Below are 115,343 nucleotides of genomic sequence, written 5' to 3'. Positions count from 1 at the left end.
TTGCTGGTATTGAAGAATGCCAGTGTGCTCGATGTGAAACGCGGTAAGTTCATCAAAGGAAAAGATGTGGTCATTGCTGATGGTAAAATCATCAGCGTCAGTGCTTCCGGAAAAATATGGAAAGCCGCAAAAGTAATGGACCTTACCGGGAAGTTCATTATTCCAGGTCTCATTGATGCGCATGTTCATCTAACCGCCAACAGGAAAAACAACATGGAAAACACTTACCGTCATCTGGAATACCTGTTAGCTCATGGCATTACTGCCGTCAGGGATGCCGGGGGTGACGGTGCTGCCCTGCATGAAGCCCAGTTGGAAATCAGGGCTGGGAAAAGGAAAGGGCCTGATGTTTACTTTTCTTCATTTATGGCGGGCGACTGGTATTACAACAGGGACATGCACATCCGGAACGAGCCATATACGCCATGGGAGCAGCTGGTGGTTCCAGGTACAAACCTGGATAGTGCCATGTCTGCGGCGAAAGCCTGCGGCGCCACGGGGCTTAAACTCTACCATTCTTTCAACAAGCATTTCCTGCCAAAGGTCGTCCAGGCCGCGAAAGCCCAGGACCTGAAAGTATGGGGACACCTGATGATGTATCCGGCAACACCACTGGAAGTCGTTGATGCAGGTGTGGAAGTGGTGTCACATGTGTATATGCTGGAAAACCTGACCACCGACAGCCTGTTTTTTAAAAGGAAAACGCCCCAGGCCTATAAAGACAGTGTCATCGCTGCATTGGACATTGATGCTTTTTGTAAAATAATGAAAAAGAAAAATGCAATCCTGGATGCCACACTTTGTGTGTCTGAAGACCGCAATCCCTGGATTTTTCCATTGCTGAAGCGGATACATGAACAGGGAGTGGCCATTGCCGCAGGAACGGATCAGATTGTTGACACTGACCGTGCTTATCCCCGTTTACTGGACGAGCTGAGCTACTTTGTTGAGAAATGCGGTTTCAGCAATGCAGATGCATTACGGGCAGCAACAATGGTCGGCGCAAGGGTCATCGGACAGGAAAAACATATAGGGGTTATTGAACCTGGTAAAAGTGCAAATCTGCTGGTACTGGAGGGGAACCCACTCCTGGATATCCATGCGCTGAAGAAAATTAACGCCGTTCTTAAGTTTTAAGCTTTTGTCCTGTTTTTGCTGTCTGCTTTGAAATGAGATGATAGATGTCTATGAAGTCTTCCCTACGCTCGTACTTTGTCATTTGAACTCCTATCTTTGCCGCATCTCAAACGTTCATGTTTCAAAAGCTAAGAGCACATATCGAACACCTGGTACCCCTCAGCGATGAGGAGTTTGAATTTGTGCGTGGTCATTTTATGATCAAAAAGTTTAAAAAACATCAGTTCCTGATTCAGGAGGGTGAAAGCGTCAAATATTCTTATTATGTGGTTTCCGGACTTCTGAAGCTTGTTTATACACAGGAGTCCGGAAAGCAACACATCATTTCTTTTGCGATGGAAGACTGGTGGGAAAGTGATTTTCTGGCTTACCTCACAAAAAGCAAAGCGACGATGTCGCTGGAATGTATTGAAGATACCGAAGTGCTCTGCCTCACATTGGAAGACTACGAAAAACTATGTTCTGGTCTGCAGAAGATGGAACATTTCTTTCTTAAAAAGGCACACTTCGGCAATATCGGAGCACAGCGGCGCATCATGTCGTTGCTGACTTCAAGTGCGAAGGGGCGGTACGACCAATTGCTGAAATCTTCTCCCGCACTGATCCAGCGTGTGCCCAAGACCCATCTGGCTGCTTATCTTGGGGTGTCCCGTGAGACGCTGAGCAGGCTGTCTTCCTGAGCAGATACCCGCCGGACTATTTCTCTTTACCAACTTCGTAACTTCCAAATCATGTGCTAAAACATGGATTCCAGTGTGACATTCCTCAATTGAAAATTGTGAGGTTTTTCACATTAAAAATCCTTTTGCAGCCTGCAACTTTGCTGTCGACAATTAACAGTAATTCGATGAGGCCGGAAAGGACAGCCAAAGTAGCCGCCGATGAAAGCCTCGTCAGCAAAAAAAACAACATGGAAAAAAGAATCATCAACCCCTGGCAGTGGCAGGATCAACGCAGTTACGTGCAGGCTGTTGAAGTCAGACAAGTGGAAAGCACACTCTATTGCGCCGGACAGGCGGCAGTGGAAGCCGATGGCACATCGAGTACCGGCAACATGAAAACACAGCTGCAACTTGCCATCCAAAACCTGGAACAGGTCATCACTGAAGCAGGTTACGAGTGTAAAAACATTGTCCGCCTGAATATCCTGACTACTTCCTCCACTGAACTTTTTACCTGCTTTGACTTGCTCCAGGAATGGGTAGCCCGACATGGCATCCAGCAAGCCAGTACCGTATGCGAAGTCACCGGGCTGTTTGAAACCTTAAAGGTGGAACTGGAAGCAACCGCAGTCAGATAAACAAATAATGATCACATTTTATCAAAGGTCTGGCGTTGCGTCAGGCCTTTATTTTTTATAATATTTTGTGTTAACTATTCTGCTTTTCGGTATTTTATCTATTTCTTTGTGAATACCAGGGGACCTATTCATCAATTCATGCCAAAATTAAACTTCAGCAGTATTAATTTTAATTCTCTTAGGAAGGGAACTAAATTTTGGCCTGAGCTGATTGGGAGTACAGCTGTATTCCCATTGGAGAGCAGGATTTTCCATTCTATTGCAATTGGCCTGATCTTCCTGGGCTGCGTTTATGTCCCTTATAACCTGTATGCCGGCTTATATGTTGGTTCTCTTTCTGCTGCAGTTTTAAGCCTGATCTTTTCCTATCAATACTACAATTCCAGATTTCTGGGCAAAACACACAGCAGCACCATCTTTGCTTTGGCGGGAGTGCTGATCTTCGGTGTTAATTATTTCACCAATTCAGGCATTCATGGCGCTACAGATCTCATCTGGCCGGCTTATCTGCTATTGGTGCTGTCCATCTCACCCTACCATCAGCACCTCAGGTGGCTGCTGATGTATGTGGGTGTGTTCCTGATCTTACACCTGGTGGAGTACTACCATCCTGAGTTGATTCAATACCCTTTCAGTGTAGGTAGAGGACAGTTCATTGACCGTGTGACGGCATTTCCAATCCCTGCTCTTGCGGTATTTATCATCATCCGGTACATCAGGAGAAGTTACGATGTGGAACGCAAAGCTACCGAAGAAAAAACACTGGCGGTACAGGTCAGCAAGGAACAGGTGCAGGTGCAGAAAGATCTGCTGGAGCAGAGCAATATCGAGAAAAATAAACTGATGTCCATCATCTCCCACGACCTGCGTACGCCTCTGATGAACATCAAAGGATATCTGGAGCTGCTCAATGAAGATGTGTTGGACAGCGCCGACCGTCCCTTTCTGGAAAAGGAATTGCTCAAGTCGACGAATAATGCCGTAGAAATGCTTTCTAACCTGTTACATTGGTCGAAATCCCAGATGGAAGGGCCTGCAGTACATCTTGTGGACGTAAACCTGCTTTCGGTGTTGAGGAGCACCCTGGAGATGGAAAAAACCCATGCACTAAAGAAAGACATCAGCCTGAGTTATACCATCCCTGATGACCTTAAGTTACTGGCAGATGTAGACATGCTGCAGCTGGTAGTGCGTAACCTGATCAGCAATGCCGTGAAGTTTACCCCACAATGCGGGCAGATTCATGTGGATGCAAAGCTGCTGGCTGAAGAATGTAAGATTACGGTGAGCGACAACGGAAATGGCATTCCTCTGGACAAATGGGATAAGATTTTCTCCATCAAAGCAGAGCCTGCCTTCGGTACCAACAACGAAAAAGGGGTGGGCCTGGGACTGGTATTGTGCAAGGAGTACATCGAGCGACAAGGCGGGCGGATCAGCTTTGAAAGTAAACCGGGTTTGGGATCCCGTTTTTATATTCACCTGCCGCTGAAATCAGAATTGATATTAAAATCAGAACTGTCATAATTTCACGATATATCGTCGGTGATGGTTGTCGTTTCGTTTTTAATTTATTGTATTTCAGTTGAATATGTTTGGGGCGGATTTTGAGCATCATCATCGCTTTCATCAGCTGAAAACTGATCGCAGCTGTAATACTTTTCAAATGACCTCTTGATCATGACCAAACTTAGGAACGCCACGGTAAGCGTTTTTTGTACGATACTACTGATTGCCTGCGGATGCGCTGCCAAGGCACAATTAGACTATAAAAATGCGCTGCCCGAGCTGCTGAACAGGTATGCCAAATCAGGAAGTGATGTTGCAGGGGTACGCCTGGCATTGACGATCAGCAATTTTTACCTCTACAACAAAAGCTACAACCGCTATGTCGACTCTGCGTTATACTATTCCAGGGCCGCAGAGAACGTGAGTAAAATGATTGGCTATCAGAAAGGAAGGGAAGATGCAGAGGTGCTGAGGGCTACTGCGCTACTGTTCCAGAAGAAATATACCGCGGTCAGGGAAATGGCTGCGGGGGCTTCAGGAGCACTGTACTGCCGGTTATATCTGCTGATGGGCAAACATTTTCTGGAGAAAGACGGTGGGGTAGCCTCAGATCTGAATTTTGCCGATTCCTGCCTGACAGCAGCCCAGTCTTATGCCAGCAGCCACCGTATGCCGGTATTGTTTTTAAACAGTAAACTCTACAGTTATCATTTGCTGGTAGAAAGGGGAACCGACCTGCGTACTGCTGATCAGCTTTTCACAAAGCTGGTCAGCCTCTGCAAGGCGCAGCGTCAACCTGCCATTGAAGCCCGTTTGTGGTTTACCAGGGCCAGCGTTGTAGGGCCCGCCGAAGCAGAAACTGCGGAGTGTTTTCTGAAAGGCGCCATGCTTGCCGCAACAGCCAAAGACACCTCACTCGCGATCTGGGCAAGGAAAGAAATTGCCGATGTGAACCTGCGGCGTGGTAAGTTTGATCTTGCCGCGGCACAGCTACAACAGGTGTTACAGCAGTATACCCGGGCAGGATACAAAAACCTGCAGTTTACCTACAACCTTTTGTCGGCGGTACTGACCCATCAGGCGAGATTTGAAAAAGCGATGCAATATGGCATTGCCGCGGTAGCCCATGCGGAGTCTACAGGCACCGACCTGAGTCTTAATTTTATGCAATACAGTCTTGCTCAATTGTGTGCTTCCATGGGGCAAAGAGAAGAAAGTATGGCCTGGTATCGCAAATGCCTGGAAAACTCAGCGCATGAACCTCACTATCCATATGGCATCTACCGTACCGTATCCCGGGAGCTGATCGATTCCGGAAAGGCTGCACTGGTACTGAAAAAACTGGAAGCGACGATGAGAGTCCATCCCCCGGATGCCTCCAACTATCTGTTTGTCCTCATGCTGAAGGGCGATTGTTACGCGGCGCTGAACCGGCCGGAGCTGGCAGAAAGGAACTACATGGAGATGATTGAGCTTACGAAACCACAAGGGAAGGAAGATTTCGGGAGTTACTGGATCTATCAGTCTGTAGCGGCCTTTTTTGTCCAGCAAAAGGAGTATAAAAAAGCCGATTATTACCTTTCAAAAGTGCTTTCCGCGCCACGGGAGATGATCTCCACCACGGCACTTGCCTCGGCTTACCAGTTTAAGTTCAAAACCGATTCCGCTGCGGGCAACTACCTCGAAGCCATTAAACATTTCCAGGCTGCTAAAGGAATCACCGATTCTGTCTTTAACCACTTGCGCCTAAAACAAACGGAAGAACTGCAGATCCAATTTAAGACAGCAGAAAAGGATAAGGAAAATCTGGTGCTCCGCAACAGGAATACGCTCCAGCGCAGTGACCTTGAGAAGGAGCTGCTGCAGAAAAAACTCATCGGCACAGGGCTGTTTGCATCGGTCATGATTACCGGCCTGATGATTTACCTTTATCGCGCAAAACAACGCAGTAATAACGACCTTCAAAACCAACAGAAGGAGATCAACGACCAGAACCAGCAGCTCAATGTCTTGCTGGGCGAGAAGGAATGGCTGATCAAAGAAATCCATCACCGGGTGAAAAATAACCTGCAGATTATCTCCAGTTTATTGAATACCCAATCTGCTTACCTCCATACAAGCGAAGCCCGCACTGCCATCCGGGACAGCCAGAACAGGATGCAGGCCATCTCTATCGTACACCATAAACTATACCAGTCCAACGACCTTTCGACCGTTAACTTTCAGGCTTATATTGAAGAGCTGGTGCACAGCATCTGCGACTCCTTCCATTCCGATAAGGGCATTCAGTTCGACTTCAACCTGGTGGAAGCCCATCTGAACACCACCGTCACGGTGCCGATCGGGCTGATGTTGAATGAGGCGATTACCAACAGCATCAAATATGCCTTTGCGGATACGGAGTTGCCACGCATCGCGATTGCCATGGTGGAAACAGAAGACGATCAGTATGAACTCAGCATCAGGGATAATGGTAAAGGGCTGCCGGAAAATTTTGATGTTGATGGCTGCAGCTCACTGGGCATCAATCTGATGGTGGGACTCAGCTCGCAGATCCAGGGTAGGTTCAGCATCTGTTCAGACCAGGGAACAGTTATCCGTATTGTTTTTCCGAAATTGATGGGCTAAACTTATTAAAGTTGATTTCTTTTTTTGCAATGCTTTGAATCTTCCAATGCTTTGAATCTTCCAAGGTTTTGGATCTTCTAATGATTTGAATCTCGTAAGGTATGGTTTGATTTTCGTTATTTCTGATGTCCTGATGTTATTAAATTTGTCTGTCAACTGATCCAACCAATGGCATCTTATTGCTGTTGTAAGCTAAATCATCATTTATGAGAAAACACTTACTCCTGTTATCCTTTTTTATTTCCTTATTATTTTCAATTGATAACCGCTCGTACGGCCAGGCCGGCGACACCAGCAAGCGGGTATTTCAACTGGGCCAGGTAAATATCCTTGGACTAAGGGATTCCTTACGTGCCAACCGGCTGAATACGACCCAGCTGAACCTGCACAACCGCTATGATGTTTCCCATGCACTGAATTTACTGCCGGGCATCACCCTGACATCAGTAGGGCCCAGGAATGAATCTGCGGTCAATGTACGGGGTTTTGACCTGCGACAAGTGCCGGTTTATTTGGATGGGGTCCCTTTATATGTTCCCTACGATGGTTACGTAGACCTTGCACGTTACAATACTTTTAACCTGTCCGAGATCCTTGTCGCAAAGGGTTATTCCTCCATGCTGTTTGGCCCGAATGCCGAAGGCGGCGCAATTAACCTGGTGAGCCGTAAGCCTGGCAATCTTTTTGAGCTGAACGCGACGGCAGGTTACCTCAGTGGCGGCTACCTACTCAATACCAATATCGGTGGGAATGCGGGTAAATTCTATTACCAGCTTTCTGCATCGCAGCTCAGCAGGGATTTTTTTCCTTTATCTGATGACTTCTCCGCGGTTGCGAATGAAGATGGTGGCCGTCGCAACAATTCGGCAAGTAAAGACCTCGACCTGAGTGGAAAGGTTGGTTTTACACCTACTGCCGCCCAGGAGTACGCGATCGGTTACAACTACCACCATGGCAGTAAAGGGAATCCTGTCTATGCCGGTACGGATGAGCAGAACAACCTCTTCAGAAACCCGCGCTACTGGAAGTGGCCCAAATGGGACACACAGGGGATATATGCGCTGAGCAACAACAAGATCAACGAAACGAATGTCATCAAAACCCGTTGGTACTACGATCGGTTTGTAAATCAACTGGACAGCTATGACAACAGCGATTATAATGCAATGACCAGGGGATATGCTTTCACCAGTCATTACGACGATTATACCCTGGGAAGCAGTATTGTTTTTGAAAATACCGACATCACCAACAACAGCTTTAGCATCGCCGGTCATTTCAAACAGGATGTGCACCGCGAAAACAATGTCGGTGAACCGGTAAGGCGCAGTGCAGATCACAACCTGTATTTTGCAATCGAAGATACTTATCACCTTACTGCAGCTTTAAAAGTGAACGGAGGAGTGTCTTACAACAACAGGAAAAGCACCCAGGCGCAGCAATACACCAACAACACGATCTCTGAGCTTCCCGCGAACAGCAACGACGCCTGGAACCTGCAGGGTTTGCTGCAGTATGACCTGAGCACAAACCATACACTGAGCTTTTCAGTGGCAAGTAAAACCAGGTTTGCCACCATCAAAGACCGCTATTCCTACCGTTTTGGAACCGCCATCCCGAATCCGGACCTGAAGGCCGAGCGTGCGCTGAATTACGACCTGAGTTATCATTCCCTGGTTGATGGAAAATTATCACTGGACGTTTCCGGCTTTTACAGCAAGCTGAACAATACCATTCAGATGGTGAACAACGTGCGTATCGACCCGGTAACCAACGTAAACCAGTCGCAGATCCAGAATGTAGGTAAAGCGGAATACTACGGTGCCGAGTTTGCAGTTGCTTATCCTGTGCTGCCGCAACTTTACGCCAACGCCAATTACACGTATATGGTCAGGAGCAACCTTTCCACAGCGGCAGTACGTTTTACCGATGTGCCTAAACACAAGGTTTTTGGATCTATAAAATATACCCCCATTTCGAAGGTTTACTTGATGGCTTCTGAGGAATACAATTCCAAACGTTACAGTACCAGTTATGGAACGGTTTCGGGCGCATTTTACCTGACCAATGTGAAAGCCAACGTCCAGCTTCCAAAAGGATTTACAGTGGAAGGGGGAGTCAACAATGTCTTTGACCGCAACTACACCCTGGTGGAGGGATATCCTGAGATGGGAAGGAATTTCTTTGCAAACCTGATCTTCAATTACTAATTTTAACAGAAGCGGTGAACTAGATGGCAGCAGCGAGAAACATCATATTTTTACTTTTCATTGGAGGACTGCTATCGTGGGTTGCCTGCGATGAGGTGCCTCTGGGGGAGTATATTTTTCGCTATCCTGCTCATTTCGGCAACCGCATCCAGGTGCCGGCCAATAACCCGACGACAAAACAGGGAGTATACCTTGGTCGCCGCCTTTTTTATGAAAGCCGGCTTTCCGCAAACAATACCATCTCCTGTGGCAGTTGTCATATGCAGGAAAAGGCATTCACAGATGGCAGGAAACTCAGCATTGGTGTCGATGGTCTTCCCACCGACCGCAATGCGATGTCGATTGCCAACCTGCTGTGGACAAGGAAATTCTTTTGGGACGGCCGTTCCGGTTCATTGGAAGATCAGGCAGTGTTCCCAATGACGAACCCTCACGAAATGGGACAGTCGCTGGTAGCCTCAGCTGCCAAATTGCAGGCTACGGAAGATTACCCCCCTCTGTTTAAAATCGTATTTGGGGAGGAGAAGGTGACAGGCCCGCGGATCGCTATGGCATTAGCACAGTTTGAACGCTCCCTGATTTCTTCAAATTCCCGGTACGACAATTACCTGCAGCACTCCGACACCCTTACCACAGCAGAGCGGAATGGGATGGTCTTGTTCAACACCGCTCCGGATCCTGGGCGCGGCCTGCGGGGTGCAAATTGCGCACATTGTCACGGTGGCCCGAAAAACTACCTGGAGCTTTTTCATAACAACGGACTGGATCTGGTGTCAAAAGACCCGGGAAGGGCCAGCCTTACCGGTCTGGACACAGACCGCGGGAGGTTCAAAGTGCCTACCTTGAGAAATATAGCCCTTACTGCTCCTTACATGCATGACGGCCGGTTTGACTCCCTGGAGGAAGTGGTGGAACACTACAGTGAGCACATTGAGCAGTCGGACGCCCTGAGCAGCTTTTTGCAAAATGAATCCAACGTCAAAGGAGCACATTCGTTAAGGCTGAGTGTGCAGGAGAAGAAGGAACTGATTGCTTTTCTGCATACCTTTACGGATACATCATTTATCAATAACCCAGAATTCTCTAATCCTTTCCTGACGACAAGAAAACTAAAATAATATGAAAAAACTTTTGCTTTTAGCCCTGATATGGTGTGTTCAGATGGGTAGCCCTTCGGCGCTGCTCCATGCACAGACTGGTAATGAGCCCCTTGTCAAGATTTCGGGGGAGGTCGGTGCTGCACTAAGCCTGGGTATAAAGGACCTGAAGGCATTTAAACAAATAGAAGTCAGAAGGAAAGACCGGGATGGTAAAGATCATTTGTATTCAGGCGTGAGCTTGTCGCTGTTGTTGTCAAATTCCGGTGTCACATTGGGAAAGGACCTTCGTGGAGAAAACCTGACGAAGTTCATGCTGGCAGAGGCCAGCGATGGTTACCAGGTGATCTTTGCCCTGGCCGAGCTGGATCCGGAGTTTACAGACCGGCAGGTCATCCTTGCCCATCAGGTAGATGGGCAGCCTTTGCCTGCTGCAGATGGCCCTTTCCGGATCATTGTAGAAGGGGAGAAAAAACCTGCAAGGTGCATTAAACAGGTCACCAGTCTTAGGATTGAATTTGCCAAATAAGCGAGAATGATGAAGTTTATCAAATTCAGGGTAGGGTTGATGGTGCTGTTTTTCGTTGTCGCCAATATGCACAGCGGATCTGCGCAGGCGCTCCGCATTGCTGTGGCTGCCAATGCGCAGGGACTGATCAAAAAGCTGCAGGCGGATTTTAGGAAGCGCACAGGAATAGAAACGGAGGCGATCATCGGTGCTTCAGGCAAGCTGACCGCGCAGATGATGAACGGTGCTCCCTTTGATGTTTTTCTGTCTGCAGACACGCAATTTCCGGAGCAGCTGTTTGCGGCAGGTCTGGGTTTAAAAAAGCCGGTGGTGTATGCGATAGGCAGTCTCATTGTTTGTGGCAATACCTCAGCTGACATCAGGAACTGGCGACAGCTCATCAGGGGAACACAATTCCAAAAAGTGGCCGTCGCGAATCCTAAAACGGCACCTTATGGAAAAGCTGCAGAAGAAAGCCTGCGTTATTACCAACTGTTGGACGGGCTGCGGCCGAAGCTGGTTTATGGTGAAAGCATCTCCCAGGTGAATACTTACCTGCAAACTGGGGTGGTAACTATTGGCTTCACCACGGAGGCTTTTCTCTATGAGAATATCGATAAGTCGCACCTGAAATGGACGAGGGTAGAACTGAAGAGTTACACGCCAATTGCACAGGCAGCCATTCTGCTGAGCTACGCAAAAAAGGGAAAGCTCAAAGAGGCTACTGCATTTGTCGACTACCTTGGCTCTGCCGCGGCAAGAAAAATCATCGGCAGCAGCGGATATCGTTTACCTTTGATCAAGAAATAACCATATGGACCTGGAACCGATATGGCTCAGTCTAAAGCTGGCTGCGCTGACCACCTTTCTGCTGTTACTGATCGGGATTCCCATTGCCTACTGGTTGTCGCGCAAACAATCTCTGTTCAGGATCATTGTAGAAGCGTTCATTACCATGCCGCTGGTGCTGCCTCCTTCTGTACTTGGATTTTACCTGTTGCTGGCCTTTAGTCCGAATAATGCTTTAGGGAAATGGCTACAGGAGTACCTGAGTCTTCAGCTGGTCTTTTCTTTTGAAGGTTTGGTCTTTGCCTCACTGATTTACAGCCTTCCGTTCATGATCAGCCCCCTCAGGTCGGCATTTGCCCAACTGCCGCGTTCAATTGCAGAGGCTTCATATACTATGGGTAAGTCGCGCCTGCAGACCTTCTTTTACATCCTCTTGCCCAATATCAAATACTCCATTTTCACCGCTGCGGTACTTACCTTCGCACATACGCTCGGAGAATTTGGTGTGGTACTGATGATCGGTGGGAATATCCCTGGTGTTACTAAAGTGGCTTCCATTGCCATTTACGATTCTGTGGAAACGATGGACTACGCCTCTGCCAACGATTATGCTTTCCTGCTCTTTGCCATTACTTTCACCATTGTGCTCGCTGTCTTTGTATTGAACAGAAAAGCCATCAAAAGCCCCTTTGAATGATAGAGATCAATGTCACCAAACGCATAAAAACTTACCGGGGTACTGAAGCACTCCAGGTAAATGCCACCTTTCCATCCAGGGGCATTACCCGCATTGCAGGGCCCTCCGGTGTGGGCAAGACGACGTTATTGAAAATCATCGCCGGACTGGTACTACCGGAGCATGGAAATATCCGTGTGGATGGGGTCTCCTGGTTTGATGCTGCAACTAAATATTCCAGAAGCATTCAGGAACGTCAGGTGGGATTTGTTTTTCAGGACTACGCCTTGTTTCCGAATATGACCGTGGAGGAGCACCTGCGTTATGGGACCAGGGATGAGGAGTATATCGAACAGCTGTTGTCGATTGGCGAGATGGAACCTTTCCGTAAAAATCAACCGCAGCGCTTGTCGGGCGGACAACAGCAACGTCTTGCCATCCTGCGTGCACTGTCTACAAAACCGGCTGTGCTGCTGATGGATGAGCCTTTTTCAGCATTGGATGAAGCACTTAAACAGCGCATGATGGTTCGCTTAAAGGATTTGTTTGCCGCACAGCAGACCACTGTCTTACTAGTTACGCACTACCAGCATGAGGTGCAGGAATTTGGCAGTTGCGAATTCAGGCTTGGTCATGAGGATGGCTGAAAGAGCAGCGGATTTGATGGCGGGTTTCACTGAAAAAGCTATCTTTAGGGCATGGGAAAAGAAATTATCATCGAAGGCAGCCACATTCATGACATCGTTTCATTTTATGAGGAAGTCAACCGTGTGTTTGTGGTAGAGGACGATTGGAAAATAGGTAACAGTCTTGACGCATTTAATGATTTGCTTTACCGTGCCACAGGCGATATGAAGGGTGGTGAGTCTGCACGGCTCTTATGGAATGATATGGAACAGAGTAGGGAAGCTTTGGGGTATGCTGCCACCAAAGCTTATTATCTGGAGAAGTTGGGCCCAGATTCTGTTTACAATAAAAAGCATTTTGAAGAGAAATTAGCGGCGTTGGAGAGCGGCGACGGGCAGACCTATTTTGATGTCATCCTGGAGATTATTGCCGAACATCCGCGTATTGAGCTGATGCAGTAATTGCAATTTTATACCCTAATTGCTACTTCTAAGCGCCAGCTAACCCTGCATACCCGTGGCAGATGTCCGTTTCAGCCTTCAATTTGTCCATTTTGAAATCCCGTAACCGGAAGGTTTTGATATTTTAGGATACCTTTGTCTCATGTATAAAACCTATCAGATCAAATGGTGTATCATTGTAGTAGGTATCCTTACTATTAGCACACTCCTGCTGCGTCCCGATGTACCAAGAAATGTAGTCTGGTGGCAGTATCTGAACTATTCGTTCCGGCTTTTCATCATCGTGTTTACCTCCTGGATGATTCACGGTTACTTCCTTACCCATCAATTTGAAAAACTCAAAAGTTACGGGAAGTATATTTTAAGTAACCTGCTGTCGATGGTGGCCACATTTGCTTTAGGGTATCTGATCTACTTATTACTGCCTCCAAATATACTTGGTGGAAAGGAAATTGGCTTCTCTACCTTTGCTGTCGCCAGGATGCACCTTACAGGATCCTTTTTCCTGAGCCTCATCTGTTACGTAGTTATTTACAGCACACATACCAATTCGGCCTTGCAGAATTCGAAACTTGAAAACGAGATGCTCGGACAGGAGCACCTTCGTGCACAGCTGATCTCTTTGCAACAACAGATCAGTCCGCATTTTCTCTTCAACTCCCTGAGCACACTCAAGACTATCGCTACCGATCAGCCCACTAAAAACTATGTGATACAGCTGGCAAGTGTTTACCGTTACGTGTTGAACTTTAACCAGCACTACCTGACACCCCTTAGGGAGGAAATCAGTTTCATCCGTTCTTACCTGTACATCATGAATGAAAGGTTTGAGGAAGCACTACAGGTAGACCTCCAGATTTCTGAGGATTATATGGAGATGAAAGTCCCCCCATTATCGTTGCAGCTGCTGATTGAAAATGCCATCAAACACAACATGATCTCTCCCGAGCAGCCGTTGCAGATTACCATCATGACAGATGATACTCCTGCTTTAACGGTAAAGAATAATTTTCAGCCTAAAAAAGTTGCGGAAGAAGGCACAGGGATTGGTTTGAAAAATATCATGGAGCGATATAAACTGTTATCAGGTAAAACCGTTAGTATTGTACAGGACAATGGAGAATTTTCAGTTACCTTGCCCTTACTTCAAAAATGAGAGTAGTAATAATAGAAGACGAAACGAAAACTGCCAGGGAGCTGAAAGGCATGTTGCAGGATCTGGATAGTGAGATACAGGTAGAAGTCATTCTGGCGTCTGTCGCTTCGGCCATTTCCTGGTTTAAAGAAAATGCAGCACCCGAACTTATCTTTTCGGACATTCAGCTGGGTGACGGGCTGAGCTTCGAGGTTTTCAAGGAGGTGCAGACAGAATCCCCTGTGATCTTCTGCACCGCATTCGATGAATATGCCATTCGTGCCTTCGAATCAAACAGTATTGACTACCTACTGAAGCCGTTGGAGGAGGAAAAACTACAGAAAAGCCTGGAGAAATATACCCGCTTTAAAGAGCATTTGGTGAGTGACAGCTTGCGTAAAGCCAACATGAACAAGGTCTTGACACAAATGGATGTGACCTACAAGCAAAATATCCTCGTCCATTACAAGGAAAAAATCCTGCCGATCCGGGTTGCTGACATTCAGTTTGTATATGGATCAAATGGGGTGGTGCAGATTTGTACCTCTGACAGGAGAAGTTATCCAATTCATTATACCATTGAGCAGATGGAGTCTATGTTGAACCCCGGACAGTTTTTTCGTGCCAACAGGAAGTTCATTGTCAACCGGGAGGCCATCCAGAATATCGAACATTATTTCAACCGCAAGCTCTTTGTGAGCACCAGCTGCGAGACTCCTGAGAAAATTGTGGTCAGCAAGATGAAGTCGCAGCCTTTTCTGAAATGGATGGAACAATAGCGCTCAATGCCTATATTCGCTATTTATGAGAGTTATTACGATTTGCATTTTCATGTTATTGGTTGCGATAACTGCATTTGGCCAGGAAGGGTCCAGTCAGCATCAGTCAAAACCGTTTGCGTTGGGGGTGGTGGAGGAACTTGAGTCGAAGGTGCTTTCAGAGCGGCGGATATTGAATATTTATCTGCCAGAGGGATATCATGCGAACGACACTACGAAGTATCCGGTAGTTTATTTGCTGGATGGTTCGGCAGATGAGGATTTTATCCACGTGGCAGGTCTCTATCAGTTCAACAACTTCCCCTGGATCAATAGGGTGCCGAAATCTATCGTTGTAGGCATCGCCAATATCGATAGGAAAAGAGATTTTACTTATCCTACTCATGTAGAGGCAGATAAAAAGAGATATAACACTGCCGGTAAGTCGGCAGCGTTTATCAGTTTCATTGAGAAAGAATTACAACCTTACATCGCTGGCAGGTTTAGGGTGAATGCTTCGAAGACCATTATAGGGCAGTCGCTTGGTGGTCTTCTGGCTACGGAAATCCTGTTGAAGAAACCCCGATTGTTCAACCAGTACATCATCATCAGTCCAAGTTTATGGTGGGACAATGGATCGCTGCTCAGCGTCAATACTGAGCTTTTTAAGCCCGGGTTTGAACAACAGACCAGGATTTACATTGGCGTAGGCAAGGAGGGGCTTGCACCTTCTGAGGCTCCTCGTGTAATGGAGGTGGATGCCAACCTGCTTGCGGAAAAAATCAGGACCAAAAAAGGTAAGAATGTTGAGGTGTACTTCGATTACCTGCCGGATGAAAATCATGCTACCGTTACGCATCAGGCGATATTTAATGCATTGAGGTTGTTAAACCCAGTTCCGACACCCCGATAACTTTCAGGATTAGATCTGCGGAATCAGCCAATCTCTGAAGGATTCAACAGTAGGAAACAACCAGTCCGGATGCAATGCTTCCAACTCCTTTGCATTGGTCGTAGAAGCCCAGGCTGCTGCAGCGATAGGCACGCCAACTGTTCTGCAGGCGGTAATATCGCTCGGTGCGTCACCAACATAGATGGTATATTTTGGATCTGCATTCAGACGCTTTAATATGCGCTCAATCCCTTTTACCTTGCTTGGCCCTTCAGGGGAACCGGTCTCCAGATATTCAAAATATTCGGACAAACCGAATTGTTCAAGGGAGATCATGGTGCTGCGGATGCCTTTACCTGTAACCATCGCCAATTGAACGCCTTCAGCGTTCAGTAGTTCCAGTAACTCAGTGATGCCTGGAAAAGCCGACCCACACATCTCATGCAGCTTCTGATAAAAGCTGAGGTAAGCCTCAACTCCTTCTTTTTCATGTGTTGGAATCAGCTGACGGATGGTTCCTTCTTCTGAAGGTCCAAATGTGGCAATGATTTGATCGGCACTGATTTCAGCCCCTAACAAAGGTTCTATACTTTTTTTGAAGGCCGCAATACAGAGTGGAAGGGTATCGGCAATGGTGCCATCCAGGTCAAAAATGATGGTTTTTATATGCATGGTTGCTAATTTATAAAATCAATTGTTGTTAAAGATGGCTTTACCACCTTTTTTCTTCTTTGATTTCCCATGCAATTCTTTTGTTGATGTCTGTTTTTGCATTTCGGAATACGAAGATGGTCGTGCCATATTCCCTGGAAAATCTGTTTGTTATTGATCCGGCAATGAAACCGGCATTGAAAATTGACGCTGTCTTTTGCAGCTCGTCATGGCTGTCCCCGCTCGTCTTTACACGGATGAGGTTGACGTAAGGATGGCTAAGATCGATCCAATTGATATAATCCGCATTGAATGATACTGCCTTGATTCCTTGTCTTGTGTAATAATTGATGGCACCCGCCTGACCATAATTGTCGCACAGCACCATGGTGTGTTCCCGGGCAGGAATCCTGGAATATACCGAATCGACTTTACGCGTCAGCTCTTTCCATCCGAGCATATCGGCGAAGTCCTGCGGCAGTTCGTGATCCTTTCCATCTTCCCAGCGAAGGAATCCCAGCTCCTTATATCTTTTTTGTTTCCTGAGTATCTCTTCCGGACTTTTATTGGGGAAGAAATATCGGTACATCGGAATGAAAAGTAGGATAGGAATAACAATAGCTACAGGTCTCAGGTATCTTCTCCATCCGGTCTGAAGGAGCTGCTCCATGTAAACAGCACCAAAGGAGATGTAAATCGGGTAGAGTCCGATGACATAGTAATCTTTGGCTTTAAAATAGATAAATATGGAAAGGGTGATGAGGAAACTCCAAAGATATAGTCTGTATGCTGCAAACGCGGGATAGCGCAGCAAAGCGTACCAGCCGGCAATGATGATAATGGCCGCGCCCAGGAAGAAAAACAGTTGAGCAACCAGGAAATCCCCAATTTTAACATTGATGAGTTGTGTTTCAGAGAGCTCTTTCATATGGTGTATCACAGGGAAGTTATTCTGATACTGCCAGATCAGGTTTGGAAAAATCAGGATCAGTCCCAGGAACAGTGCCAGATAGAAAGACCGCTGTTTAAATACCCTGCGCTGAGGACTCATCAGGATGGCGGGCAGGAAGCCGAGCAGCAGGAACACGATATTGTACTTATTCAGAAAACCTATGGCGAAAACAAGAGCGGCTACCAACAGCCATTTTTTCTTTTCTGTACCGATATAAAGGACCATCACGTAGTAAAATGTGGTCCAGCAAAGGACGTCCAGGGCATTGGGCTGATAAAGGATATTCAAACGCAGCAGCACAGAAAATAATACACCCGTTGCCCCCAGTATGCAGGCGAAGAGGTCGCCCTTCAGGAAGGTAATGGTCTTCCAGACGATCATGATGGTCAGCGCGCCAAAAACTGCAGGAAAAAACCTGATCCAGAATACGGAATTTCCTAAGAGCTTTATGATGAACGAAATCCAGGAAGTCACAGGAGGGACTGACGTATATCCCCAGGCCAGGTGATTTGCCTGGTCGAGGTGTAGGTATTCATCTCTTTGCAGCTCATACTGCGGACTGATCAGAAGGTATTGTAACAGGAATTTCAGGAGAATGAAAGCGATCAGGATAGTCGTCCTTTTTGTCATTGGCTGTACCGTTGGTTACTGGTGAATATTTTGTTATATAGGGGATACTGGCATCACAAAATCCAGTGGCGCGCGACAGAATCAAACTTAATCATTTTTTCTCTTTCCCAATCTGATGGCTTACATTTATGGTTGGAAAAACAATGATGAGATCTAAAAAAAGTATGGTGTGGTTTGTCCTGGCGACGCCAATTTTCCTATGTGGCTGTTTCAGTGATACACCCAAAGTTGCAAAACCCCAGGCCAGATATACTGCCATTAAAAATCTGGATACCGCAAGGTTATCCGTTGACATCGTACCAAGCACCTTTAAAGGCGTGCTGCAGATCAATTATGATCAGACCTATAAAGATTCCGGTGATGTACAGGGTATTGTAAAGGGGGATACCCTCATTGGCGATTACAGTTATAAACACTATAAACTCAAGCTTTGGAAAAGAAAACCCATTGCATTATTGAAAAAAGGGGATACGCTAATGATGGGTGAGGGGATCATCAAAAATACCTTCGGCAGGATTTATTTCGACCAGACGGTGCCAATCAGTTATTCCAGTTCCAGCTTTGTGTTTGTTAAGCAGTAGCCGTTTGATTTCATTCGTTGCTTCTTATTTCACCCGTTGCTGATTTTACCCAATGCTGTTTTTCATTTATTAAAGTACATTAATTTTATCGCGGATACCATGCTGTAATTTTGTATCAACAAACGAATTGTAGAAACAAAAAACAAAGACATGATGACATCAGTTGAAGAAATGATCGGGCAATATGTAAATGCCTGGAACGGAAATAGTGAAGCGGAATTTCAAAGGGAATTTTCAAAATGCTGGTCTGCGGAGGCAACTTATACAGATCCTGATTTTGAAAACATCACAGGTGTGGAGGGCATTTGTGGGCTTGCAAAAGGTTCCCTGGAAGCTTATCCCATCCGTAAGTTTTCCATCGCGATTGCTCCGGAGCACCACCACCACGTAGGGCGCTATACCTGGAAAGTGGACTTGCCTGATAACAGCCGTGAAGGTTTTGATTATTTTGAGTTTAATGACGAACTTAAAATCACGAAGCTGGTGAGCTTTTTCTTGCCACTCTGATGTAACCCTTATAAAGAAACTACCATGTACGACCTGATCCTACGCAACTTTGCCATGCACATTCTGCTTCATGAAGATGAACAGCGACAGGTTCTGGCCGGACTGCAACACCGAGAGGTGAAGAAGAATGAGGTTTTACTTCAGGCAGATGAGGTTTGCAGGAACGTTTATTTTGTAAATCAAGGCTGCCTGAGGCTGTTCCACACCGATCGGGAAGCGCAGGAACACAACATCCTGTTTTGCCCGGAGGGATGGTGGGCTGGAGCGTCGCATCACGTGAATAAAATGCATCACAGTATAAAAGGATCACCAAAGTAAAGGCATCAGATTTATCTTTCTGATGCCTTTATACATTTCAATGTATGTCAAATGCTTGCTGATACTGCTCGTTTTTTCCTTGAATCGGTTATTGTAAAATTTCTTTCAGGAACAACAGTGTATGCGACCAGGCTCTTTTAGCCATGATTTCATTGTAGTCCGCCGATGCTGGATCTGTAAATGTATGTTTAGAATGTGCATAAGTAATGACTTGCCAATCTGCATTGCCCTCGTTCATTTCTTTTACCAGATTTGACATGACTTCAGGCGTAACGCTTTGGTCGTCAGCAGGATTTTCTACCAATATTTTAGGTCTTAAGGGCCCATTCGGCCGGTCTGCATCTTTCGCAAGACTACCATGGATGGAAACTACTCCCTGTACCGGGAAGTTCGCCCTTGCAGTTTCCAGCGCACCGGCACCTCCAAAACAGTAACCGATCACCGCCAGCTTCTGCTCGTTGGCGCCTGCTTTTTTCAATTCTCCCAAAGCGAGCTCAATCCTTTTCTGGTAAGCCTTATAGTCCTTTTTGTAGCTGCCCGAAAGTTTTGCCGCGGCAGCATTATCGGCCGGAGTATTTCCTTCGCCATAGATGTCGGCAATGAAACAGATATAGCCTTGTTTTTCAAGTGCGAGCGCCGCATCTTCTGCTTCCTTGTCAATACCCTTCCATGCGGGAAGAATCAATACTCCGGGAAGCTTCTTACCTGCATTTTTGGTGACCAGACCGCTTAGTTTCTGGCTGCCATCCACATAACTGACCTTCTTTAAGGTCTGAGCCATTCCGGAAATTGATGTACACAGCACTGCTGCTGTCAAAATGATTAAACTTTTCATGTTATAAATGATATCGTTTGAAAATGGTTGATGCACTAAATACAATTGAGAGACAGAGTAGTTTGCCTGAGAAATGAAAAACTTCACATCAGCATTGTTCATAATTCAGGATTCTTTTCTAAGATAAAGAGAAAGTTCGGGATCTTGAAAAGTCTCAAAGGGCTTGGCCTTACTAAGTGTCAGGAAGTTTTTTTCATTTGATGGCGATGGTATTTTCTTTTCCAGAATTTAAACCAGCTTTTATTCTTTGGATAGCTGCGGTGTGAGGTTGCATTATTGCAGACAACAGCAACCAGAAATAAGATCAGTACACCAGAAAGGACAGGGCTCAACACATAAAAGTAGCCTAGCGACTGGATTTTTGCAGATCCAATATTGGCAATGAGCGCGGTGGCACCTCCCGGAGGATGTAAGGTTTTGGTTACCTGCATTGCGACAATAGATAACGAAACGGAGATTGCAGAACTGAGCCATAGTTCTGAAGGGATCAGCTTGTGTATCGTAACACCGATGATTGCGCAGACTACATGGCCGCCAATAAGGTTGCGGGGTTGCGCCAGAGGACTGTTGATCGCCCCGTAGATCAGCACGGATGAAGCGCCAAAGGAGCCGATCATAAACAGGTTGTCATAAGCATTGAAGTATTTGCTGTTGATGAACCCAATGATGCCAATTCCCAGGAATGAACCGATAAATGTCCATAAATGCTCCTTGAAGTCGATGAGTGTTTCCTGGTAGATGATGTATTTTGCTCTTCTTACGTGATGTCTGATTCTCTTTCGCATAATCCGGTGGCGAAAATAATAAAAAAATGGTATTGGTCGATTTATGAGCCTCTTTATTGGAATATTGGAACTGCAACCTTATTTTTGCCTAAGGGAAATGGTGTCCTTCCAATTTAACCGCTTTTAGAAGCTGATGGCGCCTGCAATGATACTATTGGCAATGAAGCCAGTAGAAATAAACTGCTGCAGGTGAAAAAAAATAATATTTTGAAATATCTCGTTCGCTGGACACTCATGCTGTTCCCTGTTTCTGTTGCCATCGGCACGGTTGTCGCACTGTTTATGTGGCTGCTGAGCTGGGCTACTCATTTTCGCTTTCAGCATACCTGGTTATTGTATCTGTTACCCCTTTCGGGCATTCTCATTCATTTCATCTATCAATCCGTGGGTAAGTCTTCTGAAAAAGGCAACAACCTGATCATTGAAGAAATCCATCAACCTGGGGGAGGTGTTCCGATACAGATGGCACCTATAGTATTGATGACTACCATTGTGACACATCTATTCGGTGGTTCTGCAGGACGAGAGGGTACTGCTGTACAAATTGGGGGGAGCATTGCAGGTTTGTTCGGACGCTGGTTTAAGCTAAATGAAGCTGACACCAAGGTCATCCTGACTGCTGGTATTGCCGCGGGCTTTGGAGCGGTCTTTGGTACGCCACTTACCGGCGCTATCTTTGCCATCGAGGTGCTTACCATAGGTAGGATGAAATACGATGCTTTGTTACCCGCATTGATCGCCAGTTTCATAGGCGACCTGTCAGTGACACTTTGTGGCATTCATCATACTGCCTACCACATCGACCCCATCATCACGAACAGCAACTTCCTGTCTGCCTACTATCCTGTGAACGTAGTACTGATCATGAAAATTACCTTCTCAGCAGTATGTTTCGGCCTGTCTAGTTATCTTTTTGTTTTTTTGATCCATCAGATTAAAGCCTTTTCCATAAAAATGATCAGAGTCCAATGGTTGATTCCTGTCTTTGGGGCTGCGGTTCTCATCTTAATGACTTCCCTGCTGGGAAAACCAGATTACCTGGGACTTGGAGTGGAAAGTGAATACCCGGGTGCTGTTACCATTCCTGCTGCCTTTCAGATCGGGGGAGCCGATACCTGGAGCTGGCTTTGGAAAAATATTTTTACAGCTGTCACACTGGGAACTGGATTTAAAGGGGGGGAAGTGACACCATTATTTTATATGGGTGCTACCCTGGGCAATGTGTTGTCGGTCGTTTTGCACGCGCCGGTAAGCCTTTTTGCGGCTTTGGGATTCATTGCTGTTTTTTCCGGAGCAACCAAAACACCTTTTGCCTGCACCCTGATGGGGGCTGAACTTTTTGGCATCCAATATCTTTTGTTCTTTGCACTGGCTTGTTTTATTGCGTACTGGTGTAGTGGTCGTCCCGGAATCTACTCGGCGCAAAAAACAGGTGTTACTAAAATTAAACTCGGTCCATGAGAGACGAAACGGCAATCATCAGCTATGTAAACAAATTTGTAAAACTCAGTCCGCCAGAGGCTGAAGCGCTCCTTTCTGCCTTTCAGAAAGTAGTTGTCAAAAAGAGACAGTCAATCATTCAGCCTGATTTCCCTGCCCCTTACCGGTATTATGTTTTGGAAGGTGCCATGCGTGCCTATGTTGCCGCAGAGAATGGGCAGGAACATACCATTTCTTTTGCTATTGAAGACTGGTGGATTACGGATTACAACAGCTACTTATACCAGCAGCCTGCCACGATGTTTGTTACTGCCCTGGAGGATACAATTGCCCTACGTCTGTCTCATGTTAAAGAGCAGGAACTAAAGGCGCAGAATCCTAAATTCGAGACCTTCTTCCGGATCATTGCAGAGCGCGGACTGGCCTATCAACAACGGAGAATCATTATTAACCTCACCAAAACTGCTGAAGCACGTTATGGAGATTTTCTTGATAAATATCCTTTGCTGGCCCAGCGTGTTCCTCAATATACGCTGGCCTCATTTTTAGGAATGACTACTGAATACCTCTCCAAGTTGAGAAAACGTATGGGAAGTAAAAAGACCTGAGAACAGGTGAAAGGAGCCTCGTGATAAAACAATGACCGGCAAATTTTTATTGAACTAGATTAACCTGTTTTCTTAAACCAGTTCATCAGCAGTGAACCTTTTGTCGCAGATATTTGTACTGTTCAGCAAGCAATTAAGCAAGCAGGTACGCTGTCTGCGTGCTGAGCAACAGAAAGAAAAAATAAAATGAATCAAAAAATGAGTAATTCAAATCAAAATACCTTAACACCGGCAGTGCTTTGGATCATGGCGATCTCATCCGGCCTGATTGTAGCCAATAACTATTATAATCAACCCCTGCTTTCCCTCATCGCAAATGATTTGCACATCTCCGCTGCCAGTGCAGGGAAGATCGCGATGATGACCCAGGTCGGCTATGCTGCAGGGCTATTCACGATCGTTCCATTAGGCGACCTTGTAAGACGAAAACGACTCATCATGATTCAATTCGCTTTTATACTGCTATCGCTAATCGGGATGGCCATGAGCAGATCCATCTGGCAGCTTTATACTTTTAGCTTCCTGATTGGGTTGACTTCGGTCATTCCGCAATTGTTAGTCCCAATGGCCGCCAGCTTGTCCACACCTGAAAAACGTACACAGTCCATCGGGTTTGTAATGAGTGGTCTGCTGATTGGTATTTTAGGATCAAGAGTGCTCAGTGGCATTGTCGGGGAATTATACGGATGGCGAACGATGTTTTACATTGCTGCGGTGATTATTCTGGTGCTCTGGGGAATGATTGCATGGAAGCTCCCAGAGGTATATCCTGAATATAAAGGTACCTACCTGAAGCTGATGAAGTCTGTAGTTTATTATGCCAGGACAGAGCCCGTGCTGCAGGCTGCTTCCTTCCGTGGTGCCTTTGCTTTTGCCGCATTCAGTGCATTCTGGACCTCACTGGTATACCATCTTGAACAGCCTCCATTTTTTGCGGGTAGCAGCGTTGCAGGCTCCTTCGGTGTCATCGGGATGGCCGGCGCACTGGCAGCAGCGCTGGTCGGAAGAATCGCGAAGATAGTTCCTTATTTCCGGCTGACGCTGTATCTCATCCTTGCTTTTATTGCATCTTGGCTCATCTTCTATGGCATCGGCAACACCTATATCGGACTGATCCTGGGGGTTATCGTAATGGATGCAGCCATGCAGGCACTACACATCATGAACCAATCCTCCATATTTACACTCCATCCTGAAGCAAACAACAGGTTGAATACCGTATATATGACTTCCTATTTTGTTGGAGGTGCCCTTGGTACCTATCTGACGGCAATCGCCTGGCAGCAGTGGCTCTGGAATGGTGTCCTGATGGTTGGCTTTGGCTTCAGCTTTTTAACACTGGCTGTGCATTTCCTGTACAAACGCAAATCCGCAGGTCTGAAAACTGCTTAATGAAATAAATTAACCGGTGGCAGGACAATGGGTTATGCTGCCGGTTTTCCCCTTATTTTTACCAGACTCTGTTTGAAAGGGCTGATCGGTTGATGAGATGAGATGTTTTTCAACGCTTTTTTCCAGATGGTTAGCTCCCCTGTCGGTAGATCAGTAATGTTTTTGTCTGAAATAGTCTCACTTTGATAAAGTGTTTCTTCCACTATATTTTTCCTGGGTGTAACCTTCTCCTTTTGGGCTGACAACAACTTTTCCATATCAGCCAATCTGGCTTTCAGTTCATTTACTTCCTGCTGCAAGGCATCATTTCCTAAGCTTTCGACAGCTGAAGAAGTTGGCTTACCATTATTTTTCGATAGTTGCTTTTTGCTTGTCGTTTTTTGATCGGAGCCCTCTTTTATAGCTGTTTTTTTGTTTCCTTTCTGTTTATATGTTAAAGCCTTATTATCTTCAGAGACTATAGACACCGCCTTTTTCCCTTTGCTTTTCTTAGTGATCGGAGGATATTCATCGTCCACGAATGCAAAACGTGCTTTTTTAAAATTTTCAGGTCTATCCTTAAACTCTCCTGGGTTGATGCTGAAGTTACAGATCATTGCCGGGCAGAAAGACTTGCTGTTTAAAGATACCTGCAGGTTAGACCATTGTTTGTGGAAATGTAGTGCCATGCTGGTCACACAATAGCAGCCTTCCGGAACATCATACGACCATTCCATTGCAGTAGATTTTTGGTCAGACCAGTCTACGGAGAAGGTTTTTGTCTGCTCTGCAGTCATCTTACATTCGTCTTTTGTTTTTAGGGAAGCGATGTATACGGAGACAATGATGGTGCATTGATCGGCCTCTGTAGGAAATTTAAGGGCTTTTTTGATTTCGAACTCAGGAATGCTTATGGTCAGTTTCCCTTCCTGAAGATTAACCTGTGGCAATACATGTAGATTTTCTTTCAATGGGGAGGACTCATTGAGCTCAAATCCTTCCAATGGCTTAAAGCTCTCAGGTAGGAAATGAAAGTTCCCGGTGGCTTTATCCCGGTGTTTGAGCAGGATTGCGGTCATTGCCTTGGTCATCCGGTTGACCATGGCCCCGTCATGAATAAAATGAATCGGGTACATCCATTTGCGAAGGATGGCGCTGAACCTGCTGCCCAGACCGAATACGGTAGAAACATTTTTAGTCGCAATGCTTTGCTTGATGTCGAATACGCGCTGTTTAACTACCTGGATATCCCTCCAGGAGCTAAATGTTACCGGACCTACTGCTCCGGTAATGACTTTACCTTTTACAATTCCCATATAAGATCAGTATTAACGATGTATAATCTCTAGGGCAAATATAAGCACTCGAGATAATAAATCAATAGCAAATAGACTATAAATTAATGGTGAGTCCACGTATTCTTGGGAATACCTGCTCTTGACCTGCAGTAAATGTGGACTCAACGTGGACTTATATTATCGTTTGTACAGTTCTTGTCTAGTCCTGAACTAGCTATACAGAGTTAAGTCGTTTTTATTCTTTGAGTTCTTGCTCCCACCAATGGCTGCTTGGCAGGATGCTGTCGAGCACCACCTTTTCGCCAATCTCAGGAGTGGTAACGGGAAGGTTCAGTGCTTTGGCTTCTTTCAGTACGCGGCGGATGGACTCGTCCCACGCATGGGTAGCGAGAGAAAATTTACCCCAATGCACGGGAAGCAATAACTTTGCCTTCAGCTCTTTGGCCGCTTTTGCAGTTTCTTCAGGCATCATATGAATGTTTGCCCAGAAAAGATTGTACTGGCCGTCTTCGAGGACGGCGAGGTCAAATGGTCCATATTGCTCACCAATCTTCGCGAAGTGATGGTCGTACCCGGAATCTCCGCCCAGGAAGAGTTTGTAATCTTTGGACTGAAAAACAAAAGACGACCATAACGTTTTATTGCGCACTAATCCTCTCCCGGAAAAATGACGGCCCGGAGTAGCGGTGAAAATGGTTTCACTGTCGACAGCGTAACTCTCCCACCAATCCAGCTCCTTGATTTTATCAGCGGCAATTCCCCAGTGTTCCAGATGAGCGCCCACCCCCAGGGAGGTGACAATAATGCCTACTTTGTCTTTCAGCTTTTTGATGGTTTCATAATCCAGGTGATCATAATGATCATGAGTGATCACCAGCACATCTATTGCCGGCATATCTTCCACATGATAACTGTCTGCACCGTTGAAAGCTTTTGTTCCTGCATAACTAACAGGAGAGGTTCTTCCGCTGAATACAGGATCGACCAGGACGTTGCGTCCGTTGATCTGGATCAGGTAAGAGGAATGGCCAAACCAGGTCAGCTCCGGTTTTGCTGATGGTGTCACTTTGAGGTCACGCTTCACAGATGGCAAGACATAATCGGGCGTTTTGCGCTCGTGTTTGCCGAAAAGGAAATCCACCATCACCGAGTAAAAGGTTCCGCCACCTGTAAACGTAGGGGTGGGCGACTGGTTCTGAAATGCGCCATCTTTATATTGAGGCGACTTTTTGATGCGCTCCAGTCTCGCACCCGAAGGGGCAGTTCCAAAAGAGGCTTGTTGCAGGAATAGATAGGTAACTGCTGCGATGATACCAATGGTGATGAATAGGATGATCATTGTTTTTTTGAGTAATCTTTTTAGTTTCATTTAGACCTGTGGATAGGAAACGATGCAAAACTAATTTTATTTGAAACAGTATGGTTTGTTGTAGAGTCCAAATTCGATTTTAATGGGTTTCCTGACATGTTTGTGATGGTTAGACGCAAACACGAATAAACGAAATTTACTGGCATTTATCTTGTACAATGCAGCAGATAGTGATTTGTATCAAACTAAATTGCTCGTTCTCTTACCTTGGTAGCTGATGTAAGTATAACTGTGAAGATAAGTAGACTGTTCGGCTCAGTTGGCCCTGAATGACAACCATCAACTAAAGCATGAAATTGCAAAATATAATGAAATTAAACCTGATCATCTTTTCTTTTTTTATAGTGCCGTTCTTTGCATATGCACAGCCTTTCACGTTCAGGTCAGAAGCTACGGCCAAACCGATCGAGTTTACGATGAGCTGGGTAGGCCATGGGAAAGCAGCTTTTGTACGGTACAAAGGCAAAACAGCCGTCATCCCGCTTCAGCTGAAGTCGAGCGTGCTGGATACCACGGACCGCGAGAGTGGACAGCAGGATGTTCATCATTTCAAATGGAAAGAGGTCTACAATGGAAAAGTCACCGGAGAATATGGCCTGAGTATTTGTTACCGCGCAGTTGAAGATATCTATTACATCAGGGGCAGCGACCATAAAAAGACGGAGTTCAAAATTGTTGAGGAAAGTGTTCCATTTGACGGTAAAAACCAGGCCTTGCTGCATCAGGCGATGTTCAGCTTTAATGTTGTGGAGGATGATCTACTCAGCATCAGATACGGCGATGGTGCCATTGTCAAAAAGGAACTGACTCCGCTTCCTGATGGCGGTGTCCGGCAGACGCTGGTTGCGGACTACAATTTTGATGGTTTCGACGACATCTCTTTTTCTTCTCCTGATTTTGGACAGGGCGTATACCGTTTATTTGATATTTTTCTTTTTGACCCGTTCAGCAAAAGATTTCGTCCTTTAAGCTTACCTGCGAATGGCAAAAGACTTTGCGACGGTTTGTGTAATGTGGAAATTGATGCAAAAAAGAAAATACTGACTTCCTCCTGCCGGGGTGGGGCGGGTTGGCATAAGGATTATTATCAGTTTGATAAATCAGGGAAACTGGTCTGGCTGAAGTCAGAGCGTAAAAGCAGCTGATCCTGTCATTGTTTACCTCATTTTTGAATTCAACATTCCTCATTTTTAAATTGAACATTAATGAAACCAATTGAAATTATGAAAATAAGACCGTTATTCATCCTGCTGTTCCTGGTAACGGCGCTCGGATTTTCCTGTCAGCAGGTGTCAGCGCAGGGGCGCAGTACCTACAGGATGTTCGATTGGGAGCTGACCAAAATCCTGATGACCGTTACAATTGACGGAAATCAGATTGAAGTTTCCGGTTATCATGTCATGGGGCAACCTTATCAGATTGAAAAAGCTTTGTTGCCTACTTCTGCACCAGACCTCTTTTATTTTGATGGAAGTGTGATGCATCTGGTTACAAGCGAAAGTAAGGCGCCTTTCAGGTTGGTGTATTTAGATAGGAGTTCAAAAAAACTAGAGTTGTATGGGGATACTGCGTTCGCGGATCAACGGGCTGTGGAGCAGTTCATCTCCAACAGGAAAAATCTGATCACCAGCTTCGCATATCTGCTGACTTCCGACCTGGAGCTGAAAGAAGCCCAGGCTTTTCCGGCTCTGAAAACCATCAGCAAAGCAGATCAGGAAAGGTATCGCAGGGTCGACAAAAAGCGTTATCAGGAACTCAGCTCGTTAGATCTCAATGGCTTGTCTACTGATCAAAAGGTCGTAATGATGGTTAAGCAAACGAATTTAATCTACCGCAATTGCCTGCTCATTGGTTATCGGCCTCCGATTGATCAGTCGGAATTTTCATTTTTAAAGCAGTTGACTTATCAGGAACCATAATCTTACTTGTAGGAGCAGGGAATATTAGGGTCTGTAAGCTTATCAGCCTGGAAGCTGTAATCGGTATCACATAGAAAAAAATAGCAGAGAATTCCATTCTTATTTCTATTTTTGTGTTGATCAATACAAAAATAGAAATTCAGATGAGAGGCAGGCCCAGTGCTTATGATGATCAAGAGGTAATACAAAAAGCTCAGGAGGTATTCTGGACCAAAGGGTTTACTGCGGCTTCATTGGAAGATGTGCTCAAAGCGATGGGTATGGGCAGTGGCAGCTTTTACAACGCGTTCAAAGGTGGCAAAAAGGAAGTTTTTAGAAAAGCCATCTTGCAGCGTCGAGCAGCTTTTCAGGAATTTAAAAAAAGGCTTCAGCACGCTGAACAGCCGATGGAACTGATCAGGGATTTCTTTCGGAGCATGGCCGTGGCAGACCTGGAGACACATAAAAAAGGTTGCATCATTGTCAATACGGTTGTTGAAATGGCATCATTGGATGAAGCGCTTGAACAGGAAGCGGTAACTGTTTTAAAGGAAGTAGAGGAAATGTATACTGCGGCAATTACAAAGGCCCAGAAAGAAGGTACAATAAAAAATCAAACTGATCCGGTGGTGCTTGGACGTTACCTGATTACGCTTTGGAATGGATTAAACGTGACCCGCAGGATGTATCCTGATGCAAAGGTCCTTCGTCAGCAGATTGACATGCAGCTGGAAATCATCAGCTGATTTTTTTTATCCTATTTTGTAGTGATCAGTACAAAAATAAAATAGACTTTATGGATTTACAATTGAAATTAAAAACCGCTTTCATAAGTGGTTCTACGCAGGGTATTGGTTTTGCTATTGCAAAGCAGCTTTTGATGGAAGGGGCGAAAGTGATCATCAATGGAAGGACAGCAGAGAAGGTGAGCGCTGCGGTGGAGCAGCTGCGGGATGAGTTGCCGGGAGCAGATGTAACAGGGATTGCTGCCGACTTTGGTGATGTGACACAGGTAGACCGGTTGTTGAGCGGATTGCCAGAAATTGATATCCTCATCAATAATGTCGGGATTTTTGAGCTGAAACCCTTTGCCGAATTGAAGGACGAAGAATGGATGCGGATATTCGAGGTCAATGTCATGAGTGGCGTACGCCTTTCCAGGGTGTTGCTGCCAAAGATGCTGGAAAGAAACTCTGGCAGGATCATATTTATCAGCAGTGAGGCAGGCATCAATATCCCGGAAAACATGATCCATTATGGAATGACAAAAACGGCAATGATTGCAGTGAGCAGGGGACTTTCTCAGATGACTAAAAATACATCAGTAACGGTGAATGCCATTCTTGGCGGGCCGACTTATTCCGACGGGGTGGCAGCCACGGTAAACCAGATTGCTGAGGCGCAGCAGATTAGTCCGGAACAACTCAAAGCTCACCTGATGAAAACTTTAAATCCCGGATCCCTGTTGCAGCGTTTCATTGAGAGCCCGGAGATTGCAAATCTGGCGGTATACCTTTCCAGTCCGCTGGCCATCGCCACCAATGGCGCCGCAGTCCGCGCAGATGGTGGGGTACTCCAGACGATATAAATACTCGTTTTATTTGATACTTTGGCGTACTGAGCAGGTTATTGTTATAAATTAGCAGCGCATTGTTATAAATTAGCGCTGCTAAAGTATCAAAATGAAAAGCTACCTGTTTTTGTTTCTCGCCATCATCTGTGAACTCACCGGCACCACCTTTATCAAAAAGTCCGAAGGTTTTACAAAGTTAGGTCCAAGTATCATTGTGGTGTTGGCGATGGTCGCTGCATTTTATTTTTTGAGCATTGCCACAAAGACGATTCCGATTGGGGTAGCGTACGCAATATGGTCGGGGGTAGGGATTGTTTTTATTACGGCAATAGGAGCGCTTGTTTTCAAACAGGTCCCCGATGTATACGCCATCATTGGCCTGTCGTTGATTGTTGCCGGTGTGCTGGTGATCAATCTCTTGTCAAAAACAGGAGGGCATTGATTTCTCAACTTGCCAGCTGAAACTCAACTTTGTCGAGCAGGCACTGGATGTCGAACGGCTTGGGCAGAAAATCATTTGGATGACATGACTTTCTCAATAACCGCTGTGGATCGTGACTTGCGGAAATCATGATGATCGGCAATTTTGCGGTTAGCTCCTGGTGTTTTAGGTTATTGCAGATGTCCCTGCCGTCCACATCTCCAAGCATGACGTCTAAAATGATCAGATCAGGAGTAAATTCATCGATATTGCTTGCTACATCGCGGCCGTTGTCAAGGCCTTTTACGATATATCCCTCCATCTCTAACAGCCATGTGATGACCTCACGGATCTCCCGGTTGTCATCCACCACAAGTATTTTTTTCATATCAATCGCATTCATAGGTATCTGTACAACTGTCTGGCCAGTAAATAGTTTTGGCTTTCTTACAAAATTTTAACTTTTGTGTTGAATGATGACAATTGTTTAATTTATGGCTTGTGCGATATTCGCAGGACGCGCAGGTCAGTGGTTCATAATATTCTACTGCTTTTCGGCATTGCCGCTGATGTATAGCTCTTTCTGTTTATTGATGTTGAATTTGAAAAGTTCCTCAGTGGTGACCAGCTTTCTGGTGCAGGTCTCTACATCGACACCACCTTCCGTCCACAGATAGGGGCGGAAGCTGTAGGATTTGTTGCCGTCGAGATAAGCGATGAATTTATCCCAGGTAGACCACCTCAGTCCCTTGTAAAATTGTGCAAGGTCTCCATTGAAACAAAACTGAAGAAATTCAGTGTACCCTAATCCCATAGACTCCCATTTCAGGCTATTTGGCGCAAGGTAGTAGACTGCCTTGGTATCCTCCCCGAAGGCGCCATAATTGATGGCGAAGAATCCACCTGCAGCATCATCAGCAACCAGCAGGTATGCAGGGAGATCACCAAATTCCATAATGGTTTTGCCCTTGTTCCATTCCGAAACCGTACGCGTCAGTCGCGGGTTTCCACAACCCAGTATCCTGATCCAGCCACCATCAATCATAATTCCGCCGCTGTTGTAAATGACCGCACCAAGGGTGGAGTAGGTGGATACCTGTGTGTTGTATAAGGTTGTTCTGGCTGCAGCAGGATCATAGATGAGCACCTCAACTTTATTCTTTGCGGAGTCGATCCATTCGAGTACCAATGGCCATGCAGGGTCTGTTTTGTTCACTAACTCGTCCAATGACTGCATTTTATTCTGTGCGGAGGCGTTCAGTGAAAGAAAGGTGATCAGTAGTACTGACAGGCTTTTGAAGGTACTTTTCATGAATGAGAATTATCTTTTTTCAAAGATAGAATGATAAATGGAATTTTATTCTCTACAACTGTTTTTTAAACTCACTCGGGCTGACACCGTATTTAGTTTTAAATACTGTAGAAAAATACGTTGCTGAAGCAAAACCGACCATGTAAGTGATTTCCGAGATGTTGTACCTTTCATTCATCAGCAGGTATTTGGCCTTTTTGAGCCTTCTGCTGAGGATATATTCGGAGATGGTGCATCCCATCAGGGCCTTGATCTTGCGATAAAGCTGTACCCTGGAGAGGCCGAGCTCTTTAGCGATCTTATCTACGTTCAGGTCTTCGTTGGAAAGGTTGTTTTCAATGAAACCAGCAAAGTCGTTAACGAACTTTTTGTCAATAGACCTGGAGATCGGGATCTTACGTTCCGTTTGAAATTCACTGGAGTAGTGTTCTTTGAGGACCAACCGGTTTCGGATCAGTGTTTTTACATTTTCCATCAGGAACTCCGCATGGAAAGGTTTGGTGAGGTAGGCATCTGCCATGTTTTTGATGCCTTCTACCTGCTGCTCCAGGCTTCCCTTGGCTGTAAGCAGGATGATCGGAATGTGGGAAGTCCGGATGTCGCTTTTCAATTGATTGCAGAGTTCATTTCCGGATAACAAAGGAAGGACCACATCGGAAATGATGAGGTCAGGTACATGTTCATAAGCCTCCTGTATGCCAATCTTACCGTTATCAGCAGTAAAGACCTCATAGTCCGGGGAAAACTTGTCGACCAGGTATTGCAGCAGCTCAGGATTGTCTTCCACGATGAGTAGCGATTGCTCCTTTACATAAGAGAAGGGGCTTTTGGGAACTTCTGTTTCCGCTTTACTCAGGTCGTCCGTACTGAAGTTGACCTGGTTGAAGAGTGGGACATAAACAGAAGGACTGGATGTTTTTTCATTTTCCAGCAGGTGCTGGTCGCCCAGCGGGAGCATGATGGTGAAGGTACTGCCTTCCCATTTTTTGCTGTTCAGGAGGATATCACCTTTGTGCAGTTGCATCAGCTCTTTGGAGAGGCACAGGCCCAGACCTGAGCCCTGTGCTGCGCCACGTTCCACCTGGTAAAAGAGGTTGAAAATGTTTGTGGTTTCATCTGGTTCCATACCGATGCCATTGTCTTTGACGTGGATATAGAGCGTATTTTCCGCTTCATGTTTGTCGATCGTAATGTGGATAAAGCCATGCTCGGCAGTGAATTTCAGGGCATTGGAGATCAGGTTGAAGAACACCTTGTCCATCAGGTTCATGTCAAACCAGGCCATCAGTTCGCGTTCTTTATGGAGCAGGCGAAGGTCGATGTTTTTCTTGGCCGAGATCGGCATGAACAGCTCCAGGGAGTCTTTGATGAAGCTGATCAGGTTGTTCTCTGAGGCATTCAGCTGGAGTTTATGGTGTTCAATCTTGCGGTAATCAATCAGTTGGTTAACCAGTCGCAGGAGCCTGATGGAGTTTTTATGGATCAGTCGCAGGTTTTTTCCTGCTTTGGCCTGAAGACTTTCGTTGGCAAGTAGGTCATCCAGAGGGGAAAGGATCAGCGTAAGCGGTGTCCTGAACTCATGTGAGATGTTGGTGAAGAAATTAAGCTTGGCTTCCGTCGCTTCCTTTGCTTCCGCGGAGATGGCGATGAGCTGGTTTTTCTGATTCAGTATTTCTTCATTTTTCTGCTCCAGGCTTTTGTTGATCTTTTTGTTTTCAGTCAGCGAGTGGTAGGCCAGTCCGCCGAAGATGACGGTCAGCACCAGGGCAACCACAAGGATGTTGAAGATAAAGCGCTGGTTGTTGTACAGTTCTTCCATTTCTTCGAGCAGTGTCTGCTGGCGTTCAATGTCTTTCTGTTGCGTTTTGATCCTTTCCCACTGCATGTTCATCAACCGGACATTACTGCTGTCGATGACCAGTGAAGGCAGGATGAGTTCTTTGCTGAACGGAATTTTGTCCATGATTTTTATGGCTGTGGTAATGGCTTCTTTACCACCTGTAGGGTACAGCATACTTGCATCGATGAGCCCATTGGAAATCATCTGCAGTCCGCCGCCCGCGCCGGGGGTGGCATCGATGCCTATAAATTTAGCCTGACTGGCGATACCGAGTTTTTTGAATACCGACTGGGCGGCGAAGGCCATGTTGTCATTATGAGCAAAAACCACATCGATGTCGTTGAGCTGGTCTGAGATTTTTGACAATTGTCTTTCCGCATTCGGTTTCATCCAGTCGCCGTACACCTGGCTTTTGATTTTCAGGTTGGGGAACTTCTTTAGTCCGTCGTTGAAGCCCTTATTTCTTTCAATGGTGGGTGACGATCCCGGGAGGCCCATGACCTCCAGGATGTTTGCCGGTCCGCTGATGGTATTGCCGAGATACTGGCTGGCCATATAACCAATCTGGTAGTTGTCGGCCCCCACATAACAGGTATACAGGTTAGAAGTCGTCTTCCTGTCGATCACAATGACGGGGATACCATCACTATAGGTTTGCTCGACAATTTCGGTGAGGGGTTTCGCTTCATTCGGCGAGATGATGAGCAGGTCAATGCCCTGGTCAAGCATTTCTTTCACCTGCTTGATCTGTGTATTGCTGTTGTTGTCGGCATCCGCATAAACCAGCTTTGCCCCCGGGTGCAGGGAGAGTTCCATTTTCATTTCATCAAGCATGGTTTTTCTCCATAGATCGGAACCTACACATTGAGAGAAGCCAATAAGGTAGGCATGTTTCTCTTGTTTTTGGTTACAGCTGAAGCTGAGCAATGCAGTGATGAAAAGGAGGAGATATCTTGAAGGTAAGTTCATGACCAGCTTGAAAAAATTTGGTTAGCAGTGATAAACTTAGCTAAATCCTGTACAGGATCAAAATGCGGGAGGGCGGCCGGCATTAAATGCAGGCTGATTCATGTAACGAGGTTTAACAATAGCAGATACAATACTGAATATATCCGCTCACGATGGTGTAGTATTTTGAGTTATCTTATTGTTTTTCAGTATGTTGATTTGTTTTTGATTTTGCTTAAAATTTAATGTTTATGATACATTTTTTTAAGCCCGGAGCGGGAACTGGCGGTACTTTAGCTTCAATCAAATATAAATTCAATGGGAAAATTTTCTGTCTTCACCTGGGCAATTGTTGTGGCTCTGGGAGGTTTTTTATTCGGCTTTGACACTGCCGTAATTTCCGGTGCCGAACGCTCTATACAATTATTCTGGAACCTGGATGTCTTTCAGCATGGGCTGACCATCTCCATCGCGTTGATTGGGACAGTGATTGGATCGCTGCTCGGGTCGGGGCCTTCCGACAGGTTCGGACGTAAGAATACCTTATACTTTATTGCACTTGCTTTCCTGCTTTCTGCATTAGGAACCGCAATGGCTTCCAGCTGGCCAAGTTTCCTTGCATTCCGCTTTCTTGGCGGACTGGGGGTAGGGGTTTCCAGTGTGACTGCACCGATATACATCTCGGAAATCTCACCGGCCGACCGACGTGGGCGGCTGGTGGCGCTCTTCCAATTTAATGTAGTGCTGGGAATCCTGATTTCCTATCTTTCGAATTACCTGATCAGTCAGACCGGCGAATCCTCATGGCGCTGGATGCTGGGTGTGCAGGCTGTACCTTCAGTAATCTTCCTGGTGCTCATTTATACCATCCCCGAAAGCCCACGCTGGCTGATCCTGAAAAAGGGCGCCATCGACCAGGCGCGTAAGGTTTTACAGATCATCAATCCACTGAACGTCGAAGAGGAGCTGGCACAGATCCAGAAATCAGCCATCGTTAAAGGCAATTCAGGCGGCGGAACCCTGGAGGATGCCGCGGCAGAAAAAGCTGCAGGCCACCTTTTTTCTTCGAGATACAGGAAACCGGTGATGCTGGCGGTGCTGTTTGCTTTTTTCAACCAGGTATCCGGTATCAATGCGATCATCTATTATGCACCAAGGATTTTTGAAATGGCCGGACTGGGTGCACATTCGTCATTGCTTTCGACGGTAGGCATCGGCTCTGTCAATTTTATCTTTACGCTGCTGGCCATCAATTTCATCGACCGTGTAGGGCGGAAGGTGCTGATGAAGATCGGTACGGTAGGGCTCATCGCCTCACTGCTGCTGGTGTCTTTTGCCTTTTATACCAATAACCTGAGTGGATTTATCATTCCCCTCTGCCTGATGTTGTTCATTGCCTTTTTCGCCTTCTCGCAGGGTGCGGTGATCTGGGTGTTCATCTCAGAGATTTTTCCTAACCAGGTACGTGCACAGGGGCAGACGCTGGGCAGCTCCGTACACTGGGTGATGGCAACGCTGATTGCTTTTTCTTTCCCTTACTTCGCCGAGAAACTGGGTGGGGGGCATACCTTTTTATTTTTCGCAGCCATGATGGTGCTGCAGCTGATTTTTGTATGGCGCATGATGCCGGAAACGAAAGGGCGTTCTCTGGAACAGCTGGAGGAGGGGCTGTAATTCTACCAATTTCCCGCCTGCCAGCTCTCCATATGCGAGCGGGCAACAGGGACGATCATCTTCAACTTCTGCCTTCAGTGATGAGGGAGAAGTGAATGTAAAACCAAATATAAACTTAAACATATGAACAAAATTTTAATCTTTTGCAGCCTGCTGCTTTTCCTGTCTGTTACAGGATACGGACAGTCCAGGCCAATCTCGGGAAAGGTGACCGACCAGCAGATGTTGCCGCTGGAATCAGTGACGGTGACGGTGGTGGAGACTGGTAAGTCGACACAAACCAATAAAGAAGGCAATTATAGTATTGCCGGAATTACAGGGCAGACCTTGCGCTTTGCTTACGCTGGTGCAGCCCTGAAAAGTCTGGCTATTCCCTCTGGAAATACGCTCAATGTACAGCTGGAGACGACCACAGACCTCAGCGAAGTGGTAGTGACCGGGTATCAGCAGGAACGTAAAAAAGACCTCACCGGAGCCGTGTCGGTCGTAAGTGTGAAAGACATTAAAGATATCCCTGCAGGTAACCCGATCCGTGCGCTGCAAGGCCGTATTCCAGGCGTATTCATCACCGCTGGCGGTGCACCGGACGGCGGTGCAAGTGTACGCATCAGGGGGATTGGAACACTTGGTAATAACGATCCGCTGTATGTGATCGACGGAATCCCTACCAAAAGAGGGCTACAGGAATTGAATCAGAATGATATTGAGTCAATACAAGTATTGAAAGATGCCTCATCGGCCACGATCTACGGATCCCGTGCGGCCAATGGGGTCATCATTGTGACCACCAAAAAAGCGAAATCGGGTTACAGCAGGGTCGATTTTGATGCTTCTTCATCGCTCCAGTATTACAATACCAAGCTGAAGACACTCGACGCTGAAGGGCGTGGCCGTGCTTACTGGCAGGCCGCCGTAAACGATGGCGCGAACCCCAATCAAAATCAGATATATCAGTACGATTGGAACAATGACTTTAACAATCCCTTATTAAATCAGGTAATCATCCCTGAATATATTGATGGTGCGAAAACAATGAGGTCGGCAAATACCAATTGGTTTGATGAGATCTCGCAAACTTCCCTGCTCCAGAGTTACAACCTGAGCATTGCCAATGGCAATGAAAAAGGAAACAGCCTCTTCTCTTTGAGTTACTTTGACAACAAGGGCATCATTAAGGAAACCAGGGATAAAAAGATTACTGGCAGGATCAATTCCGCCTATCATCTGCTCAATGGCAAACTGACGATTGGCGAAAACTTGTCGGGCACCTACAAAAAAGATGTGCTGATCCCTACAGGAGACATCACCAATCTTTCCCTGATCGTATTTCCAATTGTACCGATCTATACGGTTGATGGTGGCTGGGGAGGACCGGCAGCAGGTATGGCCGACCGTCAGAACCCGATGCGGCTTATTGGGGACAACAAGCAGAATTACAACAATTTCTGGAGGGTATTTGGTAATGTGTACGCCGACCTGGAGATCATCCCAAGTCTGAAATTCAGGACCAGTTACGGGATTGATTACAACGGGAACTATGCAAGGACATTGCGCAAATCCTATACTTCAGGTTTCCTGTCTGACCCATCCAATGCTGTCAATACCAACAGCAACTATGAGGGCAACAGAATTTGGCAGAATACGCTGACCTATGCGCTGAAGAAAGAAAAACATCAGTTTGATTTCCTTGCCGGTCATGAGCAGATTGACATTATTTATCAGGGACATAGCGGCTTCCGCCAGGGGCTTGCACTTGAAAACATGGACTATGCCTACCTTGACGCAGGTTCTACGAATAAGGACAACGGCGGAAATGGAACCAGCAGTGCGCTACTGTCCTATTTTGCCAAAGCCAACTATTCTTATAATGACAGATATCTTTTCTCCGCCACCGTACGTCGCGATGGTTCCTCCAGATTTGGGAAAGAAAACCAGTTTGGGGTCTTTCCGGCCTTCTCCCTCGGATGGAGATTAAGCGAAGAGGATTTTATCAAAAAGAACGTTCCGTTTGTATCTGACCTGAAGCTGCGTTACGGCTGGGGACAGAACGGAAATCAGGAGATTGCCAACAATGCAACCTATACCCTATATTCGGCAGTCTATGGTACAAACGCCATCGGTAACTTTGATGGTGGAACAGCTTACGACATTGATGGTAAAGATACCGGTCAACTGCCCTCGGGTTTTGCATTGATCCAACAAGGGAATCCAACCCTGAAATGGGAAGCGACAACACAATCAAATTTCGGACTTGATTTTGGGCTCTTTGATCAATCGATCTCCGGATCACTGGATTACTTCGTGAAGAAAACTTCAGATATATTGATCAAACCTGCCTACCTGGCTGTCATTGGCGAGGGAGGTGACAGGTATGCAAATGGTGCCTCCATGCAGAATAAAGGACTGGAGTTGCTGTTGTCATGGACAAAAGAGGTCAGTCCGGATTTTTCCCTTACGCTAACCGGCAATGTGTCTACCTACAGGAATAAAATCACTGAGCTGCCTGAAGAAATCCTGACTTCATATGCTGGAAATGGAACGGATAAAAATATATTGGGCAGACCGATCGGCTCTTTCTTTGGTTACGTGGCTGATGGGATCTTCAACTCTGTGGACGAAGTGAATGCACATGCTGCCCAGCCGGGTAAGGCTCCCGGAAGGATCAGGTATAAAGACCTGAATAAGGATGGGGTGATCGATCCGCTGGACCGGGATTATATCGGTGGCGGTGACCCTAAATACATCTATGGACTGAATACCTCTATGCGTTACAAAAACTTTGACTTTTCGTTTTTCCTGCAGGGTGTGCAAGGGGTGGATGTAAGTAACAGTTATAAAGGATTGACCGACTTCTCCTCACTACAGCCTGGGGCAAACTGGGGAGTAAGGACGCTGGATGCCTGGACACCTTCAAATACAGGTTCCTCAATTCCGGCACTGACGCTGGTAGACCGCAACAATGAAGGGCGCTTTTCTACCTACTACCTTGAGAATGGATCTTACCTGAAGCTGCGCAACATCCAGCTGGGCTACAACCTGCAGAATGTCTTTAAAAAGGTTCAGCAGGCAAGGGTTTTTGTTCAGGCAAGTAACCTGTTTACCATCAAGGGGAAAAGTTATACCGCAACAGATCCGGAAAATCCCGGCAATGGTTACCCGATTCCAGTGATCAGCACACTGGGCTTTAGTGTTTCATTTTAATCAGACATCAGATATGAAAAGATATTTATTAATGGGCGCATTCTTCTGCATGATGACGGCCTCCTGTTCCAAAGTCTTGGATGAGAAACCGCAGGGCGTGGTTTCTTCGGAAGACCTCAACACACCCGAAAACGTCGACAAGATGGTTATTGCCGCCTATTCATCGTTAGGTAACGACTATTGGGCGGCGCCTTACAGCAACATGTGGGCTTACGGTAGCATCCGCAGTGGTGATGCCTACAAAGGTGGTGATGGCCCCGGGGATGTGGGTGATTTTAATGCTTATGAGACCTTTGCCCTGAATAGGGTAGACATTGGCAATGCGGATGTGACCTGGTTCAGGTTATACCTGGCCATTGGCCGTGCAAATGACGCGTTAGCGCGTGTAAACGCTATGAGTGATGATTTTGCACAGAAGACCACCCGTCAGGCGGAACTTCGTTTCCTTCGTGGTCACTTTTATTTTCTGTTGAAAATTCTGTTTAAATATGTGCCTTACATCGACGAGACCATTCCAAAAACGGAATATGACAAGGTTTCCAATGTGGCGCTGACGGATGCGGCGTTGTGGGATAAAATTGCCGGCGACTTCCGTTTCGCTGCCGATAACCTGCCGGCAGATCAGCCACAGAAAGGTCGCGCTGCCAAATTTGCTGCCAAGGCTTACCTGGCAAAAGTGCTGTTGTACCAGGCCTATGTACAGGATGAAAGTAATAATGTCACCAACATGGATCAGGCGAAGCTCACTGAAGTGAACACCCTTTGTGATGAGGTCATTACATCCGGGAAATATGCACTGAGTGCAGACTATGCAAACAACTTCCTCTCACAGTTTGAAAATGGGCTGGAATCGGTATTTGCCATCCAATATTCCATCAATGACGGCACGCCAAATGGACGTGCCGATAATGGCCATTCGCTGAATTATCCAATGAATGTGGAATATGGCTGCTGCGGTTTTCATACGCCAAGCCAGAATCTGGTAAATGCTTTCAAAACAGCCAACACAGGTCTGCCAATGTTTAATACATTCAATGATGTGAATACTGCTGCAGGGGATAACTTCCAGACGAACACTTTTGACCCCCGCCTGGACCACTCTGTAGCCATCCCCGGACATCCTTACAAATACAAACAAGGTTTTCTGTTCCAGGTTTCCTGGACACGTGCTCCGCAGATTTATGGTCGTTTTATGAGCCTGAAAGAAACTGTGGCGCCAGACGACCCATCATTCAAGAAATTCCCGCCATTTATGTCGAGTTCCAAGAATTGGGCGATCATCCGGTATGCTGATGTGTTGCTGTTTAAGGCGGAGGCATTAATTGAATTGGGAAGACATACGGAAGCTTTACCACTTATCAATTCATTGAGGACCCGTGCTTCGAACAGTGTTTCTCTTTTGAAACAAGCTGATGGAAGGAGCAGTTCCAATTACCTGATCTCCACTTATCAGCCTGGAGTGAATTGTACCTGGACACCGGAATTTGCAAGGGAGGCCATGCGTTATGAGCGCAGGATGGAGTTTGCGATGGAGGGGTACCGCTTTTTTGATCTGGTACGCTGGGGCATTGCTGCGGAATACCTGAATGCCTATTTTACCGTGGAAAAAAACCGGGCTTCCCATCTAAAGGACGCATTCTTTAAGAAGAACCGCGATGAGTACCTTCCGATACCTCTAAACCAAATCAACTTTAGCAAGGGTTTGTATCAGCAGAATCACGGCTGGTAATCGACAAAGCTTTTCGTTTTTTATAGACGCTCTATTGATTATTTTATTCAGCTCCCGGGATTCCCGGGAGCTGTTTTTTTGCCTGATTCTTTATACATCTGATCACTTTATCGGTGATACATCTGGTTGGTGAATAGCGATTATGTCTGATGGCTACTGACTGCTGAGTTCGATCCTGCCGCCGTTTTTGAAAAGATCATGAGGTACGAAATAGCCGTCATTCTTTTTGCCATCGACTTTGATACCGGTTAGTTTACGTCCTTTTCCTGGTTTTTTAATGGTGATGTACTTGCCATTGCTGGTTCTCCATTTCACCTCTTCAAATAGCGGAAGGCTGACGATATATTCGGGATCCGTTGCAGAGAAAGGATAGAGGCCGAGGGCACTGAAAACGTACCAGGACGACATCTCTCCGGCATCGTCCATCCCGCAAAGCGCCAGGCCTTCGTCGCCGATACCATATAATGTATTCAATATCGTATCCAGGATTTTCTGCGATTTCTCAGGTTTGTTGATGAAGTAATAGGAGAATGGCGCTTCATGGTCTGGCTGATTGCCGTGGCAGTATTGGCCGATCATGGTTTCCACATTCCTGGCGATGTAGTTGGGGTTCCAGGGCAGGGTAAACAGGGAGTCCAGTTTGGATTCAAAGCCTTTTGCTCCACCATAGAGTTCTACCAGCCCCGGCATGTCATGAGGTGCGAAGAAGGATACCTGCCATGCGTTGGCCTCGCGGTACATGTATTCATAGTAAGGGAACTCCGGGTTGAAAGGTTTGATCCAGTCGCCATTGGCCAATTTTCCTCTCATAAACCTGGTGGAAGGATCGAACATGTTTTTATAATTTTTGGATCGCGCCATGAGGATCCGGTAGTTGGCGGTGTCTCCAAGTTTTTTTGCAATTTGAGCAAGGGAGTAGTCGTCATATGAATATTCCAGTGTTTTTGACACGCCGGCGCTGGCGACCGTTTCTACCTTCGGATTCGGGACATCTGCATCAGAGATGAAACCTTTCTCAATATACTCTGCGATGTGAGGACGTGCGCCACCAGAAACATTGGCGTTTTTCAGGAGGATCTGGTAGGTGCCTTTGATGTCAAACTGATCGATCCCACGCAGGTAAGCACCGGCAATGGACGACTGACCATGGTCGCCATGGAAAAAGGTAGGAATGAAACCCGTTTTGTCGCCAACGTCTTTCATGGATTTAATGACGTCCAGTGTGACCTGCGGCGAGATGAGCCCAAGGAGCACATCTTTATTACGGTAGGTATCCCACAACGAGGGCTCCGTGTAATAATTGAAATCTGCCTTTACCACCTGGTGTTTGGCATCCGTATACTCGCCGTTCACATCGCTGCGCAGGGCGGGCCATAGGAAGGATCGGTACAGGCAGGAGTAGAACATTTGCATTTGTTTCTGACTGCCACCTTTCACCTGTATGGACGAAAGGAGTGTTTCCCACTGTTGGTTACCCTCTTTTCGGATCTGGTCAAAGGATTTGTTGCCGATTTCCTTTTCCAGGTTCTGACGTGCATTTTCAACGCTGACAAAAGAAATACCTATTTTCAGTGCAACAGGATTTTTACTTCCATTGGCGAGGTGAACAATGGCATGACCACTACGTTTTCCCACTTCGCTGATGTCCAGCTTCTCAATTTTATCGTTGAGGGTGGCATAGAAGTATATTTTTTCACCTGTTTGCTGGTATCCCTGAATGGCAGAGTTGCCCACCTGTTCAATGTTCCAGTTTGAAATCCTGTTGTTTGCTTTGGCAAGGTCGAACAGGATCCTGCGGTTTTCATGGTTTTTGTATTCATATTGATGGAATCCGCAGCGCAGGGTGGAGGTAAGGCTGACGTTTACATTGTAGTCGTCGAGGTAAACCTGGTAAAATGCCGGTGCCGCGCTTTCCTTCTGATGTGAAAATTTAGATCCGAACTTGTTGCCGCTGACACTGCCGGAAATTGGTAATATTGGCAGGTTGCATAAATTCCAGTGTCCTTTATTGGTATGCGTGAAACCATAGATGGTATCATCTTCATACTCATATCCTGCCCCTGATCCGTATTCTGTGATCGGGCTCAGTTGCACCATGGCATTGGGTAAGGAGCTGCCGGGAAAGGTGAGTCCGGCCCATGACCGCCAGCCTTCAGGGAGTTCATAACCCAGGATCTTTGGGTCGGTAAGCGGTGCGGTGCCAATAAAGGTATTGACGTACTTTGTGTAAGTTGTGGTCTGGCTTTTAACTGCTGTGGAGGAGAGCAGGCTCGCCGTCAGCAGGTAAAAAAGGGTTCTTTTGTAGGTTCTCATTCTCGTTAATTCGATTTAGTGTGAACTCAAATATATAAAAAAATATCCCTGCAGTTGTTGACTGCAAGGAATGACGTTGAGGTTTAAGTTAAAGCGGATATCTGTCTTTTTGTTGTTCTATTTCAAATACTTATGGTTACTTTAAGGTTTTTGAAGCTTATGGTTCGCGTTAGACGTTTAGTATTGCTTTTTAGTTTGTTGTTGCCTGTGGCTGCTTATAGTCAGAAGGCTTATGAGACCATTCCTTATGCTGCGCGGTTTAATGGTCAGCAAATCAAGCTGACTTTTGCAGACGGATATATTGGTGCATCAGAAGTAATGGTTACGAAGGCTGGTAGGAAAAAGAAAGATTTGTTTATTGCCGATCAGGGGTTTGTCGGAAAAGACCGGCAGTTGAAATTCAGTGCTTACAAAACTTCTTCAGCGGCCGCTGGAGATACGTTTGTATTGACTGACATAGAAGAGTTTTATGATGAGCTGCCAAAAGTAATCCGCTGCTGCTATAAAAAGGGAGGAAAACGCTATTCCATCAGGTTTATCAAACAATAAGTCAGCGGTACAGCTGACTTAATATTTATTGCAGTAGAGTGGACCAGGATTGATTTTTGTTTATGGGTATCGCTACAGTTGATGTCGCCAGACATTTGAGCGCTGCAATTCCGGAGCTCAGGGAAAACATAGATCGCCTATCATTTCAACTACCTTTCAGATGAAGACCTCAACAGGTTCTTCAGGATAACCATTTGTCCGAGGTGATAGTGGATGTGCTCTACACTGCCCTGAAGATTTTTGTAAGCCGTTGAATAACCTGGAAGGATAGGATTTTGCAGTTTAGCTCCATCAAAGTTGCGGATGGCATCGGCGAGCTCCCGGGCAGAAGAGATGTTGTCGTCCTTCATCTGCTCCCAGCTTGTTTCATTCTGTGGTGCCGGGACATCAAAGCCATTGGTGTCCGGAATAGTCACTTTGATTCCGGCGATGCGCTGAACCATGATCCTGTTCCAGTAGGTGAGGTGCTGCAGTAAGGCGGCAATGGTATTGACGGAGGCGGCGGTTACTGTAGTGGCTTCGACCAGAGTGACGTCCTGAAGTACGGAACTAACGTCGGTTCCTGTCCAGTTGTTGCCTTCGTGAACATCTGTGATGTGCTGGGCGATGAGTGCTGTAATTTCCATAAGACATTAACAGCCATGGTCGTTACAAAGTTTCATTTAAGTCCTTAAAATAGTGTCGGTTCTCTCGAATGTGAACTGAACAGACTGAACACAATAATTTTTAAACTAATTTATTATTATAGCTGTTTATTTAATTGAACTATTAATTTTATGTTATGAGCGTAGCACATCAGACAACAGATCACCAGCAGATTAAAGACTGGACAGTGGAACGTGGCGGTGTTCCTGCAAAAGTAAAAGACGCAAGCCAGGCAGGTGGCGCCCTATTGAGAATTCATTTCCCAAAACATAGTGAGCATAAGAATGAGCTGGAGGAAATTGACTGGGATGATTTCTTTACAGAATTTGAGAAGGATGAACTGGAGTTTCTTTACCAGAATAAAAAAGGCGACGGTGCGCAAAGCACTTTTCATAAATTCGTAGAGCGCCGATAATTTTTTGCCGTCAATTTCGCGAATTGCATTAAATTGCAACGTGAAATTAAAGTCTCTCCTATTTGTCATCATTTTCTTTCTTGGGGTCACAGCACGTGGCCAGATGGAGCTGCGGTCTGAAGGTAATTTTTTGTCTGCAATTCAGATGCTCAAAGTCATTGTTACGACGGATGACCTTACAGTTTTCGCATTGGCAGCGGATGGTAAAGTGTATTACAAGCGACAGCAGGAGTCAGACTTCATGCTGAAATCGCTGAGCGGTTCGCTGACGCTGATCAGGTAATCTGCGATGTTGAAACGATTTAGTGTATATTTTTTTATCTTAGTCGCTTCACACAGAATTTGAAATCAATTATGAAAAAGCTTTTTTTTCTAGCCGTTCTCCCTTCGATTTTAACGTACAATGCCTTTAGTCAGGGAACTCCCCCAAAGGCGAAGAAACAAACCGGTTTAACCCAATACGTAGACCCCCTTATCGGTTCTGGTTTCCACGGACACGTGTTTGTGGGGGCCAATGTGCCGTTTGGTGCGGTGCAGTTGGGGCCAGAGAACATCTCTGAAGGCTGGGACTGGTGTTCGGGATACCATATTTCGGACAATACCATCATTGGATTCCCTCACACTCACCTGAGTGGCACGGGGATAGGTGACCTCGGTGATGTAAGTTTTATGCCGACTACAGGGCCTGTTAAGGTAAATAAAGGAACAGCAGAAAATCCTGAAAGCGGTTTTCTTTCCACATTTGACAGGAGCACTGAGGTTGCCAAACCAGGCTATTATAAAGTAAGCCTGCAACGCTATGACATTGATGTAGAGCTCACCACCAGTAGACGTGTGGGAATGCACAAGTATACCTTTCCGGCATCCAACCAGTCGAACATCATCATCGACCTTCAGGAGGGCATCGGATGGGATGCGCCTGTAGAAACTTACATTGAGAAAGTCGACAAAAATACCATTACCGGATATCGTTTTTCCAAAGGCTGGGCGGTAGATCAGCGGATTTACTTTAAGGCTATATTTTCCAAAGACATCAGGGACTTTGCGGTTTATGACAGCACCGCACTGAAGCCGGGTACCAGTCTGAAGGCCACCAGGGTAAAAGGCGTGCTGAGCTTTGCCACGAAAAAAGGGGAAGTAGTTTATGCTAAAGTGGGCATATCGCCGGTGAGCATTGCCAATGCTGCGCTGAACATCAAAACAGAAGTCCCGGGATGGGATTTTGAGCAGGTAGTGAAAGCCGCTGATGCCTCATGGAACAAGGAACTGGGAAAGATCACGATCAAGGCAGATTCATTGAGCCAGATGAAAAAATTCTATACCGCAATGTACCATACCATGATTGCGCCGTCGACCTTTGACGATGTAAATGGTGAATATTGGGGAACGGATAAAAAAGTACATCAGAATGAAGGTTTTAACAATGTGACCACCTTTTCTCTGTGGGATACCTACAGGGCGAACAACCCATTGTCGACCATCATCCACCCGGAACATACCAACGACATGATCAGCTCCATGCTGGCCATTTATAAACAACAGGGAAGTTTGCCGGTATGGCACCTGATGGCGAATGAAACCAACTGTATGGTGGGTTACAGTGCCGTGCCCGTGATTGCCGATGCCATCCTGAAAGGATACAAAGGGTTTGATGTGGATTTGGCTTATGAGGCGATGAAAACCACGGCCATGCAGGATGTCAGGGGAACGAAATTTGTGAAGTCGCTGGGATACATTCCTGCCGACAGCACCGCTGAGTCGGTGTCTATGGGACTGGAATATGCAATTGCCGACTGGAGCCTGGCGCAGGTAGCAAAGAAAATGGGTAAGTCTGATGACTATGCTTATTTCAGCAAAAGGGGCCAATATTACAGGAATTACTACGATAAGAAAGCTGGTTTTATGCGCGGCCGCTTGTCTGAAAACACCTGGAGGACGCCTTACACACCTTTCATCTCGATCCATGAACATGGCGATTTTACAGAAGGAAATGCCTGGCAATATACCTTCCTTGTGCCTCAGGACGTAGAAGGACTGGCAGAGATGCTGGGTGGTGAGCAGGCCTTTAACAACAAGCTGGATTCCTTGTTCATTGCAAAAGGCGACATGGGTGATAAGGCTTCAAACGACATCTCCGGGTTGATCGGACAATATGCGCATGGCAATGAGCCGAGTCACCATGTGACCTATATGTATGCATACACCGGGCAGCCCTGGAAAACTGCGGAGAAAGTCAGGTTTATCCTCGATGACTTCTATACCGACAAACCGGACGGCATCATCGGGAATGAAGATGTAGGTCAGATGTCAGCATGGTACGTGTTGTCTGCTGTGGGTTTCTACCCTGTAAACCCTGCAAACGGACAGTATGTATTTGGTAGCCCTGTAGTGAACGAGGCCACGCTGAAAGTTGCGGGCAATAAAAGCTTTCATATCGTTGTGAAAAATAATGGGCCTCAGAACAAATACATCAATGGCATGACGCTGAATGGGGTGACGCACAATAAAACGTACATCTCCCACCAGAACATTACCAAGGGTGGAACCCTTGTAATTACGATGGGCAGTAAACCCGGAACAGTATGGGGTGTAGGTGCCGAGAATAAGGCGGTGTCTGTGATAAAATAGTTTTTTAGCGACCTGAAAAACAAAAAACCCCGCTGCAGCTACGCTGCAGCGGGGTTTTTTGTTGTATTGTCTTTGAGGTGAGCTTTTCCACAGGCGAATCTATTGCTCCAGCAGCACCTCGATCTGAGCGGAGAGTTTATGCTCCATTTCAGCACCTTCAAAGCCGATGGTACGGAACTGCATGAGTCCCTGACCGTCAATCACGGCGATGGTGGGGATGATGTTGAAGCCGATCTTTTCGCCGATATTTGGGTCATTGTTAAAATATAGGGGGAAGGTATATTTTGTGTTTTTTGCTGCCCAGCCCTGAGCGTCCTTGATGGTGTTGCGTGCGCCGCTGTTGACGACCATGAACATCACCTTCGGGTTGCTTTTATACTGGTCATAGACTTTTTGCAGGTACGGCATTTCTTCCATGCAGGGGATACACCAAGTAGCCCAGAAGTCAATGATGACAATTTTTCCTTGCATCATCTCTTTGCTGACGGGCTTTCCATGAAGATCGGTGAAGGCGTTGAGCACCAATCCTTGTTTGTTCATGAGCTGTTTTTTCAGCGCAGCTTTCAACTGATTTTTCCGGAGTGTTTCCAGCCCTTTAATTTTGGTGTTGAACTCCTCTTCGGAAGGATTAAACTTCAGGAAGCTAACCTTTGCTGTTTGAATCGCAACGGTATCTGATGGGTCGCGGAGCAGCAATTGCCATAATGTCTCGTAAGATTGTTTTGGGTTTTCCGTTTGTGCATAAACGGAAGCGGCATTCATCAGGCCTGCCTTGCTGTAACCTGCTGCAGTCGCATCTGCAGCGTATTTTAGTGCATTTGCCTTATCTTTTTTGTAAAGGTAGTTGAGTGCGATGAGTGACAGTAGCTCTGATTTGGCTTCGGCGATGGTTGCCGTCCTTACGCTGTCCGGAACATAAGAAGGGATATGTCCGAATTCAGGGAAGTAACGGATGATCCCTACCGGCCAGCGGTCCGTCATGCCAAGTGCGGTATTGGCATAAGCGATGGCGCTGTCGGGCGCCAGCTTGTTGGCGGTAAGAAGGGAGGCGATCTCCAGGATGTTTTTCGGTGTCTGGGGGCCATCTTCCTGCAATCTTTTTCTGGCATGGAGCAGTGCTTTTGTGGCGTTGCCCTCAGCAGCATAATATTGAAAGAGGAGGTCGTGGATGGCTGTAGAGCCTTCTTCTCCCGCTTCATCACCAGCTTTGAGCAGAGCCTCCAGCGGAGTGATGCGGGCGGCGGTATCAGGAAGTTTAAGGATTGCCGAGGTCCGGTAATCTTTGGCGAGGTCGGAATTTGGAAAACGCTGCAGCACCACCTTGCGGATGGAATCGAGCCTGGAGTTTTCGCCGATCATCAGAAAGCCCATGGTGACTTTATTCAGGTTGCTGACCACAGATGGATTTTCTTCAAAGCGAGCGTGAATGATCTGCAGCGCCTCATTGCGGTATTTTGTTTTTTCCTGAGGGGTTTTCGCAATGCCCATCAGGATGGCCTTCTCACGCAGACGGGCTTCATAGTTGTCCGGAAAGGCAATGAGCTCTTTGTGGATGAGCCCGAGTTGTCGCTGGGGAAGATCGGCAGCTTTACCCAATTGTGAGGGCAGGCTGTAGGACTCATGAAGATAACTGTCTTTTACACGTTTATTGCCATCATACACAGCAAAGGAATAATGCTGATGGGCGGCAGGCTGGTCTATGTTATTACCGCTGTTAATGGTAAATGAGGCAAAAGTAGCATAACGTTGCAGGATGAAGGAGGCTACCCAGTTGTTGCCTTTTTTTTGCATCTGCAGCTGCGTTGGCAGCTCGTAAAAACGTGAAAAACTAAAGTTGACATACGGCTGCGGGGCATCACTGTTGATTTTCGCCCCCTCTGCATCTGGATGATAGGTGATGGTGAGGAGCTGTCCGCGTTGTGGATGCGAAGGCTGTATGTCGACGACCTGTGCTTGCAACTGCTGGAAAGCAGTTGCAAGGCAGATCAGGAGGAGATATCTTTTGATCATGGTGTTGTAATTTGACTGTAACCTTCATTTTGAACCAGCTTGCCATTGGTCCTCATGGCATCCGCCGGAATGGGCATCAGGATGGCGGTAGACTTCCATGCGGCCTTCAGTGGCTGCAGGATGTCATCAGCACGGGTTTTGCCATTGTCGCCAGTCACGCTTTTCCACCGTTTAAGGTCATACCAGCGATGGCCCCATTCAGTAAACAGCTCTACGCGCCGTTCCTGCTCTACGGTAAGCATTCCTGCGGCGACATTCGCCGGTACCGGCAGTGCTGCCGCTGTAGGGTTTGCTCTTTTGTGAATTACATCGAGGTCTTCCATTCCGAGGGCAAGTTTATTCTGCTGGATCCTGGCTTCCCCACGGATCAGGTAGGCTTCGGCAAAGCGCAACACCATGGAATACTCCGTAACGCCTGCCGGATTTGTCCTTACCTTGTACTTGTAGGGATAGGTATGGGTCAGCGGAGGTGTTGCCGTGGTGGTATAAACACCTGTCCAGTTGGCTTTGCGCAGGTCGCCCGGCTCGAAGGCCTCAACGAGGCCACCCGTCCCTTTGGTAAGCCGGTAGTAGGCCACAGGTGCGGTGATGCTCGCCGGTGTCATGGTGAAGCCTTCCCAGGTGTTCCTGCTTCCGCCGGTATTGACCGCTTGCAGCTGCCAGATGGCTTCGCGGCTGTTGGCCAGGAAGGTTTTGTTCATGTCATTTCCCTGTAGCAGCTCGTAGTTGCTATTGCTGATGACTTCGCTGGCCTCGATTTCTGCCTGTGCGTAGTTTCCTGTGTAGAGGTAGGTACGGGCAAGCAGCAGTGTCGCTGCACCTTTGGTCGGTCGTGTTCTTCCACTCTCCGGATAGTTGACGCTCAGGAGCGACTTCGCCTCCGTAAGGTCTGCAATGATTGCCTGATAAACCTGCTCCTTTGGTGTTCTTGGTAGATTGGTGTTGGTCTGTACATCTGTATTCAGGATCAGCGGTACGTCGCCAAAGGTGTTGACGAGGTAGAAATAAAGAAAGGCGCGCAGGAATTTTGCTTCACCGAGCAGTTGGTTTTTTACGGCAGGGCTAAGGGTCGTCGAGGCGGTAACTCCTTCAATGACGGCCGTCGCACGGTAGTTGTATTGGTAGGGTTCTGCCCATAGCGCGTTGACAAACCTGTTTGAGGGTAGCACACGGTTGTTTTTGAACTCTTCCCATTCCGCAGTGGAGCTGAGGGCATACGTGAATTCGTCGGCGTTCATGCCGCCCATAAACATGGTGACGATGTTGGCATACTGGTAGTTAAATCCGTTCATGTCTGAATAGATGCCGACCATGGCTGCGGTAGCCGTTTTATCGTTGATAAAGACCGTCCCGGAGGCCAGTTCTGTCCTTGGGTCATCCACTTCGACGAATTTTTTGCATGCGCTGGTGCAGGTGATCAGACCCGCTATAATGATGTATGTAAATGCTTTCATGATGTTAAATTTCAGGGGTTAGAATGAAAATTGCAGGCCGGCGGTGTAGGTCGTAAGTTGTGGTAGTGCTGTACCCTTGGTCTCTGGGTCGAAGCCTTTATACCCGGTGATGGTAAAGAGGTTCTGCCCCTGGACGAATACTGTCAGGTTGCTGATTTTCAGGTTTTTTGTTGCTGCTCCTAAATTGTATCGTAATGAAAGGTTTTTTAAACGTATGAAAGAAGCATCACCCCAGTTGGCCGTCGACAGTCGCCATTGGCTATAGGCGGCATACGCATCGGAGCCCGCATCGGCGGTTGCTCCCGGGATGCTGGCTGTTTGTCCAGGTGTGGTCCATCGCTCCAGCGCACTTACATCTTTATTTCCGAAGAAGCCGTAGGGCGTCGACTGGTAGCCATAGTTGAGCAAGGGACCTTCCTGTTTCACAAACTGAAGGAAGAAGTCGAGGCTCCAGTTTTTATAGCTGAAGCTGTTTTGCATACCCCCATAAAATTTGGGCGTCACTGTGCCTAGGATGATTTGGTCATTTTCTTCATCTATGCTGCCATCATTGTTCTGATCGGCGAAGGTAGCATAGCCATTCTCTGGATCCACCCCAGTAGAGACGTAACCCAGGGTAACGTTAATTGGCTGTCCGATGAAGTATGTTCTGGCGTAGGAAGAGTTTTCCAGTCCGGGATACTTCAATAATTTATTCCTGGCAATGGTCAGGTTGAAGGAGGTGTTCCATTTAAAGCGCTCAGTATTGATGTTGCTCGTGGTCAGCTCCAGCTCAAAACCTTTATTTTCAAGTTCTGCCGGAAGGTTGGCGATGTAGGACTCAAAGCCCGACTGTGAGGACAACACATAGTTGACCAGCATGTTGCCCGATTTGTTGCGGTAATAACTGGCATTCAGGAGGATCCTGTCTTTGAAAAAGCCCAGTTCTGCGGCCACTTCAAACTTACGGTTCACTTCCCACTGGTAGTTCTGATTCGGGAACCTGCTTGGGTATAGTGTTCCAGACCCCGCATAAGGGAAACTGGTAGGCGACCAGCTGTCGTAATAATTGTAGTCGCCGATCTGGTCATTACCCACAGTCCCATAACTGGCCCTGAACTTTCCGAAGCTGAGGACGCTGGGATGATCTTTCAGGAAGGATTCATTGCTGAAGATCCAGGCGGCACCAAGGGCACCAAAGTTCCCGAATTTCTTTCCTGGACCGAACCGTGAGGATCCATCACGCCTGAAGGTACCATTCAGGATGTATTTTTCATCCCAGTTGTAGGTTGCACGACCAAAAACAGAGGTGTATTTGTAGTCGGTATAGTTATAACTCCTCGATTCCAGTGTGACTGCAGCATGAGGATTGTTCAGTTGCTCATCACTCGCAAAATCGATTCCTGTAGTGGCCGCACCTTCGGTGATGGCGGATTGCAAGGTAGCTCCCGCAAGCAGGCTTAAGGTACCCTTTCCGATTTTGCGGCTATAGTCCAGCTGCGGTTCCACGATGTAGTTGTTCCTTTCATTGTTCCCATAGAGGCCGCTGCTGGTGGTGTAGGTATTCGGATTGAAGGAGCGTTCCGGCAAAGTCTGGGTCTGGTTCATGGAGATGCGGTTGTATCCAAGGCTCAGCTGGGCATTCAGGCCCTCCAGGATGTTGTACTTGGCCAGCACATTTCCCGTCAGGTTTTTGTTTGAGGATTCATAACCACGTTCAAACAGCGCCATGGGGTTTTGCGAGTTGCCGAACCAATAGAAACTTCCGTCAGGTGCATAGACCGGGAAGTTTGGCGGTAGGTTGAAGTATTGCGATAAGTCGCTGATGAAAGATTTGTTCAGATCAGATACATATTTTACAGATGCATTGATGTTGAACTTACGGTCTACCGACTGGTGGTTGACATTCAGGTTGATGGCACCACGTTTATAATCCTGCGTGCCAGGTGTTACTGTGCCATCCGTACGGTAAGTACCGCTGAAGAGGAAGTTGGTTTGTTCAGATCCACCGGATAAAGACAGCTGTGCTTCAGTCATCGCTGCGGTGCCGCCCATCAGTTTATCCTGCCAGTTGTTGTCCAGCTGCTGGTCCCATTCCAGGAGGTCCGGTGCCGATTCCAGTGTTGGTGTAACCCCGTCGTTTGCATAAGCCTCTCGACGCAGGGCGAGGTATTGTTCGGTGTTGAGCATGTTGACCTTATGGCTGACAAAAGAGGCGCCGCTATATACTTTACCGTCAACGCTGGTTTTTCCGCTTTTTCCTTTTTTTGTAGTGATGAGGATAACTCCGTTGGCACCCCGTGATCCATAAATTGCCGTCGCATCAGCATCCTTCAGCACGTCAATGCGTTCGATATCAGCAGGATTGATGCTGTTCAATGGGCTCGTATTGCCGTTTGCGCCCGTAAACTGGTTCAATGGAGTGGAAATGAAGGGCACACCATCAACAATGTACAACGGGTCTTGTCCGCCAAGGATGGAGTTGATCCCACGCAGGTGAACACTGTAGGCCGCGCCGGGATATCCGGAGGTACCGGTAACATCCAAACCGGCCACGCGACCCTGCAGTGCAGCAATGGGATCGGAGATGGTCTGGCTGGAGATGTCTTTTGAGGTAATGGAAGATACTGCCCCTGTGTTGTTTCTTTTGGTGGTGGTGCCGTAACCGATGACTACAACGGCATCGAGCGTACCTACATCAGGCTTGAGGCTGATGTTGATGTTTTGTTTCGATGCAGCTTTATATTCCTGTGTTTCATAACCCACATAGCTGAACAGCAGGTATACGGTGTTATCGGCGACAGAGATAGAAAAGCGTCCCTCCCCGTCGGTGGTTACCCCATTGTTTTGTCCTTTGACTTTCACGGATACGCCTGGCATGGGCAGGTTTTTCTCATCCCGGACTACACCGGTTATGGTTTCCTGGAGTACTGCCTGTTGTGTTGCCGTGGAAGGCGTCTCAAAGAGTATGATGCTGTTGTTGAGTTGTTTGTAGCTGATGCCAGTTCCTTTGAGCAGCTCATCAAGGGTTTCTTTTACAGACCTTTGGCGGCCGTTTATTTTGAGGTTTCTGAAGGCAGAGATCAGCTCATTGCGGTAGGCAAACCTAAAGTCGGTCTGTTGTTCAATCTGGCTGAAAGCATTGCGTAGTGTCCCATTGTTGACGCTGACAGATACATTCACTTCGCTCAGCGTCTGTGCAACACCCGAAGCGGCCATGAGGCTGCTGGCCGCGAAAATAATGAACATTAACATGATCGCGTTTACTTTCATAAAAAATCTTAGTTTTTTGATAAACGGAGAATAAAATACCGGCACGCACCGGCTTGCATAGCGCGTAAAAATGTAATACATTGCGTAGGGTTTAGGTTTGAATCAAAGAAAAATTTAAGACCCATTGGCGAGCTCCGGCTGCAACCGGAGTTCGCTTTTTTTATGGTCTTTCATGGATCAGTAGGGCGGAGAGGCTTTATTTTTCATCTGGTTGTTTTGGTTTAGGTGGTGGATTAACATCCCGGTCCGTTGATGGTGATCAGGTTGTCTTTTAATTGGAGTTCAGCTCCTGTAATTGCGGCGATCACATGGATCACCTGCTGGATGTCGTTGCGGTTTAAGAAAGCAGCGGTAAAGCGACAGGATTTTACCTGCTCATTTTCAAACTTCACTTTCAGGTGGTATCGTGTTTCGATGAGGACGGCAGCTTCAGCGAGACTGATGTCGTCCATGATCAGGTCTTCATTTTTCCAGTTGACGACCGCTGTGGCATCTACATGTTCAACAGGCAGCTGCTTTGCTGCCGGCCGCCAGGAAATCTGCTGGTCGGGCAGCAGGATGGCGAGCATCCGTGGACCTTCTTCTACCTTTACCTTTCCACGGGTTACGGTAACCGTAACAGCGGTGTCGGCACGGTATGCGCGAATGTTGAATGTCGTTCCCAGTACGGTGGTCCTGATTTTTCCGGTATGGATGATAAAAGGTTTTGTAGCATCATGACTGATGTCAAAATAGGCCTCACCCTCAAGTGTGACCTCCCTGGTACCGCCATTGAAGGACTCCGGGAAGTCCAGTTTACTGTTGCTGTTCAGGTGCACTGAGCTGCCATCGGGCAGTTTGATCCATTTATGTTCCTGCGGTTTTTGTGTTGCAAGCTGGGCTGTGGTGGTGCGTACTTTCGTCGCCGGAAGCGGGTGACGGGAAGAGATCAGCCAGTAGCTGACGCCAGCTATCAGCATGATGCTGGCAGCAATACTTAATTTTCTCCATAAGCGGACGGGAGCCGCCGGTTTAAGGTGGATGTCCTGCTGAATGCGGAGAAAGATCTTTTCTTCATCCACAAAGAGGTCCTTAGGACTGGCCTGCTCAAAGTCGGGCATGGCGGCAATCGCTGCAGCTTCCCATTCCTCCTGGTAAATACCTTTTTCAATCAGATTTTTCACCTCTTCGATCTGCGCTTTGCTGCACCTGTTGAGGATAAAATCTACAAATAATTGTTTGACGGACTGTTCCAAAATTTGCCTTGTTTCCTAATATTACAATTCAGAAGACCGGTACATTTACTCCCTAATGAAATAAATCTTTATTGATGGCAAATAAAAAAAGGGAGAGGAGCAGCGCACCGTGTCGGTCCATGAAATCCTTAATCGCTTTGATGGCTTTCACCATCTGGCTGTTTACGGTGTTGTCGCTGATGCCCAGTACTTTTGCAGCCTCCTTATAGGAGTACCCCTGGTCGCGGCACAATTCATAGATCTGCCTGCGTTTTGGCGGGAGCTGATTGATGGCCATTCTGATCAGCTGACCGGTTTGCTTCCGCTGTGTATATTGCAAGCCGTTTTCGGACTGGTGTATGGCATTGCTGAAGATTTCCTCAGAGATGCTGCTTTCCCGGGATGCCCTTTTGATGATGTTCAGTGCATGATTTCTGGCAATGGTGAAGAGGTAGGGGCCGAGCTGTCTTTCAGATTCGATAGATGGGGCCAGTTCCCAGAGTTTTACGAAGGTTTCCTGTGCTACATCTTCAGCCAGGTCCGGAGATTTTACAATTCCCAGGGCATAGGCATATATTTTCCTGATATACAAAGCGTAAAGTTCAGAAAAGGCCGACTGGTCCTGTGTTTTAAGTTTTTCTAAAAGTAATTTTTCCCCACCTTGCATCTGCATATTCTACGAAAAACAGTAGATTTTAAAAGAACCCCCGCAGATTCTATACATTCCAAGGGAAATTTAGGCATTTTTATGATAATAAATGCATATTATATGATATACGCTGGTGATGCATTACTTACCTTACATCAATGTGACTTGATTTTGAGGCCGCTATCTTTGTGGTATAACTAAGAAAGGAAATATATGTCACAGTTTGTTTTGCACAAAGGAAATACCAGGGGTCATGCCAATCATGGTTGGCTGGATGCCCATCATTCGTTCAGCTTTGCCGGATATTACCATCCGGAGCGCATGAATTTTGGTGTGCTGAGGGTGTTAAATGATGACCGCATCGATGGTGGAAAGGGCTTTGGCGCACATCCGCACGATAACATGGAGATCATCACGATCCCATTAGAGGGCGCATTGGCACATAAGGACAGCTTGGGTACTGCATCCGTAATACAACATGGCGATATTCAGGTGATGAGTGCTGGCACTGGTGTAAGCCATAGCGAGTTCAATGCAAATGAAGACCGTGCGGTGAAGTTATTGCAGATCTGGTTGTTCCCGAACAAGAAAAATGTTTCACCACGTTATGATCAGCTGACATTGAATGTAGATGAGCGTCACAATCACTTCCAACAGATCTTATCGCCAAATGCGGATGATGCCGGGGTGTGGATCCATCAGGATGCCTGGTTTTCGTTGGGAAAATTTGATAAAGACTTTGAAAGCACTTATCAGATCAAAAAAGCAGGGAATGGGGTGTATGCCTTTGTGATCAGCGGAGAAGTGACGATCGACGGACAAATATTAGGTCAACGCGATGCCTTAGGTATATGGGAAACGGACAGCATCAGCTTTAAGGCAAATACCGCAGATGCGGAAGTCCTGTTGATGGACGTCCCTATGAGTTTGTAACAATGACGAGTTTATAAATTGAAAATGAAGGTAACCATATTATATATAGGTCGTGATCCTGAGATCACCGTGGTCATGCAGCGGTTGTTGAACACCAGGGAAGAATGGACAGGCCTTACAGTATGTACCGATGCGGAGGCTGTGGCCATCTGTGAAGCGCAGCCGCTGGATCTGGTGCTGCTGGGAAACGGGATTACTGAAGATGAAGAGCATGAACTCCGTAAAGCATTGACTAACTTAAGGCCGGGGCTGAAGATCATTCAGCATTATGGCGGTGGCAGTGGTTTGCTTTACGGAGAAATTGCCGGAGCCTTACAGTAGACCGCGTTTGATCAGCATCGGTTTGATGTCCGGTTGATGTCCGCGGAAATCGGAAAACATCTTTCCATAATCTTCCGTATTTCCTTTGGAGAGGATCATATCGCGGAAACGTTGTCCATTGGCTCTGGAAAGGCCGCCATTTTCCTGAAACCAGGAGTAGGCGTCATTTTCCAGCATGGAGGTCCAGGTGTAGGCATAATAACCCGCCGCGTAACCATTGCTCCAGATGTGCAGGAAGTAGCTTGAACGGTAACGTGGAGGCACCTCCATCAGGTCCAGGCTGGTCTTTTTCAACGCTTCTTTTTCAAATTTATCCACGTCCTGCAGCGGTGCTGTGGGAGGGAGGGTATGCCATTGCATGTCGAGGTCTGCAGCAGCGAGGGCCTCTGTAAATTCATAGCCCTGGTTAAAGGAACTTGCTTTTTTGATTTTATCAAGTAGTGCCTGCGGCATAGGTTTACCTGTCTGGTAATGCACCGCATAATTTTTGAGCACTTTGGGGTCTGAGGCCCAATGTTCGTTGAACTGAGAGGGGAACTCTACGAAATCGCGGGCTACATTGGTGCCGGACAAGCTTGCATATTGCTGGTTGGCAAACAGGCCGTGCAGACCATGTCCGAACTCATGGAACATGGTAATGACATCATCAAAACTGATGAGGGCAGGCGCTCCTGCCTTAGGCTTGCTGAAGTTGCACACATTGTAGATCACGGGTTTTGTTTTGGCTAGTTTAGACTGGGACACCAGCTCACTCATCCATGCACCTCCATTTTTATTGTCGCGTTTATAGAAGTCGCCGTAAAATAAACCAATCTGACTGCCGTCTTTATCGAACACATCAAATACACGCACATCTTCGTGATAAACAGGAAGGTCTTTTCTTTCTTTGAAGGTGATGCCATAGAGTTGGGTCGCTGCGTAGAACACGCCATTCTCCAAAACTTTGTTCAGCTCGAAATAGGGTTTTACCTCATTCTCATCCAGGTCAAATTTAGATTTTCGCAGTTGCTCGGCATAGTAGTTCCAGTCCCATGGCTGTAGTTTAAAGCCACCTTTATGTTGATCGATCACTGCCTGGATGTCTCTCGCTTCAGCTTTGGCCTTTGCAGTGGCTGCGGGAACGAGCTTCTTAAAGAATTCAGCAACCGCCTCCGGCGTTTTTGCCATCTGGTCCTGGAGTTTCCATGCCGCATAATTTTTGAATCCCATCAGCTGTGCCTGTTGTGCACGGATCTGGGCGATCCGGGAGATATTTTTACGGGTATCGTTGGCGTCCCCTTTTTCTGCCCTGTTCCATGAAGCTTCGAACAGTTTCTGACGCGCATCCCTGTCGGCCATCTGCTGTAGTGGCGGTTGCTGTGTCGTGTTGGCAAGGTCTTTCCCTGCCGCGAGCAGCTGGTTGCTGAACTTGGTGCTGAGTGTAGACTCTTCCTTGTTGAGGGCTTTCAGTTTTTCCTTATCTGCTTCCGATAACTTGGCACCAGCCAATTCAAAGCGCTGGTAATAGTAGTCCAGCAGGCGTTGTGATTCCGGATCAAGCATGAGCTGTGCCGATTGTTGGTGCAGCTGTTCCACGCGTTTAAATAACTTGGTGTTGAGGTAAATGGCGTCTGTGGTTGCAGTCAGCTCCGGTGCCACTTCCTCCTGTACTTTCTGAAGCTCGTCATTGGTATTGGCGCCGGTGAGCAGGTTGAATACCATGTTTACACGTTTTAACAACTGCCCGCTTTGCTCAATGGCCAGAATGGTATTGTCGAAAGTAGGTGCTGCGGTATCATCAGCGATTTTTTGTATTTCGGCGAGCTGCTGTTTCATGCCTTCGTTGATCGCCGGCAGGAAGTCGCCATTTTTGATCTTGTCAAATGCAGGCGCCTGAAAAGGCAGGTCACTCATTTTCAGGAAGGGGTTGGATGCCGATAGTGTTGTGTTTTTGTCGGTAGACTTATTGTTGCTGTTGCAGGCGCTGATCACTGTGATCACTGCAAACAGGCCGATGTAGGATGTTCTTTTCATTTCATCTTTTTGTTATCGTATAAAAGTAGTTTAAATAGTTCCGCTTTTCAAATTTGGTATACCGGGAGGGGAAGGAGATAAATTGTAATTTTTTGCAGAATCAATAAGCGTTTTTTTTACGCTTAATTATTTTTTTGTATACTTACCGGGTATGCTTCAAACCGGGCTGATATCCTGAGGATAGAGACGGGAACCCTGAGGTTTATGGTAACCAAATTTAAATCTAAGAATAGTGACTACTTATTTTCATCACCTCAGCCGTTGTTGCGCGGCGGTCCTGTTATTTACCGTTCAGGCGAATGCCCAGCAGATCAACATTCCAATTGAGACCAATCACAATGCACTGGTATTGCAGGCCGATGCCAAAATGAACCTGCACAGCATTTACTTCGGTAAGAAACTAGCGAATGCTTCAGATTACGAACAGGTAGGAGGAGTGTATAAACAGGGGGACGATTATACAGGGATGCAGGATGCCGCCTACAGTGCGTCGGGTTCCAGGAACCTGTTTGAGCCGGCAATCAGTGTGACCCATGCCGATGGCAACAATTCCCTGGACCTGCGTTATGTTAAACATGAAGTCAGCAAAGTAGACGACAATGTGAGTCTGCTGAAGGTAACACTCAAAGATCCCGTATATGCAATTGAAGTCACGCTTTTTTACAAGTCTTTTTATAAAGAGGATGTGATGGAGCAGTGGTGTAGCATCAGGCATACCGAAAAGGGAAATGTCACTTTACATAAGTTTGCCTCGGCCAACCTGTTCATCAAGGGAGGGAGTTTCTGGCTCAACCAATACCATGGTGATTGGGCAAAGGAAATGCAGCCTGAGGAATCCAGGCTCACACATGGTATCAAAACACTCGATACCAAGCTGGGTACACGTGCCAATTTGTTTCAGCCATCGGTGTTTATGGTTTCCATGGACCGTCCGGCAACAGAAAATGAAGGTACCGTATTGTATGGTGCTTTGGAATACAGTGGTAATTTCCGCACAGACCTCGAGCTGGACCACCAGGACAACCTGAGGATTACATCGGGCATCAATAATTATGCATCTACCTATACCCTTAAGTCCGGTGAGCTCTTTACGACACCAGCTTTTTTATATACACTTTCCTCGAATGGGAAAGGTGTTGCCAGCAGGAACCTGCACAATTGGGCACGGAACTATAAACTGCTGGATGGAAAAGGAAACAGGCTGACCCTGCTGAACAACTGGGAGGCTACTTACTTCGACTTTGATGAAAATAAGTTGTCGGCCCTACTGAAAGACACCAAAAAACTGGGCGTGGACATGTTCCTGCTCGATGATGGCTGGTTTGCCAATAAATACCCAAGGAATGGCGATGTTGCCGGTCTGGGAGATTGGGAAGAGAACAAAAAGAAACTGCCTAATGGGATTGCTGCACTGGTCAAAGAGGCCAGTAGTAATGGCGTGAAGTTCGGCATCTGGATTGAACCAGAGATGGTAAACCCGAAGAGCGAACTTTATGAAAAACATCCGGAATGGGTGGTTCGTGAGCCTAAAAGAGAAGAACATTATTTCAGGAACCAGCTCGTGCTTGACCTGGCAAATCCGGCAGTACAGGACTTTGTGTATGGCGTAGTGGATGACCTTTTTACAAAAAATCCAGCGCTGGCCTACATTAAATGGGATTGTAATGCTGTGATTTACAATGCCCACTCTGCATACCTTAAAAACCAGTCGCACTTCTATATTGATTACATGCGTGGTTTGTATAAGGTGTTGGAGCGCATTCGTGCCAAATATCCAAAAGTGCCGATGATGTTATGTTCCGGTGGCGGTGGCCGTGTAGACTATGGGGCGCTGCAGTATTTCACGGAATTCTGGCCGAGCGACAATACAGATCCGCTGGAACGCATCTTCTTACAATGGGAGTATTCTTATTTTTACCCTGCGATTTCGAGTTCAAACCATGTGACCGACTGGGGCAAGCAGCCGATTAAATTCAGGACTGATGTGGCGATGATGGGTAAACTAGGTTTTGACATTGTCGTAAGCCATCTTGCGGAGAAAGACCTTAAATTTTGCCAGGATGCCATCCAGGTGTACAATGGTCTGAAGACGATAGTATGGCAGGGCGACCAGTACCGTCTTTCCAATCCGCGTAGCAGTGATGTGGCATCGATGCTGTATATGAATGCTGAAAAGTCCTCTGGTGTGATTTTTAACTATCTTGTGAACAACCGCTATGGGACGGGCAGCAAGCTGCCGATCCGCATGAATGGGCTGGATGCAGGAAAGAAATACCGCATTACGGAGATCAATCTATATCCAGGGACAAGCTCCACCATTGATGGCAATAAGACCTACAGTGGCGATTTCCTGATGCAGGTGGGCTTTAATCCCGATGTAAACTCCGGAAGGGCCAGCGTGCTCCTGAAAATTGAAGAAGTAAAATAAACACAGTTAATTATGAAAAGGTATCCATTTCATTTCGGATTGATGACCATTGCCGGCCTGTTTTCCATTCATGTGGCGCAGGCTAAGGTGGTGCTGCCTTCCGTTTTTTCAAATAATATGGTGCTCCAGCAGAAGAGCGATGCTGCAATATGGGGCAAGGCTGATGCCGGAAAGACCGTTACGGTGAGCACGACCTGGAATAGTAAAACCGCTACAGCCGTTGCTGACGCACAGGGGAACTGGAAGCTGAAAGTAGCCACTCCAGCGTATGGTGGTCCTTATCAGATTACCATCTCTGATGGCGAGGCCCTTATGCTCAAAAATGTGCTGATCGGTGAGGTGTGGGTCTGCTCCGGTCAGTCGAACATGGAGATGCCCCTTTCAGGGTGGGGTAAGATCAACAACTATGAAAAGGAGATTGCTGATGCCAATTATCCGAACATCAGGTTGCTACAGGCGGTAAAGGTGACGAGCAATGTGCCGCTGGAAGATGCAAAGGTGGAAAACGGAGGATGGCAGGAATGTAGTCCTAAGTATGTCGAAGGTTTTTCTTCCACTGCTTATTTCTTCGCACGGGAGGTATACGAAAAAACACATATTCCGATTGGACTGATCCATACCTCCTGGGGAGGAACGATTGCTGAGGCCTGGACAAGTGCAGGTTCACTCAACACCCTGCCGGATTTTGTGGATGGTGTTCGGCAGATAGAGGCGAAAGCTAAAAATCCTGCTGCGGGTTCTTATGAAGAAAAATATGCGGCGTGGGAGCAGCTTGTGGCATCGAAAGACCTGGGTTATCAAAGTGCCGGGACATGGAAGCGTATGACCTTGCCTGCCCTTTGGGAAGAGGCAGGGCTGAGTGATTTTGATGGGGTAGTCTATTTTCAAAAGAAAATTATCCTGCCTGCATCCTGGACCGGTGCCGATCTGAAATTAAGTCTCGGAAAGATTGATGACGACGACATCACTTATGTGAATGATGTAGAGGTAGGAAAAACGGTTGGATACGACCAATCCAGGAATTATATCATTCCTGGAAAGTTGCTGAAGGTGGGAGAGAATGTGATTACTGTGCGTGTGTTTGACGGCGCTGGTGGCGGCGGGTTGTATGGTGAGGCAAAAGACCTTTTTCTGAGTAGATCGGGTGGCGAGCAGATGACGCTTGCCGGTGAATGGAACTATCGCGTCGGACTGGACCTTAAGACCATCGCGTCGAGGCCCCTTGCCGAGGATGGTCCGAACCGTCCTACGGTGTTGTTCAATGCCATGATCAATCCTTTCGTACAGTTTAACATCCGTGGTGCCATCTGGTATCAGGGAGAGAGTAATGCTGATCGTGCGTACCAATACCGCGATCTGTTCCCTACCATGATCAAAGACTGGCGCAAGCAGTGGAATATCGGTGATTTCCCTTTCTATTTTGTGCAGCTGGCCAATTTTATGAAGGCTGATGAGCAGCCACAGGAATCTGCCTGGGCGGAATTAAGAGAAGCACAGTCGAAAACGCTGACCCTGCCGAATACAGGTATGGCAGTGATCATTGATATTGGTGATGCCAAAGATATTCATCCTAAAAATAAACAGGAGGTGGGAAGGCGACTGGGCCTGATTGCTGATCATCAGGTATATGGTAAGAAAGTGAGTTTCTCCGGACCTGCTTACAGCGGGCAGAAAGTGGTTGGAAAGACCATTGTGCTGAGTTTTAAACATGCCGACCAGGGCCTGAAGAGTTCGGATGGTGCTGCCTTGAGTGGTTTCGCCATTGCTGGCGCCGACCATGTATACCATTGGGCTAAAGCGACGATCAAAGGAAATACCGTAATCGTGGAGAGTGAGGCTGTGCAACAGCCGGTGTCTGTTCGTTATGGCTGGGGAAACAATCCTGCAGTCAACCTGGTGAATGGTGCCGGACTGCCTGCAAGTCCTTTCCGTACGGATGATTACCACGGTGTTACCCTTGGAAAAAAATAGCATCCAGCTGGATTGAGCTAACAGCTTAAATACCCTTTATATTTGCCAGAAGTTAAACCGACTTCTGGCTTTTTGTTTCAGGAGCTTTTGAAAATATCAGATCGATGATTACCGAACAGCTATTAAAGGAATTTGGCGCAAAGCAGCTGAGCTTTGAAAAAGGGGAGATTCTTTTCAGGGCGGGCGACCGTGCCAGGTGTTACCATCAGATTATACTGGGCAGCATTAAGATGAACAATTTTAATGATGAAGGAAAGGAATTTGTGCAGGGTATCTTTAATGATGGGGAGAGTTTTGGAGAGCCGCCTTTACTGATGGATGGTCACTATCCTGCAAATGCAGTGGCATTGGCCAGGACGACGGTGTATCAGCTGGGAAGACCGCGGTTTTTGGAATTGCTGCGGTCTCATCCTGAGGTACACCTGGAGTTGACCATTAACCTGGCCAAGCGGTTGTATTACAAGTCGATGATGGCGTCTGAGATTTCCTCACAGGAACCTGAACACCGCATTCTCAAACTGATTGATTATTATAAGGAGCGGGGTGGTAACACTACAGGAACCGAAAAATATAAGGTTGAAATCACCAGGCAGCAGATTGCAGACCTGACCGGTCTGCGTGTGGAAACCGTGATCCGTTCGGTCAAGTCTCTGGAAAAAAAAGGTGCCCTTAGCATCATCAACAGAAAAATTTTCAGATAAACTTCTGCCTATGTAAGGCTTTACAGTTGATCACTGTCGATCGGAAGCAGGTCAGTTTGCTAGTGGCTGATGAAGGTGAGTTCGCCGATCCATTTTCCATTCAGGCCGTTATCGAGAGGGAAGGGATCTTTAACCACCAGCGTATCTTTGCTGATGGACACAATCCGGTATCCGCCAAGCAGGTAAAAGAGGGAGATGGTAGGATAGACCTGACCGGGCATCTGCTCATACGTTAAACTTTTGTTTAGCGGATTGTATTGGATGTGATAACTGTTGTGGTAACGGGTCTGCAGGCTGGTAAACAGAAGAGGGCTGAAATCGGCTATGCCGCTTTCCGTGCCTTCTTTTATTTCTGTAATGATAAACTGGCCATTTTCTTTGCTGACGGTAAAACTCGCGGAAGACAGCTGCATCCTGTCGTAAGGATAACGTGTACCATTTGATACACCGAAAGACTTACATTTCGTATGTTCAGGATTGACCAATGTCCATGTTTTACTGTTGTTGAGTACGTCCAAGGGCGGGGGCTGGACCTTGGAAAGATCGTCCTTTTGGCATGCGCTACTCAGCAAGGAGAAGAGCAGCATTGCCCATAATGTCATTTTGCCTGGTCTTTCCATGAATTGTGGTGTTCTGTGGTGGTTGCCCTTCGTCGTGGCGAAGCGTAATTGTCAGCTAATATAAGTGGAAAGTATGAATATTAAAATAGTGTGATTTATCTTTCAGTATTTTTTGAAAGTTTAGAAAATAGTATTTATCTTTGGATATGGAACTCACAGAAGCAAGGCAAAAATTTATAGAGACCTGGGGGAAGCTGGGATCAGAGTGGGGAATTAACCGTACGATGGCTCAGATCCACGCCCTTTTACTATTGTCACCGGAGGCACTGACGACAGAGGAGATCATGGAATCGCTGAGCATATCGCGGGGAAATGCGAACATGACGTTGAGGGATCTGATGGGCTGGGGGCTGATTGAGAAGCAGCATCGGGCGGGGGAGCGCAAGGAATATTTTCTTGCCGATAAGGATGTCTGGAACATCGCACGTCAGGTAGCTGCAGAGCGCAGGAAGCGGGAGCTTGATCCGGTGATCAAGGTACTCGATGAGCTGTCGAAAGTGAAAGGGGATGAGAAAGACCCTGAGTTTGCCACTTTTTCAAAGTCTGTTCATGACATCAATAAGCTGGCTAAAAATGTAGATAAAACATTGGAGACCATGCTTAAGGCGGAAGAGAACTGGTTCTGGGGCAGTATTTTTAAAATGTTCAAGTAGATAAGGACATTCCATTAAATTATATTCAAATGGATAATAAATGTTCAAATAAAACAAATTAACCCAATCAATATCAGCTGAGTCAAGTCAGCTTCTTTTTTCTTTCAATGTTTCAAAAATTACTGAAAGTTTAATATTGTTGTTGGTGTAAGAAGAGTGGATCTGGGGGGGAGTAATGGTATCTTAATTAAAATTGAGCTTATGAAAACGTTAAAAAATCACCTTATTCTGTTTGATGCAGAATGTCCAATGTGCAGGATGTATACAAAAACCTTTGTTGATACAGGTTTGCTGGAAGCCGGGGGGCGGGCGGCCTATCAGGAAGTTAGCCAGGAGCATTGTCCGATGCTGGACAGAAGGCGCGCCGCCAACGAAATAGCATTGCTGAACCAGGAAACCGGTGAAGTGACTTATGGTGTCCGTAGTCTGTTTAAGGTCATTGCCACGGGGCTGCCTGTTTTTAAACCTCTGTTTGACTTTGGACCTTTCATCTGGCTGATGACGAAAATATATGCCTTTGTTTCCTTTAACAGGAGAGTGATCGTACCGGGTCCACTGCAGGTAGTAAAGGGTCAGTTTCAGCCCGATTTCCGGCTGAGCTATCGCATGGTTTATCTGGTGTTTACCTGGTTGGTGACAGCTTATGTGTTGTCTGCATACAGTCGTCTGCTGACGGGCATCCTGCCCACTGGCGGTCCTGATCGTGAGTACCTGATCTGTGGAGGACAGATCGTTTTTCAGGGCATCATCATTTTGATGATTGAGCGGGATAAAGTATGGATGTACCTGGGTAATATGATGACGATTTCCTTTGCCGGCGCGTTGTTGCTGTTGCCGCCACTGATCCTGTCCGGCTGGATGAGCATGCCGCCAGTATTTTATGCCTTATGGTTCATGGGGGTGGCCGGACTGATGTTCCTGGAGCACATCCGAAGGAGTCGTTTGCTATTGCTGGGCTGGACATTGAGCATCAGCTGGGTAATTTACCGTTTAGGAGTACTGTTGCTGGTTACAGAAATGGTTTAACAATACAGATCAGGGAAAATATGAAATATCAAAAGATAGTACTGGCCGGTGGTAATGGTTATCTCGGTCAGGTGTTCGCCAATTATTACAGTTCAATGGCGCAGGAAGTCATTGTGCTGAGCAGGAGCGCAGAGGTTCCGAGAGGGAATGTGGTTACTGTGATATGGGATGGAAAGACAGAAAGAGCTTGGGCAGACCACATGTCGGGCGCCGATCTGCTGGTCAATTTATGCGGTAAGAATGTGAATTGCCGTTATACGAAGAAGAACCGCGAGGAGATCATCCGCTCAAGGGTCATTCCTACCCGTTTGCTTGGTGCCGCCATTGCAAAACTGGCTGTCGCCCCCAAGTTGTGGATCAATGTCACCTCGGCGACCATCTATCGCCATGCAGAAGACCATGCACAGGATGAAGAAGGAGGAGACATCGGGTATGGATTTTCAATTGATGTTTGTCGCGCCTGGGAAAATGCTTTTTTTGAAACCGATACCCCAGCGACGAGGAAAGTAGCATTACGCATGGGAATTGTATTTGGCCGGGCCGACGGCGCATTTCCAAGGTTGCTGAATCTCGTCAGGTGTGGCCTTGGCGGGCATCAGGGAGATGGCAGTCAGTATATTTCCTGGATCCATGAGCAGGATGCTGCGCGCTGTACGGAGTGGTTGCTGGAGCATGAGGAACTGTCGGGGCCTGTGAACTGTACCGCGCCGGATCCCCAACCCAATAAGGAGGTGATGAAAGCGATCCGGTCAGCATACAACATTCCCGTTGGACTACCTACCCCTGCCTGGTTACTCTCAGTCGGTGCTGCGCTCATTGGAACGGAAGTGGAGTTGATCCTGAAGAGCCGCTGGGTGTTGCCGGCAAGACTTGTGGATAGTGGCTATACCTTCCTTTACCCGAAACTTGCACATGCCATTAAGGATATCCTGAGCATCCGGATTTAGGAAAGTCGATGTGATGCTGTATTGTTTTATGTTTACAAAATTCCTTTTCCGGGGAGGTGACCGCCGTCATATTTTAATCCGGTAAATAATCTAAATTTTGTAGGCTATAGAATCCATACATGAACATCAATAAAATAGAGTTAATGGCGCCGGTGGGCTCATTTGAGTCTTTATGGGCGGCCATACATGCAGGGGCAGATTCCATTTATTTTGGTATTGAGCAGCTCAATATGCGCGCACGGTCAATCGCCAACTTCACCATAGACGATCTTTCAGAAATTACAGCCATCTGCCTGGAGAATAAGGTAAAGAGTTACCTGACGTTGAATACGATTCTCTACGATCACGACATCAACCTGATGCGCAGGGTGGTTGATGCAGCAAAGGCCAACTGGATAGATGCCATTATTGCTTCTGACTACGCGGTACTCAATTATGCGAATAAAATAGGCGTAGAGGTTCACATTTCCACACAAGCGAACGTTTCCAATATAGACACCGTTGAATTTTTTGCTGCCTTTGCAGATGTTGTCGTGCTTGCCCGGGAATTGAGTTTGCTGCAAGTAGCTTCCATCAGCAGGGAGATCAAGCGGCGCAACATCACAGGTCCTTCCGGAAAGCTGATGAAGCTGGAGCTTTTTGCACATGGCGCCTTATGTATGGCCATTTCAGGAAAGTGTTACCTGAGCCTGCATTCCGATTTTGCCTCTGCAAACCGGGGCGCCTGTGTACAAAACTGCCGCCGTAGTTATATTGTTACCGACAAGGAGCAGGGCATTGAGTTTGAAGTGGACAACGAATATATCATGTCGGCGAAAGACTTATGCACCATAGATTTTCTGGATGAAATGATACAGGCCGGAGTAACCGTATTGAAGATTGAGGGGCGCGGCAGGAGTGCAGATTACGTGCATACGACCATCTCCTGTTACCGGGAGGCAATTGATGCGTATATGGAGGGTACTTATCATAAAGATAAAGTGGTAGCGTGGAAGGACAGGTTGTCTACCGTCTTCAACAGGGGATTTTGGGATGGCTATTACCTGGGGCGTAAGATGGGAGAGTGGAGTAATGTGTATGGTTCGAAGGCGACGAAGAAGAAAATATATCTGGGTAAAGGGATAAAGTATTTTCAGAAGGCCGCTGCGGCGGAGTTTAAGCTCGAGGCCTTCGGTTTGCAGGTGGGGGATGACATTCTGATCACAGGTCCAAAAACAGGCGTGCTGCAGACAACGGTAAAAGAGATTAGGGTAAATGATGTGAGCTGTCTTTCGGCCAGTAAGGGAGATGCAGTTTCCATTGCACTGGAGCATAAGATCAGGCGTTCAGACAAGTTGTACAAGTTTGTTGACTCCTGATGGTGCGCATCATTCAGCAACGTGGCAAGTGTATCGGCTGTAATGCATGTGTGGAGGCGGATGCTTTCCGCTGGCGCATTTCGAGGCATGATGGCAAGTGTACCTTGGTGCATGGGGTAGAGAAAAAAGGTTTTTTTGGGGTTGTTGTTGGCGATGAAGAGCTGGAAAGCAGTCTTGCCGCCGCTCATAACTGCCCGGTAAATATTATTAAAGTTCAAAAAGTATCATGATTGAAAACAGTTTAAATATGCATGAGGCGATCTCAGATTTCCTGCAGTCGCAGACAGTGATGACCATGGCCACCGCAATAATGGATGAGCCTTACTGTGCACCTTGTTTTTTTGCTTATAATGCCACGCACCAGGTATTGGTTTTTAAGTCGGACCGGGAGACGAACCATGTGAAAAATGCGCTTAGCAACGCGCAGGTGGCAGGCAGTGTGTTGCCGGACCAACTGGTGAAAGGAAGGGTAAGGGGCCTGCAGTTTTCGGGCGTCCTGATGAACATCGCCAATCCTGAAAACCCCTCAGCTGCCGCGGAAGTCCATCCCCCTGAAGCGTACATTACGCTTGCAGACGCTAAAAAGAGCTACTATAAAAAATATCCGTTTGCCCTGGCCATACCCGGGGTGATCTGGATCATCCGATTACACTGGATCAAATTTACAGACAATACCCTTGGTTTTGGTAAAAAACGGATATGGGAGCTTGCTGCGGCGCATGCCGATGAATAAATAGCGGCTGATTACTGTTGTTGTTGTTGTTGTTGTTGTTGTTGGATTTGTTGCATCAGCTCGAGGTTGCGGCGGTAACTGTTGCCTTTGACTAATGGTGCGGCGACCGCTTCTGTTTCCACTTTTTCGACCACAGGTTCATGGACATCAGTAAGGCCGTTGTCATAACCGACGATGACCTGTACGGCCAGTTCGTGGTTTGATGGTCCCTTGTACACGCCTTTTACGGGTGAGCAGTCGGTAAAACTTCTGCCCAGCGCAAGTCTCACATATGTCTCATTGGCAATGCAGTTGTTGGTGGGGTCGAGGCCGAGCCATCCGAAGGTTGGTATGTAAGCTTCTACCCATGCATGTGTAGCCCCCTCACCGCGGATGCCATTTTTATTGGGGCAGATGTAACCGCTTACATATTTCGCGGGGATGTTGGCCATGCGCAGCATCTGCGAGAGGATGTGTGCAAAGTCCTGGCATACACCAGCCTTCAGCTGCCAGATTTCATCAATCTGGGTCTGTACGGTGGTTACCCCCTGGATGTATTGGAAATGTTCATACACGTATTTGCAGAAATCCATGGCAACGCGGTAGGGCGTAACCTCCATTCTCATGTACATGTCTGTGATTTCCTTAAGTGCCTGTAAGCCATCAAAGGCCTCCCATTTCAGGTAATCAATATAGGGCACCTGGAACCTGAGTTTTTGCAACTCCGCCCATTGAAGGTCGCTGAACATGGTTTCTGAAGGCAACTCCTTCGGGAGGGTGGATACCGTTAGTTCAGAATAAATTTCCAGCTCGTTATGTCGTTCACTGTAGGCGAAGAAACCTACTTTATTGCCGTAGTAGTCGGTAAAGATGTCCACTTTAGGATTTCCGGAAATCTTAAGGTCATGTTTGATGACCCTCTGGAAATCATCTTCAATAGGGTACAGGATGATGTGGTTGAGGCTTTCCCTGACGAGCGACTCGTATGAATATTTGGTGATGTGTTTGATGTTAAATTCTGGCATACCAATAAGCTTAAGATAAGGAGAAACAGGTTTGGTTAAAGGCATTTCCGATGCCGTAGAGTTCCGATTTGATTTCTGCAAGGTAAAGATGGAGGTCTCCCTTTTTCAAGCCCTTGATGGAGCTGTATTTTACTTTACTCTGTAACCTTCCGATCAGGAAGGCAAGGTTTCCGGGTGTGATGTGACCATCTCCCCTCAACCGGTCGAAATATTTGATCAGCTGGTTCAGGGAGTAGATGACCGAGCGGGGAAACTCATTGTTGAGCACCACCTGTTCCAGGACATTTTCAGCTTCAAAACCCTGCCTGTAGGTTTTGAGGTAGAGTTCATAACCACCGATGGACAGCAGCAGGTGTTTCCAGTAGCTGGTGTTGGTGAGGAGGTCAGGGTTGTGGTCTACCGATCCAAATTTAATATCTAGGATGTTTACCGATTGAATGCTGCGTTCCAGGTACTTGCCGATGCGCATGAAACTGCTGCCCTCATTTCTGGCCATGGTGATTTCTGTAGTTCCATAAAAGAGCATTCCCTGTTTGATGAGGATGTCCAGTACCGAGACGGGGTCATCCTTTTTCAGCATGACCTTGAGCCTGGGGTCTTTGATGGTGTGGTAATATTCATTGAGACATTGCCATACATCTTTGGTGATGTGGTCCTGCACACTTCTGGCATTTTCGCGCACCTGGGTGATGATGTTGATAATGGAATTCGGATTTTGTTTTTCTGTGACCATGTACTGCAGTACTGCGCGGCTGTTGAATTCCATATCGGCGGTCGCCTCATCATCCGGTTCACAGAATAGGCGCATGACGGGGTTCCATGAAAATTCCGATATGGCATCCTGTGAGGAAGCGTAGTTGATCTTGAGCATGCGCAGCATGCCATCTGTTCGTTCAATGTAACGGCTTATCCAGTATAAACTCTCTGCAACCCTGCTTAACATATTTGTTTTATCGTTTTTCTCTTGAAATAAAATGTAATTATTTGGAAAGTACCCAGGTGTCCTTACTGCCACCGCCCTGGGAGCTGTTGACTACCAATGAGCCTTCCTTGAGCGCTACACGCGTCAGTCCGCCCGGGACGATGGTAATGCCGTTAGGTCCGCAGAGTGCGAAGGGCCGGAAATCTACCCTTCTTGGTTGAAGTACCCCTTGCATGTAACATGGTGCAGAAGACAGACTGATGGTTGGCTGGGCAATGAACTGACGCGGGTCTTTCATGATCTCCAGCTTGTAGGCTTCGATTTCTTCCGTGCTGGCCGCGTGTCCCATCAACATGCCATATCCGCCGCTGCCGTTGGTCTGTTTCACGACCATGCGTGAAATGTTTTCAAAGACGTGCGCCCTTTCTTCTTCATTTCCCAGCTGGTAAGTAGGTACATTTTTCAGCAGAGGCTCTTCATTGAGGTAGTATTTGATCATGTCCGGGACATAGACATATACCGCTTTATCATCGGCCACGCCATTACCTACGGCATTTACAATGGTTACATTACCTTTTCTGTAGGCGTTCATGAGGCCGGCAACGCCCAGCAGACTCCCCGGGTTAAATGCAAGTGGATCCAGATAGTCGTCATCCACACGCCTGTAGATCACATCTACCTGTTGTAAACCCGCTGTCGTTTTCATGTATACTTTATGGTCTTCTACAATCAGGTCCGGGCCTTCAACAAGCTCAATGCCCATCAGTCGCGCGAGTGTTGTGTGTTCGAAGTAGGCGGAATTGAAGCTTCCCGGACTAAGCAGAACGATCGTCGGGTCGGCGATGTCGCGTGGTGCCAGGGCGAGCAGGTTGTTATAGAGGATGGTCGGGTATTCAATCACACTCCGGACCTTACACTGAGGGAGGAGATCAGGGAACAGGCGTTTGGTGATTTCCCTGTTTTCCAGCATGTAACTCACCCCGGAAGGAGTGCGCACGTTATCCTCGAGGATATAATAGGTGCCATCATTGTCGCGGATCAGATCGATACCTGCAATGTGGATGTAAATGTCGTGAGGCACTTTGACGTTGACCATCTCTCTTAGAAAGTGGGGGCAGGAGTAGATGACGTCAATCGGTACGATGCCGTCTTTGAGGATGAACTGGTCGCTGTAAACATCTTTTAAAAAGAGGTTGAGTGCCGTGACCCTTTGTTTGATGCCTTTTTCAATGAATTCCCACTCCGCAGAGGTGATGATTCTGGGTATGATGTCGAAAGGAAATATTTTTTCGATGCCTTCACCACTGTTGTATACGGTAAAGGTGATGCCCTGACTCATAAAAAGCACCTTGGAAAGTTCTTCTTTTTTGTTTAGTTCGTCTGACGATTCCATGTCCAGGTAGTCCATGACCTTTTTGTACTCATTTCTGACCGATTTTGCTTGGTCGAACATTTCGTCCCAGGTGTTTTTTGGTAAATCGTATGATTCTGTGTATCTGTTTTCTCCCATTTTTTGTCAGATCGTCTAAAATTCATTTGAAATATAGTGAAATGTTGTGTTAAAATTCATTTATAGTATTTATTAATGTTGTTTATTGGTTGTAAAATTGTTTTTAAATTGATTTTTGTTTGGTTTTTCGTGTTTATGTTCTGTTTTTTAGAATGTGACTGGTTTTTTGTTTGTATGTTTCTTTAAATTTATCTTTATCAAAAGATAAAATATGACATACTGTTTGGGGATAAAGGTAAAAGAGGGTTTGGTGGCCATTGCCGATACGAGGATCACCTCCGGGTCGGATACCACCGAGAAGAAAAAAATATACATTGAGCAGCGGGACAAATCGGCCCTATTCATTATGACCAGTGGCTTGAGGTCGGTGCGTGACAAGGCCATTTTGTATTTCAGGGAGCGTATGGAGGAAGGGATAGAATACAATAAGCTCTACAAAGCGGTGAATGACTTCGGCGAGCAGGTGAAACGCGTGGCCAAAGAAGACCGTGAGGCGCTGGAGCAGGCCGGCTTCAGGTTTAACCTGAACACCATCATTGGAGGACAGCTCAAAGATGATGATGAGCATAAATTGTTTTTATTGTATCCTGAGGGCAATTGGGTGGAGCTGGGTGGAGGAGCACCTTTTGTCGTGATCGGCAATTCCGGACATGGAAAGGCCATCTTAAACAGGACGCTGACCAGTGAGTCCAGTATGCACCTGGCGCTGAAAACAGGTTTTCTTTCTTTTGATTCTACCAGGGCAAGTGCCAATGACGTTGATTTTCCGATAGATGTGGTTTTATATAAAAACAATAGTTTTGGGATGGTCGAGCACCGGTATACCAAAAAGGACCTGGAGCAGATTTCCGAACAATGGGCAGAAGAGCTGAAAGCGGCCCTGAACAGGATCTCCAATGATTGGATGGATGTGGCGTTTAGTAGTATGCCACTTCCTAATGACGAGAACTTATGATTTTCGAAGTCTCCTCAACGATCGTTTACGAAGCTATTCAGGCGTCTACCTTAGTGCTGAACATTGAACCTTTTCCTTCTTCCCGTCAACAGATCAGGGAGGAGCTGCTATCAGTCACAGAGCCCTGCAACATGAAAAGTCTGGCAGTGACCAGGGGAGAGAAGCGGCTCCGTGTATTGGAGATTGCTGCTCCCGGAAAGGTACATATCAACTACAAGGGGCTTGTCAGCAATGATCTGATTGCCATTCCGGCGGCTGGGCTGGATGATGTTCCGATCATCAATATGCCTTCGGAGGTACTGGCTTACCTTACCCCCAGCCGGTATTGCCAGTCCGACAAGTTATATAAATTTGCCTATCATAACTTTGGTCACATCAATCATGCATTTGAGAAGGTGATGGCCATACGCAACTGGATCCATAGGAATGTCGAGTACGCCGGTGGATATACCAACCCACAGACCTCTGCCTACGACACCATTACGGAGCAGGTGGGTGTCTGTCGGGATTTTGCACACCTTGGCGTGGCTTTGTGCAGGGCGCTGACAATTCCTGCACGATACTTTACCGGTTACGCCTACCAATTGAACCCACCCGATTTTCATGCCTGCTTTGAGGCCTATCTTGGAGGGCACTGGATCATTGTGGATGCCACCAAGCTGGTGCCTTTGAATGGGTTGATCAAGATCGCTACCGGTGTGGATGCTACAGATACTGCTTTTGCCAATATTTTCGGGCACCTGAACTTTCAGCAACTGAATGTAAATGTAAGTACCCGGGAGGAGAGCTTTGAGGCTGTTAACGCAGAAGGACTGGCTTACGGATACAGTTGCGCCTAACATCATCTTTGCCGTAATATCAAATGTAAAATATACGTTTAATATAGCTGAATCCTGCGCGGATCGTGTATATTAGGAATTTAGAACCAAAAACACACAATAATGAAACGTTTTTTAATCGCTATTGCCTGTTTAGCGCTGACTATGCCGGTACATGCACAGAAGAAAAAGAAAACCTCAGGAAATCCGGTTTTTCCTGGTTGGTATGCTGACCCCGAAGGCGCTGTATTTGACAAAACTTATTGGATATATCCAACATATTCAGCTAAATATGAAGATCAGGTTTTTATGGATGCCTTCTCCTCCAGGGACCTGGTGAAATGGAAAAAACATGAACGTGTAGTAGATACTGCAAATTTCAAATGGGCAAAAAAAGCAGTTTGGGCGCCCTCAATCATTAAAAAAGATAAAAAATACTATCTGCTCTTTGGTGCGAATGACATTCAGAATGACAATGAAGTTGGCGGCCTTGGTGTAGGTGTTTCTGACAAACCCGAAGGTCCTTTCAAAGACCACATAGGTAAACCACTGGTCGATAAATTTTATAATGGTGCACAACCCATAGATCAGTTTGTATTTAAGGATAAGGACGGCCAGTACTACCTGTATTATGGCGGCTGGAGACATTGTAATGTGGCTAAGCTGAACGATGATTTCACAGGTTTTATCCCTTTTGAAGACGGCAAGATCTTTAAAGAAGTTACCCCTGAAGGTTATGTGGAAGGGCCATATATGTTTATTAAAGATGGCAAATATTACTTTATGTGGTCAGAAGGTGGCTGGACTGGTCCTGATTATTCTGTAGCTTATGCCGTAGCTGATTCACCTATGGGGCCATTTAAGCGGATTGATAAAATCCTGAAACAGGATCCGAAGGTAGCTACAGGTGCGGGCCATCATTCTGTGATTAAACATCCTAAAAAGGATGAGTACTACATCGTCTATCACCGTAGACCATTAGGGGAAACCAATGGTAACCATAGGGTGACCTGTATTGAAAAGATGGAATTTGATGCAGAGGGACTGATTAAACCGGTGACGATTACCTTTGATGGTGTAGCTGCCGATCCGATAAAATAAGGGCGATCAGCTAAAATAAATCTGCTCGGATAAGTAACCTGCTCCGGTAAAGTAAAAACGATCCGGTAGATTGAGAAAATGAGAAGCTGTTCAACAGCGTTAAGCCTAGTAAAGCTTCTGTTGAACAGCTTTTTTTATGGAGCTTATTTTATGGATATTCCTGTCAGCTCCCGGTGTGTGTACACCAACACCGAAGTTCAGTTGTTCCGGGAGGCTGCTAGCGGCTTTTTTCAGGTTCGTAATTTAAACCCGGGGAGAGCCAGTACAGCAGTGCCATTCTGGAATACCTGTAGTTAAAGGGGGCGAAGAGCAATACGCCAACAAGGAGTATGCCGACGTAATACCAAAGATTTTCGTAGGTGAGCGGTAAGCCCAGAACATAAGCTGCTACAGACATGGAGACCATTTCTGCCACATTCATGGCATAGCTCACAAACATCGCCACATAAAAATAGCCTGGTTCACGTTCAAACTTCAGGTCACAGTGCGGGCATCGCTCATGCATCTTCTGGACCTTAAACCCGTAGGTGGGGCCGGAGAATACATTGCCCACCCTGCAGCGGGGGCATTTGGCGTGACTGATGCCGTACCATTGGGAGATGTGTGGGGTCGGTTGACTGTTGTTTGATGTGCTCATAACTTTGGTGTTAATGTTGTTGCTTCCTGAACTTGTCAGGCGTAGTGCCAACTTGTTTTTTGAAAAATTTAATAAAGTAGGAGTCGTCATTGAAGGCCAGTTTTTCAGCAATCTCGGAAATGGACAACTCCATATTGATCAATAACCGTTTTGCTTCGAGAATGATCCTGTTGCGGATCAATTCGCCTGCAGAGGTTCCGACAAGGTCATTGCAAAGCGCATTCAGATGGTTGGGGGTAACGTACAATAAGGCTGCATACTGTTTGGGAAACTTCAGCTTGATGAAGTTGTGTTCTATGAGTTTCCTGAAACTTTTAAGTAACGTCTGGTTGTAAGCATGTGTCTGCGTGTGCATCGTTCCTTCGGATGCCCGCGCAACCTGAATGAAAATGTTGACCATCAGCAATCTCACCAAGTCTTCAGCAAATGGTTTTGGCGACTGCCCTTCATTCAGGATCTGCTCGAACAGATCGCTCACTGTCGCCCTGCAGGCTTCGGGTAAAACCATCACTGCATCTTCTGACAGCTCATCGAAAAAGCTGAACTGCTCAAGATAAGAAGGGTCAGAAAGAAAAGCTTTGAAATAATGCTCAGAGAAATTGACAATATATCCATCCACAGGTCCTTCAAATGACCAGCTGTGTACCTGCCCCGGGCTCATAAAATAAATCAGGCCGGGAACTACGGGATGCTTTTTGAAATCTATGGTCTGACTGCCGCTGCCCCTGGTGAAAAATACCAGGTGGTAAAAGGAATGGCGATGGGCGTTGTGCAGGTGTTCATGACGTCTGGAATAGGGGCCAAAACGGTTGACGAGAATACCGGAGTTTTTGTATTCTTCGAAGGTGTCAATGTCGTAAACCGGAATGTCAGATTTCATATACAAAGATACCTGTTATTACCGTACCGATAACGGTATTAATTGTTTTTAAAATGGTACTAATTACTGATCTAGATGGTTGTTTTCTTCAGTTTATAGTTGTAAATGATAATTTTTAGGGTTTCTGATGGTGTTTTTAGGCAGGGGTGTGTTCTTTTCAAGGTGATATTTACCATTCTAGATTACCAGGTACTACCAGCTTGATTGGCATTTTCCTTATGATATCGGGTACCTTATGATGTCTGCTATCTCATAATGGCTGCTATCTCATGATGTCTGTTTTCTTGTGACACCTGTTTTCTTAGAAGGTCTGGTTTCTTTAAGGATCGACAGCAGAGGTTAAGCGTAAGATCAGCCTTGAGATTGTTTCATTGCCGGCGACTGGCGGAAGACCCAGTATTTCTGAAGGGTGTAGTTAAAGCCAAAGGAGACGATCAGGTCGACGACGATCCTGCTCAGCTTATAATCCAGTCTGGTCCAGGTGGTGAAGAGGTAGGTTCCCGAAGATTTGAGGCAGATGCTGCCGGCGACTACAAATATAAATTTGATAAGTTGTTTGCCTACATGATGCTGTGCCGACGGTCCCTTGGCATTAAAAGTCCAGTAGCGATTGATACAAAAATTGACAACAGCCCCCGTAACACCTCCGATGGCAATAGAGATGGTATAATGGATGTGGAGCAATTCGGTACAGAGGATCATGACCCCGTAGTCGAGCAAGCCTCCGGAGAAGGCCGAAATCTGCGCTTTGGCAAAAACATAAACAGATTTCATGCGGCTCATCAGATTTTAGGGTTTCGGGAAGCGCGCTCCGCCTCGTCGCGCTGGTCGCCCAGTTTTAACAGCTTGCGGGTATCTAAAAAGTTAATGATAAATAAGGTGATACATATTGCACCGGCAAAATAATCAAAAACCTGCCCGAAGATCACTTCTATGATAAAAATAAGAGATAAGATTACCCTGATTTCTGTTGGTCCGACAAGTCCGGAGTCAATGCTGTATACATCAGTAATCTTATAGCGCAGTTGGGAGATGATCATTGCCCAGCCGTAGAGCACGACGAAGATAAAGGCAATCAGCTCATATTGATTTCTGGTATAAACGAGATAGCCCATGCCGATCAGTACGGTGCTCACCCAGTCCATCACGATGTCCAGTGAAAAGCCATACCATTTTCTCGGTGTATTTCTGTAGTAGGCAACACGACCATCAAGGGAATCGCCAAGCCAGTTGATGGAGAGGCCCAGGATGCCTAGCAGCAGGAATTCGCGGCTGATGTAGCTGGCGAGGATGAAACCGATCAGTACGATGACAGATCCTAAAGTGCCAAGAAAGGTAAGCATGTCTGAAGAAACAAAAGAAGGAACCCTTTTTACGAGGTAGGAAATCGTTTTTTGTTCAAGGCCGTTGAGTATATTGGTTCTTTTTCTATCCTGAAATATTCTCTTTAAAACATTGCCGTTTTCAGTAACCTCCAGCTCCGTTGCACTCATTTTATTTTCTTCCATTCAGGTCTTTAAGTATACTTTTTAAGAATACGGTGCAAAAGTAGAGAATTGAAAGCTGACTTATATGCAAAAAAAGTTATTTATTTATGACAAATGCCATTCCTATGACTGAGCCAGGCAGGAAATAAATAATTTAAAATAAAGTATACTATTTTGGTAGTCTTTTTGTATATTTGCATTCAATAACTGTTCTTATAGTGATTTACTTATCCAGAAAGACTGAGGGAAAGGCCCTGTGATGTCTTAGCAACCTGTTGATTAATAAGGTGCTAATTCCTGTCCGCAACGTAGCGGAGAAGATAAGTGTTTGAAAACCCATGCCCGGGTTTCAGAAAACTCATCTGATCGCCTTCTTCTCTTTTCTGTGGATTAAGTATTATTTTTTAATCTTTAACCCCTTTTGAAAATGAGAGTTTATTTAGACAATGCAGCCACCACACCATTAAACAGAGAAGTATTTTTGGCCATTGAGCCTTATCTTTTTGAGCATTTCGGAAATGCTTCATCCTCTCATTTCCATGGGAGGGAAGCCAGGGCTGCCATCGAGCATTCCCGGGGGATCATTGCTGACCTGCTGAATGCAAATCCCCGGAACATCATCTTTACTTCCGGCGGTTCGGAGGCCGATAACATTGCCATTCGTTCAGGCATCAGGACCAATGGCATCAAGCTGGCGATCACTACGAAGCTGGAGCATCATGCCGTATTGCATACCCTGCAGTCACTGGAACGAAATGGTGAAATCAGGATCATTTACCTGAAAAATGATGAAGCGGGGAACATTTCCCTGCAGGAGCTTGATACGCTCCTGGCTGCAAACGACCGGGCGTTTGTATCGATCATGCATGGGAACAATGAAATTGGCAACCTGAATGATATCGAAGCCATTGCAAGTTGTTGTAGCCGTCATCATGCCGTTTTTCACTCAGACACGGTCCAGTCGATGGGCCAATACCGTTACGATACCAAACAGCTGGCTGTTGATTTCCTTGTTGGATCGGCGCATAAATTTCACGGGCCTAAAGGAATTGGCTTTTTGTATCGCAGTGACGCCCAGCGGGTATTGCCCATTATTCATGGCGGCGCCCAGGAGTCGGGACAGCGTGCCGGTACAGAAAATGTAACCGCAATTGTGGGATTGGCAAAAGCACTTGAGCTCGCCTGTCGCGATCAGGCCCACCATCAGCAGCATTTGAAGCAGCTGAAGGAACGCACGATACTTAAGCTGATCAACAGGATTCCCGGCCTGACCTTTAATGGTGCACAGGTGCAGCCTTCATTAAACAGTGTTTTAAGCATTTCCCTGCCGGAGCTGGCCAGCGGCATTTCACCGCTGCACTACCTGGATCAGCACCAGATTTGCGTATCCGGTGGCAGTGCCTGTAATAGTCAGGCGGGCGGTTCCCATGTCCTGTCGGCATTGGGTTATGATTTCAACAAGCCAACAGTAAGGTTTTCTTTCAGCAGGTACAATACCATTGAGGAGATTGACTATGCTGTGGAAAAATTAGCCAATCTTTATGTCAGGGAACAGCGTTCGGAATTAACAGCAGCCTGCTGACCCTATTTTTTCTGATGACATCTGACGATCCGATTACTACATACTTAGAAAGAGCCAGGCATTACTGCCTGGTTTTTTTTAAGGTGATGACCGTGATCTCCGGCCATATGCCCACACGCCCGGAGAAGCCCAGGAAGCCAAAGCCCCGGTTGATGTTCAGGTAACGTCCGTTGTCGACAGCAATGCCCGCCCAATGTGCGTATCGGTATTTTACCGGGCTCCATTTGATGCCGAAGGCCTCAATTCCAAACTGCATGCCGTGGGTGTGGCCCGAAAGGGTGAGATGGACATTCATTGGCGATTGTTTTACCTGTGATTCCCAGTGTGTAGGATCATGGGACAGTAACACTTTAAAGTCCTGAGTGTCCGTATTGCGGAGGGCTTTATCGAGGTCACCACGTTCTCCGAAACCAAGGCCCCAGTTCTCTACCCCCGCGAGGATAATCTTTTGTCCTTCTTTATGGATTTCCACATGTTCGTCGAGCAGGAGCCTGTAGCCCATTTCCTGGTGGTGTTTCTTCAGGTTGTCCAGATTTTTTCTTTTGGCAGTTTCATCCGGCCATTTGATGTAATCGCCGTAATCATGGTTTCCGAGGATGGAGAATTGCCCGTATGGAGCTTTGATCTGCGAAAACCGGCTGATCCAGGGTACAATTTCCTCCGCTTTATTGTTTACTAAATCACCTGTAAATACAAAAAGATCTGATTGTTGCGCTTTAATCAGGTCAATGCCTTTTTGTACAGAGGGGGGGCTTTTGAAACTTCCGGAGTGCACATCGGAGATCTGGGTGATGCTGAAACCATCGAAAGCTTCAGGTAGCTCGTCAAAAAACAAGGTATGCCTGATGACCCTGTAGGCGTATTTTCCCCTGATGATGCCATATAGAAATAAAAGTACCGTAACGAAAAAAAGTACCATTCCAAATTCCACCCAGTACTTGCTGCGGACGCCGCCACTCAACAGGCGGTAGCCATCGCCAAGAAACAAAATGGTAATGAAGACCAGTTCACTGGTCAGCAAAATGAGAAAGGTATGGGTGCTGATGGTAAAGAAGAGATCGGCCCCTTGTTTGCCGAACCGTTGAATGGAAAACAATAGTCCCGCTACAACCAGTAGGATAAACGTCCAGAAGACCGGGCCAATCCATAGTGGATTGCTGATGGTTTGTATTCCTGATAATACATACCAGTTCAATAAAAGCACAAAGCTGGCAATTACAATAAAGGGCAGTGGGTTTATTTTTCTTTTCATAATCAATTGATGAATTAAAAGTACGTGATCGCTGAACGTGTTGGCATCGGTTCAGGGCAATTTTACATTTGTGCGATGATTATTGGTGTATGCTAATGAATTGCAGATATAGCAATGGCCAGTGTATGAGGTTTTTATAATCATCATCTTCCTGAAGATTTTAAATTAAATACTTATATTACAGATGCTTACATAAAAATTACTTAAATAATGTACTACTATTCCTATATACTTTATATATTTGTTTTATGAACAAGACGATCTGCAACCGAATCCTAATGAATATCTGTTACAACATGTACAGGTAAGCATCCGGCTGCAGAGATAAAATATCCGAAACTTCTCCAGTCTCCCCGACAGAGAAGTTTTTTTTTACTTAGACTAACGTAACTATGCAAAGTTTTAGAACAGAGTTAGAGAACCCTATTGTCGAAAAAGACATCATTGATCTGGAGAAAAAGATCAGGGATTTTCGGGAAGGCAAGATTCACGAAGAGAAATTCAGGAGTCTGCGTCTGGCACGCGGTGTTTACGGACAGCGTCAGCCGGGAGTGCAGATGGTACGCATCAAGCTGCCTTTTGGAAAGATGACTTTCAATCAATTGCTTCGCATTGCCGATGTATCTGACGAGTATGGGAGCGGGAACCTGCACCTGACCACTCGTCAGGATATCCAGATCCACTATGTAAGTCTGGACAGGACCCCGGAGTTGTGGCAGGAGCTGGAACGCGACGATGTCACCATTCGTGAAGCCTGTGGCAACACGGTAAGAAATGTCACTTCATCACCAGATGCGGGGATCAATCCTAACGAGCTGTTTGACGTCTCCCCATATGCGCATGCCTTTTTTCTTTATTTCCTGCGTAACCCCATTTGTCAGGAAATGGGCAGAAAGATCAAGTTTTCTTTTTCGTCCGATGAGAAAGACACCGCTTATAGCTATATCCATGATCTTGGTTTTATCCCAAAGATCAACGAACAAGGGGAGCGTGGATTTAAGGTGATGCTGGGTGGCGGACTGGGGGCGCAGCCATTTCTGGCAACGGTCGTTCACGACTTCCTTCACGAAGACCAGATCATTCCTTATGCAGAGTCTGTGCTGCGCGTATTTGACCGATATGGAGAGCGGAATAACCGTAACAAGGCGCGCCTGAAATATCTGGTACAAAAGCTAGGTATTGAAGAGTTGCTGCGTCTTATTGACGAAGAGCGCATTGCCAATAAGTCAAAGTCTTTTGTGATCGACCGGGATGCGGTTCCACTGCCTTTGCCGCCTGAGGTTATCGCCTATCCGGCCTGGGACGATGTGGTCAACAGCCTCGACTATCAGCATTGGCGGGCTACAAACGCGGTAGCACAGAAGCAAGAAGGTTTTTATGGAGTTTACATCAAGGTTCCTGTTGGGGATATTAAAACGGAGCGGGCGAGACAACTGGTGGAAGCCATCCGTCCTTTTGTTGCCGATGAGATCCGCGTTACGCAAAATCAGGGGCTACTGTTAAAGTTTGCTCCGGAAGCTGCACTGCCTGCCTTGTACATCTCATTGAAGGAACTTGGCTTTGCTACTGCTGGATTTGACAGCGTGGGCGATGTGACCACCTGCCCAGGAACAGATACCTGTAACCTGGGGATTTCCAACAGTATGTCCCTTTCCGTTGCATTGGAAGAGGTCATTTACGAGGAGTTTCCCGAGTTGATTTATGATAAGGAGATCAAGATAAAAATCAGTGGTTGTATGAATTCATGCGGACAACATGGCCTGGCGCACATTGGTTTTCATGGCAGTTCTGTGAAAGCCAATGGAAAAGTCGTGCCTGCTGTGCAGGTGATGCTGGGCGGTGGTACCGTAGGAAATGGTGAGGGACGCGTTGCAGAACGTGTGATCAAGGCTCCTTCAAAACGTGCAACCGATGTATTGAGGACACTACTGAACGACTATAAGTTGAATGCTACGACCTCAGAAAGTTTTCATGCCTATTACGACAGGCAGACCAAGGATTATTTTTATCAGCTGCTGAAGCCGCTGGCCGACCTGAGCAATCTGAAAGACGAGGAGTTTGTAGATTGGGGCCACGAAGAGACCTTCAATACCGCAATTGGTGTGGGAGAGTGTGCCGGTGTGGTCATTGATCTTGTAGCGACCCTGTTGCTGGAATCCGAAGAAAAACTGGAATGGGCAAGAGCAGCTTATGCCGCTGAAGCATGGTCTGACGCCATTTACCATACCTATGCTGTATTTGTGAGCAGTGCCAAGGCATTGTTGCTGGACAAGGCGGTCAACAGCAGTACACAGATTGGTGTGATCCGCGAGTTTGACAACAACTATGTGGCTACCGGCGAGTATGACCTGCAGGGAAGCAGCTTCAACGACCTGGTGCTGCAGCTCAATAAAAATGAACCGACAGCAGCATTTGCAACCAGTTATCTGGCATTGGCCGAGGCCTTTTACCAGCAAATTAAAGAAAGAAGAGGGGAGAACGCATCATGATTACTCAAAAGACAAACAATAAAGAGCCCAGGATTACACTGGTAGGCGCTGGTCCCGGAGACCCTGAACTGATCACGATGAGGGGTGCAAATGCACTGAAGTCGGCAGACGTGGTATTATACGATGCGCTGGTGAACGAAGGCGTGTTGGATTACGCCGCCCCTGATGCGATCAAGGTATACGTAGGGAAACGTTCCGGGGAGCATTCCTACGGACAGGAGGCCATCAATAAGCTCATGATCGACTACGCGATTAACTATGGACATGTAGTGCGCCTGAAGGGGGGAGATCCTTTTGTATTCGGGCGTGGATACGAGGAGCTCGATTATGCTGCAGGGTACAGCATCCCTGTGTCGGTGATCCCGGGTTTGTCCAGTTCCATTTCCGTACCCGGTCTGCAGCAGATTCCGGTTACCCACCGCGGTTTGAGTGAAAGCTTCTGGGTGGTAACAGGCACCACGGCATCCGGCAAGATCTCCAACGACCTTTATGAGGCAGCGAGGTCCAAAGCAACCGTTGTGGTGCTGATGGGTCTTGGAAAGCTGAAAGAGATTGTGAAGTTATTCCAGAACGAGGGTAAACATCAGCTGCCCGTGGCAGCGATACAAAGCGGTTCTACAGAAAATGAAAAACTTGCCGTAGGTATTGTGGATACCATCGTTGAGCTTGTGGCAGAGAAAAATATTGAAGCACCTGCATTGCTGATCTTTGGAGAAGTGGTATCCCTGCATCCATCATTTCAGCCGATCAGTGAGTTTCTCAAAGCACTTAAGGAAGATTCGTAAAAGCCTGTAAAAGGAAAAAATCATAAAGGTGCATCACAGGAATAAAAGAAAAAATATCATGGAAGGTAATCAGCTTTTTCCCGTATTTCTAAAGCTCAATCAATTGCATACGCTGGTGATTGGCGGCGGTCCTGTGGGGTTGGAAAAGCTGACCGCCCTGCTGGGAAACAGCAATGCGGCCAAGGTGACGGTGGTTGCAGAGGAGATCATGGATGAAGTGTATGCGATCGCCTTACAGTATCCATCCATCCAGATCAGGAAGAAAAGTTTTGAGCTTACTGATCTGGAGGGCATCAACCTGATTGTGGCTGCGACAAACAATCCGGAGCTCAATGAGTTGATTAAGGCAGAAGGAAATCGCAGAAATGTGCTCGTCAACATTGCAGATAAGCCAGCGCTTTGTGATTTTTACCTTTCGTCGATCGTGAGAAAAGGAGATCTGAAAGTGGCCATCTCTACTAACGGAAAATCTCCGACGATTGCGAAGCGGCTGAAGGAGGTTTTCAGTGAGTGTTTACCTGAGGAGATGGATGCCGTGCTGGAGCAGATGCAGACCATAAGAGACTCCCTGAAGGGCGATTTTGCGGCTAAGGTAAAACAGCTTGATGAACTGACCTCCTTATTGGTGAAACCTTTAAAATAACAATGATGAAACTGAATTTGACAGCGATAGCAGAAGAAATAAAAGATAAAAATCCAGTGGACGCCCTGCGCTATTTTGCGGAGACCTATCCGGGGAAAATTGTCTTCTCTACAAGCTTTGGCTGGGAGGACCAGGTGATCACACACATGATCTTCGCAAACAACATCCCTATAGAAGTTTTTACCCTGGAGACAGGGCGTCTTTTTCCGGAGACTTATTACGTCTGGAACAGGACACTTGAAATTTATCAGAAACCCATTCTTGCCTACCATCCCCAAACAGAAGCGTTGCAGGAGATGGTGAACAGCAAGGGACCGAGCAGTTTTTACGAGTCTGTAGAAAACCGGAAGGAATGCTGTTATATTCGCAAGCTGGAGCCGCTGAAGCGGGCGATCACAGGAAAAGAATGCTGGGTGACCGGCATTCGTGCGGAGCAATCTGCAAACAGGCATGATATGTCTGACATCGAGTGGGATGAGCAGAACCAGCTGCTAAAGTTTCATCCGATCTTCTTCTGGTCGCTGGAAGAAGTAAAGGACTATATCAAAAAGCATAATATTGTGTACAACACCCTGCACGACAAAGGATTTCCGAGTATCGGCTGTGCACCTTGCACAAGAGCTGTGCGTGAGGGAGAAGACTTCCGGGCCGGCAGGTGGTGGTGGGAAGACCAATCAAAGAAAGAATGTGGGCTGCATGCCACGACATAAAGAAAAGAAAATGAGTAAGTATAATTTAGATTATTTAGATGAGCTGGAGGCTGAGGCCATTCACATCCTGCGGGAGGTGGCTGGTCAGTTTGAGAAGCCTGCCTTGTTGTTCTCGGGAGGAAAGGATTCGATTACCTTGGTGAGGCTTGCAGAAAAGGCTTTCCGGCCGGGGAAATTTCCCTTTCCCCTGGTTCATATTGACACCGGGCATAACTTTGAGGAGACCATCGCCTATCGTGACCGCATGGTGGCCCGTCTTGGTGAGAAGTTGATTGTCGGCCATGTGCAGGACTCCATTGATCAGGGAAAGGTAATTGAGCAGACCGGTAAAAATGCCAGCAGAAATGCACTGCAGACCGTTACCTTGCTGGATACAATCGCTGAGCACGGCTTTGATGCCTGTATTGGCGGTGCACGCCGTGATGAAGAAAAGGCGCGTGCAAAAGAGCGTATTTTCTCCGTGCGTGATGAGTTCGGCCAGTGGGACCCTAAGCGTCAGCGCCCGGAGTTGTGGAACATCTACAACGGCAAAATCCATAAAGGAGAGAATGTGAGGGTGTTTCCGATTTCCAACTGGACGGAGCTTGATGTGTGGAACTACATTAAGAGAGAGCAGATTGAACTTCCATCGATTTATTTTGCCCACTACCGCGACTGTATCACCAGAAACGGGCAGCTGATGGCCGCTTCGCCATTTCTGAACATGGATGAAGACGATATCGTTGAAAATAAGCAGGTTAGGTTCCGTACCGTTGGAGACATGAGCTGCACGGCGGCGGTGGAGTCTGATGCCGATCAGCTGGAGGACATCATCAGAGAAATCAGTGCATCAAAAATTAGTGAACGTGGCGCCCGCATGGACGATAAAGTATCAGAAGCAGCGATGGAAGACCGTAAGAAAGGGGGATACTTTTAATGAATATATTGAAATTTTTTACTGCAGGAAGTGTTGATGACGGAAAAAGTACGCTTATCGGGCGACTGCTTTACGATACCGATTCCATTCTTGCCGATCAGCTGGAGGCGCTTCAGGCGTCTAACCGTAAAAATGACGACGGCACCATTGACCTGGCGATCCTGACCGACGGGCTGCGGGCCGAGCGGGAGCAGGGCATCACCATTGATGTAGCCTACAAATACTTTCAAACGGATAAACGTAAGTTTATCATCGCCGATACGCCCGGACACATCCAGTATACCCGCAATATGGTTACCGGAGCATCAACAGCGAAGTTGGCGATCATATTGATTGACGCCAGGAACGGCGTCGTTGAGCAGACGATCAGGCATTCCTACCTAGTATCCCTGTTGGGAATTGAGCACGTTGTGGTGGCGCTCAACAAGATGGACATGGTTGGTTATAGTGAAACGGTGTTCAATGCCATCACAGAAAAATACAAAACCCTCGCTGCTGAGCTCGGCCTGAAGGAAGTCACTTTCATTCCCGTGAGCGCACTGAAGGGTGACAACATCGTCCATGAGTCGCAAAACATGAGCTGGTATAAAGGCAGGAGCCTCCTTCATTTTCTGGAGACCGTTGACGTCGACAATGCATTGCAGTATAACCTTGCGCGGATGCCTGTGCAGTGGGTTATTCGCCCACAGACAGATGAGCTTCACGATTACAGAGGATATGCCGGCCGGGTGTTGAGTGGTTCCTTTAAGATAAACGATCAGGTCACCGTATTGCCATCCGGAAGCAGTTCTACCATCTCGCGCATTGAAATCTTCGACCAGCAGCCGGAGGAGGCCTACGCCGGTCAGTCGGTCACACTGCACCTGAAAGACAACATCGACATTAGCAGAGGAGACGTCCTGGTCAACGCTGCCCATCTGCCACAGAGTTCAAGAATGATCGAAGCGGATCTTTGCTGGATGGATGGCCGTCCACTGGATGAGAGCATCACTTACCTGCTTCAGCACAACAGCAAGGTGACCAAGGCTAAGATCAGTGAGATCATCTACAAAGTAGACATCAATACCCTGGAAAAAGAAAGCGCCTACGATTTCAAACTAAACGACATTGGTCGTGTGGTGGTAAAAACCGCCGATGAACTGCCATTCGACCTTTACACCGACAACAAGGCCAATGGTGCTGCCATTTTAATCGATAGCAGAACCAATCTTACCGTTGCCGCGCTGATGTTCAGGGCTGTCGTATAGCTTACAAAAAAATAACATAACCCCGATCAGGAAAATCCTTCAAACGGATGCTCCTCTTCGGGATTTTTCATATTAATCTCCATTGCTCCCCCAACAACCTCTTTGCCTTCCTCTAAATAGCCCATTTGCCTTTCCTACTAGTATCTCGATTGCTATTCCTCCCATTAACCCTTTTGTATTTCCTTCCAATAACCACTTTGCCTTTCCTCCCAATAACCTCTTTGCATTTCCCTCCAATAACCACTTTGTATTTCCTTCCAATAGCCCATTTGCCTTTCCTACTAGTATCTCGATTGCTATTCCTCCCATTAACCCTTTTGTATTTCCTTCCAATAACCCATTTGCCTTTCCTACTAGTATCTCGATTGCTATTCCTCCCATTAACCCCTTTGTATTTCCTTCCAATAATCACTTTGCCTTTCCTCCCAATAACCTCTTTGCATTTCCCTCCAATAACCACTTTGCCTTTCCTCCCAATAACCCCTTTGTTTGTCCTCCCAATGTCTCCGCCATGCAATTGTTAATGCTTGAAAAAAAGCAGCTGTTGTGAAGGGACCTAGGAACTTTTGCGCTTCTTCAGCGCAAATTTTCCAGTCCCGCAGCAATAGCTGCTTTTTTTCAAAACAATTTGTAGGAAAAATTGTCTTTTTACGCTACTTTGAGGGCAATTTTAAATCAGAAAGTATGGAGATTATACACCTTAGCGCAGAATGTTATCCTATTGCAAAAGTAGGAGGTTTGGGAGATGTCGTTGGCGCCTTGCCGAAGTATCAGAATAAGCTGGGACATGTCGCGAAGGTGGTGATGCCCGCTTACCAGACAAACTTTTTTTTCGAGCACCAGTATGAAACCGTCTATGACGGCTGGGTGAAGCTCGGTTATCAGAATTTTCCTGTGCGTATTTTGCGGGAGTTGCACAATAAGCTGGGCTTTGACCTGTATCTGGTGCACATTGCAGGGCTGATGGACAGGCCAAATGTATACGGTTACAGCGACGATACCGAGCGTTTTCTGGCCTTTCAGATTGCCGTTCTGGATTGGATGGAGCAGTGGAAGCACCGTCCGGACGTGGTTCATTGCCACGATCACCATACCGGCCTGGTTCCGTTTATGATGACCAATTGTTTCCGTTACAGTTCTTTGAAGCATGTGACGACAGTGTTGACGATACACAATGCGCAGTACCAGGGGCAGTTTGGCTGGGACAAGCTTCATTATTTTCCAGCTTTTGATCCATGGAAGGCGGGGATGCTGGATTGGCGTGGGACGATCAACCCCCTGGCGTCGGCGATCAAATGTTGCTGGCGACTGACTACGGTTTCGCCGAGTTACCTTGACGAGCTCGGTTTCCAGGCCAATGGGTTGGAGAATCTGCTGTCCTGGGAGCGTGGGAAGTCGGCGGGAATACTCAACGGGATCGACAATGAAGTATGGGATCCGCAGCAAGATCCGATGCTTGAAAAAAAATATGCGGTTCGCACTGTAGAAAATGGTAAAAGGGCAAACAAAGAAGCCCTGTGTCGTGTTTTTAACCTGGATCCGGAAAAGCCGCTGTTTACATTTATTGGCAGGTTGGTAGGCGAGAAGGGTGCAGACCTGCTTCCTGATATATTTTACAATACGTTGTCACATTATGATGGCAGATTGAATATATTGGTGCTGGGATCCGGAGAATCAGTCGTAGAAGGACGACTGACGCATTTGAAGAACAATTTTGAAGGGAGTTACAATACTTATATCGGGTATAATGAGCAGTTGTCGCACCAGATTTACGCAGGTGCCGATTTTCTGCTGATGCCGAGCAGGGTAGAACCTTGCGGATTAAACCAGATGTATGCACTGAGGTATGGTACCATACCTGTTGTGCGTCGTATCGGAGGATTGAAAGATACCGTAACGGATATCGGCGATGGAGGTTTTGGCATTTGCCATGACCAGTCGAGTGTATGGGATGTCAGTCAGGCCATTGGCAGGGCTTACGACCTGTACCAGGACGTTCAGCGCATGAAAGATATCCGCAAATATATGATGAAATTAGACCACTCATGGGACAGAGCAGCGCAGCAATACATTGATTTGTACCAAATATAAACTCACAAGATATGACTGAAAAAGTATTGGCAGTAATTCTCGGTGGCGGACAAGGATCGAGATTGTCCCCCCTCACACAGACCCGCTCAAAGCCGGCGGTACCGATTGCAGGAAAATACAGACTTGTGGACATTCCCATTTCAAATTGCCTGAATTCGGGGATCCACCGGATGTTTGTGCTCACACAGTTTAACTCGGCATCACTCAATAAACACATTAAAAACACCTATCATTTTAGTCATTTCAGTGCTGCCTTTGTGGACATCCTGGCAGCCGAGCAGACGCCGGAGAACCCGACCTGGTTCCAGGGAACTGCTGATGCCGTTCGTCAGACGATGCACCACCTTTTGCAGCATGAGTTTGACTATGTCCTCATCCTTTCCGGTGATCAGTTGTATCAGATGGATTTCAATGAGATGGTTAATGCGCATGTGGAGAGTGGCGTTCAGATTACGCTGGCAACGATTCCTGTGACGGCGAAGGACGCCCCGGACTTTGGCATCCTGAAAGCCAATGAACATAACATCATCACCTCTTTTATTGAGAAGCCTGCAACGCCATTGTTGAAAGACTGGAATTCAGATACCGGTGAGGAGATGCGTGCCGAAGGACGTGAGTATCTGGCCTCGATGGGGATTTATATCTTCAACAAGGACCTGCTGATCAAAATCTTTGCAGAGAATGCCGATGAGAAAGATTTTGGAAAGGAAATCATCCCGAGAATGCTCAATGAGTATGATGTGCTGAGTTTTCAGTATGAAGGGTATTGGACCGATATCGGTAATATTCCATCATTCTTTGAAGCCAACCTTGGCCTGACCGATGACATTCCTAAGTTTAACCTGTTTGACAGTCACCATAGCATCTTTACCAGGTCACGCATGCTGCCGCCGTCGAAGATCTTGGGTACTACGTTGGATAAGACCATTATCGCCGAGGGATGTATCCTGCAAGCTAAAGAAATCAAACATTCTGTGATTGGTATCCGTGCACGTATTGGAGTAGAGACCACTATAGAAAGCTGTTACATCATGGGTAGCGACAGTTACCAGACTTTGGAACAGATTGAAGCAGACGAGGAGCAGGGGCGTCCGATGATTGGGATTGGCGACAGGTGTCATATTGTGAATGCCATTGTCGACAAAAATTCCAGGATCGGCAACGATGTGGAAATCATTGGAGGATTGCATCTTGAAGATGGGGAGCATGCTTTGTATACTGTAAAAGAGGGGATTGTGGTGGTTAAAAAAGGAGCTGTAATCCCTGCGGGAACAAAAATATAAAAGGTTATCACTAGCTGAGTGCTGAGGATGTATCACAGTCATGATACATCCTTTTTTTTTCGGACCAGCAGCGGCGAGGATTACTGATACCGGAATATCAGTGAAAATACCGTTTTCTCAAAAGGTATTGAATTGACTTCCAGGCTGCCATGGTGCATCTTCATGATGTTTCTGGTGATCGTCAGTCCGATGCCCGATCCATTTTTTCTGGTAGTAAAAAAGGGGACGAAGATTTTTTCCAGCAGTTCCGGTTCAATCCCGCGGCCATTGTCTGCGACTTCCAGATGCACCTTATTCTGATCCAGCTTATAGCTGATTTCTATCGTTGGGTGATCCTGGCCTTCCAGGGCGTAGATGCTGTTGGTAACCAGGTTGATCAGTGCCTGTTCAATCAGTTTGAGGTCTACCTGGATGGTAATTTTTGAGGAGGTCTGTTCCACGCGGAGGATGATGTTTCTCCCGCTTGCAAAGGGCTGCATCAATATCTTTATGTGCTGAAGGATTTCGCCGATGGTATGGTAGTCCAGCTGAGGCGTGGGTAGTTCCGCAATCAGGCGATAGTCTTTTACAAAATCCAGCAGACCTTCAGACCTTCGTTTGATGGTTTGTATTGCAGGTTTCAGGTCTTCCAGATCTTCCTGGTTTAAGCTCGTTTTTGTCGCAATCATGCTGTTCACTGTATCTGAGAGCGAGCTGATGGGGGTGATGGAGTTTAGGATCTCGTGGGAGATGACGCCGATCAACCTGTTCCATGCTTCAGATTCCTTCTGTTCAATTTCGTCTTTGATGTTTTGAAAGGAGACGATGGTATAATCTTTCAGGTAAAGGTTCAGGGGCATCACTTCTGTTGACAGCTGGATGAGTTTATCCTGGATTTTAAGCTCCATGAAGCGTTTGCCACCGCGGCCGATGGCGGCGATTTCCGAAGCGAATTCAGGGAGGTGCTGCGCCACGCGGTGCCAGTATTTGTAGGCCGGTATCCCGAGTAAATTTGTCGCCGCCTGGTTAAAGAACACGATTTCGGCATTATTGGCTTCCTGTTCTTCATTTTTGATGACAATGACACCTACGGGCACCTGTTCCAGTATCGTTCTGATCAGCTGGAACATGGAATCTTTTTCCAGCTGAATGTCTTTCTGTGTTTTGATGATGTCATTGAAAGACTCATAGAGTTCAGGAAAACTTCCGCTGGTGGCCTTGTTCCTGAAGTTCAGGGTGCTGTCTCTCGTTTTTACGGCAAGGATAAAGCGCTTGATGTCCTGACGGATTTCATTGATGTAATGGTAAAGGCTGATCAGTGCCGCCAGGAGCATGATGCCCAGTCCGGTGATGGTGAACCATAGCTGCGTTGTCCTGATCAGGTGGATGAAGAGGAAGCCCAGCAGGTTGATCAGCAGCAGGCGGAGTAGCAGACGGAAGGTAAATCGGTTGTAGAACATCAGAGGTCAAATTTTTCTATGCGGCGGTAGAGGGCGGCGCGTGTCAGGCCCAGTTCCAGTGCTGCACGGGAGATGTTCCCTTTATGTTTGTCTATTGCTTTCTGCACCATCATTTTTTCCATTTCTTCCAGGCCCATTTCCGTCGGCATGGCGCTGTTGCTGCCGAATTTCTGGGGACTGAGCTGAAGGTCTTCTGGTATGATCTCTGAGCCATCGGTCATGATCACTGCCCTTTCAATGACATGCTGCAGTTCACGTACATTTCCCGGCCAGTGATAGCCCAGGAGCATGGCTTCAGCTTTAGTATTAAAACGATAGAGGGGTTTATGGTATTTGGTGCCGAAGGTACTCAGGAAATGACTGGCTAGCAGGAGGATGTCATCCCCTCGTTGCGCAAGAGAGGGCAGGAGCAGTTCCACCGTGTTGATCCTGAACAGGAGATCCTGACGGAAGGTACCTTTGGTAATCATTTCATGCAAGGGCATGTTTGTGGCGGTGATGAGGCGTACATCGATCTTACGTTCTTTACTTTCACCAAGCCTGGTGACGGTGCGGTTCTGGAGTACGGTGAGCAATTTGGCCTGCATGGCGCTGGAGAGGTTGCCGATTTCATCGAGAAAAATGGTGCCTCCATCTGCCAGTTCAAAACGGCCGGGTTTATCATCTTTAGCATCAGTAAAGGCACCCTTCGCGTAGCCAAAAAGTTCGCTTTCAAAAAGGTTCTCATTGAGAGAGCCAAGGTCTACATGCATGAAAATGTGGTTTCTCCGTTGAGAATGTTTGTGCAGCTCATAGGCGAATACCTGCTTGCCGGTGCCGTTTTCACCCAGGATCAGCACGTTGGCATCCGTGGGGGCAACTTTCACCAGCGTGTGCTGAAGTTGTTTTATTGCAGTTGAGTTTCCAACAATGTGTTCAAATTGCCTTGCCTGGTCGTTTTGTAATGAAGAATGTATCTTTTCCAGTTTCTTAACTTTCTTAGTCGATTGCCTTAAACGTGATGCCGCCGAAACCGTTGCGAAAAGCTTTTCATTTTCCCATGGTTTTAGGATAAAATCTGTCGCTCCTTTTTTGATGGCCTGTACAGCAAGCTCCACATTTCCGTAGGCGGTCATGAGGATGACCACATAGTCCTTATCTATTGATAGAATGTGTTCCAGCCAATATAGGCCTTCTCTTCCATCACTGGCCCCTTTCTGGTAATTCATATCCAACAGGATAATGTCGACATCATTATGGCTCAGCAATACATTCAGCTCTCTTGGGGATTTGCAGGTGATGACCTGGCTAAACTGCTGCTTTAGGAAAAGCCTTGCACTCAGGAGGATATCGTCATCATCATCGATTACTAAAACGGTGGCATCAATCATTTTTATTCGCTTAAATCTTTCAGTAACCAAAAATAACAGAAACTGTCCGATGCTGTACAATAAGTGTCCGATTATGAACGGTTTTTCTGGTGTTTTTCATTTATGTTGTTGTTAGTTAGTGTTTTATATGTTGTTTTTTTGTTGGCACAAGTATGGCATAAAGCAAATCAACATTGCAATTCATTATGGATAAAGTCATAGAGAAGAAGAGATTCAGTAAGAAGACAGTAATTACCATTGTGGGGATCGTTGTCTTAATTGGCGTGGTCGCTTACGGATATAGCCTGTCATTGAACAAGGTATATCGTGCTGATTCGGATAAGGTTACCGTCAGTACCGTACAATACGGGGATTTCGAGGATGTGGTACTGCTGAATGCAAGTGTAGTGCCGCTGACATCGGTGATTGTGAGTTCTCCGGAGGGGGGAACTGTTGCGGAGATCTATACAGAGAATGGTGCATCCGTAGTTAAGGGCACACCGTTGTTAAGGATTATCAATCCAAATGCTTTATCGAACTACACCTCCAGTGAGACGAGTATTACCGAGCAGATTAACCAGCTGCGTAAGCTCCGTCTGGATCTGGAACAGAACCAGCGGATGATGAGTCAGGACATGATGGATATTGAGAACAGCCTGAGGACCGCAAGTCGCAAGTACAAGCTGGACAGCACCCTGTATGCGAAGAAGGTCATCACACGGGAGGAATTTAACACATCCAGTCAGGATTATGAGTATTATATGGGTCGCCGTAAGCTGCTGAAGCAAGCTGTGGTTATTGAAAACCAGGGGCGCGTCATGCAGTTGAAGCAAATTGACATTTCGATCGGCCGCATGAATGAAAGCCTGGAGACCATCCGGCAGAACATAGAGAACATGACCATTAAAGCACCTGTCTCGGGGCGTCTTTCCTCGTACGATCCTGTGACGGGAAAATCATACGGCCCGAATGAGATGCTGGGTAAGATTGACGTGATGCAGGGATACAAGCTGCAGGCAGGCGTGGATGAATATTACATCAACAGGGTAAAAGAGGGGCAGTCGGCAAACTGTGAGTTTAATGGTAAGACCTATCAGCTGACGGTGAGGAAAGTGATTCCAGAGGTTACATCCGGGCAGTTTCAGGTGGAGCTGGTATTTGAAGGGCCATCGCCGCAGGAGCTGCGCAGAGGTTTATCGCTGCAGATCAAGCTGACGCTTTCTGACAACAGCAAATCGCTGCTGGTCTCCCAGGGACAGTTTTTCCAGAGCACCGGGGGAACCTGGGTATTTGTGGTCAAAGACGGCAAGGCAACAAGGAGGAATGTAAAGATCGGACGGAAGAACTACCTTTACTATGAGGTGCTTGCAGGCTTACAAAAAGGAGAGGAAGTGATCACTTCATCATATGATCAGTTCAGTCAGTATGATGTGGTGGAGCTGAGTAAATAATAAATTTAGGTTGGTTAGCCCCGGTGATTAGTTAGGCAGGGGCGCCGCCCTTTTTCATAAAGATAAAAAAGACATCATGATAAAAATCGAAAACCTGGAGAAAGTTTACAAAACAGAAGAGATCGAAACTACCGCATTGAATGGCATCAACCTGCATGTGAAGCAAGGGGAATTTGTCTCTATTATGGGCCCTTCGGGCTGCGGCAAGTCTACCCTGCTGAACGTGATGGGCTTACTGGATAAACCGGAGAGTGGTAGTTATAAATTTGTTGATACAGAATTACTGACCATGAACGACCGGCAGCGGTCGGACTTCAGGAAGCGCAACATGGGCTTTGTATTTCAGAACTTCAACCTGATTGATGAGTTGACTGTATTTGAGAACATTGAGCTGCCCCTGATCTATAACAAGGTGGCCTCGGCGGAGCGTAAGCGCCTGGTCAACGAAATCATCGAACGGATGAATATTGTAAACCGTAGCGGTCACTTTCCACAGCAACTGAGTGGGGGGCAGCAGCAGCGGGTAGCAGTGGCCAGGGCGCTGGTGACTAAGCCGAAGCTGGTCCTTGCCGATGAGCCTACCGGAAATCTGGACAGCTCGCATGGGAACGAGGTGATGGAGTTGTTGTGTGAGTTGAATGAAGCAGGAACGACCATTGTGATGGTGACGCACTCTGCTCATGATGCCAGCTTCTCCAACCGAATCATCAACCTGAAAGACGGCCATGTGATCTCTGAGAAAATCAATAAAAACCGTACAGAGGAATTAATCTGACTCAAATAAACTGTATCCATCATGTTTAAACTGAACTTTAAAATCGCGATGCGAAACATCTGGAAGAACAAGGGTTATACCCTGATCAATGTTCTGGGCCTTTCTATCGGCATGGCCAGCTGTATCCTGATCTTTCTTTTCATCAACCATCAGCTGAGCTTCGATAAAGGGTACAAAAATGCCGGCCGGATATATAGAATTGTGACCAACTGGGAATATGCTGTTGGTGAAGACCATTCGCAGGGCGTACCCATCCCGCTTTCAGCAGCAGTGAAGAACGACTTCGCAGCTGTGGAGAAGGTTGCGGCCATACAACGCAGCGGAGGGATCATTCATGTGAAGGACGACGCGGGCCGCGACAGGATCAAGTCTGACGAACGCGTTTACTACGTCCAGCCCGAATTTTCGGATATTTTCAATTTGCGGTGGCTTTCAGGCAATCCGGGACAGTCGCTGGTGGCGCCCGACCAGCTCGTGCTGACGGAAAAGATGGCCATACGTCTGTTTGGATCTGCACAAGCCTCGATGGGTAAAACTGTCTTCTTTAATAAAAAGGCCCTGAAGGTCAGTGGCGTTGTTGGAAATCCACCCGAAAATACCAGTCTGCCGCTGCACCTGCTGATCAGTTATGCCAGCTATTCAGGTAAAGACAGCAAAAACTGGGGGCACATCGGATCGGGTTCAGAATGTTATGTGCTTTTGAAGAAGGGCATTGCCATTGAAAGCCTTAAAGGAACAATGGACCAGTTTAACAAAAAATATTATAATGATGAGGGTACTGGAAAGACATTCAATACCTTTCAATCGTTATCAGATGTTCATTTTAATGAGCTTTATGGGAACTTTGCCAATGCCACGTTCGCAAAGAAACAGATTTATGGACTGATCGTGATCGGCTGTTTTCTGATACTGGCGGCCTGTATCAATTTCATCAACCTGTCGACGGCGCAATCCGTGAGTCGCTCAAAGGAAGTTGGTGTTAGAAAAGTGATGGGTTCGAAACGCAAGCAGCTGATCGTTCAGTTTCTTACGGAGACGCTGAGCATCAGTCTGATTGCCCTTATGATTGCCTGTGTGCTGGCGGAACTGGGCTTGCCCCATCTTGAAGCCCTGTTTGAGCATGACCTTACGTTAAGTCTATTTAGTCATCCCGTTATCTTTGTTTTTTTAGTCGGAATGGTGCTGGTCGTAAGTCTGCTGGCCGGCTTTTACCCTGCCCTGATTATGTCTGGCTTCAATCCTGCATTAGCCATCAAAAACAGAGTTACCGTGAATTCCGGAAGTCTTGGGTTGCGAAAAGTTCTTGTGGTGGTACAATTTGCAATTACGATCATCCTGATCATTGGCACGCTGGTTATTCTGAGGCAGATGGATTATGTGCGTAAGAAGCCGCTCGGTTTTAATCCTGATGCTGTGGCCATGGTATATGCACCTAACGATAGTCTGAATGTACATAAGCTGAATACTTTGCGGGAGCAGATGCTGCGAATTCCCGGTGTGGAGGGGATGAGTTATTGTCAGGTGGCGCCCCTTTCGGGTGATGTAACTGAGCGGAACTTTTCCTATGCAGGTAAGGAAATCAAGGATTTTCAGGTACGGGTATCTGTTGCAGATGAAAACTATGTTGATTTGTTCAAGCTTAAAATCGTGGCCGGTAAGGGATATGTCAAAAGCGATACCCTCAACGGATATGTTGTCAATGAGAAGTTGCTGAAGATGTTAAATATCAAAAATCCTGAAGACGCCATTGGTAAGGTGTTCAGTTCAGGAGACATCAAAGCGCCCATAGTTGGAGTTGTTAAAGATTTTAATGATAAATCACTCCGGGAAGGTGTATCACCTATGGCCATCTATGCCGACAAAAATGAATATTACAACATGGCCATCAGGATCGATCCCGACGTGCTCCTTTCAACGATGAAGTCGGTAGAGGGGCTCTGGAACCAGACTTTCCCTGACTACGTCTATGATTCTGCATTTGTGAATGACGATATCAATGGATATTATAACGACGAACAGATCATGGGTGTGTTGTTCAGGGTATTTGCTGGTGTGATCATTTTTATTTCTTTCATCGGTCTGTTTGGATTGATCTCCTATGTGGCTACCCAGAGAAGCAGGGAGGTGGCCATCAGGAAGGTGTTGGGCGCTAGTACCTTCGAGCTTGTGAAGATGTTGAATGGCTCGTTTCTGCTGATGGTTTTTCTCGCCAATGTAGTGGCCTGGCCGCTGGCCTATCTTTTTGTGTCAAAATGGTTGTCAGGATTTGCCTACCGTATCGAGTTGAGCATCTGGCCCTTTGTAGCGGCAATGCTGCTGTCTATGCTGATTACACTGGTGACGGTAAGTATCCGTTCCTACAGGGCCGCAAATGTAAATCCTATAGATGCGCTGAAATATGAATAAGCCGATGTGTCATCGGATTAATGATATCCGATGAATTATAAATGATTATCTCATGAAGCTGTTGATGATAAAAATGTTTCGCTTAAAAGAATAAAAGATGTTTAAACTGAACTTGAAAATTGCTTTACGGAGCCTTTGGAAGAACAAGAGTTATACGTTCATCAATGTCGGAGGCCTTGCTATCGGCCTTGCCAGTTGTATGATCCTGCTCCTGTACGTTGCGTATGAGTGGAGCTTTGACCGGCAGTTTAAAGACGCTGAAAAAACCTACGTCATTTACAACAACACCAGTGTGGGCGGACAGACCTTTAGCTGGGCCTGGACACCAGGGAGGATGGCGGCGGAAATCAGGGAAAAGATCCCAGGAATTGCGCATGTCTCCCACTCCAGCTATCCCCAGGAAAAGCTGCTGAGTAACGGCCAGACAAGGCTGAAGGGACATGCGGTTTTTGCCGATCCTGATTTTCTTAGAATTCTCGATTATAAATTCCTGAAGGGAAATCCTGAGGGAGTACTGAAGAACGTCAATGCCATTGTACTGACGGAAAGTGCCGCCAGGTCCTTATTTGGAAATGAGGAGCCAATTGGGAAATCCCTGAAAATGGAAAATGACGATTTGCTGCAAGTGGCAGCCATCATGGAGGATATCCCTAAAACGAGCAGCATCAGGTTTGACTATCTGATGTCCTGGGAATTGTATGTAAAGAAAAACCCATGGACAAAAGAAGCGGGCTGGGGCAGTAATTTCTGTCTGACAATGCTGCAGCTACAGGACCATAAACGTGAGTTAGCGGTACGTCGGGAAATCAAGGGAATTTACCATCGTAACCAGCCTGGTAATACCAATTTCGCTGAGATCCACCCGTTGACAAAGTGGCATCTGTATGGCAATTTTGAAAACGGTAAGTCCGTAGGTGGAAAGATTGACCAGGTCAGGATCTTTTTTATCCTTGCGTTCTGCATCTTACTGATCGCCTGTGTGAACTTCATGAATCTTTCCACAGCCCGGTCGGAAAAAAGGGCAAAGGAAGTGGGAGTGAGAAAAGCCATTGGCTCTTCAAGAGGAGCGCTTGTGAGCCAGTTTATGCTGGAATCCATCCTGATTACCACCATGGGCATGATGCTGGGCTTTACGCTCATGGAGCTGTCGTTACCTTATTTCAACAGGCTACTGGAGATTGAGCTGATCATTAATTATGGCGACTGGCGTTTTTGGACTGCCCTGGTTGTTCTTACGCTGCTCACAGGAGTTCTTGCCGGTAGTTACCCTGCCTTTTACCTGTCGTCTTTTCAACCTGTGAAAGTACTGAAAGGGGTGGCTACCAAGGGCAGTTCTTTTGTATTGGTAAGGAAGGTGCTGGTGATATTTCAGTTTTCTTTTGCGGCATGCCTCATCATCTGTACTGCAGTCATCTACGACCAGCTTTCCTTTGTAAGAAATAAACCCATTGGGTATCAGAATGCCGGGCTTGTGGAGCTGCCGGTGCAGGGCAACCTCCGGAGCATGTCTGAGCTGAACCTGTTGAAAGACCAGATCCTGAAGTCAGGTGCAGCCATCGATGTTTCGTTTTTCAGCGACCGCCTGAATGAAGGTGGCAACAATACTTTCGGTGTGGAATGGCCAGGTAAGGGTGGGAAGGAGGATGTGCTTTTCAACAACAGGAGCGCCGGTGATGATTTTGTGAAAACCATAGGTGGGAAGATGGTGGCCGGAAGGGAGTTTACATCCGATTATCAGGACTCTATGAAAGTGATCGTTAACGAAGCTGGTATAAAAGCCATGGGCATGAAAGATCCTATCGGTAAAATGATCAGCTGGGATGAGGAGCGTTACACGATTGTTGGCGTGATGAAAGACTTTGTGATGGAATCCGCTTACAGGAATCCATCACCGATGTTTATCGCCTACAATGAGGAAGCCTTTCAGCGAGTAGTGCTGCGACTTAACCCGGCAATGAACCTGACAGAGGCGCTTGGCAAAATTGATAAAATCGTGACGGCACTCAATCCGGAGTTTCCTGTGGACCGCGTTTTTGTTGATGAACGTTTTGAGGAGAAATTCAGGGATGAGAAATTACTGGGCACCTTATCGAACTGGTTTGGGGGCTTCGCGATTTTTATTTCCTGTCTGGGCTTGCTCGGTCTTGCACTGTTTGTTGCCGAGCAGCGTAAAAAGGAAATCAGCATCCGTAAGGTGTTGGGTGCAAGTACCGCCAATATTCTGGCCTTGCTGAATGCTGACTTCATCAAGCTGGTACTGATTGCGAATTTGGTTTCTTTTCCAATTGCCTATATCATTATTCAACGCTGGTTGTCCAACTACGAGTTTCGTGTCGGACTTACCGCCCTTCCATTTCTGGCGGCGATCGCCATGTCAGTGGTGGTGGCTGTGCTGACCGTAAGTGTGCAGTCGGTCAGGGTTGCAAAAGCAAATCCCATAGATGCACTGAAACATGAATAACAAACGCCCTTAATCCTACATTATGTTCAGACTAAATTTGAAAATTGCTTTACGAAACCTTTGGAAAAATAAAGGATATGCATTGATCAGCATTGTGGGACTTGCTGTGGGGCTTACTGTTTTCATGCTCGCGATGCGTTTTGGCAACTACGAGCGTAAGTACGACCGCTGGAACGAGGCATATCAGCAGGTCTTCCGTGTCAACTACACCTCTGGCAGTGAGGACGTGGCGCTGAGTCCAGGGAATATGGCCACGCTGGCAAAGGAAAAGGTTGCAGCGGTAAAGGCTTCCACCAGGGTTGGAGAATACTGGATGGGAGATTTGTTACTGAAAATAAAAGACAAACGCATGTACCTCAACAGCGTGCTGATGGTCGACAGTAATTTCTTAAAGGTGTTTGATTATCCGTTTTTATATGGCAATGCTGAGAAAGCACTGAATTCACCACAATCTATCATCCTGACAAAAAAGACAAGTGACCTGATCTTCGGTGAGGGGGTGAACCCTGTAGGCGAAACGATGACCCTGGGGAAAACCTCTGAAGGTATTGTGGAGGGGGTAATTGATGAAGCACGTTTTCCTGCACATTTTCATTTCAATATACTCAAGCGTTTCAGGCAGAGCATGTCTGACGAATATTACAGCAATAACTACTATACCTATGTGAAGCTTCAGGAGCAGTCCGACCTAAAGCAGACCACCGCTGATCTGAACCAGGTCCGGCGCGAGACACTCAGTGCATTGCTCACAAGTGTAGCTGAAGAGGACAAGGAAGGCTTCCACGAATTTATAGATGAAAATACGTTATACCTTCAGGCTGTTTCAGACATTCACCTCAGCAGCAAGAAGGTTGAGTACGAATTTTCCGGGAATGGCACGGGTACTTATATGTACCTGATGCTGGTCGTTGCCGCGCTGGTGTTGATCATTGCAGCAGTAAACTTCATGAATCTCTCGATCACCATGGCTACAAAAAGGGCGAAGGAAACAGGGGTGAGGAAGGTGCTTGGGGCAGGGCGATTGCAGGTTGCCCTGCAGTTCATTATGGAGACGGCGATGCAATGTGTGTTGAGCCTGATGATTGCCATTGTGTTACTCGAATTGCTGTCGCCGGCATTTAATAGTTTAGTCGGACAGGACATTACGCTGAAAGACTGGTCTGACTACTACTTGCTCATCATGCAGATTGTCGGTGTGTTGTTTCTGCTGATCCTTATTGTCGGTCTTTACCCTTCGCTGTTGATCAGCAGGGTGCTGCCGGCGAAGGTCCTCAAAGGAAATTTCTCCAGCAGCAGTGAGGGATATCTGATCCGCAATGGCCTGATCGTGGTGCAGTTTTTTATTGCAGTATTGTTTATTTCCGGGGTTTGGGTGATCAGGGACCAGCTGGCCTATATGCAGCAAAAAGACCTTGGTTATAAGCCGGAGCAGGTGATGGCGATTTCCATGATGGATGATACGTCTGATGAGCACTTCAGGCAGATCAGGAATACGTTGATGACCATCAACGGAATAAACCAGATTTCGAGGGCCGATCATATTCCTGGAGAAGATACCGGCGGAAATGGTTACACGGTTGATGGACGGAGTTACGCTTCGAACTTCATGAGTGTTGATGTCAACTATATCAAGGCAATGGGGATGACCCTGCTGGAGGGAAGAGAATTTGAGTCTTCCAATACTGCGGATACCAGCAATTCAGTGATGATCACGGAGGCTGCCGCACGTGCTTTTCAATTGAAGGAACCTTTAGGAAAAATATTGAAGCGTGGGGGTTCAAATTATAAAGTAATCGGTGTCGTAAAAGATTTTAATCATTTTAGTCCCGAGAAGAGCTATCAGCCCCTTGTTTTTCAATACATTAAGGGAAACCCTTTAAAGTATGTGCTGGTTAACCTTTCTACCCGGCATCCGGCGCGGACCATTGCTGACGTCGAAGCCGCATGGCGGGGGTTGGAGCCCGATTTTCCCATTAAATATACGCTGCTGGACCAGTCCTTTGCGGGAATGCTGTATAAGCAGGCGCAGCTGGGCCGGATTATCGGCATGTTGTCGGGGGTGACCATCTTTCTGGCCTTGATGGGCATCTTTGCCATTGCGGCATTGACGACCCAGCGGAGAAGTAAAGAAATTAATATCCGCAAGGTGCTTGGTGCATCCATAGTAGATATCCTTACCTTGCTGAACAGTAGCTTTGTGAAGCTGGTGTTGCTGGCCAACGTCATTGCCTGGCCTGTAGCCTACGTGCTGCTCAACAACTGGCTGAGTGATTTCGCTTTCAGGATACAGGTGCCACTGCTTCCTTTCCTGGCTGCCGGCGTGGCGACTACAGTACTTACCATCCTGATCGTCAGCCTTCAGTCTTATAAAGTTGCAAGCGGCAATGTTGCTGCGGTGTTGAAATATGAATAATCAATTAAATCCAGAGAAATGATCAGATTACAGAACATAGAGAAATATTACGCCAATAAGGGGCTGAAGAGTTATATCCTGAGACATGTGACCACAGAAATAGGGCAGGGGGAATTTGTGTCTATCATGGGCCCTTCAGGTGCTGGAAAGTCTACCTTACTGAACATCCTGGGGATGCTGGAGGAGCCAACGTATGGAGCTTATGAGTTCATGGGCACTGATGTGACCTCGCTCAATGAAAGAAAGCGTATTGAGTTATACCGCAACCATATCGGTTTTGTCTTTCAGGCTTATCATTTGATTGATGAGATGACGGTAGCCGAAAACATAGAAGCGCCATTGTTGTATAAGAAGATTGGAAGTGCCGAACGTAAAAGCCGCGTAGCGGATATGCTGGACCGGTTCAATATCGTAGGGAAAAAAGACCTGTTTCCCAATCAGCTGTCCGGTGGGCAGCAGCAGCTCGTGGGTATCGCGCGCGCAGTTGCCGCACAGCCGACCATCATTCTTGCAGATGAGCCTACAGGTAATTTGCAGTCTGCCCAGGCATTGCAGATCATGGAGCTTTTTAAAAAGCTGAACGAAGAAGATAACATCACGATTGTGCAGGTGACACACTCAGAGGTCAATGCCGGCTATGGCAAAAGGATCTTGCACCTGCTGGATGGCGTCATCAAAGAAGATGTAGCTCCGGAACTGCAATCCTGATGGATCTGAGGAAAGCAGGGTAATTCCGGTAAAGAGCGTTATCTTTGCGGCATGCAGCGAAGTGTTACCGATCAACTCCAGCGTACCATTGTGGTCCCCAAATCTCCCAGGCGGATCATTTCTTTAGTGCCCTCCCAAACCGAACTGCTGTTTGACCTGGGACTGGATGCCGAGATCATCGGACTGACGAAGTTCTGCGTGCACCCCATTGCTAAATTCGCGGAGCGTACGAAAGTAGGAGGGACTAAAAAGCTGAACATCGAGCTGATCAGGAGCCTTGAGCCCGACCTGATTATTGGCAACAGAGAAGAAAATGATCAGGCGCAGGTAGAACTGCTGATGGAGGAGTATCCGGTGTGGATGAGTGATATCTGCAATCTCGATGACGCCATGCAGGCCATTTCCGCCATCGGTGCCCTGGTAGACCGGGAGCCGGAGGCCGCTTATCTGAATCATCTGATTCATGCAGGATTCAGTGATCTTCGTACCCTGGCACTTCAGCAGGGCATTGATAAAAAAGCAGCTTACCTGATCTGGAACAAGCCTTTTATGTTTGCCGGCCGCAATACGTTTATTGATGACCTGATGACTACCATTGGATTGACTAATGTGGTGAGGGAAAAACGTTATCCGGTGGTCAGCATGGAGGAACTGGCTGCGCGCCAGCCAGAGTTGCTGTTTCTTTCGTCGGAGCCCTATCCTTTTAAAGAAAAAGACCTTGAGGAAATGCAGTTGGTGTTGCCGGGAGTGAAGGTGATGCTGGTGGATGGAGAGATGTTCTCCTGGTATGGCAGTCGTCTGGTCAAGGCAGTACAGTATTTTTTTCAGTTTCAGAAGGAACTATAGGTTGTTAAAGCGGCCTGAGACCGTCAGTTAGCTATTTGCAAGCGTTAAAGACGGTATGCTTCGAAAATTAAACGCTGTATAACCAATGGGTTAGGCTGTTTCTGTGTTTTTTATCCTAAAAGAATTTTGCTTTTTGAAAACTATCCCTATCTTTGCAGTCCTAAAGAAATACATCCTAACTGCGGAAGTGGCGTAATTGGTAGCCGCACCAGACTTAGGATCTGGCGCTTCACGGCGTGGGGGTTCGAGTCCCTTCTTCCGCACTTAAAAATTCCCCCGCAAAACGGGGGAATTTTTATATAAAGACATTTAATAACAATATTGATTCAGAAAGATGAACATTACACAGGAAAAAATTAACGACTTAAACGCAGTCGTGAAAATTAAGATTTCACCTGAAGATTATACTGAAAAGGTTGATAAGTCTATAAAGGAACAAGCTAAAAAAGCAAACCTTCCTGGTTTCCGTAAGGGAATGGTGCCTGCAGCGCACATCAAAAAGATGTACGGCAGAAGCATCCTGGTTGAAGAAATCAACAACCTGCTGAGCGAAACGTTAAATAAACATCTTACTGACAATAAAGTAGAAATCCTTGGCCAGCCTTTGCCGGTAATGGATGATACCAAAGAATTCAAATGGGACGGTACGGACGAGTTTGATTTCGACTATGAACTTGGTCTTGCGCCAGCTGTCGGACTTGAGGTGACTTCAAAAGACAAATTCACTGAATATAAAGTGAAGGCTGATGAAGAAACACTGGCTTCAAGGATCAAAAACATCAGAAGAAGTTATGGCAAAATGACAAACCCGGAAGTTTCGGCAGAAGATGACGTGCTTTATGCCGAATTAACACAACTTTCTGCCGATGGTTCAGTTTTTGAAGGTGGCATTAGCGCTACCGGTTCTATTCGTTTAGACCAGGTAACAGACAAAAAGATTTTAAAATCTTTAGTAGGTTTAAAGAAAGATGATGTTGTAGAGCTTGACGTACCTAAGGCGTTTGACAAAAATGAGGTAATCATTGCTAAATTGTTGAACATCTCTGAAGAAGATGCGAAAGACCTGCAGTCTAAATTCACAGTCTCCGTTAAAAACGTGAACCGTTTAGAGGAAGCTGATTTAAACCAGGAGTTCTTTGATAAAATATTTGGTGAAGGTGTGGTTACTGACGAAGCCGGCTTTACTGCTAAGATCACTGAAGAAGTAGAGGGAATGTTCCAGCAGGATGCGGATCGTAAACTGCAGAACGACATGTACACTCAGCTGATTGAAGGCGTGAACATTGAGCTTCCTGATGCTTTTCTTCGCAAGTGGTTGAAAGCAACGAATGAGAAGCTTACAGATGAAGAGTTGGAGCAAGGATACGATGATTTTGCTAAAAACCTGAAATGGACTTTAATTGAGAACAAACTGATTAAAGACAATAACATCGAGATTAAATACGAAGATGTTTTTGAAACTGCAAAACAACGTCTTGATGCCCAGTTCAGAATGTATAGCCCTGCGCCGATGCCGGAAGATCAGCTGGCACAGTACACCGCTACTTTCCTGAAAGAGAAAGACAATGCGAACCGCATCTTTGATGAAGTAAAAGCCATCAAGGTTTTTGATTACATCAAATCGGTTGCTACGTTAGATCAGAAGGAAATTGCTTACAATAAATTTATAGAATTGAAATAAGACTGATTGTTCAGTTAGCTTAAAAATATAAATCTTTTGGTAAGGCGGCTTTGGAAAAAGGCCGCCTTATTTATATCATCAGATTTGGAAATTTTACAATACCACAATAAATTACCAACTTAGTTTAATTAATTTGGTAATCCATATCAGCTATCCGTAGCCATAACATCCGAAAATACCGCCCGAAGGGCGCTTTAAAATTAAATATAAATACATACTTCGATGAAGATAGACAAAGACGAATTTAGAAAATACGCAGTTAAACACCATCGTATTAATGGTTTAAATGTAGACCGTTTCATTGGTGCTACCAACAACTCACCAAAAAGCATGACCCCCTACATCATCGAGGAGCGCCAGTTGAACGTTGCGCAGATGGATGTGTTCTCCCGTCTGATGATGGACCGCATTATCTTTTTAGGTGACGCCATTTATGATGGCAATGCCAATATCATCCAGGCGCAGTTGCTGTTCCTTCAGTCTACGGACAACCAAAGGGACATTCAGATTTACATCAATTCACCAGGTGGGTCTGTATATGCAGGTCTGGGTATTTACGATACCATGCAGTACATCAGTCCTGATGTAGCGACGATCTGTACTGGTATGGCTGCATCTATGGGTGCTGTACTGCTAGTTGCAGGAGCAAAAGGTAAACGTGCGGCGCTGCCTCACTCACGTGTGATGATCCACCAGCCTTCAGGAGGTGCTCAGGGTGTGGCATCAGACATGGAGATCAACCTGAGAGAGATGCTCAAATTGAAAAAAGAATTGTACGACATCATTTCCAATCACTCCGGCCAGTCTTACGAGTGGGTAGAGAAAGCTTCAGACAGGGATTACTGGATGAAAGCTGACGAAGCGAAGAGCTTTGGTATGATTGATGAAGTGCTGGGTGCGAATAACAAAGAAAATAATGGCTAAACAAAATAGAGAATCCCGTTGCTCTTTTTGCGGTTCCGGTAAGCAGGATACGTTGATGCTGATTGAAGGTCTTGATGCCTTCATCTGCGACAAATGTGTCGTGCAGGCCAACCAGCTGCTCACTGAAGAGCTGGGAACTAAAAAGGCAAAATCTTTAGATACTTCCATCACCCTGTTGAAGCCCGCAGAAATCAAAGCCCACATTGACCAGTATGTTATTGGTCAGGATGATGCTAAGAAGGTGCTGTCGGTAGCGGTTTATAACCACTACAAACGACTGAGCCAGCAGGTGAACAAGGAAGATGAAGTAGAAATAGAGAAGTCTAACATCATGCTCGTTGGTGAAACGGGTACAGGTAAAACCCTATTGGCAAAAACGATTGCCAAGATCCTTCACGTCCCTTTCTGTATCTGTGATGCTACTGTACTGACAGAGGCCGGATATGTTGGAGAGGATGTAGAAAGTATCCTGACACGGTTGCTGCAGGCGGCTGACTATGACGTAGCTTCAGCGGAACGGGGTATCGTTTACATTGATGAGGTAGATAAGGTTGCCCGTAAGAGCGACAACCCGTCGATCACCAGAGATGTATCCGGTGAAGGTGTACAACAGGCTTTATTGAAAATCCTGGAAGGAACAGTGGTGAACGTTCCACCTCAGGGCGGACGTAAACACCCTGATCAGAAAATGATTCCTGTGAACACCAACAACATTTTGTTTATCTGTGGTGGTGCCTTTGATGGCATTGAACGCAAGATTGCAAACAGGCTGCGTACACAGGCGGTAGGTTATAAGGTGAAAAAAGATGATGTTGATCTTGACCTTAAAAACCTCTATAAATACATCACGCCGCAGGATTTAAAATCATTTGGTTTAATCCCTGAGCTGATCGGTCGTGTGCCGGTGCTGACACACCTGAATCCATTGGATAAATCTGCACTGAGAAACATTCTGACTGAACCGAAAAACTCATTGTTCCGTCAATATGTGAAACTCTTTGAATTTGAAGGAGTGGAACTGGTCTTTGAAGACGAAGTGCTCGACTTTATTGTAGACAAAGCCATGGAATATAAACTGGGTGCCAGGGGGCTGCGCTCCATCTGTGAAGCGATCATGCTGGATGCAATGTTCGACATCCCATCGGATCCGGGCATAAAGGAACTGGTTATCACGCTGGACTACGCGATTGAAAAGTTCGAGAAGGCCGACTTCAAAAAGTTAAAAGCAGCTTAAATATTAAATCCCCGTTTTCACGGGGATTTTTTTTAACTTGTTATTTGAGCTTTTGCAGGGGAAATACTCTGGGGTGCAGCTGAATTTGTTGATGGTATAGACGGGTTGGTCATAATAAAGCGGAGTAATCATCACAAGTAGTAATTAATAAAAGGAGAAATATATGAATGAAGAATTAGAGGTAAACAAAGATGAAAATCCAGGAAAAAAAAGAAAGAAATTAAAAGAAGTGGAGTCGCCGGTCAAGCCGGGATTGAAAACGAAAGCGGAGATTGTGAAAAACTGGTTGCCAAGGTATACCGGAAGGCCGCTGGAGGACTTCGGACAGTACATCCTGCTCACCAATTTCAGTAAGTATGTACAGATGTTTTCTGAATGGAATGACAATGCACCGATTATGGGGCTGGATAAACCCATGCAAAGTGTGACGGCCAATGGCATTACCATCATCAATTTCGGTATGGGCAGTCCACTGGCGGCAACTATGATGGACTTGCTCACGGCCATTAGTCCAAAGGCAGTCTTGTTTTTAGGTAAATGCGGCGGTTTAAAGAAGAAAAACCAGCTGGGCGACCTGATCCTGCCGATTGCCGCGATCAGGGGCGAGGGGACGTCAAATGACTACATGCCTGCGGAAGTTCCGGCACTGCCTGCCTTTGCTTTGCAGAAGGCGATTTCGACCACCATTCGTGACCACTCCCGCGATTACTGGACAGGAACCTGTTACACGACCAACAGAAGGGTATGGGAGCACGACAAAAACTTTAAGAAATACCTGAAGGACCTGCGTGCTATGGCTGTAGACATGGAAACTGCGACCATTTTTATCACTGGATTTGCGAATAAAATCCCAACAGGTGCCTTATTGCTGGTGTCGGACCAGCCAATGATACCCGAAGGTGTAAAAACGACAGAAAGTGATAGTGCGGTCACCACGAATTACGTGGAAACGCATTTAAGGATAGGTGTAGAGTCGTTAAAACAATTGATCAATAATGGATTAACAGTGAAACATCTTCACTTTTAGTCTTCATCAGAACTCTTTGGATAGTCAAAGTGTTCCATGGATCCGGTGTGCAGACTAGCGAGCTTCCATTCCTCAAATGGAAATTCAATCAGCACCACACCACATGTTGGGATATTATGGAGGTTCGAATTACTCAGGTAATTGGCGAACTCCGTGAATCCCGGATTGTGGCCGAACAGCGCCACGCGCTCAAACTTATCATCCAGTTTATTTAAGATGCTTAAAAGGGTGGAGATATTGGCTTCATAGATGGCGCTTTCTTCCCTGATTTGGCTAAGAGGTTTGTTCCATACCTGCGCAAAGTTTCTTGCCGTGGTTAGGGCCCTTAATGCCGGGCTGCTCACAATAAGTTCCGGAACCAGGTCTTTATCCAGCAGGCGCATGGCCATTTCAGGTGCATTTCTCAGACCTCTGGAGTTCAATGGACGGTCAAAATCAGCCAGGTGCTGGTTTCCCCAATCAGATTTGCCGTGTCGTACTAGTAGTAGTTGCTTCGCCATTTTTAAGTTTATTTAATACTTTTTCAACAACAATTTCTTCGGTCAATTGATTCATACAGGCAAAATCACCTCGGTAGCAGGGGACATTGCCGTATACGGAGCAGGGGCGACAGTACAGGTCGGTCTGCAGGACATTGCTCATGCTCTGCCCATAACCCAGGAAGCCAGCGTAGGGGTGTGTTGCGCCCCATACTGATACTACCGGAATATTTTTGAGTGAGGCGAGGTGCATCCCTGAAGAGTCCATGCTCAGCATTACATCCAGATTGGAGATGAATTTCAGCTCGTCATCCAGCCGGATTTTTCTCACTAAAGATACTATATTTTTGTGCTTTAACGCCCAGGAATCTGCGGTTCTTTCTTCGGCTTCTGTTCCGCCGAAAATAAACAACTGATGGCCGAGTGTTGCAAGCTGAAGCACTACCGCTTCCATCTTATGCAGCGGGTAAACCTTCTGCAGGTGTTGCGCAAAGGGGCTCACGCCAATCCATTTGCCGGCCTTTTCAGGTAGCACTATGGCGTCGAAGTGCTCCGGTTGGGGCTTCCCCAGTTGGTTTTGCAGTTGGAAGGGAAAACCCAGTTGCTGGAATACCGTTGCATAGCGCTCTACGGTCAGGCTCAGAGGGCTCAGTATTTTCCCTTCTTTCCGGGTCAGTTGTTTCTTGTCCTTTCTGCCTTTATCAACGGAGACAGACCTGACACCGGTGAGCAGAAACAGCAAACAGATGATCCTGCTTCTCAGGTTATTGTGGAGGTCTGCCACTGCGCCGACCTGAAGTTTGCGCAGTTGGAAAAACAGTTTCAGGAGTCCGAAGAAACCCTTATGCTGCTGTTTGGGATCAAAGCTGACGAAAGTCACATTAGGAACAGCATCAAAAAAGGGACGAAATAAACCGCGGCTCAGCATCAGCAGATGTTGATCAGGATAATGATCCGTAAATTCCTTCAATATAGGAGCGGTCATCGCCACATCCCCCATAGCGGAAAAACGAATGACCAGAATTTTAGCTGCTGCTTGAGGCATTAATTATTTCGTGTTATACAGGATTGGATTGAGGCTTGGATCATTATACATCTTCATCTGCTTATACACTTTCATGTACTTCAGACCATTGCTGATGTCGCTAATCAGCTCATCCAGGCTGTTGGATAAGTCGGTTCTTTGGTTGAGTAAAATGTTGAGCTTTGTCTGGCAGCTGTTTCTGTGTTCCTCGCTGGCATCAGTACGCTGAGTTTCCTCATTCATATGATAAACCTTCAGTGCCAGTATCGAAAGGCGGTCTACTACCCATGCAGGGCTTTCGGAGTTGATCTTTGCATCCGCCGCGGGGACTACATCCTTATATTCTTCGAGAAAATAGCTGTCTATGTATTCTACCACATCTGTGCGCTCTTGGTTGGAAGCATCGATACGGCGCTTCCATTGCAATCCCTCGACGGGGTCAATATCCGGGTTTCGCACCACATCCTCCATGTGCCATTGAACGGTGTCGATCCAGCATTTCAGGTACAGCAGGTATTCCAGTGTACCGATGCGGTATGGATTTTCAATCGGCTGGTCAATTTGATTGTGCACATGGTAATTATTGATGGCGTCTTCAAATATCTGGTTGCAAAGCTTACTAATCATGCTCAAAGGTAAGATAACTATTTTTTATTGTTGAAGTATTCTGATATATCTTGCAGAGACATGGCATTCAGGCATTGCCCGCGCTCCAGTCCGCCTTTTCTTCCGATCAGGACGCCGTAACGCATGTCGTGAAACCCTTCCCTGCGATGCGCATCCGGGTTGACCGATAGGAGCACACCTTTTTCGAGCGCATAGCGATGCCAGCGCCAGTCGAGGTCCAGCCGCAGTGGGTTGGCATTGATTTCTATGACCACACCATTGGCAGCACAGGCGTCAATCACCTTCGCATAATCAATGGGGTAGCCCTTTCTGCTCAGCAGGAGCCTGCCTGTTGGGTGCCCGAGTATGGTGGTGTAAGGGTTCTCTATAGCCCTGATGAGTCTTGCGGTTGCTTTTTCCTCATTCATGCGAAGGTTACTGTGCACCGAGGCCACTACAAAATCGAATGTTTTGAGGATGTCATCGCTGTAATCCAGTGATCCATCATTGAGGATGTCACTTTCAATCCCTTTAAAAATACGGAAAGGGGCAAGGCGGGCATTCAGCGCATCAATTTCCTGATGCTGGGCATACACACGCTGTTCGTTTAGTCCGTTGGCATAAAAAGCAGATTTAGAGTGGTCGCAGATGCCCAGGTATTCCAGCTGCAGGTGGTCCTTGCAATACAAGGCCATTTCTTCCAGGGTATGTACACCATCGCTCCATGTCGAGTGGTTGTGCAGGCTTCCCTTAAGGTCCTGGTCGGTGATCAATACCGGAAGTTTGTTTTCTTTTGCCAGCTCCACTTCATTCAGCCCTTCTCTGAGTTCAGGGCTGACAAAAGCAAGTCCGGCCTGCTGATAAATTGCAGCCTCATCGCTGAAAGGTCCGGAGCCAGCAAGCACAAGTACGGCAGATACATGATCCGCATTACCCGTCAGACGGAACCAATCGAGGTAAAAGTTGACTTTCTCCACCACATACAGCTGGACTTTCAAGCCATAGCTACTCAGGGCAGTAAAGGTATTGTGCTCATTTTCTTCAAACTGAAGCCCTTCAAAGCTGCTTATCTTTTCTTTTACCTCGTCAATATCAGCAGCTCCAATCACAAATTCCAGTTCCTCGACGATCTCCAGGCAGCGCCTGTACTCGCCCGCAACACCAAGCAGTGGTTCGTCGCTGACGCCATTGAGCCATAGTGCAAGGTCTGCAAATAGTTGATTGACCATAGGTTCCGCATGTGCGTAAAGGAACTTACCCTGCGCAGCCATTTTGAACTCTATGATTTTCTTGATTTCTTCCTGGGTTTTGAGTCCGAATCCCTTTGCCTCAATAAGGCGGTTTTCATTGCAGGCATAATAAAGCTCACCAATATTCTCAATGCCCAGATCTTTCCAGATGACAGCGATTTTCTTAGGGCCTATGCCTTTGATACCGAGCATCTCCACAATACCTTCCGGCGTATTGGCAAGGACCTGTTGCAGGTCGTTCATGGTTCCTGTCTCCAGCAGCTCCCAAACTTTGGCTGACATGCTTTTGCCGAGTCCGTCGATGCTGGCGATCTCCTCCAGGCTTTTCCCCTGAATGGCGTAAGGCAACTTATCCACCTTTAAAGCAGCATTGGCTACAGATTTAATTTTAAAAGGGTTTTCATTGTGCAACTCCATCAATTGAGAAAGCAGTCGCAGGCTACGGGCTATAGTCTTA

100 protein-coding genes, 1 tRNA gene and 2 riboswitches (2 of these 103 cut by a window edge) are annotated in these 115,343 nt (G+C 46.7%); of the genes, 68 read left to right on the top strand and 33 right to left on the bottom strand.

Translation table 11 applies throughout. The features are described 5' to 3' along the window. The 15 genes from PBAL39_RS00765 to PBAL39_RS00695 form a co-directional block, all read left to right on the top strand. Positions 1-1,137 carry the 3' portion of an amidohydrolase family protein gene (locus PBAL39_RS00765; protein WP_157273841.1) on the top strand. The gene continues 144 nt to the left of window position 1, outside the view, so 1,137 of the gene's 1,281 nt are visible here — the last part of the coding sequence; the start codon falls outside the window, past its left edge; its stop codon occupies positions 1,135-1,137. A gap of 116 nt (positions 1,138-1,253) precedes the next feature. Further along, entirely contained in the window at positions 1,254-1,817 is a 564-nt protein-coding gene (locus PBAL39_RS00760; protein ID WP_008237230.1) for a Crp/Fnr family transcriptional regulator, read from the top strand. Positions 1,818-1,984: 167 nt separating this feature from the next. Further along, positions 1,985-2,437 carry a RidA family protein gene (locus tag PBAL39_RS00755; RefSeq protein ID WP_083801679.1) on the top strand — a complete coding sequence of 151 codons (453 nt, stop codon included), beginning with the start codon at positions 1,985-1,987 and terminating at the stop codon, positions 2,435-2,437. A 138-nt stretch (positions 2,438-2,575) separates the two neighbouring features. Next, positions 2,576-3,964 carry a sensor histidine kinase KdpD gene (locus PBAL39_RS00750; RefSeq protein WP_008237228.1) on the top strand — a complete coding sequence of 463 codons (1,389 nt, stop codon included), beginning with the start codon at positions 2,576-2,578 and terminating at the stop codon, positions 3,962-3,964. Positions 3,965-4,117: 153 nt separating this feature from the next. Further along, on the top strand, positions 4,118-6,574 hold the full coding sequence (locus tag PBAL39_RS00745) for a sensor histidine kinase (protein ID WP_008237227.1): 2,457 nt from the start codon (positions 4,118-4,120) through the stop codon (positions 6,572-6,574). Positions 6,575-6,780: 206 nt separating this feature from the next. Beyond that, positions 6,781-8,784: a TonB-dependent siderophore receptor gene (locus PBAL39_RS00740; RefSeq protein ID WP_008237225.1), complete on the top strand. Its 2,004-nt coding sequence runs from the start codon at positions 6,781-6,783 to the stop codon at positions 8,782-8,784. A 23-nt stretch (positions 8,785-8,807) separates the two neighbouring features. After that, positions 8,808-9,902: a cytochrome-c peroxidase gene (locus PBAL39_RS00735; protein ID WP_008237215.1), complete on the top strand. Its 1,095-nt coding sequence runs from the start codon at positions 8,808-8,810 to the stop codon at positions 9,900-9,902. 1 nt (position 9,903) lies between these two features. After that, positions 9,904-10,410 carry a molybdopterin-dependent oxidoreductase gene (locus tag PBAL39_RS00730; RefSeq protein ID WP_008237213.1) on the top strand — a complete coding sequence of 169 codons (507 nt, stop codon included), beginning with the start codon at positions 9,904-9,906 and terminating at the stop codon, positions 10,408-10,410. 6 nt (positions 10,411-10,416) lie between these two features. Continuing rightward, entirely contained in the window at positions 10,417-11,199 is a 783-nt protein-coding gene (modA, locus tag PBAL39_RS00725) for a molybdate ABC transporter substrate-binding protein (RefSeq protein WP_008237211.1), read from the top strand. Between the two features lie 4 nt (positions 11,200-11,203). Then, positions 11,204-11,875, top strand: a complete 672-nt coding sequence (gene modB / locus PBAL39_RS00720; protein ID WP_008237209.1) for a molybdate ABC transporter permease subunit — start codon at positions 11,204-11,206, stop codon at positions 11,873-11,875. Next, a complete protein-coding gene (locus tag PBAL39_RS00715) occupies positions 11,872-12,501 on the top strand; it encodes an ATP-binding cassette domain-containing protein (RefSeq protein ID WP_008237208.1) in 630 nt (209 codons plus the stop codon). Before modB ends, PBAL39_RS00715 begins: the two co-directional genes overlap by 4 nt. A gap of 51 nt (positions 12,502-12,552) precedes the next feature. Continuing rightward, on the top strand, positions 12,553-12,942 hold the full coding sequence (locus PBAL39_RS00710; RefSeq protein WP_008237206.1) for a hypothetical protein: 390 nt from the start codon (positions 12,553-12,555) through the stop codon (positions 12,940-12,942). A 142-nt stretch (positions 12,943-13,084) separates the two neighbouring features. Beyond that, complete coding sequence (locus PBAL39_RS00705) at positions 13,085-14,098, top strand: sensor histidine kinase (RefSeq protein ID WP_008237204.1); 1,014 nt, start codon at positions 13,085-13,087, stop codon at positions 14,096-14,098. Beyond that, the gene (locus tag PBAL39_RS00700; protein ID WP_008237202.1) at positions 14,095-14,856 is read left to right on the top strand and encodes a LytTR family DNA-binding domain-containing protein; all 762 of its coding nucleotides are present in this window, start codon (positions 14,095-14,097) and stop codon (positions 14,854-14,856) included. The genes PBAL39_RS00705 and PBAL39_RS00700 overlap by 4 nt, the downstream gene beginning before the upstream one ends. Before the next feature lie 25 nt (positions 14,857-14,881). Beyond that, on the top strand, positions 14,882-15,748 hold the full coding sequence (locus tag PBAL39_RS00695) for an alpha/beta hydrolase (protein ID WP_157273840.1): 867 nt from the start codon (positions 14,882-14,884) through the stop codon (positions 15,746-15,748). 9 nt (positions 15,749-15,757) lie between these two features. Here the strand turns inward: PBAL39_RS00695 and PBAL39_RS00690 are convergent, their stop codons facing one another. Together PBAL39_RS00690 and PBAL39_RS00685 are read right to left on the bottom strand one after the other, a co-directional pair. Next, on the bottom strand, positions 15,758-16,399 hold the full coding sequence (locus PBAL39_RS00690; RefSeq protein ID WP_008237198.1) for an HAD family hydrolase: 642 nt from the start codon (positions 16,397-16,399) through the stop codon (positions 15,758-15,760). A gap of 40 nt (positions 16,400-16,439) precedes the next feature. Continuing rightward, positions 16,440-17,960 carry a glycosyltransferase family 39 protein gene (locus PBAL39_RS00685; RefSeq protein ID WP_008237197.1) on the bottom strand — a complete coding sequence of 507 codons (1,521 nt, stop codon included), beginning with the start codon at positions 17,958-17,960 and terminating at the stop codon, positions 16,440-16,442. 143 nt (positions 17,961-18,103) lie between these two features. Between PBAL39_RS00685 and PBAL39_RS00680 the strand changes: the two genes are divergently transcribed. The 3 genes from PBAL39_RS00680 (at position 18,104) to PBAL39_RS00670 (ending at position 19,366) form a co-directional block, all read left to right on the top strand. Then, on the top strand, positions 18,104-18,541 hold the full coding sequence (locus PBAL39_RS00680) for a hypothetical protein (RefSeq protein WP_157273839.1): 438 nt from the start codon (positions 18,104-18,106) through the stop codon (positions 18,539-18,541). A 150-nt stretch (positions 18,542-18,691) separates the two neighbouring features. Further along, complete coding sequence (locus tag PBAL39_RS00675) at positions 18,692-19,048, top strand: hypothetical protein (RefSeq protein ID WP_008237190.1); 357 nt, start codon at positions 18,692-18,694, stop codon at positions 19,046-19,048. Between the two features lie 24 nt (positions 19,049-19,072). Further along, positions 19,073-19,366, top strand: a complete 294-nt coding sequence (locus tag PBAL39_RS00670; RefSeq protein WP_008237189.1) for a Crp/Fnr family transcriptional regulator — start codon at positions 19,073-19,075, stop codon at positions 19,364-19,366. Between the two features lie 88 nt (positions 19,367-19,454). Here the strand turns inward: PBAL39_RS00670 and PBAL39_RS00665 are convergent, their stop codons facing one another. Together PBAL39_RS00665 and PBAL39_RS00660 are read right to left on the bottom strand one after the other, a co-directional pair. Continuing rightward, positions 19,455-20,201, bottom strand: a complete 747-nt coding sequence (locus PBAL39_RS00665) for a dienelactone hydrolase family protein (RefSeq protein WP_039865951.1) — start codon at positions 20,199-20,201, stop codon at positions 19,455-19,457. 179 nt (positions 20,202-20,380) lie between these two features. Further along, positions 20,381-20,986, bottom strand: coding sequence for an HPP family protein (locus PBAL39_RS00660; RefSeq protein WP_008237187.1), 606 nt, complete (start codon positions 20,984-20,986; stop codon positions 20,381-20,383). An 84-nt stretch (positions 20,987-21,070) separates the two neighbouring features. Next, a riboswitch (Fluoride riboswitch) is annotated at positions 21,071-21,136 on the top strand. 57 nt (positions 21,137-21,193) lie between these two features. Here PBAL39_RS00660 and PBAL39_RS00655 point away from each other — a divergent pair. The 3 genes from PBAL39_RS00655 to PBAL39_RS00645 all read left to right on the top strand — a co-directional run bounded on the left by PBAL39_RS00655 (position 21,194) and on the right by PBAL39_RS00645 (position 24,426). Further along, positions 21,194-22,447 (top strand): voltage-gated chloride channel family protein, encoded by a 1,254-nt coding sequence (locus PBAL39_RS00655; RefSeq protein WP_232282875.1) that lies wholly within the window; start codon positions 21,194-21,196, stop codon positions 22,445-22,447. Beyond that, entirely contained in the window at positions 22,444-23,034 is a 591-nt protein-coding gene (locus tag PBAL39_RS00650; protein WP_008237180.1) for a Crp/Fnr family transcriptional regulator, read from the top strand. Before PBAL39_RS00655 ends, PBAL39_RS00650 begins: the two co-directional genes overlap by 4 nt. 198 nt (positions 23,035-23,232) lie before the next feature. Continuing rightward, the gene (locus PBAL39_RS00645) at positions 23,233-24,426 is read left to right on the top strand and encodes an MFS transporter (RefSeq protein ID WP_039865950.1); all 1,194 of its coding nucleotides are present in this window, start codon (positions 23,233-23,235) and stop codon (positions 24,424-24,426) included. Positions 24,427-24,458: 32 nt separating this feature from the next. On the opposite strand, the gene PBAL39_RS00640 is transcribed toward PBAL39_RS00645, so the two are convergent. Beyond that, positions 24,459-25,721 (bottom strand): hypothetical protein, encoded by a 1,263-nt coding sequence (locus tag PBAL39_RS00640; protein WP_008237172.1) that lies wholly within the window; start codon positions 25,719-25,721, stop codon positions 24,459-24,461. 217 nt (positions 25,722-25,938) lie between these two features. After that, positions 25,939-27,072 carry an MBL fold metallo-hydrolase gene (locus PBAL39_RS00635; protein ID WP_008237169.1) on the bottom strand — a complete coding sequence of 378 codons (1,134 nt, stop codon included), beginning with the start codon at positions 27,070-27,072 and terminating at the stop codon, positions 25,939-25,941. Positions 27,073-27,380: 308 nt separating this feature from the next. On the opposite strand from PBAL39_RS00635, the gene PBAL39_RS24450 reads away from it, so the two are divergent. From PBAL39_RS24450 to PBAL39_RS00610, 5 genes are all read left to right on the top strand, one after another. Then, positions 27,381-28,217 carry a hypothetical protein gene (locus tag PBAL39_RS24450; RefSeq protein WP_008237168.1) on the top strand — a complete coding sequence of 279 codons (837 nt, stop codon included), beginning with the start codon at positions 27,381-27,383 and terminating at the stop codon, positions 28,215-28,217. Positions 28,218-28,277: 60 nt separating this feature from the next. Next, positions 28,278-28,991 carry a hypothetical protein gene (locus PBAL39_RS00625; RefSeq protein ID WP_008237167.1) on the top strand — a complete coding sequence of 238 codons (714 nt, stop codon included), beginning with the start codon at positions 28,278-28,280 and terminating at the stop codon, positions 28,989-28,991. 143 nt (positions 28,992-29,134) lie between these two features. Next, on the top strand, positions 29,135-29,716 hold the full coding sequence (locus tag PBAL39_RS00620) for a TetR/AcrR family transcriptional regulator (protein ID WP_008237165.1): 582 nt from the start codon (positions 29,135-29,137) through the stop codon (positions 29,714-29,716). Positions 29,717-29,766: 50 nt separating this feature from the next. After that, positions 29,767-30,558 carry an SDR family NAD(P)-dependent oxidoreductase gene (locus PBAL39_RS00615; RefSeq protein ID WP_008237164.1) on the top strand — a complete coding sequence of 264 codons (792 nt, stop codon included), beginning with the start codon at positions 29,767-29,769 and terminating at the stop codon, positions 30,556-30,558. A 94-nt stretch (positions 30,559-30,652) separates the two neighbouring features. Next, the gene (locus PBAL39_RS00610; RefSeq protein WP_008237163.1) at positions 30,653-30,985 is read left to right on the top strand and encodes a multidrug efflux SMR transporter; all 333 of its coding nucleotides are present in this window, start codon (positions 30,653-30,655) and stop codon (positions 30,983-30,985) included. Between the two features lie 4 nt (positions 30,986-30,989). On the opposite strand, the gene PBAL39_RS00605 is transcribed toward PBAL39_RS00610, so the two are convergent. The 3 genes from PBAL39_RS00605 to PBAL39_RS00595 form a co-directional block, all read right to left on the bottom strand. Then, the gene (locus tag PBAL39_RS00605; protein ID WP_157273837.1) at positions 30,990-31,352 is read right to left on the bottom strand and encodes a PleD family two-component system response regulator; all 363 of its coding nucleotides are present in this window, start codon (positions 31,350-31,352) and stop codon (positions 30,990-30,992) included. Positions 31,353-31,508: 156 nt separating this feature from the next. Then, the gene (locus PBAL39_RS00600) at positions 31,509-32,276 is read right to left on the bottom strand and encodes a DUF2625 domain-containing protein (protein WP_008237161.1); all 768 of its coding nucleotides are present in this window, start codon (positions 32,274-32,276) and stop codon (positions 31,509-31,511) included. Between the two features lie 52 nt (positions 32,277-32,328). Then, a complete protein-coding gene (locus tag PBAL39_RS00595; RefSeq protein WP_008237160.1) occupies positions 32,329-35,085 on the bottom strand; it encodes a substrate-binding domain-containing protein in 2,757 nt (918 codons plus the stop codon). 297 nt (positions 35,086-35,382) lie between these two features. Between PBAL39_RS00595 and PBAL39_RS00590 the strand changes: the two genes are divergently transcribed. The 3 genes from PBAL39_RS00590 to PBAL39_RS00580 all read left to right on the top strand — a co-directional run bounded on the left by PBAL39_RS00590 (position 35,383) and on the right by PBAL39_RS00580 (position 41,668). Next, positions 35,383-36,738, top strand: a complete 1,356-nt coding sequence (locus PBAL39_RS00590; protein ID WP_008237159.1) for a sugar porter family MFS transporter — start codon at positions 35,383-35,385, stop codon at positions 36,736-36,738. Positions 36,739-36,861: 123 nt separating this feature from the next. Next, positions 36,862-39,939 (top strand): TonB-dependent receptor, encoded by a 3,078-nt coding sequence (locus tag PBAL39_RS00585; RefSeq protein ID WP_008237158.1) that lies wholly within the window; start codon positions 36,862-36,864, stop codon positions 39,937-39,939. 13 nt (positions 39,940-39,952) lie between these two features. Further along, a complete protein-coding gene (locus PBAL39_RS00580) occupies positions 39,953-41,668 on the top strand; it encodes a RagB/SusD family nutrient uptake outer membrane protein (RefSeq protein WP_050784288.1) in 1,716 nt (571 codons plus the stop codon). 153 nt (positions 41,669-41,821) lie between these two features. Here the strand turns inward: PBAL39_RS00580 and PBAL39_RS00575 are convergent, their stop codons facing one another. Further along, on the bottom strand, positions 41,822-43,981 hold the full coding sequence (locus tag PBAL39_RS00575; RefSeq protein ID WP_008237139.1) for a GH92 family glycosyl hydrolase: 2,160 nt from the start codon (positions 43,979-43,981) through the stop codon (positions 41,822-41,824). Between the two features lie 183 nt (positions 43,982-44,164). Here PBAL39_RS00575 and PBAL39_RS00570 point away from each other — a divergent pair, with 183 nt between their 5' ends. Beyond that, a complete protein-coding gene (locus PBAL39_RS00570) occupies positions 44,165-44,530 on the top strand; it encodes a hypothetical protein (protein WP_198139719.1) in 366 nt (121 codons plus the stop codon). Between the two features lie 149 nt (positions 44,531-44,679). Here PBAL39_RS00570 and PBAL39_RS00565 read toward each other — a convergent pair whose 3' ends face one another. After that, on the bottom strand, positions 44,680-45,156 hold the full coding sequence (locus PBAL39_RS00565) for a DinB family protein (protein WP_008237132.1): 477 nt from the start codon (positions 45,154-45,156) through the stop codon (positions 44,680-44,682). Positions 45,157-45,311: 155 nt separating this feature from the next. On the opposite strand from PBAL39_RS00565, the gene PBAL39_RS00560 reads away from it, so the two are divergent. The 3 genes from PBAL39_RS00560 (at position 45,312) to PBAL39_RS00550 (ending at position 48,218) form a co-directional block, all read left to right on the top strand. After that, positions 45,312-45,590 carry a hypothetical protein gene (locus PBAL39_RS00560; protein ID WP_008237131.1) on the top strand — a complete coding sequence of 93 codons (279 nt, stop codon included), beginning with the start codon at positions 45,312-45,314 and terminating at the stop codon, positions 45,588-45,590. 40 nt (positions 45,591-45,630) lie between these two features. Then, on the top strand, positions 45,631-45,873 hold the full coding sequence (locus PBAL39_RS00555; protein WP_157273835.1) for a hypothetical protein: 243 nt from the start codon (positions 45,631-45,633) through the stop codon (positions 45,871-45,873). A 71-nt stretch (positions 45,874-45,944) separates the two neighbouring features. Continuing rightward, positions 45,945-48,218 carry a GH92 family glycosyl hydrolase gene (locus PBAL39_RS00550; protein WP_008237129.1) on the top strand — a complete coding sequence of 758 codons (2,274 nt, stop codon included), beginning with the start codon at positions 45,945-45,947 and terminating at the stop codon, positions 48,216-48,218. A gap of 99 nt (positions 48,219-48,317) precedes the next feature. Here the strand turns inward: PBAL39_RS00550 and PBAL39_RS00545 are convergent, their stop codons facing one another. From PBAL39_RS00545 to PBAL39_RS00525, 5 genes are all read right to left on the bottom strand, one after another. Next, positions 48,318-50,228: a TlpA disulfide reductase family protein gene (locus PBAL39_RS00545; RefSeq protein WP_008237128.1), complete on the bottom strand. Its 1,911-nt coding sequence runs from the start codon at positions 50,226-50,228 to the stop codon at positions 48,318-48,320. After that, a complete protein-coding gene (locus tag PBAL39_RS00540) occupies positions 50,225-51,682 on the bottom strand; it encodes a RagB/SusD family nutrient uptake outer membrane protein (RefSeq protein WP_008237127.1) in 1,458 nt (485 codons plus the stop codon). Before PBAL39_RS00540 ends, PBAL39_RS00545 begins: the two co-directional genes overlap by 4 nt. An 18-nt stretch (positions 51,683-51,700) precedes the next feature. Further along, positions 51,701-54,934 carry a TonB-dependent receptor gene (locus tag PBAL39_RS00535; protein ID WP_232282874.1) on the bottom strand — a complete coding sequence of 1,078 codons (3,234 nt, stop codon included), beginning with the start codon at positions 54,932-54,934 and terminating at the stop codon, positions 51,701-51,703. Positions 54,935-55,167: 233 nt separating this feature from the next. After that, a complete protein-coding gene (locus PBAL39_RS00530) occupies positions 55,168-56,169 on the bottom strand; it encodes a FecR family protein (RefSeq protein ID WP_008237124.1) in 1,002 nt (333 codons plus the stop codon). A 52-nt stretch (positions 56,170-56,221) separates the two neighbouring features. After that, positions 56,222-56,821, bottom strand: a complete 600-nt coding sequence (locus PBAL39_RS00525) for an RNA polymerase sigma factor (protein WP_008237123.1) — start codon at positions 56,819-56,821, stop codon at positions 56,222-56,224. Positions 56,822-57,010: 189 nt separating this feature from the next. Here PBAL39_RS00525 and PBAL39_RS00520 point away from each other — a divergent pair, with 189 nt between their 5' ends. Both PBAL39_RS00520 and PBAL39_RS00515 read left to right on the top strand, forming a co-directional pair. Then, positions 57,011-57,730 carry a pirin family protein gene (locus tag PBAL39_RS00520; protein ID WP_008237122.1) on the top strand — a complete coding sequence of 240 codons (720 nt, stop codon included), beginning with the start codon at positions 57,011-57,013 and terminating at the stop codon, positions 57,728-57,730. 24 nt (positions 57,731-57,754) lie between these two features. Further along, positions 57,755-58,051 carry a hypothetical protein gene (locus tag PBAL39_RS00515; protein WP_008237121.1) on the top strand — a complete coding sequence of 99 codons (297 nt, stop codon included), beginning with the start codon at positions 57,755-57,757 and terminating at the stop codon, positions 58,049-58,051. Here the strand turns inward: PBAL39_RS00515 and PBAL39_RS00510 are convergent. Continuing rightward, positions 58,043-60,064 (bottom strand): M3 family metallopeptidase, encoded by a 2,022-nt coding sequence (locus PBAL39_RS00510; protein ID WP_008237120.1) that lies wholly within the window; start codon positions 60,062-60,064, stop codon positions 58,043-58,045. The two genes, PBAL39_RS00515 and PBAL39_RS00510, sit on opposite strands and share 9 nt — an antisense overlap. Positions 60,065-60,296: 232 nt before the next feature. On the opposite strand from PBAL39_RS00510, the gene PBAL39_RS00505 reads away from it, so the two are divergent. The 3 genes from PBAL39_RS00505 (at position 60,297) to PBAL39_RS00495 (ending at position 65,164) form a co-directional block, all read left to right on the top strand. Further along, complete coding sequence (locus PBAL39_RS00505) at positions 60,297-62,492, top strand: alpha-galactosidase (RefSeq protein ID WP_008237119.1); 2,196 nt, start codon at positions 60,297-60,299, stop codon at positions 62,490-62,492. Between the two features lie 12 nt (positions 62,493-62,504). Continuing rightward, positions 62,505-64,463, top strand: coding sequence for a sialate O-acetylesterase (locus PBAL39_RS00500; RefSeq protein WP_008237118.1), 1,959 nt, complete (start codon positions 62,505-62,507; stop codon positions 64,461-64,463). A gap of 104 nt (positions 64,464-64,567) precedes the next feature. Continuing rightward, complete coding sequence (locus PBAL39_RS00495; protein WP_008237117.1) at positions 64,568-65,164, top strand: Crp/Fnr family transcriptional regulator; 597 nt, start codon at positions 64,568-64,570, stop codon at positions 65,162-65,164. A gap of 59 nt (positions 65,165-65,223) precedes the next feature. Here PBAL39_RS00495 and PBAL39_RS00490 read toward each other — a convergent pair whose 3' ends face one another. Continuing rightward, positions 65,224-65,784, bottom strand: a complete 561-nt coding sequence (locus tag PBAL39_RS00490; RefSeq protein ID WP_008237116.1) for a hypothetical protein — start codon at positions 65,782-65,784, stop codon at positions 65,224-65,226. A 146-nt stretch (positions 65,785-65,930) separates the two neighbouring features. On the opposite strand from PBAL39_RS00490, the gene PBAL39_RS00485 reads away from it, so the two are divergent. The 6 genes from PBAL39_RS00485 (at position 65,931) to PBAL39_RS00460 (ending at position 70,501) form a co-directional block, all read left to right on the top strand. After that, the gene (locus tag PBAL39_RS00485) at positions 65,931-66,437 is read left to right on the top strand and encodes a GbsR/MarR family transcriptional regulator (RefSeq protein WP_008237115.1); all 507 of its coding nucleotides are present in this window, start codon (positions 65,931-65,933) and stop codon (positions 66,435-66,437) included. A gap of 201 nt (positions 66,438-66,638) precedes the next feature. Continuing rightward, positions 66,639-67,463, top strand: coding sequence for a hypothetical protein (locus PBAL39_RS00480; protein WP_008237107.1), 825 nt, complete (start codon positions 66,639-66,641; stop codon positions 67,461-67,463). 20 nt (positions 67,464-67,483) lie between these two features. Beyond that, positions 67,484-68,410, top strand: a complete 927-nt coding sequence (locus tag PBAL39_RS00475) for a TIGR01777 family oxidoreductase (RefSeq protein WP_008237102.1) — start codon at positions 67,484-67,486, stop codon at positions 68,408-68,410. A gap of 119 nt (positions 68,411-68,529) precedes the next feature. Continuing rightward, positions 68,530-69,768 carry a U32 family peptidase gene (locus tag PBAL39_RS00470; protein WP_008237101.1) on the top strand — a complete coding sequence of 413 codons (1,239 nt, stop codon included), beginning with the start codon at positions 68,530-68,532 and terminating at the stop codon, positions 69,766-69,768. Further along, the gene (locus PBAL39_RS00465) at positions 69,768-69,998 is read left to right on the top strand and encodes a ferredoxin (RefSeq protein WP_008237100.1); all 231 of its coding nucleotides are present in this window, start codon (positions 69,768-69,770) and stop codon (positions 69,996-69,998) included. The genes PBAL39_RS00470 and PBAL39_RS00465 overlap by 1 nt, the downstream gene beginning before the upstream one ends. Beyond that, entirely contained in the window at positions 69,995-70,501 is a 507-nt protein-coding gene (locus PBAL39_RS00460; protein WP_008237099.1) for a pyridoxamine 5'-phosphate oxidase family protein, read from the top strand. The genes PBAL39_RS00465 and PBAL39_RS00460 overlap by 4 nt, the downstream gene beginning before the upstream one ends. Before the next feature lie 11 nt (positions 70,502-70,512). Here the strand turns inward: PBAL39_RS00460 and PBAL39_RS00455 are convergent, their stop codons facing one another. From PBAL39_RS00455 to PBAL39_RS00445, 3 genes are read right to left on the bottom strand one after another with little or no spacing between them, the layout of a single operon-like run. Next, a complete protein-coding gene (locus PBAL39_RS00455; protein WP_039865877.1) occupies positions 70,513-71,505 on the bottom strand; it encodes a transglutaminase family protein in 993 nt (330 codons plus the stop codon). 10 nt (positions 71,506-71,515) lie between these two features. Next, complete coding sequence (locus PBAL39_RS00450) at positions 71,516-72,448, bottom strand: alpha-E domain-containing protein (RefSeq protein ID WP_008237097.1); 933 nt, start codon at positions 72,446-72,448, stop codon at positions 71,516-71,518. A gap of 37 nt (positions 72,449-72,485) precedes the next feature. Then, entirely contained in the window at positions 72,486-73,937 is a 1,452-nt protein-coding gene (locus PBAL39_RS00445) for a circularly permuted type 2 ATP-grasp protein (protein WP_008237096.1), read from the bottom strand. A gap of 211 nt (positions 73,938-74,148) precedes the next feature. Here PBAL39_RS00445 and PBAL39_RS00440 point away from each other — a divergent pair, with 211 nt between their 5' ends. The 3 genes from PBAL39_RS00440 (at position 74,149) to PBAL39_RS00430 (ending at position 76,811) form a co-directional block, all read left to right on the top strand. After that, positions 74,149-74,892 (top strand): peptidase, encoded by a 744-nt coding sequence (locus PBAL39_RS00440; RefSeq protein ID WP_008237095.1) that lies wholly within the window; start codon positions 74,149-74,151, stop codon positions 74,890-74,892. Continuing rightward, complete coding sequence (locus PBAL39_RS00435) at positions 74,889-75,731, top strand: transglutaminase family protein (RefSeq protein ID WP_008237094.1); 843 nt, start codon at positions 74,889-74,891, stop codon at positions 75,729-75,731. Before PBAL39_RS00440 ends, PBAL39_RS00435 begins: the two co-directional genes overlap by 4 nt. Before the next feature lie 102 nt (positions 75,732-75,833). Continuing rightward, a complete protein-coding gene (locus tag PBAL39_RS00430) occupies positions 75,834-76,811 on the top strand; it encodes a glycoside hydrolase family 43 protein (RefSeq protein WP_008237093.1) in 978 nt (325 codons plus the stop codon). A gap of 217 nt (positions 76,812-77,028) precedes the next feature. Here the strand turns inward: PBAL39_RS00430 and PBAL39_RS00425 are convergent, their stop codons facing one another. From PBAL39_RS00425 to PBAL39_RS00410, 4 genes are all read right to left on the bottom strand, one after another. Then, a complete protein-coding gene (locus PBAL39_RS00425) occupies positions 77,029-77,448 on the bottom strand; it encodes a DUF983 domain-containing protein (RefSeq protein WP_232282872.1) in 420 nt (139 codons plus the stop codon). 10 nt (positions 77,449-77,458) lie between these two features. After that, complete coding sequence (locus PBAL39_RS00420; protein ID WP_008237090.1) at positions 77,459-78,328, bottom strand: AraC family transcriptional regulator; 870 nt, start codon at positions 78,326-78,328, stop codon at positions 77,459-77,461. 351 nt (positions 78,329-78,679) lie between these two features. Further along, positions 78,680-79,102 carry a GtrA family protein gene (locus PBAL39_RS00415; RefSeq protein WP_232282871.1) on the bottom strand — a complete coding sequence of 141 codons (423 nt, stop codon included), beginning with the start codon at positions 79,100-79,102 and terminating at the stop codon, positions 78,680-78,682. 8 nt (positions 79,103-79,110) lie between these two features. Continuing rightward, complete coding sequence (locus tag PBAL39_RS00410; protein ID WP_008237085.1) at positions 79,111-79,836, bottom strand: hypothetical protein; 726 nt, start codon at positions 79,834-79,836, stop codon at positions 79,111-79,113. A gap of 203 nt (positions 79,837-80,039) precedes the next feature. Beyond that, positions 80,040-80,142, top strand: a riboswitch (SAM riboswitch). Positions 80,143-80,242: 100 nt separating this feature from the next. Here PBAL39_RS00410 and PBAL39_RS00405 point away from each other — a divergent pair. Beyond that, positions 80,243-81,397, top strand: coding sequence for a cysteine desulfurase family protein (locus tag PBAL39_RS00405; protein ID WP_008237084.1), 1,155 nt, complete (start codon positions 80,243-80,245; stop codon positions 81,395-81,397). A gap of 61 nt (positions 81,398-81,458) precedes the next feature. Here PBAL39_RS00405 and PBAL39_RS00400 read toward each other — a convergent pair whose 3' ends face one another. Beyond that, positions 81,459-82,649 carry a metallophosphoesterase gene (locus PBAL39_RS00400; protein ID WP_008237083.1) on the bottom strand — a complete coding sequence of 397 codons (1,191 nt, stop codon included), beginning with the start codon at positions 82,647-82,649 and terminating at the stop codon, positions 81,459-81,461. A 392-nt stretch (positions 82,650-83,041) separates the two neighbouring features. On the opposite strand from PBAL39_RS00400, the gene PBAL39_RS00395 reads away from it, so the two are divergent. From PBAL39_RS00395 to PBAL39_RS00370, 6 genes are read left to right on the top strand one after another with little or no spacing between them, the layout of a single operon-like run. Then, complete coding sequence (locus tag PBAL39_RS00395; RefSeq protein WP_008237073.1) at positions 83,042-85,138, top strand: nitrite reductase; 2,097 nt, start codon at positions 83,042-83,044, stop codon at positions 85,136-85,138. After that, complete coding sequence (cobA, locus tag PBAL39_RS00390) at positions 85,135-85,923, top strand: uroporphyrinogen-III C-methyltransferase (RefSeq protein WP_008237072.1); 789 nt, start codon at positions 85,135-85,137, stop codon at positions 85,921-85,923. Before PBAL39_RS00395 ends, cobA begins: the two co-directional genes overlap by 4 nt. Positions 85,924-85,981: 58 nt before the next feature. Continuing rightward, positions 85,982-86,566, top strand: coding sequence for a bifunctional precorrin-2 dehydrogenase/sirohydrochlorin ferrochelatase (locus PBAL39_RS00385; protein ID WP_008237071.1), 585 nt, complete (start codon positions 85,982-85,984; stop codon positions 86,564-86,566). A gap of 2 nt (positions 86,567-86,568) precedes the next feature. Further along, complete coding sequence (locus PBAL39_RS00380; RefSeq protein WP_008237070.1) at positions 86,569-87,276, top strand: phosphoadenylyl-sulfate reductase; 708 nt, start codon at positions 86,569-86,571, stop codon at positions 87,274-87,276. A 10-nt stretch (positions 87,277-87,286) separates the two neighbouring features. Continuing rightward, positions 87,287-88,192 (top strand): sulfate adenylyltransferase subunit CysD, encoded by a 906-nt coding sequence (gene cysD / locus PBAL39_RS00375; protein WP_039865875.1) that lies wholly within the window; start codon positions 87,287-87,289, stop codon positions 88,190-88,192. Continuing rightward, positions 88,192-89,439, top strand: a complete 1,248-nt coding sequence (locus PBAL39_RS00370; RefSeq protein WP_008237063.1) for a sulfate adenylyltransferase subunit 1 — start codon at positions 88,192-88,194, stop codon at positions 89,437-89,439. Before cysD ends, PBAL39_RS00370 begins: the two co-directional genes overlap by 1 nt. Before the next feature lie 72 nt (positions 89,440-89,511). Here the strand turns inward: PBAL39_RS00370 and PBAL39_RS00365 are convergent, their stop codons facing one another. Beyond that, positions 89,512-89,820, bottom strand: coding sequence for a hypothetical protein (locus tag PBAL39_RS00365; RefSeq protein ID WP_008237061.1), 309 nt, complete (start codon positions 89,818-89,820; stop codon positions 89,512-89,514). Positions 89,821-90,123: 303 nt separating this feature from the next. On the opposite strand from PBAL39_RS00365, the gene PBAL39_RS00355 reads away from it, so the two are divergent. Continuing rightward, a complete protein-coding gene (locus PBAL39_RS00355; RefSeq protein WP_008237054.1) occupies positions 90,124-91,530 on the top strand; it encodes a glycogen synthase in 1,407 nt (468 codons plus the stop codon). An 11-nt stretch (positions 91,531-91,541) separates the two neighbouring features. After that, on the top strand, positions 91,542-92,813 hold the full coding sequence (locus PBAL39_RS00350; RefSeq protein WP_008237052.1) for a glucose-1-phosphate adenylyltransferase: 1,272 nt from the start codon (positions 91,542-91,544) through the stop codon (positions 92,811-92,813). 80 nt (positions 92,814-92,893) lie between these two features. Here the strand turns inward: PBAL39_RS00350 and PBAL39_RS00345 are convergent, their stop codons facing one another. Both PBAL39_RS00345 and PBAL39_RS00340 read right to left on the bottom strand, forming a co-directional pair. Further along, a complete protein-coding gene (locus tag PBAL39_RS00345) occupies positions 92,894-94,252 on the bottom strand; it encodes a PAS domain-containing sensor histidine kinase (RefSeq protein ID WP_008237051.1) in 1,359 nt (452 codons plus the stop codon). Then, positions 94,252-95,622, bottom strand: coding sequence for a sigma-54 dependent transcriptional regulator (locus PBAL39_RS00340; RefSeq protein WP_039865872.1), 1,371 nt, complete (start codon positions 95,620-95,622; stop codon positions 94,252-94,254). The genes PBAL39_RS00345 and PBAL39_RS00340 overlap by 1 nt, the downstream gene beginning before the upstream one ends. Before the next feature lie 185 nt (positions 95,623-95,807). On the opposite strand from PBAL39_RS00340, the gene PBAL39_RS00335 reads away from it, so the two are divergent. The 12 genes from PBAL39_RS00335 to PBAL39_RS00280 all read left to right on the top strand — a co-directional run bounded on the left by PBAL39_RS00335 (position 95,808) and on the right by PBAL39_RS00280 (position 111,527). Next, positions 95,808-97,052, top strand: coding sequence for an efflux RND transporter periplasmic adaptor subunit (locus PBAL39_RS00335; protein WP_008237046.1), 1,245 nt, complete (start codon positions 95,808-95,810; stop codon positions 97,050-97,052). A 76-nt stretch (positions 97,053-97,128) separates the two neighbouring features. Beyond that, the gene (locus PBAL39_RS00330) at positions 97,129-97,827 is read left to right on the top strand and encodes an ABC transporter ATP-binding protein (RefSeq protein WP_008237044.1); all 699 of its coding nucleotides are present in this window, start codon (positions 97,129-97,131) and stop codon (positions 97,825-97,827) included. A gap of 21 nt (positions 97,828-97,848) precedes the next feature. After that, positions 97,849-100,233, top strand: coding sequence for an FtsX-like permease family protein (locus PBAL39_RS00325; RefSeq protein ID WP_008237042.1), 2,385 nt, complete (start codon positions 97,849-97,851; stop codon positions 100,231-100,233). 97 nt (positions 100,234-100,330) lie between these two features. After that, on the top strand, positions 100,331-102,694 hold the full coding sequence (locus PBAL39_RS00320; protein ID WP_008237041.1) for an ABC transporter permease: 2,364 nt from the start codon (positions 100,331-100,333) through the stop codon (positions 102,692-102,694). 22 nt (positions 102,695-102,716) lie between these two features. Then, positions 102,717-105,107 carry an ABC transporter permease gene (locus PBAL39_RS00315; RefSeq protein WP_008237038.1) on the top strand — a complete coding sequence of 797 codons (2,391 nt, stop codon included), beginning with the start codon at positions 102,717-102,719 and terminating at the stop codon, positions 105,105-105,107. Between the two features lie 18 nt (positions 105,108-105,125). Continuing rightward, complete coding sequence (locus PBAL39_RS00310) at positions 105,126-105,815, top strand: ABC transporter ATP-binding protein (protein ID WP_008237035.1); 690 nt, start codon at positions 105,126-105,128, stop codon at positions 105,813-105,815. Positions 105,816-105,866: 51 nt separating this feature from the next. Then, the gene (locus PBAL39_RS00305) at positions 105,867-106,661 is read left to right on the top strand and encodes an ABC transporter substrate-binding protein (RefSeq protein WP_008237034.1); all 795 of its coding nucleotides are present in this window, start codon (positions 105,867-105,869) and stop codon (positions 106,659-106,661) included. Between the two features lie 181 nt (positions 106,662-106,842). Next, positions 106,843-106,924 (top strand) — tRNA-Leu (locus PBAL39_RS00300). 71 nt (positions 106,925-106,995) lie between these two features. Further along, on the top strand, positions 106,996-108,342 hold the full coding sequence (gene tig / locus PBAL39_RS00295) for a trigger factor (protein ID WP_008237032.1): 1,347 nt from the start codon (positions 106,996-106,998) through the stop codon (positions 108,340-108,342). Between the two features lie 222 nt (positions 108,343-108,564). After that, a complete protein-coding gene (gene clpP / locus PBAL39_RS00290) occupies positions 108,565-109,266 on the top strand; it encodes an ATP-dependent Clp endopeptidase proteolytic subunit ClpP (protein ID WP_008237030.1) in 702 nt (233 codons plus the stop codon). After that, positions 109,259-110,500 (top strand): ATP-dependent Clp protease ATP-binding subunit ClpX, encoded by a 1,242-nt coding sequence (clpX, locus tag PBAL39_RS00285; protein WP_039865871.1) that lies wholly within the window; start codon positions 109,259-109,261, stop codon positions 110,498-110,500. Before clpP ends, clpX begins: the two co-directional genes overlap by 8 nt. 163 nt (positions 110,501-110,663) lie before the next feature. Then, positions 110,664-111,527, top strand: coding sequence for an AMP nucleosidase (locus tag PBAL39_RS00280; protein WP_050784287.1), 864 nt, complete (start codon positions 110,664-110,666; stop codon positions 111,525-111,527). Here the strand turns inward: PBAL39_RS00280 and PBAL39_RS00275 are convergent. The 4 genes in view from PBAL39_RS00275 to PBAL39_RS00260 are tightly spaced (at most 17 nt apart) and all read right to left on the bottom strand, a layout consistent with a single transcriptional unit that may run on beyond the window. Next, positions 111,524-112,027, bottom strand: a complete 504-nt coding sequence (locus PBAL39_RS00275; protein WP_039865869.1) for a histidine phosphatase family protein — start codon at positions 112,025-112,027, stop codon at positions 111,524-111,526. The genes PBAL39_RS00280 and PBAL39_RS00275 overlap by 4 nt on opposite strands. After that, complete coding sequence (locus PBAL39_RS00270; RefSeq protein WP_008237026.1) at positions 111,987-113,051, bottom strand: glycosyltransferase family 9 protein; 1,065 nt, start codon at positions 113,049-113,051, stop codon at positions 111,987-111,989. The genes PBAL39_RS00275 and PBAL39_RS00270 overlap by 41 nt, the downstream gene beginning before the upstream one ends. Positions 113,052-113,054: 3 nt before the next feature. Further along, positions 113,055-113,657 carry a DUF4254 domain-containing protein gene (locus tag PBAL39_RS00265; protein WP_008237025.1) on the bottom strand — a complete coding sequence of 201 codons (603 nt, stop codon included), beginning with the start codon at positions 113,655-113,657 and terminating at the stop codon, positions 113,055-113,057. A 17-nt stretch (positions 113,658-113,674) separates the two neighbouring features. Further along, positions 113,675-115,343, bottom strand: partial view of a DNA polymerase/3'-5' exonuclease PolX gene (locus tag PBAL39_RS00260; protein ID WP_039865867.1) — the 3' portion only. It continues 8 nt past the right edge of the window; only the last 1,669 of its 1,677 coding nucleotides appear in the window; its start codon lies beyond the right edge, outside the window; it ends in the stop codon at positions 113,675-113,677.

The organism is Pedobacter sp. BAL39 (assembly GCF_000170795.1).
Lineage (GTDB): Bacteria > Bacteroidota > Bacteroidia > Sphingobacteriales > Sphingobacteriaceae > Pedobacter.
This window is presented reverse-complemented; position numbering and strand designations above follow the sequence as displayed.

Coding starts and splice junctions, on each gene's coding strand:
- PBAL39_RS00665 (WP_039865951.1), bottom strand. CDS start 20,201: ATGAAAAGTTTAATCATTTTGACAGCAGCAGTGCTGTGTACATCAATT.
- PBAL39_RS00405 (WP_008237084.1), top strand. CDS start 80,243: ATGAGAGTTTATTTAGACAATGCAGCCACCACACCATTAAACAGAGAA.
- PBAL39_RS00755 (WP_083801679.1), top strand. CDS start 1,985: ATGAGGCCGGAAAGGACAGCCAAAGTAGCCGCCGATGAAAGCCTCGTC.
- PBAL39_RS00605 (WP_157273837.1), bottom strand. CDS start 31,352: ATGAAAAAAATACTTGTGGTGGATGACAACCGGGAGATCCGTGAGGTC.
- PBAL39_RS00435 (WP_008237094.1), top strand. CDS start 74,889: ATGATTTTCGAAGTCTCCTCAACGATCGTTTACGAAGCTATTCAGGCG.
- PBAL39_RS00580 (WP_050784288.1), top strand. CDS start 39,953: ATGAAAAGATATTTATTAATGGGCGCATTCTTCTGCATGATGACGGCC.
- PBAL39_RS00750 (WP_008237228.1), top strand. CDS start 2,576: ATGCCAAAATTAAACTTCAGCAGTATTAATTTTAATTCTCTTAGGAAG.
- PBAL39_RS00385 (WP_008237071.1), top strand. CDS start 85,982: ATGGAAGGTAATCAGCTTTTTCCCGTATTTCTAAAGCTCAATCAATTG.
- PBAL39_RS00710 (WP_008237206.1), top strand. CDS start 12,553: ATGGGAAAAGAAATTATCATCGAAGGCAGCCACATTCATGACATCGTT.
- PBAL39_RS00675 (WP_008237190.1), top strand. CDS start 18,692: ATGATGACATCAGTTGAAGAAATGATCGGGCAATATGTAAATGCCTGG.
- PBAL39_RS00380 (WP_008237070.1), top strand. CDS start 86,569: ATGATGAAACTGAATTTGACAGCGATAGCAGAAGAAATAAAAGATAAA.
- PBAL39_RS00610 (WP_008237163.1), top strand. CDS start 30,653: ATGAAAAGCTACCTGTTTTTGTTTCTCGCCATCATCTGTGAACTCACC.
- PBAL39_RS00695 (WP_157273840.1), top strand. CDS start 14,882: ATGAGAGTTATTACGATTTGCATTTTCATGTTATTGGTTGCGATAACT.
- PBAL39_RS00310 (WP_008237035.1), top strand. CDS start 105,126: ATGATCAGATTACAGAACATAGAGAAATATTACGCCAATAAGGGGCTG.
- PBAL39_RS00730 (WP_008237213.1), top strand. CDS start 9,904: ATGAAAAAACTTTTGCTTTTAGCCCTGATATGGTGTGTTCAGATGGGT.
- PBAL39_RS00740 (WP_008237225.1), top strand. CDS start 6,781: ATGAGAAAACACTTACTCCTGTTATCCTTTTTTATTTCCTTATTATTT.
- PBAL39_RS00350 (WP_008237052.1), top strand. CDS start 91,542: ATGACTGAAAAAGTATTGGCAGTAATTCTCGGTGGCGGACAAGGATCG.
- PBAL39_RS00445 (WP_008237096.1), bottom strand. CDS start 73,937: ATGGGAGAAAACAGATACACAGAATCATACGATTTACCAAAAAACACC.
- modA (WP_008237211.1), top strand. CDS start 10,417: ATGATGAAGTTTATCAAATTCAGGGTAGGGTTGATGGTGCTGTTTTTC.
- PBAL39_RS00690 (WP_008237198.1), bottom strand. CDS start 16,399: ATGCATATAAAAACCATCATTTTTGACCTGGATGGCACCATTGCCGAT.
- PBAL39_RS00640 (WP_008237172.1), bottom strand. CDS start 25,721: ATGGGAATTGTAAAAGGTAAAGTCATTACCGGAGCAGTAGGTCCGGTA.
- PBAL39_RS00620 (WP_008237165.1), top strand. CDS start 29,135: ATGAGAGGCAGGCCCAGTGCTTATGATGATCAAGAGGTAATACAAAAA.
- PBAL39_RS00440 (WP_008237095.1), top strand. CDS start 74,149: ATGACATACTGTTTGGGGATAAAGGTAAAAGAGGGTTTGGTGGCCATT.
- PBAL39_RS00645 (WP_039865950.1), top strand. CDS start 23,233: ATGAGTAATTCAAATCAAAATACCTTAACACCGGCAGTGCTTTGGATC.
- PBAL39_RS00515 (WP_008237121.1), top strand. CDS start 57,755: ATGAAGGTAACCATATTATATATAGGTCGTGATCCTGAGATCACCGTG.
- PBAL39_RS00540 (WP_008237127.1), bottom strand. CDS start 51,682: ATGAAAGCATTTACATACATCATTATAGCGGGTCTGATCACCTGCACC.
- PBAL39_RS00460 (WP_008237099.1), top strand. CDS start 69,995: ATGATTGAAAACAGTTTAAATATGCATGAGGCGATCTCAGATTTCCTG.
- PBAL39_RS00615 (WP_008237164.1), top strand. CDS start 29,767: ATGGATTTACAATTGAAATTAAAAACCGCTTTCATAAGTGGTTCTACG.
- PBAL39_RS00500 (WP_008237118.1), top strand. CDS start 62,505: ATGAAAAGGTATCCATTTCATTTCGGATTGATGACCATTGCCGGCCTG.
- PBAL39_RS00370 (WP_008237063.1), top strand. CDS start 88,192: ATGAATATATTGAAATTTTTTACTGCAGGAAGTGTTGATGACGGAAAA.
- PBAL39_RS00705 (WP_008237204.1), top strand. CDS start 13,085: ATGTATAAAACCTATCAGATCAAATGGTGTATCATTGTAGTAGGTATC.
- PBAL39_RS00450 (WP_008237097.1), bottom strand. CDS start 72,448: ATGTTAAGCAGGGTTGCAGAGAGTTTATACTGGATAAGCCGTTACATT.
- PBAL39_RS00625 (WP_008237167.1), top strand. CDS start 28,278: ATGAAACCAATTGAAATTATGAAAATAAGACCGTTATTCATCCTGCTG.
- PBAL39_RS00650 (WP_008237180.1), top strand. CDS start 22,444: ATGAGAGACGAAACGGCAATCATCAGCTATGTAAACAAATTTGTAAAA.
- PBAL39_RS00490 (WP_008237116.1), bottom strand. CDS start 65,784: ATGGAAAGACCAGGCAAAATGACATTATGGGCAATGCTGCTCTTCTCC.
- PBAL39_RS00735 (WP_008237215.1), top strand. CDS start 8,808: ATGGCAGCAGCGAGAAACATCATATTTTTACTTTTCATTGGAGGACTG.
- PBAL39_RS00355 (WP_008237054.1), top strand. CDS start 90,124: ATGGAGATTATACACCTTAGCGCAGAATGTTATCCTATTGCAAAAGTA.
- PBAL39_RS00330 (WP_008237044.1), top strand. CDS start 97,129: ATGATAAAAATCGAAAACCTGGAGAAAGTTTACAAAACAGAAGAGATC.
- PBAL39_RS00410 (WP_008237085.1), bottom strand. CDS start 79,836: ATGGAAGAAAATAAAATGAGTGCAACGGAGCTGGAGGTTACTGAAAAC.
- PBAL39_RS00400 (WP_008237083.1), bottom strand. CDS start 82,649: ATGAAAAGAAAAATAAACCCACTGCCCTTTATTGTAATTGCCAGCTTT.
- PBAL39_RS00510 (WP_008237120.1), bottom strand. CDS start 60,064: ATGAAAAGAACATCCTACATCGGCCTGTTTGCAGTGATCACAGTGATC.
- PBAL39_RS00365 (WP_008237061.1), bottom strand. CDS start 89,820: ATGGGAGGAATAGCAATCGAGATACTAGTAGGAAAGGCAAATGGGTTA.
- clpX (WP_039865871.1), top strand. CDS start 109,259: ATGGCTAAACAAAATAGAGAATCCCGTTGCTCTTTTTGCGGTTCCGGT.
- PBAL39_RS00715 (WP_008237208.1), top strand. CDS start 11,872: ATGATAGAGATCAATGTCACCAAACGCATAAAAACTTACCGGGGTACT.
- PBAL39_RS00550 (WP_008237129.1), top strand. CDS start 45,945: ATGAAAAAGCTTTTTTTTCTAGCCGTTCTCCCTTCGATTTTAACGTAC.
- PBAL39_RS00590 (WP_008237159.1), top strand. CDS start 35,383: ATGGGAAAATTTTCTGTCTTCACCTGGGCAATTGTTGTGGCTCTGGGA.
- PBAL39_RS00745 (WP_008237227.1), top strand. CDS start 4,118: ATGACCAAACTTAGGAACGCCACGGTAAGCGTTTTTTGTACGATACTA.
- PBAL39_RS00545 (WP_008237128.1), bottom strand. CDS start 50,228: ATGATCAAAAGATATCTCCTCCTGATCTGCCTTGCAACTGCTTTCCAG.
- PBAL39_RS00275 (WP_039865869.1), bottom strand. CDS start 112,027: ATGGCGAAGCAACTACTACTAGTACGACACGGCAAATCTGATTGGGGA.
- PBAL39_RS00680 (WP_157273839.1), top strand. CDS start 18,104: ATGATGAGATCTAAAAAAAGTATGGTGTGGTTTGTCCTGGCGACGCCA.
- PBAL39_RS00340 (WP_039865872.1), bottom strand. CDS start 95,622: ATGATTGATGCCACCGTTTTAGTAATCGATGATGATGACGATATCCTC.
- PBAL39_RS00315 (WP_008237038.1), top strand. CDS start 102,717: ATGTTCAGACTAAATTTGAAAATTGCTTTACGAAACCTTTGGAAAAAT.
- PBAL39_RS00480 (WP_008237107.1), top strand. CDS start 66,639: ATGAAAACGTTAAAAAATCACCTTATTCTGTTTGATGCAGAATGTCCA.
- PBAL39_RS00280 (WP_050784287.1), top strand. CDS start 110,664: ATGAATGAAGAATTAGAGGTAAACAAAGATGAAAATCCAGGAAAAAAA.
- PBAL39_RS00575 (WP_008237139.1), bottom strand. CDS start 43,981: ATGAGAACCTACAAAAGAACCCTTTTTTACCTGCTGACGGCGAGCCTG.
- PBAL39_RS00455 (WP_039865877.1), bottom strand. CDS start 71,505: ATGCCAGAATTTAACATCAAACACATCACCAAATATTCATACGAGTCG.
- PBAL39_RS00335 (WP_008237046.1), top strand. CDS start 95,808: ATGGATAAAGTCATAGAGAAGAAGAGATTCAGTAAGAAGACAGTAATT.
- PBAL39_RS00425 (WP_232282872.1), bottom strand. CDS start 77,448: ATGAGCACATCAAACAACAGTCAACCGACCCCACACATCTCCCAATGG.
- clpP (WP_008237030.1), top strand. CDS start 108,565: ATGAAGATAGACAAAGACGAATTTAGAAAATACGCAGTTAAACACCAT.
- PBAL39_RS00635 (WP_008237169.1), bottom strand. CDS start 27,072: ATGAAACTAAAAAGATTACTCAAAAAAACAATGATCATCCTATTCATC.
- PBAL39_RS00430 (WP_008237093.1), top strand. CDS start 75,834: ATGAAACGTTTTTTAATCGCTATTGCCTGTTTAGCGCTGACTATGCCG.
- PBAL39_RS00585 (WP_008237158.1), top strand. CDS start 36,862: ATGAACAAAATTTTAATCTTTTGCAGCCTGCTGCTTTTCCTGTCTGTT.
- PBAL39_RS24450 (WP_008237168.1), top strand. CDS start 27,381: ATGAAATTAAACCTGATCATCTTTTCTTTTTTTATAGTGCCGTTCTTT.
- PBAL39_RS00525 (WP_008237123.1), bottom strand. CDS start 56,821: ATGCAGATGCAAGGTGGGGAAAAATTACTTTTAGAAAAACTTAAAACA.
- PBAL39_RS00485 (WP_008237115.1), top strand. CDS start 65,931: ATGGAACTCACAGAAGCAAGGCAAAAATTTATAGAGACCTGGGGGAAG.
- PBAL39_RS00565 (WP_008237132.1), bottom strand. CDS start 45,156: ATGGAAATTACAGCACTCATCGCCCAGCACATCACAGATGTTCACGAA.
- PBAL39_RS00660 (WP_008237187.1), bottom strand. CDS start 20,986: ATGCGAAAGAGAATCAGACATCACGTAAGAAGAGCAAAATACATCATC.
- PBAL39_RS00465 (WP_008237100.1), top strand. CDS start 69,768: ATGGTGCGCATCATTCAGCAACGTGGCAAGTGTATCGGCTGTAATGCA.
- PBAL39_RS00270 (WP_008237026.1), bottom strand. CDS start 113,051: ATGCCTCAAGCAGCAGCTAAAATTCTGGTCATTCGTTTTTCCGCTATG.
- PBAL39_RS00345 (WP_008237051.1), bottom strand. CDS start 94,252: ATGTTCTACAACCGATTTACCTTCCGTCTGCTACTCCGCCTGCTGCTG.
- modB (WP_008237209.1), top strand. CDS start 11,204: ATGGACCTGGAACCGATATGGCTCAGTCTAAAGCTGGCTGCGCTGACC.
- PBAL39_RS00265 (WP_008237025.1), bottom strand. CDS start 113,657: ATGATTAGTAAGCTTTGCAACCAGATATTTGAAGACGCCATCAATAAT.
- PBAL39_RS00325 (WP_008237042.1), top strand. CDS start 97,849: ATGTTTAAACTGAACTTTAAAATCGCGATGCGAAACATCTGGAAGAAC.
- PBAL39_RS00685 (WP_008237197.1), bottom strand. CDS start 17,960: ATGACAAAAAGGACGACTATCCTGATCGCTTTCATTCTCCTGAAATTC.
- PBAL39_RS00700 (WP_008237202.1), top strand. CDS start 14,095: ATGAGAGTAGTAATAATAGAAGACGAAACGAAAACTGCCAGGGAGCTG.
- PBAL39_RS00470 (WP_008237101.1), top strand. CDS start 68,530: ATGAACATCAATAAAATAGAGTTAATGGCGCCGGTGGGCTCATTTGAG.
- PBAL39_RS00305 (WP_008237034.1), top strand. CDS start 105,867: ATGCAGCGAAGTGTTACCGATCAACTCCAGCGTACCATTGTGGTCCCC.
- PBAL39_RS00600 (WP_008237161.1), bottom strand. CDS start 32,276: ATGAAAAGTACCTTCAAAAGCCTGTCAGTACTACTGATCACCTTTCTT.
- PBAL39_RS00670 (WP_008237189.1), top strand. CDS start 19,073: ATGTACGACCTGATCCTACGCAACTTTGCCATGCACATTCTGCTTCAT.
- PBAL39_RS00420 (WP_008237090.1), bottom strand. CDS start 78,328: ATGAAATCTGACATTCCGGTTTACGACATTGACACCTTCGAAGAATAC.
- PBAL39_RS00320 (WP_008237041.1), top strand. CDS start 100,331: ATGTTTAAACTGAACTTGAAAATTGCTTTACGGAGCCTTTGGAAGAAC.
- cobA (WP_008237072.1), top strand. CDS start 85,135: ATGATTACTCAAAAGACAAACAATAAAGAGCCCAGGATTACACTGGTA.
- PBAL39_RS00475 (WP_008237102.1), top strand. CDS start 67,484: ATGAAATATCAAAAGATAGTACTGGCCGGTGGTAATGGTTATCTCGGT.
- tig (WP_008237032.1), top strand. CDS start 106,996: ATGAACATTACACAGGAAAAAATTAACGACTTAAACGCAGTCGTGAAA.
- PBAL39_RS00595 (WP_008237160.1), bottom strand. CDS start 35,085: ATGAACTTACCTTCAAGATATCTCCTCCTTTTCATCACTGCATTGCTC.
- PBAL39_RS00760 (WP_008237230.1), top strand. CDS start 1,254: ATGTTTCAAAAGCTAAGAGCACATATCGAACACCTGGTACCCCTCAGC.
- PBAL39_RS00395 (WP_008237073.1), top strand. CDS start 83,042: ATGCAAAGTTTTAGAACAGAGTTAGAGAACCCTATTGTCGAAAAAGAC.
- cysD (WP_039865875.1), top strand. CDS start 87,287: ATGAGTAAGTATAATTTAGATTATTTAGATGAGCTGGAGGCTGAGGCC.
- PBAL39_RS00535 (WP_232282874.1), bottom strand. CDS start 54,934: ATGAAAGTAAACGCGATCATGTTAATGTTCATTATTTTCGCGGCCAGC.
- PBAL39_RS00415 (WP_232282871.1), bottom strand. CDS start 79,102: ATGAAATCTGTTTATGTTTTTGCCAAAGCGCAGATTTCGGCCTTCTCC.
- PBAL39_RS00560 (WP_008237131.1), top strand. CDS start 45,312: ATGAGCGTAGCACATCAGACAACAGATCACCAGCAGATTAAAGACTGG.
- PBAL39_RS00495 (WP_008237117.1), top strand. CDS start 64,568: ATGATTACCGAACAGCTATTAAAGGAATTTGGCGCAAAGCAGCTGAGC.
- PBAL39_RS00520 (WP_008237122.1), top strand. CDS start 57,011: ATGTCACAGTTTGTTTTGCACAAAGGAAATACCAGGGGTCATGCCAAT.